General features: G+C 49.4%; 107 protein-coding genes and 4 tRNA genes (2 of these 111 only partly in view). 74 read left to right on the plus strand and 37 right to left on the minus strand.

The window, feature by feature from the left end; genetic code table 11:
- From ABGI61_RS05770 to ABGI61_RS05780, 3 genes are all read right to left on the minus strand, one after another.
- On the minus strand, window positions 1–383 hold the beginning of the coding sequence (locus ABGI61_RS05770; RefSeq protein ID WP_347598260.1) for an SDR family oxidoreductase. The gene continues 415 nt to the left of window position 1, outside the view; the window shows 383 of its 798 coding nt (coding positions 1–383); it begins with the start codon at window positions 381–383; its stop codon lies off the left edge, out of view.
- A 90-nt stretch (window positions 384–473) separates the two neighbouring features.
- Window positions 474–1,337 carry a transporter substrate-binding domain-containing protein gene (locus ABGI61_RS05775; protein ID WP_347598263.1) on the minus strand — a complete coding sequence of 288 codons (864 nt, stop codon included), beginning with the start codon at window positions 1,335–1,337 and terminating at the stop codon, window positions 474–476.
- 61 nt (window positions 1,338–1,398) lie between these two features.
- The gene (locus tag ABGI61_RS05780; RefSeq protein ID WP_347598266.1) at window positions 1,399–2,151 is read right to left on the minus strand and encodes a hypothetical protein; all 753 of its coding nucleotides are present in this window, start codon (window positions 2,149–2,151) and stop codon (window positions 1,399–1,401) included.
- Window positions 2,152–2,280: 129 nt separating this feature from the next.
- Between ABGI61_RS05780 and ABGI61_RS05785 the strand changes: the two genes are divergently transcribed.
- Together ABGI61_RS05785 and ABGI61_RS05790 are read left to right on the plus strand one after the other, a co-directional pair.
- Complete coding sequence (locus ABGI61_RS05785; RefSeq protein WP_347598269.1) at window positions 2,281–3,423, plus strand: sensor histidine kinase; 1,143 nt, start codon at window positions 2,281–2,283, stop codon at window positions 3,421–3,423.
- On the plus strand, window positions 3,416–4,060 hold the full coding sequence (locus ABGI61_RS05790; protein WP_347598272.1) for a response regulator: 645 nt from the start codon (window positions 3,416–3,418) through the stop codon (window positions 4,058–4,060). Before ABGI61_RS05785 ends, ABGI61_RS05790 begins: the two co-directional genes overlap by 8 nt.
- Here the strand turns inward: ABGI61_RS05790 and galE are convergent.
- Window positions 4,057–5,073: a UDP-glucose 4-epimerase GalE gene (galE, locus tag ABGI61_RS05795; protein ID WP_347598275.1), complete on the minus strand. Its 1,017-nt coding sequence runs from the start codon at window positions 5,071–5,073 to the stop codon at window positions 4,057–4,059. The genes ABGI61_RS05790 and galE overlap by 4 nt on opposite strands.
- A 24-nt stretch (window positions 5,074–5,097) precedes the next feature.
- A complete protein-coding gene (locus tag ABGI61_RS05800) occupies window positions 5,098–5,397 on the minus strand; it encodes a YciI family protein (RefSeq protein ID WP_347598278.1) in 300 nt (99 codons plus the stop codon).
- Window positions 5,398–5,594: 197 nt separating this feature from the next.
- Here ABGI61_RS05800 and ABGI61_RS05805 point away from each other — a divergent pair, with 197 nt between their 5' ends.
- Window positions 5,595–7,025, plus strand: coding sequence for a sodium-dependent transporter (locus ABGI61_RS05805; RefSeq protein WP_347598281.1), 1,431 nt, complete (start codon window positions 5,595–5,597; stop codon window positions 7,023–7,025).
- Between the two features lie 74 nt (window positions 7,026–7,099).
- On the opposite strand, the gene ABGI61_RS05810 is transcribed toward ABGI61_RS05805, so the two are convergent.
- The 3 genes from ABGI61_RS05810 to tsaA all read right to left on the minus strand — a co-directional run bounded on the left by ABGI61_RS05810 (window position 7,100) and on the right by tsaA (window position 10,635).
- Window positions 7,100–8,827 (minus strand): proline--tRNA ligase, encoded by a 1,728-nt coding sequence (locus tag ABGI61_RS05810; RefSeq protein ID WP_347598284.1) that lies wholly within the window; start codon window positions 8,825–8,827, stop codon window positions 7,100–7,102.
- Window positions 8,828–8,888: 61 nt separating this feature from the next.
- Window positions 8,889–9,956: a Kelch repeat-containing protein gene (locus ABGI61_RS05815; protein ID WP_347598287.1), complete on the minus strand. Its 1,068-nt coding sequence runs from the start codon at window positions 9,954–9,956 to the stop codon at window positions 8,889–8,891.
- Complete coding sequence (tsaA, locus tag ABGI61_RS05820) at window positions 9,925–10,635, minus strand: tRNA (N6-threonylcarbamoyladenosine(37)-N6)-methyltransferase TrmO (protein WP_347598290.1); 711 nt, start codon at window positions 10,633–10,635, stop codon at window positions 9,925–9,927. Before tsaA ends, ABGI61_RS05815 begins: the two co-directional genes overlap by 32 nt.
- 152 nt (window positions 10,636–10,787) lie before the next feature.
- Between tsaA and purU the strand changes: the two genes are divergently transcribed.
- Together purU and ABGI61_RS05830 are read left to right on the plus strand one after the other, a co-directional pair.
- A complete protein-coding gene (gene purU / locus ABGI61_RS05825; protein ID WP_347598293.1) occupies window positions 10,788–11,621 on the plus strand; it encodes a formyltetrahydrofolate deformylase in 834 nt (277 codons plus the stop codon).
- 65 nt (window positions 11,622–11,686) lie between these two features.
- Window positions 11,687–12,217, plus strand: a complete 531-nt coding sequence (locus ABGI61_RS05830; RefSeq protein WP_347598296.1) for a hypothetical protein — start codon at window positions 11,687–11,689, stop codon at window positions 12,215–12,217.
- On the opposite strand, the gene can is transcribed toward ABGI61_RS05830, so the two are convergent.
- Window positions 12,218–12,868, minus strand: coding sequence for a carbonate dehydratase (gene can / locus ABGI61_RS05835; protein WP_347598299.1), 651 nt, complete (start codon window positions 12,866–12,868; stop codon window positions 12,218–12,220).
- Window positions 12,869–13,059: 191 nt separating this feature from the next.
- Between can and ABGI61_RS05840 the strand changes: the two genes are divergently transcribed.
- The 3 genes from ABGI61_RS05840 (at window position 13,060) to ABGI61_RS05850 (ending at window position 16,529) form a co-directional block, all read left to right on the plus strand.
- On the plus strand, window positions 13,060–14,478 hold the full coding sequence (locus ABGI61_RS05840; protein ID WP_347598303.1) for a mannose-1-phosphate guanylyltransferase/mannose-6-phosphate isomerase: 1,419 nt from the start codon (window positions 13,060–13,062) through the stop codon (window positions 14,476–14,478).
- Window positions 14,465–15,904 (plus strand): phosphohexomutase domain-containing protein, encoded by a 1,440-nt coding sequence (locus tag ABGI61_RS05845; RefSeq protein ID WP_347598306.1) that lies wholly within the window; start codon window positions 14,465–14,467, stop codon window positions 15,902–15,904. The genes ABGI61_RS05840 and ABGI61_RS05845 overlap by 14 nt, the downstream gene beginning before the upstream one ends.
- Window positions 15,905–15,998: 94 nt before the next feature.
- Window positions 15,999–16,529, plus strand: a complete 531-nt coding sequence (locus tag ABGI61_RS05850) for an H-NS family histone-like protein (protein WP_347598309.1) — start codon at window positions 15,999–16,001, stop codon at window positions 16,527–16,529.
- Window positions 16,530–16,588: 59 nt separating this feature from the next.
- On the opposite strand, the gene ABGI61_RS05855 is transcribed toward ABGI61_RS05850, so the two are convergent.
- The gene (locus ABGI61_RS05855; RefSeq protein WP_347598312.1) at window positions 16,589–17,332 is read right to left on the minus strand and encodes a YciK family oxidoreductase; all 744 of its coding nucleotides are present in this window, start codon (window positions 17,330–17,332) and stop codon (window positions 16,589–16,591) included.
- A 224-nt stretch (window positions 17,333–17,556) separates the two neighbouring features.
- On the opposite strand from ABGI61_RS05855, the gene ABGI61_RS05860 reads away from it, so the two are divergent.
- From ABGI61_RS05860 to ABGI61_RS05870, 3 genes are all read left to right on the plus strand, one after another.
- A complete protein-coding gene (locus ABGI61_RS05860) occupies window positions 17,557–19,941 on the plus strand; it encodes a VolA/Pla-1 family phospholipase (protein WP_347598315.1) in 2,385 nt (794 codons plus the stop codon).
- A gap of 108 nt (window positions 19,942–20,049) precedes the next feature.
- A complete protein-coding gene (gene sohB / locus ABGI61_RS05865) occupies window positions 20,050–21,048 on the plus strand; it encodes a protease SohB (protein ID WP_347598318.1) in 999 nt (332 codons plus the stop codon).
- 1 nt (window position 21,049) lies between these two features.
- Window positions 21,050–21,697 carry a thiopurine S-methyltransferase gene (locus tag ABGI61_RS05870; RefSeq protein WP_347598321.1) on the plus strand — a complete coding sequence of 216 codons (648 nt, stop codon included), beginning with the start codon at window positions 21,050–21,052 and terminating at the stop codon, window positions 21,695–21,697.
- Between the two features lie 18 nt (window positions 21,698–21,715).
- Here the strand turns inward: ABGI61_RS05870 and ABGI61_RS05875 are convergent, their stop codons facing one another.
- A complete protein-coding gene (locus ABGI61_RS05875) occupies window positions 21,716–23,050 on the minus strand; it encodes a dicarboxylate/amino acid:cation symporter (protein ID WP_347598324.1) in 1,335 nt (444 codons plus the stop codon).
- Window positions 23,051–23,222: 172 nt separating this feature from the next.
- Here ABGI61_RS05875 and ABGI61_RS05880 point away from each other — a divergent pair, with 172 nt between their 5' ends.
- The gene (locus ABGI61_RS05880) at window positions 23,223–25,481 is read left to right on the plus strand and encodes an Ig-like domain-containing protein (RefSeq protein WP_347598327.1); all 2,259 of its coding nucleotides are present in this window, start codon (window positions 23,223–23,225) and stop codon (window positions 25,479–25,481) included.
- 62 nt (window positions 25,482–25,543) lie between these two features.
- Here the strand turns inward: ABGI61_RS05880 and astB are convergent, their stop codons facing one another.
- Entirely contained in the window at window positions 25,544–26,887 is a 1,344-nt protein-coding gene (astB, locus tag ABGI61_RS05885; protein ID WP_347598330.1) for an N-succinylarginine dihydrolase, read from the minus strand.
- A gap of 224 nt (window positions 26,888–27,111) precedes the next feature.
- Here astB and topA point away from each other — a divergent pair, with 224 nt between their 5' ends.
- Entirely contained in the window at window positions 27,112–29,697 is a 2,586-nt protein-coding gene (gene topA, locus ABGI61_RS05890; protein WP_347598333.1) for a type I DNA topoisomerase, read from the plus strand.
- Between the two features lie 56 nt (window positions 29,698–29,753).
- On the opposite strand, the gene ABGI61_RS05895 is transcribed toward topA, so the two are convergent.
- Complete coding sequence (locus ABGI61_RS05895) at window positions 29,754–30,518, minus strand: hypothetical protein (RefSeq protein ID WP_347598336.1); 765 nt, start codon at window positions 30,516–30,518, stop codon at window positions 29,754–29,756.
- 73 nt (window positions 30,519–30,591) lie between these two features.
- A complete protein-coding gene (locus ABGI61_RS05900) occupies window positions 30,592–31,284 on the minus strand; it encodes a sensor histidine kinase (RefSeq protein WP_347598339.1) in 693 nt (230 codons plus the stop codon).
- 140 nt (window positions 31,285–31,424) lie between these two features.
- Between ABGI61_RS05900 and cysB the strand changes: the two genes are divergently transcribed.
- The 10 genes from cysB (at window position 31,425) to purF (ending at window position 43,333) form a co-directional block, all read left to right on the plus strand.
- The gene (gene cysB, locus ABGI61_RS05905; RefSeq protein ID WP_347598342.1) at window positions 31,425–32,402 is read left to right on the plus strand and encodes an HTH-type transcriptional regulator CysB; all 978 of its coding nucleotides are present in this window, start codon (window positions 31,425–31,427) and stop codon (window positions 32,400–32,402) included.
- A 27-nt stretch (window positions 32,403–32,429) separates the two neighbouring features.
- Complete coding sequence (locus ABGI61_RS05910; RefSeq protein WP_347598345.1) at window positions 32,430–33,551, plus strand: 4-phosphoerythronate dehydrogenase; 1,122 nt, start codon at window positions 32,430–32,432, stop codon at window positions 33,549–33,551.
- 11 nt (window positions 33,552–33,562) lie between these two features.
- Complete coding sequence (locus ABGI61_RS05915) at window positions 33,563–34,585, plus strand: aspartate-semialdehyde dehydrogenase (RefSeq protein WP_347599086.1); 1,023 nt, start codon at window positions 33,563–33,565, stop codon at window positions 34,583–34,585.
- 218 nt (window positions 34,586–34,803) lie between these two features.
- Complete coding sequence (locus ABGI61_RS05920; RefSeq protein ID WP_347598348.1) at window positions 34,804–37,452, plus strand: FimV/HubP family polar landmark protein; 2,649 nt, start codon at window positions 34,804–34,806, stop codon at window positions 37,450–37,452.
- A gap of 70 nt (window positions 37,453–37,522) precedes the next feature.
- Window positions 37,523–38,311, plus strand: a complete 789-nt coding sequence (gene truA / locus ABGI61_RS05925) for a tRNA pseudouridine(38-40) synthase TruA (RefSeq protein ID WP_347598351.1) — start codon at window positions 37,523–37,525, stop codon at window positions 38,309–38,311.
- A 127-nt stretch (window positions 38,312–38,438) separates the two neighbouring features.
- On the plus strand, window positions 38,439–39,314 hold the full coding sequence (gene accD, locus ABGI61_RS05930; protein WP_347598354.1) for an acetyl-CoA carboxylase, carboxyltransferase subunit beta: 876 nt from the start codon (window positions 38,439–38,441) through the stop codon (window positions 39,312–39,314).
- 7 nt (window positions 39,315–39,321) lie between these two features.
- Window positions 39,322–40,599 carry a bifunctional tetrahydrofolate synthase/dihydrofolate synthase gene (folC, locus tag ABGI61_RS05935; protein ID WP_347598357.1) on the plus strand — a complete coding sequence of 426 codons (1,278 nt, stop codon included), beginning with the start codon at window positions 39,322–39,324 and terminating at the stop codon, window positions 40,597–40,599.
- Complete coding sequence (locus tag ABGI61_RS05940) at window positions 40,596–41,252, plus strand: SPOR domain-containing protein (protein WP_347598360.1); 657 nt, start codon at window positions 40,596–40,598, stop codon at window positions 41,250–41,252. The genes folC and ABGI61_RS05940 overlap by 4 nt, the downstream gene beginning before the upstream one ends.
- Window positions 41,253–41,311: 59 nt before the next feature.
- The gene (locus ABGI61_RS05945; RefSeq protein WP_347598363.1) at window positions 41,312–41,800 is read left to right on the plus strand and encodes a CvpA family protein; all 489 of its coding nucleotides are present in this window, start codon (window positions 41,312–41,314) and stop codon (window positions 41,798–41,800) included.
- A gap of 21 nt (window positions 41,801–41,821) precedes the next feature.
- Window positions 41,822–43,333 carry an amidophosphoribosyltransferase gene (purF, locus tag ABGI61_RS05950; RefSeq protein WP_347598366.1) on the plus strand — a complete coding sequence of 504 codons (1,512 nt, stop codon included), beginning with the start codon at window positions 41,822–41,824 and terminating at the stop codon, window positions 43,331–43,333.
- A gap of 73 nt (window positions 43,334–43,406) precedes the next feature.
- Here the strand turns inward: purF and ABGI61_RS05955 are convergent, their stop codons facing one another.
- The gene (locus ABGI61_RS05955) at window positions 43,407–44,006 is read right to left on the minus strand and encodes a Yip1 family protein (RefSeq protein WP_008220384.1); all 600 of its coding nucleotides are present in this window, start codon (window positions 44,004–44,006) and stop codon (window positions 43,407–43,409) included.
- Window positions 44,007–44,201: 195 nt separating this feature from the next.
- Here ABGI61_RS05955 and miaE point away from each other — a divergent pair, with 195 nt between their 5' ends.
- On the plus strand, window positions 44,202–44,966 hold the full coding sequence (miaE, locus tag ABGI61_RS05960) for a tRNA isopentenyl-2-thiomethyl-A-37 hydroxylase MiaE (RefSeq protein ID WP_347598370.1): 765 nt from the start codon (window positions 44,202–44,204) through the stop codon (window positions 44,964–44,966).
- Between the two features lie 14 nt (window positions 44,967–44,980).
- Here the strand turns inward: miaE and ABGI61_RS05965 are convergent, their stop codons facing one another.
- Complete coding sequence (locus ABGI61_RS05965) at window positions 44,981–45,916, minus strand: GGDEF domain-containing protein (protein ID WP_347598373.1); 936 nt, start codon at window positions 45,914–45,916, stop codon at window positions 44,981–44,983.
- Window positions 45,917–46,000: 84 nt separating this feature from the next.
- Between ABGI61_RS05965 and ABGI61_RS05970 the strand changes: the two genes are divergently transcribed.
- A complete protein-coding gene (locus ABGI61_RS05970; protein ID WP_347598375.1) occupies window positions 46,001–47,725 on the plus strand; it encodes an esterase/lipase family protein in 1,725 nt (574 codons plus the stop codon).
- Here the strand turns inward: ABGI61_RS05970 and ABGI61_RS05975 are convergent.
- Entirely contained in the window at window positions 47,705–48,448 is a 744-nt protein-coding gene (locus tag ABGI61_RS05975) for a UDP-2,3-diacylglucosamine diphosphatase (RefSeq protein WP_347598376.1), read from the minus strand. The genes ABGI61_RS05970 and ABGI61_RS05975 overlap by 21 nt on opposite strands.
- An 8-nt stretch (window positions 48,449–48,456) precedes the next feature.
- On the minus strand, window positions 48,457–48,951 hold the full coding sequence (locus ABGI61_RS05980; RefSeq protein WP_347598379.1) for a peptidylprolyl isomerase: 495 nt from the start codon (window positions 48,949–48,951) through the stop codon (window positions 48,457–48,459).
- Window positions 48,952–49,121: 170 nt separating this feature from the next.
- On the opposite strand from ABGI61_RS05980, the gene cysS reads away from it, so the two are divergent.
- Window positions 49,122–50,501 (plus strand): cysteine--tRNA ligase, encoded by a 1,380-nt coding sequence (gene cysS / locus ABGI61_RS05985; protein WP_347598382.1) that lies wholly within the window; start codon window positions 49,122–49,124, stop codon window positions 50,499–50,501.
- Window positions 50,502–50,564: 63 nt separating this feature from the next.
- Here cysS and ABGI61_RS05990 read toward each other — a convergent pair whose 3' ends face one another.
- Together ABGI61_RS05990 and folD are read right to left on the minus strand one after the other, a co-directional pair.
- The gene (locus ABGI61_RS05990) at window positions 50,565–51,623 is read right to left on the minus strand and encodes an alpha/beta hydrolase family protein (protein WP_347598385.1); all 1,059 of its coding nucleotides are present in this window, start codon (window positions 51,621–51,623) and stop codon (window positions 50,565–50,567) included.
- 166 nt (window positions 51,624–51,789) lie between these two features.
- Window positions 51,790–52,650, minus strand: coding sequence for a bifunctional methylenetetrahydrofolate dehydrogenase/methenyltetrahydrofolate cyclohydrolase FolD (gene folD, locus ABGI61_RS05995; protein WP_347598388.1), 861 nt, complete (start codon window positions 52,648–52,650; stop codon window positions 51,790–51,792).
- Window positions 52,651–52,839: 189 nt separating this feature from the next.
- Between folD and ABGI61_RS06000 the strand changes: the two genes are divergently transcribed.
- The 17 genes from ABGI61_RS06000 (at window position 52,840) to ABGI61_RS06080 (ending at window position 68,767) form a co-directional block, all read left to right on the plus strand.
- Window positions 52,840–52,916, plus strand: a tRNA-Pro gene (locus ABGI61_RS06000).
- A 58-nt stretch (window positions 52,917–52,974) separates the two neighbouring features.
- Window positions 52,975–53,051 (plus strand) — tRNA-Arg (locus tag ABGI61_RS06005).
- Window positions 53,052–53,075: 24 nt separating this feature from the next.
- Window positions 53,076–53,151 (plus strand) — tRNA-His (locus ABGI61_RS06010).
- A gap of 21 nt (window positions 53,152–53,172) precedes the next feature.
- A tRNA-Pro gene (locus ABGI61_RS06015) sits at window positions 53,173–53,249 on the plus strand.
- A 183-nt stretch (window positions 53,250–53,432) separates the two neighbouring features.
- Window positions 53,433–53,933 carry a GNAT family N-acetyltransferase gene (locus ABGI61_RS06020; RefSeq protein ID WP_347598391.1) on the plus strand — a complete coding sequence of 167 codons (501 nt, stop codon included), beginning with the start codon at window positions 53,433–53,435 and terminating at the stop codon, window positions 53,931–53,933.
- Between the two features lie 213 nt (window positions 53,934–54,146).
- On the plus strand, window positions 54,147–55,268 hold the full coding sequence (proB, locus tag ABGI61_RS06025) for a glutamate 5-kinase (protein WP_347598394.1): 1,122 nt from the start codon (window positions 54,147–54,149) through the stop codon (window positions 55,266–55,268).
- Complete coding sequence (locus ABGI61_RS06030) at window positions 55,265–56,518, plus strand: glutamate-5-semialdehyde dehydrogenase (RefSeq protein WP_347598397.1); 1,254 nt, start codon at window positions 55,265–55,267, stop codon at window positions 56,516–56,518. The genes proB and ABGI61_RS06030 overlap by 4 nt, the downstream gene beginning before the upstream one ends.
- Window positions 56,519–56,755: 237 nt before the next feature.
- Window positions 56,756–58,066: a trigger factor gene (gene tig / locus ABGI61_RS06035; RefSeq protein ID WP_347598400.1), complete on the plus strand. Its 1,311-nt coding sequence runs from the start codon at window positions 56,756–56,758 to the stop codon at window positions 58,064–58,066.
- A gap of 105 nt (window positions 58,067–58,171) precedes the next feature.
- Complete coding sequence (gene clpP, locus ABGI61_RS06040) at window positions 58,172–58,795, plus strand: ATP-dependent Clp endopeptidase proteolytic subunit ClpP (RefSeq protein ID WP_008220341.1); 624 nt, start codon at window positions 58,172–58,174, stop codon at window positions 58,793–58,795.
- 54 nt (window positions 58,796–58,849) lie between these two features.
- Window positions 58,850–60,130: an ATP-dependent protease ATP-binding subunit ClpX gene (gene clpX / locus ABGI61_RS06045; RefSeq protein WP_347598405.1), complete on the plus strand. Its 1,281-nt coding sequence runs from the start codon at window positions 58,850–58,852 to the stop codon at window positions 60,128–60,130.
- Between the two features lie 127 nt (window positions 60,131–60,257).
- Complete coding sequence (gene lon / locus ABGI61_RS06050) at window positions 60,258–62,654, plus strand: endopeptidase La (protein WP_347598408.1); 2,397 nt, start codon at window positions 60,258–60,260, stop codon at window positions 62,652–62,654.
- 210 nt (window positions 62,655–62,864) lie between these two features.
- Entirely contained in the window at window positions 62,865–63,137 is a 273-nt protein-coding gene (gene hupB, locus ABGI61_RS06055; protein WP_008220336.1) for a nucleoid-associated protein HU-beta, read from the plus strand.
- 221 nt (window positions 63,138–63,358) lie between these two features.
- Window positions 63,359–65,269 carry a SurA N-terminal domain-containing protein gene (locus ABGI61_RS06060; RefSeq protein WP_347598411.1) on the plus strand — a complete coding sequence of 637 codons (1,911 nt, stop codon included), beginning with the start codon at window positions 63,359–63,361 and terminating at the stop codon, window positions 65,267–65,269.
- Window positions 65,270–65,615: 346 nt separating this feature from the next.
- Window positions 65,616–65,870 (plus strand): hypothetical protein, encoded by a 255-nt coding sequence (locus tag ABGI61_RS06065; protein ID WP_347598414.1) that lies wholly within the window; start codon window positions 65,616–65,618, stop codon window positions 65,868–65,870.
- Between the two features lie 53 nt (window positions 65,871–65,923).
- Window positions 65,924–66,778, plus strand: coding sequence for a hypothetical protein (locus tag ABGI61_RS06070; RefSeq protein ID WP_347598417.1), 855 nt, complete (start codon window positions 65,924–65,926; stop codon window positions 66,776–66,778).
- A gap of 10 nt (window positions 66,779–66,788) precedes the next feature.
- Window positions 66,789–67,511 carry a hypothetical protein gene (locus ABGI61_RS06075; protein WP_347598420.1) on the plus strand — a complete coding sequence of 241 codons (723 nt, stop codon included), beginning with the start codon at window positions 66,789–66,791 and terminating at the stop codon, window positions 67,509–67,511.
- 2 nt (window positions 67,512–67,513) lie between these two features.
- Complete coding sequence (locus ABGI61_RS06080) at window positions 67,514–68,767, plus strand: calcium-binding protein (protein WP_347598423.1); 1,254 nt, start codon at window positions 67,514–67,516, stop codon at window positions 68,765–68,767.
- A gap of 45 nt (window positions 68,768–68,812) precedes the next feature.
- Here the strand turns inward: ABGI61_RS06080 and ABGI61_RS06085 are convergent, their stop codons facing one another.
- The 6 genes from ABGI61_RS06085 to pspF are packed head-to-tail and all read right to left on the minus strand — an operon-like array spanning window position 68,813 to window position 75,199.
- Window positions 68,813–69,580 carry an ATP-binding cassette domain-containing protein gene (locus ABGI61_RS06085; RefSeq protein WP_347598426.1) on the minus strand — a complete coding sequence of 256 codons (768 nt, stop codon included), beginning with the start codon at window positions 69,578–69,580 and terminating at the stop codon, window positions 68,813–68,815.
- Complete coding sequence (locus ABGI61_RS06090; protein ID WP_347598429.1) at window positions 69,577–70,572, minus strand: peptide ABC transporter ATP-binding protein; 996 nt, start codon at window positions 70,570–70,572, stop codon at window positions 69,577–69,579. Before ABGI61_RS06090 ends, ABGI61_RS06085 begins: the two co-directional genes overlap by 4 nt.
- Window positions 70,572–71,468, minus strand: coding sequence for an ABC transporter permease subunit (locus ABGI61_RS06095; RefSeq protein WP_347598432.1), 897 nt, complete (start codon window positions 71,466–71,468; stop codon window positions 70,572–70,574). The genes ABGI61_RS06090 and ABGI61_RS06095 overlap by 1 nt, the downstream gene beginning before the upstream one ends.
- A 1-nt stretch (window position 71,469) precedes the next feature.
- Complete coding sequence (locus tag ABGI61_RS06100) at window positions 71,470–72,486, minus strand: ABC transporter permease (RefSeq protein ID WP_347598435.1); 1,017 nt, start codon at window positions 72,484–72,486, stop codon at window positions 71,470–71,472.
- Window positions 72,483–74,114, minus strand: coding sequence for an ABC transporter substrate-binding protein (locus ABGI61_RS06105; RefSeq protein WP_347598438.1), 1,632 nt, complete (start codon window positions 74,112–74,114; stop codon window positions 72,483–72,485). Before ABGI61_RS06105 ends, ABGI61_RS06100 begins: the two co-directional genes overlap by 4 nt.
- Window positions 74,114–75,199 (minus strand): phage shock protein operon transcriptional activator, encoded by a 1,086-nt coding sequence (gene pspF, locus ABGI61_RS06110; RefSeq protein ID WP_347598441.1) that lies wholly within the window; start codon window positions 75,197–75,199, stop codon window positions 74,114–74,116. The genes ABGI61_RS06105 and pspF overlap by 1 nt, the downstream gene beginning before the upstream one ends.
- A gap of 185 nt (window positions 75,200–75,384) precedes the next feature.
- On the opposite strand from pspF, the gene pspA reads away from it, so the two are divergent.
- From pspA to ABGI61_RS06185, 15 genes are all read left to right on the plus strand, one after another.
- Window positions 75,385–76,056 carry a phage shock protein PspA gene (gene pspA / locus ABGI61_RS06115; RefSeq protein WP_347598444.1) on the plus strand — a complete coding sequence of 224 codons (672 nt, stop codon included), beginning with the start codon at window positions 75,385–75,387 and terminating at the stop codon, window positions 76,054–76,056.
- 23 nt (window positions 76,057–76,079) lie between these two features.
- A complete protein-coding gene (gene pspB, locus ABGI61_RS06120; RefSeq protein ID WP_347598447.1) occupies window positions 76,080–76,316 on the plus strand; it encodes an envelope stress response membrane protein PspB in 237 nt (78 codons plus the stop codon).
- Window positions 76,309–76,725, plus strand: a complete 417-nt coding sequence (gene pspC / locus ABGI61_RS06125) for an envelope stress response membrane protein PspC (RefSeq protein WP_347598450.1) — start codon at window positions 76,309–76,311, stop codon at window positions 76,723–76,725. Before pspB ends, pspC begins: the two co-directional genes overlap by 8 nt.
- Window positions 76,726–76,744: 19 nt before the next feature.
- On the plus strand, window positions 76,745–78,124 hold the full coding sequence (locus ABGI61_RS06130; protein ID WP_347598453.1) for a YcjX family GTP-binding protein: 1,380 nt from the start codon (window positions 76,745–76,747) through the stop codon (window positions 78,122–78,124).
- The gene (locus ABGI61_RS06135) at window positions 78,121–79,137 is read left to right on the plus strand and encodes a TIGR01620 family protein (RefSeq protein WP_347598456.1); all 1,017 of its coding nucleotides are present in this window, start codon (window positions 78,121–78,123) and stop codon (window positions 79,135–79,137) included. The genes ABGI61_RS06130 and ABGI61_RS06135 overlap by 4 nt, the downstream gene beginning before the upstream one ends.
- A gap of 98 nt (window positions 79,138–79,235) precedes the next feature.
- The gene (locus ABGI61_RS06140; RefSeq protein ID WP_347598459.1) at window positions 79,236–80,432 is read left to right on the plus strand and encodes a trans-sulfuration enzyme family protein; all 1,197 of its coding nucleotides are present in this window, start codon (window positions 79,236–79,238) and stop codon (window positions 80,430–80,432) included.
- A 182-nt stretch (window positions 80,433–80,614) separates the two neighbouring features.
- Window positions 80,615–81,415 (plus strand): phenylalanine 4-monooxygenase, encoded by an 801-nt coding sequence (gene phhA / locus ABGI61_RS06145; RefSeq protein WP_347598462.1) that lies wholly within the window; start codon window positions 80,615–80,617, stop codon window positions 81,413–81,415.
- Between the two features lie 9 nt (window positions 81,416–81,424).
- A complete protein-coding gene (locus ABGI61_RS06150) occupies window positions 81,425–81,766 on the plus strand; it encodes a 4a-hydroxytetrahydrobiopterin dehydratase (protein ID WP_068230013.1) in 342 nt (113 codons plus the stop codon).
- A gap of 201 nt (window positions 81,767–81,967) precedes the next feature.
- Window positions 81,968–83,530: a transcriptional regulator TyrR gene (tyrR, locus tag ABGI61_RS06155; protein ID WP_347598466.1), complete on the plus strand. Its 1,563-nt coding sequence runs from the start codon at window positions 81,968–81,970 to the stop codon at window positions 83,528–83,530.
- A 214-nt stretch (window positions 83,531–83,744) separates the two neighbouring features.
- Window positions 83,745–84,818, plus strand: coding sequence for a 4-hydroxyphenylpyruvate dioxygenase (hppD, locus tag ABGI61_RS06160; protein WP_347598469.1), 1,074 nt, complete (start codon window positions 83,745–83,747; stop codon window positions 84,816–84,818).
- A complete protein-coding gene (locus tag ABGI61_RS06165; protein ID WP_347598472.1) occupies window positions 84,811–85,944 on the plus strand; it encodes a homogentisate 1,2-dioxygenase in 1,134 nt (377 codons plus the stop codon). The genes hppD and ABGI61_RS06165 overlap by 8 nt, the downstream gene beginning before the upstream one ends.
- A 23-nt stretch (window positions 85,945–85,967) precedes the next feature.
- Complete coding sequence (locus tag ABGI61_RS06170; RefSeq protein ID WP_347598475.1) at window positions 85,968–86,984, plus strand: fumarylacetoacetate hydrolase family protein; 1,017 nt, start codon at window positions 85,968–85,970, stop codon at window positions 86,982–86,984.
- A gap of 227 nt (window positions 86,985–87,211) precedes the next feature.
- Window positions 87,212–87,850 carry a maleylacetoacetate isomerase gene (gene maiA / locus ABGI61_RS06175; protein ID WP_347598478.1) on the plus strand — a complete coding sequence of 213 codons (639 nt, stop codon included), beginning with the start codon at window positions 87,212–87,214 and terminating at the stop codon, window positions 87,848–87,850.
- 198 nt (window positions 87,851–88,048) lie between these two features.
- On the plus strand, window positions 88,049–88,975 hold the full coding sequence (locus ABGI61_RS06180) for a chemotaxis protein (RefSeq protein WP_347598481.1): 927 nt from the start codon (window positions 88,049–88,051) through the stop codon (window positions 88,973–88,975).
- Window positions 88,976–88,992: 17 nt separating this feature from the next.
- Window positions 88,993–89,202: a hypothetical protein gene (locus ABGI61_RS06185; protein WP_008224177.1), complete on the plus strand. Its 210-nt coding sequence runs from the start codon at window positions 88,993–88,995 to the stop codon at window positions 89,200–89,202.
- Between the two features lie 26 nt (window positions 89,203–89,228).
- On the opposite strand, the gene ABGI61_RS06190 is transcribed toward ABGI61_RS06185, so the two are convergent.
- The 3 genes from ABGI61_RS06190 to gloB are packed head-to-tail and all read right to left on the minus strand — an operon-like array spanning window position 89,229 to window position 92,157.
- Window positions 89,229–89,705 carry a hypothetical protein gene (locus tag ABGI61_RS06190; RefSeq protein WP_347598485.1) on the minus strand — a complete coding sequence of 159 codons (477 nt, stop codon included), beginning with the start codon at window positions 89,703–89,705 and terminating at the stop codon, window positions 89,229–89,231.
- Between the two features lie 23 nt (window positions 89,706–89,728).
- Window positions 89,729–91,333 (minus strand): LysM peptidoglycan-binding domain-containing protein, encoded by a 1,605-nt coding sequence (locus tag ABGI61_RS06195; RefSeq protein ID WP_347598488.1) that lies wholly within the window; start codon window positions 91,331–91,333, stop codon window positions 89,729–89,731.
- A 56-nt stretch (window positions 91,334–91,389) separates the two neighbouring features.
- Window positions 91,390–92,157, minus strand: coding sequence for a hydroxyacylglutathione hydrolase (gloB, locus tag ABGI61_RS06200; RefSeq protein ID WP_347598491.1), 768 nt, complete (start codon window positions 92,155–92,157; stop codon window positions 91,390–91,392).
- Between the two features lie 39 nt (window positions 92,158–92,196).
- Between gloB and ABGI61_RS06205 the strand changes: the two genes are divergently transcribed.
- Window positions 92,197–92,931 carry a methyltransferase domain-containing protein gene (locus ABGI61_RS06205; RefSeq protein WP_347598494.1) on the plus strand — a complete coding sequence of 245 codons (735 nt, stop codon included), beginning with the start codon at window positions 92,197–92,199 and terminating at the stop codon, window positions 92,929–92,931.
- A gap of 12 nt (window positions 92,932–92,943) precedes the next feature.
- On the opposite strand, the gene ABGI61_RS06210 is transcribed toward ABGI61_RS06205, so the two are convergent.
- Both ABGI61_RS06210 and ABGI61_RS06215 read right to left on the minus strand, forming a co-directional pair.
- Window positions 92,944–93,474 carry a GNAT family N-acetyltransferase gene (locus ABGI61_RS06210; RefSeq protein WP_347598498.1) on the minus strand — a complete coding sequence of 177 codons (531 nt, stop codon included), beginning with the start codon at window positions 93,472–93,474 and terminating at the stop codon, window positions 92,944–92,946.
- A gap of 16 nt (window positions 93,475–93,490) precedes the next feature.
- Window positions 93,491–94,024 carry a DUF2058 domain-containing protein gene (locus ABGI61_RS06215; RefSeq protein ID WP_347598501.1) on the minus strand — a complete coding sequence of 178 codons (534 nt, stop codon included), beginning with the start codon at window positions 94,022–94,024 and terminating at the stop codon, window positions 93,491–93,493.
- A 129-nt stretch (window positions 94,025–94,153) separates the two neighbouring features.
- On the opposite strand from ABGI61_RS06215, the gene ABGI61_RS06220 reads away from it, so the two are divergent.
- Both ABGI61_RS06220 and ABGI61_RS06225 read left to right on the plus strand, forming a co-directional pair.
- Window positions 94,154–95,479 carry a DEAD/DEAH box helicase gene (locus ABGI61_RS06220; protein WP_347598504.1) on the plus strand — a complete coding sequence of 442 codons (1,326 nt, stop codon included), beginning with the start codon at window positions 94,154–94,156 and terminating at the stop codon, window positions 95,477–95,479.
- A gap of 269 nt (window positions 95,480–95,748) precedes the next feature.
- On the plus strand, window positions 95,749–95,961 hold the full coding sequence (locus tag ABGI61_RS06225) for a cold-shock protein (RefSeq protein ID WP_008224161.1): 213 nt from the start codon (window positions 95,749–95,751) through the stop codon (window positions 95,959–95,961).
- 102 nt (window positions 95,962–96,063) lie between these two features.
- Here ABGI61_RS06225 and dinB read toward each other — a convergent pair whose 3' ends face one another.
- Entirely contained in the window at window positions 96,064–97,128 is a 1,065-nt protein-coding gene (gene dinB, locus ABGI61_RS06230; RefSeq protein WP_347598507.1) for a DNA polymerase IV, read from the minus strand.
- Between the two features lie 227 nt (window positions 97,129–97,355).
- On the opposite strand from dinB, the gene glyA reads away from it, so the two are divergent.
- The 10 genes from glyA to ABGI61_RS06280 all read left to right on the plus strand — a co-directional run bounded on the left by glyA (window position 97,356) and on the right by ABGI61_RS06280 (window position 107,652).
- The gene (gene glyA / locus ABGI61_RS06235) at window positions 97,356–98,609 is read left to right on the plus strand and encodes a serine hydroxymethyltransferase (RefSeq protein ID WP_347598509.1); all 1,254 of its coding nucleotides are present in this window, start codon (window positions 97,356–97,358) and stop codon (window positions 98,607–98,609) included.
- 97 nt (window positions 98,610–98,706) lie between these two features.
- On the plus strand, window positions 98,707–99,162 hold the full coding sequence (nrdR, locus tag ABGI61_RS06240) for a transcriptional regulator NrdR (protein WP_040552497.1): 456 nt from the start codon (window positions 98,707–98,709) through the stop codon (window positions 99,160–99,162).
- A 26-nt stretch (window positions 99,163–99,188) separates the two neighbouring features.
- On the plus strand, window positions 99,189–100,280 hold the full coding sequence (gene ribD, locus ABGI61_RS06245) for a bifunctional diaminohydroxyphosphoribosylaminopyrimidine deaminase/5-amino-6-(5-phosphoribosylamino)uracil reductase RibD (RefSeq protein WP_347598513.1): 1,092 nt from the start codon (window positions 99,189–99,191) through the stop codon (window positions 100,278–100,280).
- Between the two features lie 20 nt (window positions 100,281–100,300).
- Window positions 100,301–100,951, plus strand: coding sequence for a riboflavin synthase (locus tag ABGI61_RS06250; RefSeq protein WP_347598516.1), 651 nt, complete (start codon window positions 100,301–100,303; stop codon window positions 100,949–100,951).
- Between the two features lie 12 nt (window positions 100,952–100,963).
- Complete coding sequence (ribBA, locus tag ABGI61_RS06255) at window positions 100,964–102,073, plus strand: bifunctional 3,4-dihydroxy-2-butanone-4-phosphate synthase/GTP cyclohydrolase II (protein ID WP_347598519.1); 1,110 nt, start codon at window positions 100,964–100,966, stop codon at window positions 102,071–102,073.
- Between the two features lie 118 nt (window positions 102,074–102,191).
- Window positions 102,192–102,656 (plus strand): 6,7-dimethyl-8-ribityllumazine synthase, encoded by a 465-nt coding sequence (ribH, locus tag ABGI61_RS06260; protein ID WP_008224150.1) that lies wholly within the window; start codon window positions 102,192–102,194, stop codon window positions 102,654–102,656.
- Window positions 102,657–102,671: 15 nt separating this feature from the next.
- The gene (nusB, locus tag ABGI61_RS06265; RefSeq protein ID WP_347598523.1) at window positions 102,672–103,085 is read left to right on the plus strand and encodes a transcription antitermination factor NusB; all 414 of its coding nucleotides are present in this window, start codon (window positions 102,672–102,674) and stop codon (window positions 103,083–103,085) included.
- A gap of 54 nt (window positions 103,086–103,139) precedes the next feature.
- Complete coding sequence (gene thiL / locus ABGI61_RS06270) at window positions 103,140–104,102, plus strand: thiamine-phosphate kinase (RefSeq protein ID WP_347598526.1); 963 nt, start codon at window positions 103,140–103,142, stop codon at window positions 104,100–104,102.
- Window positions 104,099–104,578 carry a phosphatidylglycerophosphatase A family protein gene (locus ABGI61_RS06275; RefSeq protein ID WP_347598528.1) on the plus strand — a complete coding sequence of 160 codons (480 nt, stop codon included), beginning with the start codon at window positions 104,099–104,101 and terminating at the stop codon, window positions 104,576–104,578. The genes thiL and ABGI61_RS06275 overlap by 4 nt, the downstream gene beginning before the upstream one ends.
- Window positions 104,579–104,604: 26 nt before the next feature.
- Window positions 104,605–107,652, plus strand: a complete 3,048-nt coding sequence (locus ABGI61_RS06280; protein WP_347598531.1) for a ligand-binding sensor domain-containing protein — start codon at window positions 104,605–104,607, stop codon at window positions 107,650–107,652.
- Between the two features lie 51 nt (window positions 107,653–107,703).
- On the opposite strand, the gene dxs is transcribed toward ABGI61_RS06280, so the two are convergent.
- The 3 genes from dxs to xseB are packed head-to-tail and all read right to left on the minus strand — an operon-like array spanning window position 107,704 to window position 110,712.
- Entirely contained in the window at window positions 107,704–109,563 is a 1,860-nt protein-coding gene (gene dxs / locus ABGI61_RS06285; RefSeq protein ID WP_347598534.1) for a 1-deoxy-D-xylulose-5-phosphate synthase, read from the minus strand.
- Window positions 109,564–109,577: 14 nt separating this feature from the next.
- Window positions 109,578–110,465, minus strand: coding sequence for a (2E,6E)-farnesyl diphosphate synthase (gene ispA / locus ABGI61_RS06290; protein ID WP_347598537.1), 888 nt, complete (start codon window positions 110,463–110,465; stop codon window positions 109,578–109,580).
- A 1-nt stretch (window position 110,466) separates the two neighbouring features.
- On the minus strand, window positions 110,467–110,712 hold the full coding sequence (xseB, locus tag ABGI61_RS06295; RefSeq protein ID WP_347598540.1) for an exodeoxyribonuclease VII small subunit: 246 nt from the start codon (window positions 110,710–110,712) through the stop codon (window positions 110,467–110,469).
- A gap of 199 nt (window positions 110,713–110,911) precedes the next feature.
- Here xseB and pomA point away from each other — a divergent pair, with 199 nt between their 5' ends.
- From pomA to thiI, 3 genes are all read left to right on the plus strand, one after another.
- Window positions 110,912–111,679, plus strand: coding sequence for a flagellar motor protein PomA (gene pomA / locus ABGI61_RS06300; protein WP_347598543.1), 768 nt, complete (start codon window positions 110,912–110,914; stop codon window positions 111,677–111,679).
- 3 nt (window positions 111,680–111,682) lie between these two features.
- Window positions 111,683–112,639 carry a flagellar motor protein MotB gene (locus tag ABGI61_RS06305; protein WP_347598546.1) on the plus strand — a complete coding sequence of 319 codons (957 nt, stop codon included), beginning with the start codon at window positions 111,683–111,685 and terminating at the stop codon, window positions 112,637–112,639.
- 113 nt (window positions 112,640–112,752) lie between these two features.
- The gene (gene thiI / locus ABGI61_RS06310) at window positions 112,753–114,210 is read left to right on the plus strand and encodes a tRNA uracil 4-sulfurtransferase ThiI (protein WP_347598549.1); all 1,458 of its coding nucleotides are present in this window, start codon (window positions 112,753–112,755) and stop codon (window positions 114,208–114,210) included.
- Window positions 114,211–114,220: 10 nt separating this feature from the next.
- On the opposite strand, the gene ABGI61_RS06315 is transcribed toward thiI, so the two are convergent.
- Complete coding sequence (locus ABGI61_RS06315) at window positions 114,221–115,120, minus strand: ketopantoate reductase family protein (RefSeq protein WP_347598552.1); 900 nt, start codon at window positions 115,118–115,120, stop codon at window positions 114,221–114,223.
- Window positions 115,087–115,343 carry the 3' portion of a VanZ family protein gene (locus ABGI61_RS06320; protein WP_347598555.1) on the minus strand. Its footprint extends 100 nt past the window's final position, so only the last 257 of its 357 coding nucleotides appear in the window; the start codon falls outside the window, past its right edge — the gene reads right to left on this strand; the stop codon is at window positions 115,087–115,089. Before ABGI61_RS06320 ends, ABGI61_RS06315 begins: the two co-directional genes overlap by 34 nt.

Here is a 115,343-nt window from a genome sequence, read left to right on the forward strand (position 1 = left end):
AGCAGTGGCAGAGCGTGCTTGGTCAGATTTACCTGGGCAAAGTAATCGACATCGAATAAACGCCGCTCTGTTTCCAGGCTGGTGTCCTGTATCAGTGCGCGTTGGCTGATACCGGCATTATTAATCAGCCAGTCCAGACCACCTATTTGCTGCCTGATGGCGCCAATTGCCGCTGCGATAGCGGCATTGTCGGTAATATCCAGCGGTAACAGCAGATGCTGGTGACTATTGGCTAAGCTGGCGCGCACCCGCTCAAGCTCAGTGTGCCGTCTGGCACTTAATACCAGCCGAGCGCCGTCGGCAGCCAGCTCGCGCGCTAAGGCTTCACCAATGCCGCCTGAAGCGCCGGTGATCCAGATAACCTTATTTTTTACACTTAACATTTGCTGCCTACTCCAACCTAATTGATTGGGCTGACATTATGTAAAAATGCCGCTGCTGTAAAGCATGGGGGTATGACCTGGCGTGATAAATTAGGGTGTTATCTGGGTAAAATGCTCAGGTAACGCTTGCCATAACAGGCTGTCAGAAAGTGGCGTCGCGGCGGGCAGTAAGGGGTTTTTTAATATCAGCACTTGCCGTGGCGAGGCCAGCAGGCGCTGCAAAGTTTGACCATACTGTGCCTGGAACAGCTGCTCAAAACTGCCATCGGCAAGCATTTGCCTTAAGCCATATTCGATTGCCTGTGCCAGCTGTTGGTCATCAGGGCTGACAAAGAAATATTGTGCAGTGGGGTAATACAGCATGATATTCGGTGTTATGTGTAACTGCTTTGCCACGGTAGCCAATTCTTGCTCAATCTCTATAACGGCTCTGGGCATAGCATCGGCGCGGCCTTTTTCTACCATGGTAAACATGGCATAGAAATCATCTGCGGCATGCACCCGAAATTCGTTTGCTTTTAGAATTTGCGTATCCGGCCAGTCGTGTCCTTGAACCAGTAACAATCTGTTATTTTTAGCGTCTAACTGCAACGGTTGGGCAGTTTGGGTGAGTAATAGCCGCCAGCCCAGTAAACCCCGGTTTAGTGGAATGCGGATGGGCGTTAAAAACTGCTCGCGCTCTATGCTGGTCATGCTCCAGCTTACATCAATAACGCCGCTGTCTTGGCTTAATTCACGCAGTGCACGGCTTTGGCTGATAAATTCTGCGGCAGGCTGTAGCTGAAACTGTTCGGACGAATAGCCTAATGCCTGAGTGAGCAGTTGCACATAGTAGTTTTCGACTGGGTTTTGGTGTGCATTAGGTAGCGCATATACCACAGTACGTATTTGCGCTAGTGCCAGCGTTGGCAAGAGAATAATTAAGTAAAGCACAGATCGGAGCAGCGGTTTCATAATGCAGTCGCGCTAAAGTAAACCCAGAGTTAACTATAGCGCACAGAATTAGGCCGTCCTGCTATTTTGCCGCTGAACTGACCCGATATTTACGCTTATAAAAGCCAGTAAGCATTAATAAGACAGTAGTACCAATGACAGGTGCCGCCAGCCAGCTGACCAATTGCCAGTTACCCGGCAATATCTCAGCCAGCATACGCCGGCCACCGGCGGCGAAAAACGCTGTATATACGGCAATGCCACTGCCCACCATGGAGCCAAAATGTTCGATAATCCAGGCGCGGGGGCTAACCGCTTTTTTGTATATATACAGGCTAATTGTGGTGGCGGTAACCAAGCTGACCACAGCGAAAATGATCAGTAGTGGCATGCCGATACTGATGCCCTTGTAGGCAACGAACCCGGCTAACGGGAACATTAAAAATACCGGTCCCTGATAGTACCAGCGGCGCAACAGGCTGCGGTCAGCTTTAGCTTTTAATACGCCAATGGCGTGGCGTACGCTGACCCAGGTAAGCAAGCTAAGTAGCAGTAAAAACTGTGAGAATGGCACGCGCCAGATCAGCATGCGATTAATCTGCTCGGTGCTAAGTTGTTGCCCTGCCGTGTAAATGCCGATGGGGTCAATAAGCCCTATAGTGCACAACACTATGCCAGAGCCAGCTACTGTCAGCATCAGATAATAAAACAGCTTACCAGCTTGAATATGCAAAGCGCCGCCTTTACGGGCAATAATAGGCAGCCAGTAAACAACAAGGGCAATGGCGCCTAAAACGATGTGTAAATACAGTAAAGCGGTATGGAGCATTAACATGTTGAACCTCCTGGGTTGATAGCCGCAGCTTACGCTTATGGAGGTTGGCGCACAGGTGCCAGAAGTCAGGATTTTACACTATGACTTTTGGCCTATTGCAGTTGGTGTAAAGCTGCGCATAATGCGTGCATGAAGAGAAAATTTGATTTTGCCACCCTGGCCGGTGTACTGACCTGGTTACTGGTATACGGCATCAGTATCTTTATCCTGCAGCGCGTTCAACCCGATGTGGATCAGTGGTGGATACACCTGCTGTTTCTGCTGTACGGTGGTTTATTTTTAGCGCTTACGCGTGAGCATAGCGTGTTTGCTCTGACAGGACGTTTTGGCCCTGCGCTGCTGACATTGCAACTGGCTGTTTCGTTTATATTGTTATGGCTGTTGCCTGAGCGGAATTTTGAGTTTTTAGCCATTTTAACGGTGATTTGGGCTGCGATGCTGCCTTTTGTGATGCGCACCGCGTTGGCTATGTTGCTGGTGGTACTGGTGGTGGCATGCTGGCATTGGTTGGTGGCATGGCAAACCGGCAATTCTGTTTGGATCACAGCACTACTGTACGGCAGTTTTCATCTATTTGCAGTATTAGTGCAAAGCACTAGCCGCGATGCTGAAGCGGCCAGAGACGAGTTGGAACAAAAACATCAGCAATTGTTAGCCACCCAACAATTATTGCAAGCAGCCTCTCGCCAGAGTGAACGTACTCGTATTGCGCGTAATTTGCATGATTTAGTGGGGCATCATTTAACCGCGTTAACCATACAATTGCAGGTGGCCGGCCATTTAAGCAGTGGTGAGGCTAAAACCCATGTGGATAAATGCCATCAGCTGGCCAAATTATTGCTGGCCGATGTGCGTGAAGCGGTAAGCACTATGCGCCAGTATGCGGATGTCAGCTTGTTGGATGCAGTGCAGCCTTTAGCGGCACTGATACCTGAACAGCTTAAGGTGAGGCTGCAGATCCCGGCTGATATTATGTTGCATGATTTACAGCAGGCCCAGCATGTGCTTTGTATTGTGCAGGAAGCGATTAGCAATAGCTTAAAACATAGCGGCGCCAGTGAGATGCAAATTACCGCCTGCATCAGTGACGGGAATTTACAGCTGACGTTAAGTGATAATGGCAAAGTAAAGCCGCAATGGCGGCCTGGCAATGGCATAACCGGTATGCAGGAGCGTGCAGCAGAATGCGGCGGCAGTTTAACCGTGAATACAGTACAGCAACGGCTTGAGCTAAGCCTCAGCCTGCCGTATCAGGAGAGTGATAATGCATAAGGTATTGCTGGTAGATGACCAGAAGCTGATTCGCGATGGTATTAAAAGTTTACTGGGGCTGTCTGGCAAAGTAGCGGTGGTGGCGGAATGTGCCGATGGCAGCACTGTGGTAGATGCTTGCCACCAGCAGCAGCCTGAGGTGATTTTGCTGGATTTATCGATGCCGGTAATGAATGGCGTGCAAACTTTAGCCGCCTTACAGCAGGCGGGGATCAGCACGCCGGTGCTTATCCTGACTACTTTTGATGAGCATGAGCTGGTGCTAAAAAGCATTTCACTGGGCGCGCGCGGCTTTTTACTCAAAGATGTGTCGCTTGAAACCTTAGTTGAGGCAATAAGCACGCTTGCTGGCGGAGGTAGCTGGTTTGCGCCCAATATTACCGAACGTTTATTGGGCAGTGTGCGCGCTGGCAGCAGCGACTTTACTATGCCAGCGCAGCTGGAGCCGTTAACCGACAAAGAGCTGCAAATTTTGCAGTTGATGGCGGCCGGTTACAGCAATAAGGAGATTGCCAATGCGCTGTATAAAGCCGAAGGCACGGTAAAAAACCAGTGCTCGGCTATTTTAGCCAAGCTTGGGGTGCGTGACCGCACCCGGGCTGTGCTTTTGGCATTAGAGCTTGGGCTAATTAGCTAGCGGTTGTAACCATTAGGGTTGGCCTGCTGCCAGCGCCAGCTATCGCGCACCATATCTTCCAGTGTCTTTTCAGCCTGCCAGCCCAGCAACCTTTTGGCTTTGGACGGCTCGGCATAACAGCTGGCAATATCACCGGGACGGCGCGGTGCTATGGTATAAGGCACTGCCACGCCATTAACCCGGCTAAAGGTATTGACCATATCCAATACACTGTAACCGGTGCCGGTGCCTAAATTAATTGCCTCAATGCCGCTATGCTGTTGCAAATACTGCAAAGCTTTAACATGGCCACGGGCTAAATCAACCACATGAATATAGTCACGCACGCCAGTACCATCGTGGGTGGGATAGTCGTCACCAAATACACTGAGGCTTGCGCGTTTTCCCACCGCCACCTGCGAGATAAATGGCATCAGGTTATTCGGGATACCACTTGGGTCTTCACCAATAAGGCCGCTGTGATGGGCGCCAACCGGGTTAAAGTAGCGTAGCAAGATGATGCCCCAGTCTGGTTCAGCCTGCACCAAATCTTCAAGGATATGCTCTATCATCAGCTTGCTTTGGCCGTACGGGTTAGTGGCAGAACGTGGTGCTGTCTCGGGGATTGGCACCTGTTTGGCGTCGCCGTAGACGGTAGCCGATGAGCTAAACACCAGCTTTTTAACAGCATAGTCGCGCATTACCCGACATAGCGTTACCGTACCCGCGACATTATTGTCATAGTAATGCAGTGGTATTTGTGTTGACTCACCAACCGCTTTTAGCCCGGCAAAATGCACTACAGCGCTGATGTGGTATTTGCTGAATAACTGACGCAGTGCCGCTTCATCACGAATATCGCCTTGAATGCTTATAATTTGTTTGCTGGTTAACTGTTGTACCCGGTTAAGGGCTTCATCCGAGCTATTGCTAAAGTTATCAAAGCTAATCACTGAAAAGCCGGCGTTTAATAGCTCCAGTGCCGTATGGCTGCCAATATAACCGGCGCCACCGGTGAGTAAAATATAAGTCATGTGACTGTCCTTGTGTCAGTAGTGCTATGGCAGCACTTTTTTAAACGGTTTTACCGTTGAACGTGCATATACACCGGCAGCCAGATAAGGGTCGGCATCAGCCCAGGCCTGTGCCTCAGCTAAACTGGCAAACTCCGCCACAACTAAAGAGCCGGTAAATCCTGCCGCGCCAGGGTCCTGGCTGTCAATCGCCGGCAGCGGGCCGGCCAGCAGCAAACGGCCTTCACTCTTCAGCTGCTCTAAACGTGTCAAATGTGCCGGGCGGGTCGCCAGGCGCTTTTCTAAACTGTTTGCCACATCTTCAGAGTAAATCATATAAAACATAAGTTAATCCTTCACGAGCCTTCGTTATGCGGCGCACGATAGCAGATCCTAAGCGTGCTTCCAACGCTGTTAAACGCATCGGAGCAGTACAGCACTAGGATTTAGCGTAACAGCCTGTTAGCATGCAGGGCGCTTACAAAAAAATGAGCACAGCTCAATTATTCTAATAAGAAAAGATTCAGGGAGTCCGCGTAGTAATGAAACGTGAACAATTTAGCTCCAGCCTGGGCTTTGTACTGGCCGCCGCCGGTTCAGCCGTAGGTATCGGTAATCTGGTCGCCTTTCCGGTGATGGCCAGTAAAAATGGCGGTGCCGCCTTTTTAATCATGTATGCTTTTTTTGTGTTTTTTATCTGCCTGCCGGTCATGTTGGCTGAAATGAGCCTGGGCCGTCATACCCGGCAAAACCCGCTGGGGGCTTACACTGAAATCGGTCAAAACCGCGCCTGGCGCACGGTAGGTTGGCTATCAGTGCTGACGCCTTTTATGATAGGGGTGTTTTATCTGGTGATTACGGTATGGATTTTTGGTTATCTGGCCAAATCGGTAATGGGGCAGTTGACTGACCTAGCCGCGCCGGACAGCTTTGGCAGCTTTATTAACAGTAACGAGCTGTTTATTTATATGGCCATCGTTATTGGCTTAACCTTCGCTATTTTACAGGGCGGGGTAAAGCAGGGCATTGAAAAAGCGGCACGGGTGCTAATGCCAATGCTGTTTATTATGCTGATTGCGTTGGTGATTTATGTGTTTACCCTGGATAACGCCATGCTGGGCGTGAAGTTTTTCCTGGTGCCCGAGTTTGATAAGTTAACCGGTAAGGTATTGAACGGTGCTTTGGCTCAGGCGTTTTTCTCACTGTCGCTGGCGATGGGCATTTTAATTACTTATGGCTCTTATATTCAGAAAAACAATGACATAGTGCATGCCGGTAAAATGGTGGCGGGGTTGTCATTACTGGTAGCTGCCTGCTCTGGCTTGCTGATATTACCGGCAGTGTTTTCGTTTAACCCGGATATTCAGTTAAGTGAGCTGTCTGAGTCCAGCATTGGCATGATTTTTATGTTCTTGCCAAAAATCTTCCTGGCATTGCAGGCCGATATTGGCTATTTCGGCGCCTCTTTTATTGCCAGCTTCTTTTTTCTGTTAGTGTTTTTTGCGGCATTAACCTCACTGGTGTCTATTATTGAGGTGCCAGTAGCCAGTTTAATGGACGGTAAAGGCGTGTCACGGCGTAAGGCGCTCTACACCCTGGGTGCAGTGATGATAACGCTGGCAGTGGTATGCGCTTTGTCGTTTGGCCGGGTAGAGCTATTTAGCAGTTTAACCAGTTATGGCTTAAATGCCGAAGGCCAGCCGATTGTAAAATCGTTTTTCGATTTGGTGTATGACATCTTCTACGAAACCATACTGCCGTTAAATGGATTGTTACTGTGCTTATTTGTGATTTATCGCTGGAAAAAACATAACTTCGACGCTGAGATAAGCCAGGGTAACACTACCTTTGCCGGCTCACTACTGCAAAAGTATGTCAATTTCTCGCTCGGTACCTTTATTCCACTGATCCTGGCAGTAATTTTTGTAAATACCGTATCGACCATTTTCTTCGGTAAAAACCTGCTGTTTTAAGCGCGAAGTGACACATAAAAAAGGGCAGATTTTTCTGCCCTTTTTTACTGTCATCAGTGAGATGCTAACCGGTATTACTTTGCCAGTTTCAGCTGCATGGCAGCTACCACAGACGGAATATCCAGCATCTCTTTTTCGCCTGTGCGGCGGTTTTTGTACTCTACCTGCTGGTTATCCAGGTTACGCTCGCCAATAACGATGCTGTGTGGAATACCCATCAGCTCCATATCGGCAAACATTACGCCGGGCCGCTCTTTGCGATCATCAAACAGCACGTCAAAGCCAGCAGCGGTCAGCTCGTTGTAAAGACGCACCGTAGCTTCTTCAATGCGTACTGACTTGTGCATATTCATTGGAATAAGCGCAATTTGAAACGGGGCTATGGCGTCGGGCCAGATAATACCGAACTCATCGTGATTCTGCTCAATGGCCGCCGCGATAATGCGCGATACACCCACACCATAGCAGCCCATGGTCATGATCTGGTGTTTGCCTTCTTCGTTTAACACACCGGCTTTTAATGCCTGTGAGTATTTATCGCCCAGCTGGAAGATGTGGCCTACTTCAATACCGCGTTTAATCACCAGCTTACCGTTACCGCATGGGCTTGGGTCACCTTCGACGATATTACGCAAATCAGCCACGCTGTAATTTTGGCTGTCGCGATCCCAGTTAACGCCGGTTAAATGGAAGCCATCTTTGTTGGCACCGCAGCTAAAATCAGCCAGGTGTGCAGCGCTACGATCAACAATTACCGGCAGTGGCATGCCTACCGGGCCAAGAGAGCCAGGGCCGGCACCAATAGCGGCGCAAATTTCTTCTTCGCTGGCAAAGACCAGCGGGCTTTGCACCTGAGGTAGTTTCTCGGCTTTGATTTCGTTTAATTCATGATCGCCACGCAGCACTAAGGCCACCAGTGGCTGGGTTTTGTCGTTGTCACCTTTTACGCCATACACAATCAGGGTTTTACTGACTTGTTTGATGTCCTGACCTAACACGGCTGCAACTTCAGCAACGGTTTTGGCATTAGGGGTCGCTACTTCAGTCAGTGCCTGGCTGGCCGCTGGCCGTTCACCGGCTGGCGCAATGGCTTCGGCCATTTCAATATTGGCGGCATAATCGCTGCTATCAGAGAAGGCGATAGCATCTTCGCCTGATGCGGCAAGCACGTGGAACTCGTGTGACATACTGCCACCGATGGCGCCGGTGTCGGCCAGTACCGGACGATAATCCAGCCCCAGGCGGGTAAAGATGTTGCAGTAAGCCTGAAACATGGCGTCATAGGTTTGCTGCAAGCTGTCCTGGCTTAGGTGAAACGAGTAAGCATCTTTCATTAAGAACTCGCGCGCGCGCATCACGCCAAAACGTGGCCGGCGCTCGTCACGGAACTTGGTCTGAATTTGATATAAATTCAGTGGCAGCTGTTTGTAGCTGGTAATTTCACGCCGTACTAAGTCGGTGATTACTTCTTCGTGGGTTGGCCCCAGCACGAAGTCGCGCGTGTGGCGGTCTTTAAAACGCAGCAATTCGGCGTCCATTTTTTCCCAACGGCCAGATTCTTGCCAAAGCTCAGCAGGTTGTACCATCGGCATCAGCACTTCAATGGCGCCCGCTTTGTTCATTTCTTCCCGCACGATTTGCTCAACTTTGCGTAGCACCCGCACGCCGGTAGGCAGGTAGGTGTACATGCCCGAGGCAACGCGACGGATCATGCCGGCGCGCAGCATAAGCTTATGACTGATAACTTCGGCATCGGCCGGGGTTTCTTTTACGGTAGATAGTAAGTACTGACTGCTGCGCATCGTATTCTCGTATGTCGTGCTAAAAAATTGCCGCCATTCTAGCAAGGCGGCAGGGGCAATTCTATTGGAGTTTTATCGGGTGATGGATAAGCCGGGGGCTAACTTGCTGGCCGCTTTGCATGCCACCTACCGAGTAAATCTGGCCGTCTATTTCAATCAACGAGCGTAAATCCATCACCGGCGTAGTATCTAAGGCTTTTAGCCAACGCTGTTCAGCGACAGAAAATACCCATACTTTGCTGTCAGGTTCAGACGGCTGGCCGTTATAGCCTATGCCGTTATAGTTGTACGGGTTAGTGCTGCCACCGATAAACACCAACATGTCTTTGCCGTCTATTTGGGTGTTAATAGCAGCCATGCGATAACGCGCTGTGCCGGTGGGGTGTGCTATCAGGCGCCAGTCTATTTTATTGGCGTTATCACCTACGGTGCCCAGATAGCAGGCAGGTTCGCTCTGGTAGCTGGGCTTTTTATCGCTGTAATAATTCAGTGCTACACCATCACACAATAGCATAGTATTGCCTGCCATCGCGCCGGCCAGGCCAAACACCGGCTTGCCCGGAAATGGCGTGGCCTGCGACCAGCGCTGGGTAAAGTTATCAAATTGCTGTACTAAATTGACATTACCGTGATCGCTCCAGCCGCTTACCAGATAGATGTAGCGGTTTTGGTACGTCAGGGAAACGGCGTCATCGACCGGTACAGGAATATCGTTCAGTCGGGTATAGCGGCGGGTGATAGGGTCAAGACGGTAACTGTCAGTGGCGGTTTGCTCACTGCCATCAGCATTCACACTAAAACCACCAAACACAAAAAAATTATTATTTAGTGCAACAGCACTGGCTGCAATGCGGCCATTTACGCGCTGTTGGCTGGGTACTGGTGGCAGATTTTGCCAGCCAAACTCGCCAAGGGTATGCATAAACACCTTATTGTGAATGTCGCTGTGCTGTTTGCCAGGGCCCATACCCATAAAGCTGACAATATAGGTTTTGCCTCTAATGCTGGTACTTGCTACGGCATTATTACTTACCGGCTCAGGTAAGTCAGGTAAGGTGCTGGCCGATAGGGCAACACAGGTTGCTGCAGCGGTCAGCTTAAGGCTTAAGCTGATGAATTTCAGTAACATGGTTATGCTCTCCGGTTACGGTCCACTTAATGTTGTATTGGTACAAGCTCATGCCATAGCTTTGCTCGCCATCGCGTTGCTTTTTGTACGAGGGCCTGGGATCTTGTTTTAATACTTTCTCGATAAATACTTGTAAATCGGGGTATTGGTTTTGCTGGCGGCAAAAATCGCTGGCCTGCTCGGAAAAACTTACTGTCATCGCTGTTTCTGGTGCGCTGTCGGCGAAGCCGCCTGCCGCCTCAGGTAAAGCATCAGAGTAGGGCAGGTAAGGCTTGATATCAATAACCGGCGTGCCATGTAGCAAATCTATGCCGCTTAGCTTCAAGCACAACTTACCATTTTTACGTTCGACGCCTTCCAGCTTTACCACGGACAAACCAACCGGGTTGGGTCTGAACGTAGCGCGGGTGGCAAATACACCTTTGCGGGCATTACCGCCTAAACGTGGTGGCCGTACCATTGGCGACCAACCTTTGTCGGCAGTTTCATGAAATACAAACAGCAGCCACAGATGGCTGAAGCTGTCGATACCGCGCAAAATGGCGTCATCATCATAACCTGGCTCTAGCTCCAGGTAGCCAATGGCTTCCGGAATCAGACCAGGCTGGCGCGGAATAGCAAATTTTTGTTTGTACGGCGATTGGATATAGCCGACCACATTAAACTGAAACGACGCCATAGGCTCCTGTTATGCGCTGTTAAGTAACACTGCGGTATTATGCGGTTTTTTGCCAAAACAACAAGTTAAGCCAAAGACGTCTAAATGTCTTTGACGCTGAAGCTAAAGATGCGGTAAAACATCAACCTTGCACTCAATGACAGATAACCGCTATGGAACGTAAGATTTTATTAACGGAATGCCCAGACTCCAAAGGCCTGATCGCGCAAATCACCAATATTTGCTATAAGCATCAGCTGAATATTATTCGCAATACCGAATATGTTGACCCGGTAAGCGGCCGCTTTTACATGCGCACCGAACTAGAAGGCGTATTTAATGATGCGACCTTACTGTTTGATTTAGACCGGGCCTTGCCTGCAGGCTCTGAGCGCAGTTTGGTTAGCCAGCGTGCTAAGCGGGTGGTTATTTTAGTAACCAAAGAAGCGCATTGCTTGGGCGATATTTTAATAAAGGTATTCGACGGTTCGCTGGCGCTGGATATTGCCGCCGTGGTGGGTAATTACCCAGAGCTAGCGCAACTAGCAGCTCGTTTTGATTTACCTTATCACTTTGTCAGCCACCAGGGGTTAAGCCGTACTGAGCATGAAGCGGCGCTGCTGGAGGTGATTAGGCCCTATCAACCGGAATATCTGGTGCTGGCTAAGTTTATGCGTATTTTAACACCGGCGTTTGTTGCGCAGTTTCCGGAAAAAATTATCAACATTCATCACAGCTTTTTACCTGCTTTTATTGGCGCAAACCCCTATCAGCAAGCGTTTGAGCGCGGCGTGAAAATTATTGGTGCTACCGCCCATTTTGTGAATGATGATTTAGACGAAGGCCCGATTATTCAGCAGATGGTGGCGCCGGTTGATCACAACTTTAGCGCGGAAGATATGGCCCGTGCCGGCCGTGATGTGGAAAAAGCAGCATTGAGTAAAGCCCTGCAGCTGGTGGTAGAAGATCGGGTGTTTGTGCATGGTAATAAAACGGTGATTCTGTAACGGCGGGTTTTACTTTGCCGCCGTTATCTTTAATACTTTGCAAAACAGCAAGGTGAGATAACGCAATGAAATTTTTTTTGTTAAGCCTGTTACTACTTAGTGGCTTAGTCGGTGCCAATGAAACCCTGCCACTACATACTAAACTGGAGCCCTTTCGACCTTATCTGAACCAGCACTGGCAGGGCGATTTAACCCAGCCGGGTAAAATCGAGAAAGTTATTGATCGATCACTGTGGAGCCGGGCACTGAACGGCCAGGCCATTAAAACCGTGCACTCGATCAATAACGGCGAATATGGTGGCGAGTCGTTTATTTTCTGGGATGAGAAAAAGCAAAGCCTGGCGTATTACTATTTCACTACAGCCGGTTTTTATACTCACGGCACTATGGAGTTCAATGTGCAAAGTGGTGAAATTGTGGCGCTGGAAAACGTTGAAAACAACCAAAATGGCATTACGCAAGTGAAGTCATTCAGTCGCATCTTGCCGGATGGCACTTTACAGACAAAATCCAGCTATCTGCAAAATGGCAACTGGGTTGAGGGGCACAGTGCCACCTACCAGCCGGTGGCGGCGCAGCCCATTCGTTTTAAGTAATTATTTTTCAATAAATTCAGCAAGATCGACGGTGTAAATATCGTCGATTTTATCATTGCAGGAATGGCTGACGCGCAAGTCCTTCACACGGCCGTTGCGTAAACTGTATACCCAACCGTGGACCGTCAGCTCTTGACCGCGTTCCCAGGCTTCCTGTACAAAACTGGTGTGGCACAAATTACGTACCTGCTCCATGACATTTAGCTCTATCAGCCGGTTTAACCGCTCGTTTTCATCGCTTAGGCTATCCACTTTATCACGGTGCATCACGTAGACATCTTTGACATTTCGCAGCCAGTTATCAACAAAGCCGACGCGCTGCTTGGTCATCGCCGCTTTCACCCCACCACAGCCATAATGGCCGACCACCAGAATGTGTTTCACCTTTAAGATATCAATCGCGTACTGTAATACTGACAGGCAGTTCATGTCAGAGTGCACGACCAAATTGGCGACATTACGGTGCACGAACAGTTCGCCGGGTAGTAAACCGACAATTTCATTTGCCGGTACACGGCTGTCAGAGCAGCCAATCCACAGATATTCTGGCGCCTGCTGTTCAGATAACTGCTTAAAGAAACCAGGTTGCTCTTGCTCTATCCGATCCGCCCAGTTTTTGTTGTTAACAAACAGCTGTTTAAAATCTGGCATAACTTTACCCTGTCTGGAAAATCGCGTCACAATAGCCGATTCTACTCGGTTAATGAGCACCGACCAGCAAAAAAAGTCTGTATCAGGTTTTTCTCGGGGTAGATATGCATCTGCCTGCTGACGAGCGGGGCTGTCTGTGGCTATACTGAGCAGCAACAGAGTTAAACGGACAATTATTGAAAGGAGTCAGTATGATACCAGTCATTCTAAGTGGCGGATCGGGCACCCGGCTGTGGCCACTGTCCAGAGCAAAAAAACCCAAGCAGTTTCTGCCGCTGCTTAACGATAAAAGCATGCTGCAAAACACCTTACTACGGGTAAAAGGCATTTCCGGGCTTGGTGCGCCACTTATTATCTGCAACGAAGATCACCGCTTTATGGTGGCAGAGCAACTGCGTGAGTTGGCCATCACAAACCCTGCCATAGTGTTAGAGCCAGAAGGGCGCAATACGGCGCCTGCCATAGCGGTGGCAGCGCTTAAAGCTATGCAACAAGGCGATGACCCGTTATTGCTGGTATTGGCGGCTGATCATGCGATTAAAGATGTGCCAGCGTTTCATCAGGCAGTAGAGCTGGCCGTGCCTGCAGCTAATCAAGGCAAGTTAGTGACTTTTGGCATAGTGCCTACCAGCGCTCACACGGGGTACGGTTATATTCGCCGTGATGCGAAGCGTGATCCAACCTTGCCAGCCGGAGTAAGCAGCGTGGCCCGGTTTTATGAAAAGCCTGATGCAACAACTGCGCGCCAGTTTGTCGACAGCGGCGAGTATTACTGGAACAGTGGCATGTTTTTGTTTAAAGCCAGTCGTTTACTGGCTGAATTACACCAGTTTGCACCAGATATCGTAGCAGCCGCTGAACAGGCACTGGCTAAAGCCAGCACTGATCTGGATTTTATCCGGCTGGACAAGGCGGCGTTTAGTGCCAGCCCATCCGATTCTATTGATTACGCGGTAATGGAAAAGTCTGCTAATACCGTGATGGTGCCGCTGGATGCCGGCTGGAGCGATGTCGGCAGTTGGGATGCATTGTGGCAGGTGATGGCAAAAGATGAGCAGGGTAATGCCTGTCGCGGCGACGTGCTACTGGAGCAATGCCATAACAGCTATGTGTACGCTGAACAGCGTTTAGTGACGGCAATAGGACTGGATGATGTGGTGGTGGTGGAAACCAAAGATGCGGTATTAGTAGCGCATAAAAGCCAGTTGCAAGGCGTAAAAAATATTGTTGCCAAGCTGCAAAGTTATGGCCGTTCTGAAGTGGATCTACACCGGGAGGTGTTCCGGCCCTGGGGTAAGTATGACTCGGTCGATAGTGGTGAACGTTATCAGGTAAAACATATCACGGTAAAACCGGGCGCCAAATTGTCGGTGCAAATGCATCATCACAGAGCTGAGCACTGGGTGGTGGTGAGTGGCTCGGCGCTGGTGCGCAACGGTGATAAGGAGTTTCTAGTCACTGAGAATGAGTCAACCTTTATCCCGGTTGGCACCATTCATTCGCTGGAAAACCCGGGCAAAATTCCGTTGGAGCTGATTGAAGTGCAGTCTGGCAGCTATTTGGGTGAAGACGACATTATTCGCTTTGAGGATAAGTATGGCCGCAATTGATAATCTGCTGCGCTGCTTTAAAGCCTATGATATCCGCGGCAAACTCGATGAAGAGCTCACCGAGCAGCTGGCCTGGTGCATTGGCCGTGCTTTTGCCAAAGTGGTTAAGCCGCGCAGTGTGGCACTAGGTGCGGATGTGCGTGCCACCTCCGAACCATTAAAAAACGCGCTGGCATTGGGGTTGTTAAGCGAAGGGGTCAATGTAATAGATCTTGGCATGACAGGCACTGAAGAGGTGTATTTCGCTGCACAGCATCTGGATATTGACGGCGCTATTGAGGTCACCGCCAGCCATAACCCAATTGATTACAACGGTATGAAACTGGTGCGTGACAACGCCCGACCTATTAGCGGCGATAGCGGTTTGTTGGACATTAAACAGCAAACAGCATTGTTATTAAGCGAGCCCTTTCCGGCGCTTCAGTTTAATGATTTTGTCGCCAGCACCCGTACTAGTGATCATTTGAGCTGGCAGGGCGCTAGTTGGCAGCGTCAGTCGCTGTTGCCGGCTTACGTTGAGACGCTGCTGAGCTTTATTGAGCGTGCAAACCTTAAGCCATTAACCCTAGTGGTTAACGCTGGTAATGGTGCTGCCGGTCATGTCGTAGATGCTATTGAAGCGCAGTTTGACAAGGCAGGGGTGCCAGTAACGTTTATTAAAGTGCATCATCAGCCTGATGCGACATTTCCAAATGGTATTCCTAATCCGCTGTTGCCAGAGAATCGTGCTGCGACTGCGGCGGCGGTTGTGGCACATCAGGCCGATTTTGGTATCGCCTGGGACGGTGATTTTGACCGCTGTTTCTTATTTGACGAAAAAGGCTGTTTTATCGAGGGCTATTATATTGTTGGCCTGTTGTGTGCGGCCTTTTTAACAAAACATCCCGGACAAAAGATTATTCACGACCCGAGATTATATTGGAACACCCAAGCGGTAGCGCAGCAGCACAACGGCATGGCGATAATGAGCAAAACTGGCCATGCCTTTATTAAAGAGCGTATGCGCAGTGAAGATGCGCTGTACGGCGGTGAAATGAGTGCCCACCATTATTTTCGTGACTTTGCTTATTGCGATAGTGGCATGATCCCCTGGTTGCTGGTGGCTGAACTGGTGTCATTGAGTGGGCAGCCATTATCAGCATTAGTGGCACAAATGATTAAAAATTTCCCGTCATCCGGCGAGTTGAATTTTCATATCGAAGTACCCAAAGTTGTGATAACTAGAGTGCAGCAGTATTATCAAAATAAAGCGCTTGAAACCGATTTTACTGATGGTCTTAGTATGAGTTTTGCCGACTGGCGGTTTAATTTGCGAAGTTCTAATACAGAAAACGTACTGAGATTAAATGTCGAATCACGTAGTAATGTCCAGTTAATGGAACAAAAAACGGCTGAAATTATTTCAATCTTAACCAAGGCTGAATGAATGATATTGTTTTTTAGATTTAGCTATTGTTCTGCGCTTTATTTCAGGAGCTAAATTGCTTATCCTTTTATGCACTTAATTAGAGGAGATGGCAATGTCGATTTTATTAGATAAGCGTGAACTGAAAAAAGCCGCCAAAGAGTTAACTTTGGTAAAGCTAACCGACGTCATTGAGACGTTGAACAACGTGCTGGCTGAGCGGCAAAAGGAAGTTGAGCTTATCAGCCAGTTAGAGCAGTTGGCTAAATCACAAGGGTTTACTCTGGAGCAGTTAGGCTACAAGTTAAGTAATGATGTGGCTGTTAGTGATGCGCCGGTAAGCGCAGCAAAATCGGATAAGCGTCCAACTAAACCAAAATTTAAAACCATCAACAAAGAAAGCCAGTATTTTTATGTCGAAGCAGGCCAGTTACAACTTCTGCGTACCCATACCATGAAAAAGGGCTTACAAGAACGTGGCATTGAAGTAGTGCCAGTCAGTAAAGTAGATAAAAAGTATGCCAAGCAAATCGACAGTTTGATTGCTGAAGCCACTGCGCAAGCAACGGAAAATTTTAATGCAAAAGTGGATGCCTGGAATGAATGGGCCGCAGCGAATGGCGAAGAAATTCTAAGCAAAAAATAATCAGGCTAGTGAAACCTCTTCGATAATAAGAAAAACCCGGCGCAATGCCGGGTTTTTGCTTATTTGACCTGTGCATCCATTGACTGGCCATTGACAGCAATACTGTCATCACTCATCAGGTACAGATAGAGCCACATTAAGTCGGCTGGGGTTTTTAGCAGGTTAACATCTTCACCCGGATACGCACGGCTGCGCATTTTTGTGCGGGTAGCGCCGGGGTTAATACAGTTACAACGAATATTGCTGTTGTCATATTCATCGGCAATTATCTGCATTAAGCCTTCTGTGGCAAATTTAGATACGGCATAAGGTCCCCAGAAAGCGCGGCCTTTGCGGCCCACACCCGATGAGGTAAACACTACTGACGCATGCGGTGCTTTTTTCAATACCGGCAGCAAGGCCTGTGTCATCAACATGGCTGATGTCACATTCACCTGCATAATGTCCTGCCAGGTAGGTAAGTCGATATGTTCAAACGGGCTTAACACGCCGAGCATGCCGGCATTGTGCAATACACCATCTAATTTACTGAACTCGGTCTGAATGGTTGCTGCCATATCGCGATAATGTTGTGCGGTAGCGCCTTTTAAATCCAGCGGAATAATGGCCGGCTCTTTACCTCCTGATGCGATAATTTCATCATACACGGCAGTAAGTTTATTAACCGTTTTGCCAAGCAGGATAACGCTGGCACCATGCCGGGCGAAGCTTAATGCGGCTTCCTTACCGATACCATCACCAGCGCCGGTGACCAGTATGACTTTATCGTTAAGGGCATCCTTAGCTGCTTGATAATTTTGCATAAAATTTTACCTGTTGCTGCAAAAACGGCGCAAGCATACGCCCAAACGACTCAGTTTGCACCTTTCTTCGTGGAATCTGTATTTTTCAGCTAGCGATTTCTTTTGGTTTGAGTTAACTTTAACTGGTCGTAGCTGTTACAGCTATATTGGCAACAGGTTTCTAATAAGCAAGGTAAACAACTGCTTTGCAAATAAAAAATAAAAGTCAGGATAGGGGAGATACTATGAACAAGCTAGCTCTTAGCATAGCTGTCGCACTCGCTTTAGGATTAACCGGCTGCGGTGGCGAGTCTTTAGATGATATTAAACAAGAAGAAGCAGGTAGCGTAACGCCGGTTTCACGTGTTGTGTTCGATCCGGGTGCGTCAACTCCCCGTTTGTCCGTGCCAAACGATTTATTATTCCAAGGTACTACCGATGGCACTCTGAATATGCCAGGTGAGCGCAACGCTGCTGGGGTGCCTTTGGAATCACCGAATTATGCCGGCGACCCGTCTACAGCCTTAGGTGCGCTAGATGGTTGGTCAACGCAAAATCCATATACGATTGCCGTTGATATGGCAGCCGGAGCTACGCTAGAGGCTTCTTCTATTCAGCAACCTGGAGCTGTTCGTCTGTTCGAAGTGGTAATGCAAGGGCCAACTTCATCTGTAGAAGAGTGCAGAACTGCCAACCAGGGTTTTGCCTGTCAAGTTGTGTCTGAGCTTGTTTTTGGTCAGGATTTCGTCACAGCGGTGAGTGGTAACAGTATTGCAGTGGTTCCGCTGCGTCCGCTGAAGCCTGCGACAACTTATATGACAGTGTTGACTTCGCTGATCGAAGACTCTAATGGCACCCCTCTGGCACCGTCAACCAGCTATGAGCTGGTGAAGCAAGATGATGCAACACTGCCACTTAATACGCCATCGCAATTATCACTGCAAAGACTTATCAATAGCTTTGAAGATGTGATTTCTGCAGAGGGCGTTGACCGTGATACTATCGTTTACACGGCGGCGATGACAACACAGTCAACAAGCAATGTTTTGGCAACGGTAAAGGCAATAATGGCTGCGCCGGGCTCGCCTTATGCGCCGTCAACTTTAGAAGTAGCAGCAGTCGCCCCCGTGTCTATGATTCCTGACACGCCGCTGACGGGTAACGCCTTGTTTGATAACGTTATCCTGTACACTGGCGATTTTGATGTGCCATATTATCTGGGCAGCCAAACTGCTGAGGCGCCAACAGCACCACTTAACACACGTTGGACAGCCGCTTGCGATAGTGGCGTGATATTGGCGCAAGCACCAGAAGGCGTAATTCCTGAAGCGCCTCAGTCTGCAAGTGATGGTGTGTGTATGGCATTAACACAGACTCAAGCAGTACAATTGCGCGATCTTGGTCTGGATTTACGCCGTCACTTAACCAAATTTAATCCTATTCCTAAGATAAATTCAGAAGCAACAGTGCCTGTCATTATGACGGCGCCTAATGCCCCAGCGCCGGCTGCTGGCTGGCCAGTGGTTATTCTGGCGCACGGTATTACTTCATGTAAGGAAAATATGCTGGCGGTTACCGCTGCACTGACTCAACAAGGTTTTGCCACCGTAGCCATTGACCAGCCTCTGCATGGTGAGCGTGGTTTTAACGGTATAAACGCATCAGGTAGCAGCTGCGGGGTAGAAAACGGTAATGCTACGGTATATATGAACCTGGCGAATCTGTTAGTGACGCGTGATAACCTGCGGCAAAGTGTTGCTGATTTATTAGCACTGCGTTTGGCGTTGAACAGTGTACAAGGCATTAGCCTGGACATGTCTAATGTACAGTTGCTAGGGATATCACTGGGCTCTATCACTGGTGCCTCGGCCGTTGCGCTGGCGAATACACCAAGTGGTTCAGCTCAGCTGGATGCAGCTTACAATATGAAGTCTGCAGCCTTATCTGTACCAGGCGGTGCCGTAGCAAACTTTTTGTTAGAGTCTGCTAGTTTTGGCGCCCTTATTCGTGCCAGCGTTATCTTAGGTGCAGAAAACCTGCAGCCAGGTTTTGTGGCTTACTTGCAACAGGAAGATTCACCTTGTCTGGCACTGATTGAAAACCAGGCCAGCTTTACTGGCTGTGCTGCACAGTTTGTTGATGCTTATTTGACAAGCCTGGCAGAAGATGAAACTCAGGCTGCAAGTCTGGCTGCTATTCAGGCGACTATTGCACAGTTTGCCTTTGCCGCGCAAACTATCACCGATAGTGGCGATCCAAACAACTATGCTCAGTTGTTAGTGGCCAGCGAAACACCAGTGTATATCGCTGAAGTGATTGGTTCAGGTATTAATTCTGCAACGTCAGACAGGGTTATTCCAAACCAGACTACCCGTATGCCGCTGGGTGGTACAGAGCCTTTAGCTCGTTTGTTAGGGGCAACTGCACTGGAAGCGGTGGCAGGTCCACAAGCACTGGCAGGTAATGTAATTGCTCGCTTCACTGCGGGTAGTCACAGCTCATTGTTAGACCCTAATGCAGGTAGTAGCGATACCACTACGGAAATGCAAATACAAGCGGCGTCGTTCCTGAAAACTCAGGGCGCGGCAGTATCAGTGGCTAACCCAGCAGTACTCGCCCCAGCTAACTAATTTAAGCTGAATATTGCAAAGCCCGGCTCGCCGGGCTTTTTCTTTTGTACTCAAGCAGTACAATCATACCCAGAGTGTGAGTGTGCGATAACGAGGTAGGGGATCGAATTGGAATTTTTATACGAATACGGTTTATTTCTGGCTAAAGCCGCAACCTTTGTGGTGGCAGTGGCTGTTGTGGTTGGTCTGATTGCTGGCGCAGCTATGAGTGCTAAAGAAAAGACGAAAAAAGGCCAGCTAGAATTTACCAATTTAAGTAAGCAATACCGGCAAATGCAGACAGGGCTGCAACAGCAATTGCTGGATAAAAAGCAGTTTAAACGTTGGCAAAAAGATCAGGCAGACGAGAAGCACCAACATAAAGCCAAGCTTTTTGTAGTTGATTTTGACGGCAGTATGGATGCACGGGAAACTGCTTCACTGCGGGAAGAAATAACGGCTATTTTGTCTGTGGCTAACACGCAAGACGAAGTACTACTGCGATTAGAAAGCGGCGGTGGTGTGGTACATGGCTATGGTCTGGCAGCGTCACAGTTAGACCGTTTGCGCCAGCACGGCATAAAACTGACCGTTGCGGTAGATAAAGTAGCTGCCAGCGGTGGCTATATGATGGCGTGTATTGGCAACCAGATTTTAGCGGCGCCATTTGCCATCTTGGGCTCTATTGGTGTTATTGCTCAACTGCCGAATTTCTACAAGTTACTGCAAAAAAACGACATCGATTTTGAGCAGTTTACCGCCGGCGAATACAAGCGCACTGTTACCTTGTTTGGTCAGAACAGTGATAAAGGCCGAAAAAAGTTTCAGCAAGAACTGGAGCAAACCCACCAGCTGTTTAAGCAATTTGTGCAGCAGCACAGGCCACAACTTGACATGGCGCAAGTCGCAACGGGTGAGCATTGGTTTGGCTATCAGGCGTTGGAGCTTAAATTAATCGACGCTATTCAGACCAGTGATGATTACTTACTGTCACAGCTGCCTAGCCACCAATTGTTTCAGGTTAAGTATCATGTGCGTAAAGGCCTTGCTGAAAAGGTCGGTATGGGCTCAGCCGCTATTTTATCGCACTGGTGGCAAAGGCTAATGCCGCAAAGTTGGTTGCGTTAGTATGGAGGTTGAATTTTGGTTGGCGCGCTGGCAAAACAATGAGCTGGGTTTCCAGCTGGACGATGTGCACCCGTTATTACAACGGTGTTTGTCGCAGGTGCTTGGTCAACATAAGCGGGTATTCGTGCCGCTGTGCGGTAAGTCATTGGATATGTGTTACCTGACGACCTTTTTGCCGGTAACCGGAGTTGAGTTATCACAAATTGCCTGCGATGACTTTTTCAGCGCTTATCAACAGCCATTTCAGCAGTTGTCAGTGCCACCATTTCGCCGTTACATCAGCGAGCATATAACCTTATGGCAGGGTGATTTTTTTGCTTTAAGTCCAGCTCAATTAGAGGGCGCCAGTTTAGTGTACGATAGAGCTGCTTTGATAGCGCTACCTGAGCAAATGCGTCAGCAATACGCCTCTAAATTGCAACGGCTATTACCAGCGGGCAGCACAATTTTGCTGATTAGCCTCGAGTATCCGCAGCACGAAAAGCAAGGGCCGCCTTTTAGCGTAACAGCGGCAGAAATTGGCCGCTTATTTCAAGGTGCCGACATTCAACTAATGGCAGAGCTGGAACAAACCGGCAAAGGCTTTGCCAGACGACGGTTTGCTACCAGTTATTTAGTCGAGCGGGCTTACAGGATAAGGCTGCCTTAAGCAGCTTTATCCTAAGATTTAACGTAGGTGGTGAAAGTCGACGCTTTCTTCTTTACTGCCGGCGTTTACATCATTGAACACGGCTTCATCAAACGCATTTTCGCTTTTACCCACGATACAAGACACCATTGCATCACCTGTGACATTAACCGCTGTCCGAGTCATGTCTAACAGCCGGTCTACACCAATAATTAACGCTATACCTTCTACCGGTAAGCCGACTTGTTGTAATACCATTGCCAGCATAATCAAGCCAACACCAGGCACGCCTGCGGTACCAATTGATGCCAGCGTAGCCGTGAGAATGACCATTAGGTAATCGCTGAGTGTTAAATCAACAGCGAACACCTGAGCGATAAACACCGTGGCGACGCCCTGCATAATAGCCGTGCCGTCCATGTTAATTGTCGCACCAAGCGGCACAGTGAAAGAGGCTACGCTGTTCTTGACGCCCATCTTTTTCGTAACGGTTTCCATGGTTACGGGCATAGTAGCGTTACTGCTAGAGGTGCTAAAGCCAAACAGGGCGGCATCCCGCATTTTTCTGAAGAAAACTAGTGGGTTAAGGCCCGTTAGCAATTTCAGGATAACACCGTAGCTAACAAGGCCATGTAATACTAATACCGCCATTACCACAACAAAGTATTTTGCCAGGCTCGCAATGGTTTCAAAGCCCAGGGTGGTGAACAGCTTAGCCATCAGAAAAAATACGCCATAAGGTGCTAGGTTCATCAACAGGGTTACCAGCTTCATAATCACTTCGCTTAAGTCATTAAATACTGTGCTTAAGCGTTCACCAGCCTTGCCACTCATCGCCATTGCAATGCCAAATAACAAGGCAAAAACAATGATTTGTAGCATGTTGCCTTTTGCCATCGACTCAATGGGGTTGCTTGGGAAGATGTTAATAAAAACTTGGGATAGTGATGGCGCTTCGCTTAGGTTAAAATTCGCATCTGACTGCATTTCAACCCCAATGCCGGGATTGACTAGCAAAGCGGTAAAAATCGCCAGGCTAATTGCAATAGCAGTGGTAACCAAATAAAGCGTTATGGTTTTCCCTCCCAGGCGTCCTAATGCTGTGGTGTCAGACAATGAGCAGGTGCCACAGACAAGTGATACAAACACCAACGGCACGACCAGCATTTTTAAACTGGCGATAAAGATCTCTCCGCCAATATGGAAAATACCATCCACAAACAAGGCTTTAAGCGGGATGTCCAGGCCAAGCAGATAAAGCATCCGCTCATCTTGTCCGGCCAACAACCATTTAAAGAAAAAACCAACAACAATACCGGCCGCCATGCCAATTACAATGCGGGTGGTTAACCCGAGCTTGTTATTTTTTGTCATAAAATAAGGTGAGAATTTTAAACACAATGGTGCTTAGCCTAACAGGTTGCTTGGGCTAAAGGCAGATTCAGCGAAATTTTTTTTGAAAATAGCTGTGACGTTTGCCAGATTAATGGTTTAAGATACAGAATTAACAAAAACTATATAATAAAAACAGCTTGGGAGAGTTTTCATGCGAAGCATTAAGCAACTACTCGTTGCGCTAGTTGTTACAACCCTGGCCGCCTGTGGTGGCGGTGGCACGCTTAATAATGATGGTGGCGGTACCGGTGGTGGTACTGGTGGTGGAGCGACTCCGGTTTTCTCACTCGACGTGACGCTTAGCAACGCCGCTGGCGATGCCTCGACAGCACTGGCTCAGGCTACGCCATTAACTGTGACAGCTACCTTAACTGCAACTAATAATGGTGTGGTGTCTGGCCGTCTTATAGAATTTACACTTAGTAATACCGCTTTGGCGACATTTGGCAACACGGCAGGTAGTGCGATTACTAACGCCGATGGTGTTGCAACTATCACTTTACTTGCAGGAAGTAGCAGTGGTGCTGGTGTAGTGACTGCAAGTTTCAACGATACATCAGCAGAAGCTGCATTTGAGTCTGCAGGGGATGGCGGAGACCAAGTTGATGTAACCGTTGGTTCTGTAGCGCTGATTGCAGATAATTTACAGCTAGGCACGGGTGTCTCAGATCAGGTCGAGCTTACCGCGTTAGTGCGTGATGCGAATAACGTGGTTATCTCCGGCGTCCCTGTAGTGTTTTCAACCGACTCTGGTGAGTTAGCTCCGTTAGACGATGCGACAGCAGAAAATGGTACAGCGCGCGCAACCCTGACGACTCAGACAGACAAAAGTAATCGCACTATGCTGGTCACAGCCCGCGTACAACAGCAAGTTGCTCAGCTGACTATCACCGTTGTGGGTAATCAGCTGGAAATTTCAGCGCCCGAATCGATTGTGTTAGGTGATACTGTAAATGTGGATGTTTTCTTAACCGACTCTAATGGCAGCGGTATTCAGGGCACTGAAGTTCAAGTGGCCTCAGCACTGGATAACACGCTGAGTGATGATAGCCCCGCCACCTCGGGTACCTCTGGTAAAGCTAGCTTCACTTACACTGCCACCAACAGTGGTAACGACGTTCTTACAGTTACCGCGGCAGGTATTACGGCACTAGCTAATATCAACGTAAGTGCCGACGCTTTTGCGTTTCTAACAATGACTGATGCGAGTGATGAGGCACTACCGGGTGATCCGGTGCAGGAAGTGGCATTAAATACTGCGCAGCAAATTGAAGTTGAATGGCTGGTTAATGACGCGGCCAATCCTGCTGCAATGGTTAATTTTGCTACCACCCGTGGCGTTATCGCTGATGCTGCTGCAAATCTGGCTAATGATGTTTCTACATCAAACGAAACGGATGCGCAGGGCGTGGCTGAGGCTTACATCCGCTCAGAGTATGCGGGTTTGGTTACCCTTAGCGCCACCGGTGGAACGGGGGATAATGCCGTCAGCGCTAAGAAAGTGATTGAGTTTGTTGCCACTGAGCCTGCCGTTATCGAAACCCAGGCTATTCCCGCGCAAGTTGGCCCCGGTGAGTCAAGCACGGTGCGTGCTGTAGTTCGGGATGCTAACAATAACCCGGTGAAGAATCAGACAGTTGTATTCTCACTTGATAATGCAGCCGGCGGTTCAATTAGTAGCGGTACTGCAATTACGAACTCACAGGGTGTGGCAACTACTGTATTTACTGCAGATACCACGACGGGTGCCGGCGTAGAAGGCGAGAATCTGCAAGTACAAGCAGCTCTTCAAGGTAACAATACTGTGTCAGATAGCACTAGTATTGCTGTTGGTGAGCGGACATTATTTTTCCGCTTCGGTACCGGTAATACAATTCAAAAACCAAGCGAAAGTACGTATCGCAAAGAATTCTCTGTAATTGTTACCGACAGTTCAGGGAACCTTGTTGAAAACCAAACCTTGAATTTAAGTGTGACGCCGATCAGTTACTATAAGGGCGACTGGGTCAGAAACCCTGCAGTTGGTAGTTTCCTGTCTTGGGTTCCATCACCAAATGCCATAGAGTGCCCTAACGAAGACGCAAACTTAAACGGTGTCATGGATGATGGTGAGGACAATACTGGCCTAGGCAATAATAATGGTGAACTTACGCCGGGTAATCGTGTAACAGCGCCGCAGACTATTACAGCAGATGAAAATGGTATTGCAGTATTTTTCATTACTTACCCCCAAGATGTCGGCGGTTGGATGACAGTGCGTTTGCAAGTTAGTGGTTCCTCTGCGGGTACTGAAAACGTCACATATCGTGAGTATAGATTACCTTACTCACAGGACGATGCTGATGATGAGGCTAATGCCCCAGTAACGAATGCATTTGGCGTAGAGCTCGATTGTACAACTACCAGATAGATCGTGCTTGATGACGAAAAGGGAGCCATTTGGCTCCCTTAGTTTTTTGTTAGATTAACTTATTAACCACGCTGGAACGGATATACCGAACCTAAGTTTAGGATCTGCGTTAACTCATCCAAAGCTGTGCGGGATTCTTGCAATAATTGCGGGTCAGCTAAATCTGCCTCTGAGATTTCATCACGATAATGTTTATCGACCCACTGGTTAAGCGTTGCAAACAGCTGGTCATTCATCAGCACATGCTGGTTTACCGCTTGCTTTTCCTGCTCGCTCATGGCGACACGCAGGCGTAAACAGGCAGGGCCGCCGCCATTGCGCATGCTTTGTTTTACATCATAGTAATGGATTTGTTTAATCGGCGTATTACGCTGTTTCAGCTCATTTAAGTAAGCAGATACAGTGGCACTTTCCTGGCACTCAGTAGGCGCGATAATCGCCATTTCGCCGCTGGGTAAGCTGATTACCTGAGTATTAAATAAATAGGTTTTTACCGCTTCAGCGACTGACACTTCACTGTCTTTCACTTCAATCAGGTAAAGCTCTGTGTCATTACCAAATTTACGCTTAAGCTCGTTCAGTTTGGTCTGGCTATCGACAAAGGCTTGTTGGTGATAAAACAACACGTTCTGATTACCAACGGCGATAACGTCATTATGAAATACGCCCTGATCTATCACATCGGGGTTTTGCTGCATGTAGACCACATGCTCATCACTTAAACCGTGTAAACGGGCTACCGCTTCACAGGCTTCCAGTGTATGGCGTGCCGGAAAACGCTTAGGCGCTGGCTTACTGCTGTCAAAGGCATAGCGGCCAAACACAAAGAGTTCCACACCCCGCTTACCATAAGCGCTGCAAAGTCTGGTATGATTCGCCGCGCCTTCATCGCCAAAGTGATCATTGTCCGGTAAATGAGTATGATGCGCAAAATGCTCTGGGTTACGGAACATCGCCTGCAAAATGTTGCCAGTGGTGACAGGTTCCAGCGAGCGGTGAAACTTGTTGGTCAGGTTAGCTGGGGTAAAGTGAATTTTGCCATCAGCCGTGTCGGCACTGGGCGATATGGTAGCCGCGTTAGCCGTCCACATACTTGAAGCCGAACAAACGGCCTTAAACACTGCAGGGGCTTGCTTAGCGGCATTTGTAATCACCTGTGCATCTGAACCGCTAAAGCCAAGGCGACGTAGCGTGTAGACATCAGGTCGCTCTTGCGGGGCTAATACACCTTGTACCATGCCAATATCATGTAAGGCTTTCATTTTGCTTAAGCCTTGTTTTGCTGCCTGGCGTGGGCTGGAGGTGTTTTTCGCGTTAGATAACGAGGCAACGTTGCCAATAGATAAACCGGCATAGTTATGCGTTGGTCCTACCAGACCATCGAAGTTTGCTTCAAAAAATTTCATTTTTGCTTTATATCCTTTAATTGGGATGGGCACTGTTATTATTATTTTTGCGGCCGCTTAGGATGCTTCATTCGTTCTGGCGAAGCTTTCGCCAGACAGCTCTTAAAATGAGCTGGTTTGCATAATAATGAGTTTATTCACTTGTCACAACTGCGGTTTACGGATATACGTTAAAAAAGCAGCATTACAGACATGCACTAAATGTTAGGGATCCTGGTATTAAGATGGCGAAATCACTGGTTATAGTAGAGTCACCGGCGAAAGCGAAAACGATTAATAAATATTTGGGCAACGATTTTATCGTGAAGTCCAGTGTTGGACATATCCGCGATTTACCCACCAGTAGCAGCAAAGAAAAGGCCGCCAGTAAAAAAACGCTGAGTAAAGAAGAAAAAGAATATCAGGCGTTGGTAGACCGCATGGGTATCGATCCGGCACATGGCTGGAAGGCCCGCTACGAGATTTTGCCCGGCAAAGAAAAGGTGGTTAAAGAGTTAAAAGCGCTGGCGGAAAAAGCGGATACTGTCTATCTGGCAACGGACTTAGACCGCGAAGGAGAAGCCATTGCCTGGCATTTGCAGCAGATTATCGGTGGTGACGAGCAGCGCTTTAAGCGTGTTGTGTTTAATGAAATTACCAAAAATGCCATTCAGAATGCGTTTAAGGAGCCCGGTGAAGTTAATGTTGACCGGGTAAATGCCCAGCAGGCGCGCCGCTTTTTAGACCGGGTGGTGGGCTTTATGGTATCGCCGCTTTTGTGGAAAAAAGTAGCGCGTGGCTTGTCTGCCGGCCGGGTACAGTCGGTTGCGGTGCGTTTGGTGGTTGAGCGCGAACGCGAGATAAAAGCCTTTGTGCCGGAAGAATACTGGACTATTGCCGCCGATACCCAGACAGCGGCGGCTAAAGCACTGCAACTGGATGTGATAAAGCAGGGCGGTAAGGCTTTTAAACCGGTAAATAAAAGCCAGGCTGATGCCGCGCTGACATTGCTGCAGGCTGCCCGTTATCAGGTGACGGAGCGTGAAGATAAGCCCAGTAGCAGTAAGCCACAGGCGCCTTTTATCACCTCCACGCTGCAGCAGGCTGCCAGCACCCGGCTGGGGTATGGCGTAAAGAAAACCATGATGTTGGCGCAAAGGCTGTATGAAGCTGGGCACATCACTTATATGCGTACCGATTCAACCAATTTAAGTGCGGATGCGGTGGCGGCCTGTCGCGATTATATCAGCAACCACTTCGGCGCTCAGTATTTACCAGAGCAACCGCTTAGCTACGGCAGCAAAGCCAATGCGCAGGAAGCGCACGAAGCAATACGGCCATCAGATGTGAATGTGCTGGCCGGTAGCCTGGCAGATATGGAAGCTGATGCCCGCAAACTCTATGAGCTGATTTGGCGGCAATTTGTTGCCTGTCAGATGCCACCAGCTTTGTATGATGTGACCAATATCACTGTGCAGGCTGGTGAGTTTGAACTTAAGGCTAAAGGTCGGGTGCTGCGCTTTGACGGCTGGACTAAGGTGCAGCCGGCGGTTAAGCGTAAAGATGAAGAAGAAAATGAGTTGCCGGACGTGAAACCTGGCGAAGCGTTAACACTGGCAGAACTACACAGCGCGCAGCATTTTACTAAGCCACCAGCCCGTTTTAGTGAAGCCAGCTTGGTAAAAGAGCTGGAAAAGCGTGGTATTGGCCGGCCATCAACTTATGCGGCCATTATTTCTACCATTCAGGAGCGCGGTTATGTGCGGGTGGAGAACAAGCGCTTCTATGCTGAAAAAATGGGAGAGATCGTCACAGACCGTTTAGTCGAGAACTTTAACGATTTGATGAACTACGACTTTACCGCCAACATGGAGCTGAAGCTGGACGATATTGCCAATGGTCAGGCACAGTGGCGTAAAGAACTGGACAGCTTCTACAGTGATTTTTCACAGAAGCTGAAAACCGCAGAAAATGACCCTGAGCAAGGCGGTATGCGGGTAAACCAAGTGGTGGTGACCGATATAGCCTGTCCGACCTGTGGCCGCCCTATGGGCATCAGAACGGCGTCAACCGGCGTATTTTTAGGTTGTACCGGTTACAACTTGCCACCTAAAGAGCGCTGCACCACCACAATGAACCTGGTAGCAGGTGATGTGGCTGTGAACGTCAGTGACGAGGATGAACTGGAAACTGAAGCACTGCGGCAGAAAAAACGCTGTAGTAAGTGTGGCACCGCGATGGACAGCTATTTGATTGACGAAAGCCGCAAATTACATGTCTGCGGCAATAACCCAGCCTGTGATGGCTTTAGTGTCGAGCAGGGTACTTTTAAAATTAAAGGCTACGATGGCCCGCTTATTGAGTGTGATAAGTGTGGCAGTGACATGCAATTAAAGTCGGGCCGCTTTGGTAAGTATTTTGGTTGCACAAACAGTGACTGCAAAAACACACGTAAGTTATTGCGCAGTGGCGAAGCTGCACCTCCAAAAGAGGATCCGGTGCATTTACCTGAGCTGAAATGCGAAAAGTCAGAGGCCTATTTTGTGTTACGTGACGGTGCAGCCGGCCTGTTTTTAGCGGCGTCAACTTTTCCCAAATCACGTGAAACACGCGCACCTTTAGTCGCTGAGCTGGCAAAATACCGCAGTCAGTTGTCGCCGAAGTTTTACTATCTGGCCGATGCACCGGTAAAAGATCCAGACGGCAACCCTGCGATAGTGCGCTGGAGCCGTAAAACCAAGCAGCAGTATGTGATGTCAGAAAAAGACGGCAAAGCTACTGGTTGGTCGGCCTGGTTTGAAAATGGTAAATGGGTGGTGGCGAAAGCCTGAACCAATTAAAAATTAAGGCCGCTGCTGCGGCCTTAATTTTCTGAAACAGGGGGTGATTACCACTTACGCTTGGGCGCAAACAGCTCGTCCAGGTCTTTATTTTCTTTTTCTTCTTTTTTCTCTCTGTCGCGCAGGTTGCCTTCTTTTAGCAGGGTGGCAATATCCTGTAGTGCTTGCATCACTTCAGACTTACGGCTTAACGCATAATCGTCCTGGTGTGGCGTGTTTGACAATGCGGTTAACGCTTTTTCAAAGTATTGCCGGGCAGAACCGAGCATATTGTTACTTCTGGCCTGATTACCACGTTTAATTTGGCTTTCAACGTTTATCCGCAGTTGCAGCACTTCCAGCCGCTTATCTTCCTGGATCACCATTTGGGTATCAACATTACCGCGGGCATGCTCGGCGCGCAGCACGGTGCGCAGGCGCTTAATACCTTTAATCATACCGATAAGCTGCTGATCATTATCCGGCAGGGTTACACCATCGCTAAAGCTACTGTTATCAGCACTACCTTCGCTTAGGCGTTTTTCGGTTTCCTGTAAGCGTTGTTTAATGTCTCTGGCGCCAGGCTCTAGCTCAACCATAGCCCGCAGCGCGAAGGCGATGCGTTTTAACAGCATTTGGCTTATTGCTGGTGATAAGGGCACATTAGCCGAGTTAACAATCAGCTCTTCGGTGTCTTCCAATATGGTTCTGAGTTTACTGAACTCAGCACGTTTTAAGGTGGCAAGCCGTTCTTTATGCTGCTGTATAGCATTGACAATGATGGCGATAACCACCAGTGCTACTACCAGCGTTATTATTAAGGTTAACAGCATTGAAACCTCTTATAAGTGACTTACATCTGCATATTAATCATAAAACAGCTTAAATAACAGCTGCCTGTTGCATTCAAGGCAGGCTTAGGCGAAATACACCGCCGCCAAAGCGGCCGCCATTTATCAGCTCAACACTACCATGTTGGCCTTTATTTTGATGTGCTGTGGCAATAAGGTTAGCAAAAAATATTCCAAGGCCGGTGTGATTATTCGCCAAATCCGGCGTATTCATGTTAAAAGGGGCGGCGTTGAGCATAAAATCGGGAAAACCTTTGCCATCGTCGTGCACTTCGATCACTAATTGCTCCTGTTGTGTTGTGACAACAAGCGCGATGTGTTGCCGGCAATAGCGCAGCGCATTAGCAACGGCATCATTAAGCAGGTTAACAATAAGGTCATAGTCAAAATACCAGTATAGATTATCTGGTTGCTCTAAAGTGATTTGCAGCTTTTGTTGTTCACTGAAAAACTGATTTTTCAGCAGAACTTCTTCAGTAACATCGGCAACAACATGCTGGTCAATTTGCACCGGTAACTGATTACGTTCCAGCCGGTATAGTGATAATAACTGCAACAGGTTTGAATTCAGCCGGTTTGCCTCATAGTTCAGCCGGGCCAGTTCATCCTGTGCCGGGCCAGACAATTGCAGACTTTCTTGCTGTATAAGCTCAGTAGCCTGGATCAGCATGCACAGGGAGTTTTTCATATCGTGTACGGTGGAAGCCAGCACCGAGGCAAAGTCTATTGCGGGAAGTTTGGGTCGCATAAATTCTCCGTTCTGTACACTGGCAGCAGGCTTATTTTTAGCTACGATTAGTTATAGCATTAACCAATTTAAAAATTAGTTGGAATATCCTGCTTAACAGGTATATTGAGCAGTGATAAGCCATTACCGGACCTGTGCCCATGAAATTGCAGCAGCTGCGTTACATAGTTGAAGTGCTGAACCATAACCTGAACGTTTCCTCAACAGCCGAAAGTCTTTATACCTCGCAACCGGGGATCAGTAAACAGGTGCGTATGCTGGAAGATGAGCTGGGTATTCAGGTATTCGGCCGTAGCGGTAAACATTTAACGCATGTTACCCCAGCCGGGCGCGAGGTGATTGATATTGCCCAGCAAATTTTGGCAAAAGTGGAAAGCATTAAAGCGGTGGCCAAAGAGCATACGTTGCCGGATCAGGGCAAGCTTAATATCGCCACCACCCACACACAAGCCCGCTACGCACTGCCACCGGTCATCAGTGGTTTTATGCAAAAATATCCCAAGGTGTCATTGCATATGCATCAGGGCACGCCACAGCAAATTTCTGAAGCGGCGTCGCGCGGTGACGCTGACTTCGCCATCGCCACAGAAGCGTTGCACCTGTATAACGACTTAGTGATGTTGCCCTGTTATCACTGGAACCGCAGCGTTATTGTGCGTCAGGACCATCCATTGTTACAGGTTGGGCGCAAAATTGCCGTGGAAGATGTCGCTCAACATCCTATTGTCACTTATGTGTTCGGCTTTACTGGCCGCTCAGAATTAGACCGTGCTTTTGCCGCCAAAGGCCTGGAGCCCAAAATCGTCTTTACCGCTACCGATGCCGATGTCATTAAAACTTATGTGCGGCTTGGGTTAGGTGTGGGTGTTATTGCTTCGATGGCGATGGACAAAGAACTGGATAAAGATTTGGTCGCGATTGACGCCAGCCATTTATTTGACGCCTCAACCACCAAAATCGGCTTTCGCAAAGGCGCGTTTTTACGCACCTATATGTATGATTTTATCGAGCGCTTTGCGCCGCATCTAACGAAAGACGTGGTAGAAAAAGCCAATATGTTACGCAATCAGGACGAAATTGACCGTATGTTTGCCCGCTTTGAGTTGCCGGTGCGCTAGCAGCCTACCTTATAAGATAATTGCGCTATGAAAATTTATGCTGATGAAAACATGCCGCTGGTACAGGCGTTTTTTCAACATTTGGGTGAAGTGATTCTGTTCGATGGCCGCAAGGTTACTGCCGCACAGCTTGGCGACGCCGATATCCTGTTAGTGCGCTCTGTTACTGCTGTAGATGCCAGCTTGCTCGACACAAACGCCAGGCTGCGCTTTGTCGGCACAGCCACTATTGGCACTGAGCATGTCGATCAGGCTTACCTTGCCGGGCGCAATATTGCTTTTGCCAGTGCGCCAGGCTGCAATGCTCAGTCGGTGGTGGAGTATGTGCTGAGTAGTTTGTGGTTTCTGGCGGAAAAATATCAGTGGCAGTTAAGTGATAAAACCATTGGCGTAGTAGGGGTTGGCAATATTGGCAGCCTCCTAGTGCGCTGCTTAACGGCGCTAGGGCTAAAAGTGTTGCAGTGTGATCCGCTGCGTCACGAGGCCGAGCTCAATTTCTGTCACACCGATTTTGATAACCTCTGTCGGCAGGCAGACATTATCAGTTTTCATACGCCGCTGACAAAAGAGGGTAAATGGCCAAGCCGGCATCTGCTTAACGCAAGCGCCTTGGCCGGGCTGAAGCCAGATTGTGCCATTATCAATGCTTCTCGCGGTGGCGTCATTGACAATGCAGCATTGCTGAATGATTTAACCGCCAGGACACAACGTCGCGCTGTAGTACTGGATGTATGGGAAAATGAGCCCGACATCCTGACGGCACTGCTACCTTATGTTGATATTGCCACCGCGCATATTGCCGGCCATAGCGTCGAGGGTAAGGCTAGAGGTACGCAAATGCTCTATCAGCAATGTTGCGCGTTGCTCGGACAGCCGGTTCAGCGGCAATTACAGCAGCTGCTGGCGCAGCCGGCGATGGAAAAATTACAGATTAGTGCAAATTTTGGGCTTCCAGATGTCCAAAATTTGGCAAGACTGTTATATGATGTGCGCCGTGACGACGCTATTTTTCGCGATGCTTTGTCGGTTAAAGGTTTTGATTGGATCCGTAAAACTTATCCGCCCCGGCGTGAATTTAGCTCGTTGCAACTTAGTGGCAAAGTCGTACCCGATTATTTGCTGCAATTAGGGTTTAGCCTCGCACAATAACAAGAGGAACTATCATGGCGTCGCAATACAATGTTGCTGTTTTAGGGGCAACAGGTCTGGTTGGCCAACATTTAATAGAGATTTTGGAACAGCGTGACTTCCCGGTCGCGCAATTATTTCCGCTGGCCAGCAGCCGCTCTGCCGGTGGCACTGTGACGTTTAAAGGTAAGAAAGTTAAAGTCATTGATGCCGAAACGTTCGACTGGTCCCAAGCGCAAATTGGTTTGTTTTCGGCCGGTGGCAGCGTATCGGCTATTTATGCGCCTAAGGCAGCCGATGCCGGTTGTGTGGTGATTGATAACACTTCACATTATCGCTACGAACCCGACATTCCGTTGGTAGTGCCAGAGGTGAATGCCCATGCTATTGCTGAATATCGCAACCGCAATATTATTGCCAACCCGAATTGCTCAACCATTCAGATGTTGGTGGCGTTAAAACCTATTTATGACGCTGTCGGCATCAGCCGTATTAATGTCGCGACCTATCAGTCGGTAAGTGGTGCAGGCCAGGAAGCCGTTGAAGCTCTGGCGCACGAAGCCGCTCAGTTGATGAATGGCCGGCCTATTGAAAATAGCGGTAAATTTGCCCGTCAGATCGCCTTTAACGTGATCCCACAGATTGATGTGTTTATGGATAACGGCTACACCAAAGAAGAAATGAAAATGCACTGGGAGACGCAGAAAATCTTTGGCGACAGTAGCATAGCCGTTAATGCGACAGCAGTAAGGGTGCCGGTATTTTTTGGTCATGCTGAGGCGGTGCATATTGAGACTCGCATGCCGATTAGCGTAGAACAAGCTAAAGCCTTGTTGGCAGATGCACCAGGTGTGGTATTGTTGGAAAACAATGCTGATTTTCCGACTCAGGTATGCTCAGCCGCGGGCAAAGACGAAGTCTTTGTTGGCCGTATCCGGCAAGATTTGTCGCATGAAAATGGTCTGAACCTGTGGGTAGTGGCAGATAATATCCGCAAAGGCGCAGCCACCAACAGTATTCAAATTGCAGAGCATCTTATTCGCGATTATCTGTAACAGACAGGCCCCAACGGGGCCTGTTTCATTTTTGCGTTTTACCTCTGTTATTTCAGCGTGTTGTGTTAATTTCTGGTGATAATTAGCACAGTGCTTTATATTATTACTTTCACGGTTACCAGAAAAACTGGAATAGTGTTTGCAAAGCAGCTAAAGACAGGCTGCAACGTGGCCGACATCTTGATGTAATAGTACCTGAAGCTGGGTAGGGATAATTAATGCCTTTGTTATTCGCCTTATTTATTGTAATGCTTGTCAATTTCCCGTCAGCGGTGCTGGCGCAGGAAACCTCTACCCAGATCCGTGGCCCGCGCAGCACCGATGCCCCTCCTATGCCGCAAACCATAGGGCCATTAAGCCCGGCCGATACATTATGGCGTGTCGCTGAACGTATCCGCCCGGATGCCAATATCAGTTTGTATCAGGTGATGTATGCGTTGTATCTGAAAAACCCCGATGCTTTTTTAGAAGGGAACTTAAACCACTTGCGTCCGGGTGCTGTGCTTATCTTACCCAGTGCAGAAGAAATGCGTCAGGTCGATCTGGCACTGGCCAGGGCGAAATCAGAGCAGGACGATAAACTATGGGAAGCGCGGCAAAAAGCTGCCAGAGCTGACGCTAAGCCGGTCAAACGGTCCCCTCAAAGCGCCGTTGAAGACAACAAACAACTACAAGCCGAGTTAGCAAAATTATCTGCTCAGCAACGCCAGGACCTGGATATCCTGCGTAGTCAGTTTGCCGACTCTATGCAGTTGGTTGATACCATGGTCGATGAAAACATGCAGCTTAAAACCAGTCTGGCAAAGCTGCAGCAGGAGCTGGAACTGATTAAAGCTCAGCTTAGCGATGATGAGGTGATACAGCAGCAGATTGAATTACTGTTAAAGCAGCAGGCTGAACTGTTGGCAGCAAAAGCAGCCGCTGACGCGGAAGCTGCACAAGCCAGCGATTGGCAACAATGGTTAACGCATCCGCTTGCATGGGTGCTGGCTGCCTGTATTCCAGCATTGCTTATTTTGTTTGGTATTTTGCTGTGGGTAAAAAAGCGTAGCCAACACACTGAGCAAGTGGTCAATGCCGCAACGCAAGAGAGCGCCGCTAACCCGGCTTATCAATCGCCACTGCCACCACTAGACACTGCTGATGTTGATGACAGTTTGTTTGAAATAGACGATGCGCTGCTAGAGGATGCTTTTAATGAACCTGAACCCACCAATAAACCTGTGGTTGATGATGATCTTCTGGCTTTTGACGATGACGCGCTATCGTTTGAAGATGACAGTTTATTGCCGCCTGATACACCAACGGATGACAAAGCTGCCCCAGGCACTGGCGATGATGCATTAGATGAATTCGACCCGGACAACATTTTATCTGACGATGACTTAAGTGCATTGTTAGCAGCAGCCGACGACGATGACGCTATAGAGTTAGCTGACGAGTCTTTAGGTAAAGATGATTTGCCAGATACCCGTGATATTGACGAAATCGTGACGCCAGCTAAGGCGCAAGAAGGCGGGGAGCCAGAGCTTGATGCGTTTGATATTGATGAGTTGATCGAAGAGGTCGACCTGGATCAGCTGGAGCAGGACGTGCCAATTGAAGCGGGCACAGTGGCGCTTACCGACGTGGCTGAGCCTGACATCAGCCTGGTCGACGAAACGTTTTCTGATGAGCCCTCGCTTGAAGATACTTTACCTGATAGCCGTCAGCTTAATCAGCAAACAGACACCGCGTTTGATGAGCAAACATTAACGCAAGAGCAGCAGTTAAGCCGTGCTATGGCAAGCGCTGGGGCCGTCGATGACAGTGCGTTGCTAGAAGTGGCTACCGACGAAGACGCGGTGTTTGACAGCTCTGAGTTAGACGCCTTTGCCGAGAGCCTGGCAGGCGAACAAGAACCCGCTCTGACAGATGATGATACAATTTCTGACAATGCCGCGACAGAGACGGACATCGATGCACTTAATGCCGAGCTGACTGAGCTGTTGGATCAGGCAGAGCAGGACAGGCCACAACAAGCTGCACAACCTGAGCGGATTGATCAAAGGGTGTCTGCTGACGATAACCTGACACTGCCGGTTGAAGGCGATGCCGGCAATTTCGACCTCTCCGAAGATGACAGGGCGCTGTTGGATGACTTTGACCTTGCCGCCGAAGTACAACCGGTACAAGCCAGTGAGCCGGTAGTGCTTGATTTGACCACCCAGGATGATGAGTCTGTAACAATGCCTAACGATGCGGCATTGTCGGTAGAAAACCCGAGTAAAATTCTGGAGCAATATCCCAAATTAGAGTTAAGCGATGATGAACTATCAGACGAGCTTGACCCTGAGCTTTTGCTGTCTGAACTGGAGCAGTTAGACGGACAAGACGAGGTTGGCGATACCGATGCTATCGAGCTAGAGCTTGATCCCATGCCAGACGCCCAATTTGACTCTTTAATGTCAGAACTTGAGGCAATGGCTGATAATTTGGATGCGGCTGAGCAAGAGTTGGAACTCCAGTCTGATGAAAGTAGTGTGCAGCAAACAGCAACCGAAGACGCTGGCGCTTTTGATTTTAGCGATGATGACTTTGTCGAAATTGATACACTGCTCGCCAACGCGGGGCAGCCAGAGCAGGATAGTGAGCGTTTTAATCAGTTAAATGTCGACGTGGGGCTGGAAGATTACGCCGATATTATTGGCGAACATCAACAGCTTGACGTTGACGTAGAGGACAATGGCTACTCTGCCAAGTTAGATCTGGTAAGGGCGTATATTGAAATGGATGATGATGAAAGCGCCAATCAATTGCTAGATGACATTATGGCCTCTGATGCGCCTGAGCATGTTAAAGCCGAGGCGCAAAGCTTGAGGCAATAACCGGCTCGCCAGCGCTGTATTCAGGCTTGGCTTGCGCTATAATCGCCGCCGGTTCGACTGAGGGGGTGGCATGCGCATAGCATTAGGTATTGAATACGACGGTTCAGCTTTTTACGGCTGGCAGCGGCAACGGGAAGTAAATAGCGTGCAGCAGGAGCTGGAAACGGCTTTGTCAGCCCTAGCGAATCAGCCCGTTGAGCTATTTTGTGCCGGCCGCACTGATGCCGGCGTCCATGCTACCGGCCAGGTAGTGCACTTTGACACCGACGCCATTCGTGATGATAAAGCCTGGGTCATGGGGACCAACAGCCGATTACCGGATGCTATAGCTGTGCGCTGGGCTAAAGTGGTAGCTGATGATTTTCATGCCCGTTTTAGCGCCACAGCACGTCGTTACCGCTATATTATTTATAACCATAAATACCGCCCGGCCATTTTGCGCAGTGGCTTAAGCCACTATCACCAACAGTTAAATATTGAGCTGATGCAACAGGCTGCGCCCTATTTACTGGGCGAGCAGGATTTTAGCTCGTTTCGCGCAGTGCAGTGTCAATCAAAGACCCCGTTTCGTAATGTGCATCATTTACAGATTGAACGCCGTGGTGATTACATTGTGCTTGATATAAAAGCCAATGCGTTTTTACACCATATGGTGCGTAATATTACCGGCAGTTTGCTGGAAGTGGGTATGCAAAACCGGCCACCGCAGTGGATTGCCGAATTGATAGCCGCAAAAGACCGTAATTTGGCGGCTGCCACCGCCAAACCTGGCGGCCTGTATTTAGTTGACGTGGAATACCCGGCGCATTATGCGTTACCCAAAGCGGTGCCCGGCCCGCTGTTTTTACCTGACTACTAAGACCAGTTTTCTGTATTCGTCACAGGGCGTTTTGTGCTTTAATAGCGCCGGTTTACTGAATTTCGGCGTTTTTTAACGTTTTTTCGACATGGCGGCGACGCGGTGTCGTTTGTAATAGGACTAATATATGAGTTGGTTAGAAAAGATCCTGCCCAGAACATCCTCTTCTTCCGCGCGTCGAAATATCCCGGAAGGTGTCTGGACCAAATGTACCGCCTGCGATGCGGTGCTGTACAAAGCCGATTTAGATCGTAACCTTGGTGTCTGCCCCAAGTGCGACCATCATATGCGTATTTCTGCCCGTGCCCGTTTAAGCAGTTTCTTAGATACCCAAGGCGTAAAGGAGCTGGCAGCAGAGCTGGAGCCGCAGGATTTACTGAAGTTTAAAGACAGCAAACGCTATAAAGACCGTATCAGTGCGGCGCAAAAAGACACCAATGAAAAAGATGCGATGGTGGTGATGCACGGTACCCTAAAAGGTATGCCGATTGTGGCCGCATCGTTCGAATTTGAGTTTATGGGCGGCTCTATGGCGTCGGTGGTCGGCGCCAAATTTGTGGCTGGTGTCGAGTACGCGTTAAAGCACAAAGTGCCTTTTGTTTGCTTTTCAGCCAGTGGTGGTGCGCGTATGCAGGAGGCGCTGTTTTCCCTAATGCAAATGGCTAAAACCAGTGCTGCACTGGCAAAAATGAGCGAAGCCGGTTTACCGTATATTTCGGTACTGACTGACCCAACCATGGGTGGCGTGTCGGCCAGTCTGGCCATGCTTGGCGATATCAATATCGGTGAGCCAAAAGCATTAATTGGCTTTGCCGGTCCACGGGTGATTGAGCAAACGGTGCGGGAAAAACTGCCGGAAGGCTTCCAGCGCAGTGAATTTCTGCTGGAACACGGCGCTATCGATATGATTGTTGACCGGCGCAAAATGCGCGATACAATTGCGCGTCTTGTTGCTAAGTTTATGCAGCTGCCAGCTCCGGTGTCGGAGCACGACGCCGCTTAAGGGTCTCATGTCTACTGCGATATCTTCCAGCCAATCGTGCCACAGCCTGGCCGATTGGCTTTGTTATATTGAACAAAGTCATCCTATTCATCAGATTGAGCTGGGCCTTGAGCGGGTGCGGCAGGTCGCTGTACGCGCCAATTTGCACTTACTGCCGGGTAAAGTGATTTTAATTGGTGGTACCAACGGCAAAGGCACTACCGCCAGAGCTATAGAGCAGCTGCTGTTAGCTCAGGGGAAACGCGTCGGCGTTTATAGCTCACCGCATTTGCTGGCATTTAATGAGCGGCTGCGCATCGATGGTACCGATGTCGCCGATGCTGACTGGGTGGCTGCTTTTGCTTTTGTCGAGCAGCTGCGTGAGCAGACAGCGTTAACTTATTTTGAGTTTACCACCCTGGTGGCGTTTCGTATTTTGCAGCAGCAACAACCCGACTATTGCTTGATTGAAGTTGGTTTGGGTGGCCGTTTAGATGCCACCAACATTATTGCGCCGGATATCAGTGTCATTACCACCGTCGATTTAGATCATCAGGAATGGCTGGGTAATGACCGTAACAGCATCGGTTTTGAAAAGGCTGGTATTTTCCGCAAGGGTAAGGTGGCTGTTATTGGCGATTTAGCTGCGCCGCCCTCAGTGCTGCAGCAGGCTGAACAACTTGGCTGTATTAAAGTGCAGGTTTTACAACAGTATCACTATACCGAGCATGACTTGCACTGGCAGTGGCAAGGGCTTGAACAACAGTATAGTGGTTTGGTTAAGCCGGCCATTCCACTGCAAAATGCCGCTTGTGCGCTGGCGGTGCTGGAGCAGTTGGACATGCTGCCAAATGAGGCGCAACTGCAGCAGGTGTTAGCGACGCTCACATTAGCCGGACGCATGCAGTGGCTGCAGCACCAGCCAGCCGTTATCGTTGATGTCGCACACAATCCGCAGTCTACCGCCTATCTGGCGCAGCAGCTTAGCCAGTTAAAGCCGCATTATAAAAAGTTGCTGGCACTTAGCGGTATGCTCAAAGACAAGGATATTGCCCAAAGCCTTGAACCCTTGACGCCGCTGTTTGATCAATGGCATCTTGTCAGCCTGAGCGGACCCAGAGGCGCCACAGCACAGCAACTGGCTCAGGTGCTGGCAGAGGTGCCTACAGAGCTACAACTGCATGATGACGTGCAACAGGCTTATCAGCAGGTTGTTGCCGCTATGCAAGCTGATGAGCTGCTAGTTGTTTTTGGGTCTTTTTTTACTGTGTCAGCCGTGTTGGCAGGCCTGCAGGAGGCAAAGTGACACCCGCATTTAAGCATCGTTTACTAGGCACAGCCATACTGGTGATGGCCGGCATCATTTTTCTGCCAGACTTGCTCGATGGTGAAAAGCAGGTAGTAAAAGATGATTTTAAAGTGATCCCCAACCGGCCTGAGTTCAGTGGTGTACAGCAACAACAGGTGCTGGATAGTGCACAGTTTACTCAGCTGGAACAGCAATTGGCACAGCAGGCAGTTGATGAAAACGCTTTGGATGCGGACAATAAATCCGCTGCGGCTGGCGCTGATAGCAGCAATGACGCCCAGTTACCTTCGCAGCAATATGCCCAGGTTACTGTAACACCAGAGCAGAAACCGCAAGTGCAAAAGCCGGCTGTACAAAGCGCTGGCGCGATACAAAATCAAACTGCACTGGAGCAGGCTGCCTGGGTGGTGCGTGTGGGTAGCTTTAGTAAAGAGCAAAACGCTAATGCCCTGATGTTAAAGTTACGCCAGGCCGGCTTTATTACCTTTACCCGGCAAATTACCAACACTCAGGGCCTGCAGCTGACCAGTGTGCTGGTAGGCCCAGAGCTGCGTAAAGACAAGCTGGAGCAGCAACTACCGCGGTTGCAGCAGCTTACCGGCATTGAGCGTTTATCGGTAATGAGCTATCAGCCGGCAGAAAATAATTAGCCAAGCCGGCGCTGGGTTTGGTAGAATGCGCGCCGTCATCAAACAACCTTTGGTAGCAAATGGTCTGGGTTGATTTTGCCATTCTGGCAATCATAGCGTTATCGGCTGTTATCAGCCTGATCCGCGGCTTTGTCAAAGAAGCCATTTCGCTGGCGGTTTGGATCCTGGCATTCTTCATTGCCAGCACTTACTATCCTCATCTGGCTGGCTTCTTTACCACTATGCAGGACGACACCCTGCGCAATGCTTCTGCCATCGCTATTCTGTTTATCTTAAGCCTGATCTTAGGCGCGCTGATTAATTATGTTATTGGCAAACTGGTGCAATCTACCGGTTTGTCGGGAACGGATCGCTTACTTGGCCTTATTTTTGGTGCGCTACGCGGCGTGCTGGTTGTCAGTGCCATACTGTTTTTTATGGATGCCTTTACCCCGGCAGCGAACGCCAGCTGGTGGCAAAGCTCAGTACTTATCCCCGAATTTGGTTTTATTATCGAATGGTTCTTCGACTATCTGCAGAACCATTCCAGTTTTATGCAAAAGCCCTAACGCTGGCGAGGAAGAAAATCCATGTGTGGTATTGTTGGAATTGTTGGGAAATATCCGGTTAATCAGGCACTGTATGATGGCTTAACGGTGCTACAGCATCGTGGCCAGGACGCTGCCGGTATTGTTACCGTAGATAACAACACCTTGCGTCTGCGTAAAGCGAACGGCCTGGTTAAAGACGTGTTTGAAGTGCGCCATATGCAGCGTCTTGCCGGTAATATGGGTATTGGCCATGTGCGTTACCCAACCGCGGGCTCATCCAGTACTGCCGAAGCGCAACCGTTTTATGTCAACAGCCCGTTTGGTATAGCGCTGGCACATAATGGTAACCTGACCAATTCGCATATTTTAAAAGAAGAAATTTTCCGCATTGCCCGCCGGCATGTAAACACAACCTCAGATTCGGAGGTGTTGTTAAACGTACTGGCGCACGAGCTGCACAACACCGGTGTGATGGAGTTGCAACCAGAGCATATTTTCCGGGCTGTGGCCAATGTGCATCGTAAGGTGAAAGGGGGCTATGCTGTTGTTGCCTTGATCATCGGCCATGGTTTGCTGGCATTTCGCGATCCTAACGGCATTCGCCCCTTAGTAATGGGTAAGCGCGAAACTGAGCGCGGCACTGAATATATGGTGGCCTCAGAGAGCGTCGCTCTGGACGCAGATGGTTTTACTGTGCTGCGTGATGTGTCGCCAGGCGAGGCGGTATATATTACCGAGCAGGGAGAGCTGCACAGCTTTCAATGCGCAGAAAACCCAAGCTATACCCCTTGTATCTTTGAATATGTTTATTTCGCCCGGCCAGACTCGACTATCGACAACATTTCGGTGTATGCCTCACGGGTAGCTATGGGCACTATGCTGGGGCAAAAAATTAAGCGCGAGTGGGGCCATTTAGATATCGATGTAGTTATTCCTATTCCGGAAACAAGTAACGACGCGGCACTGCAAATTGCCACGGTGTTGGGCTTGCCTTACCGTCAGGGCTATGTGAAAAACCGCTACATTGGCCGCACTTTTATTATGCCGGGACAGGAAGCACGGAAAAAATCAGTTAAACGTAAGCTCAATGCTATCAAACAAGAGTTTAAAGACAAAAACGTATTGCTGGTCGATGACTCTATAGTGCGTGGTACCACCTCAAAGCAAATTATTGATATGGCCCGCGAAGCCGGCGCTAAGAAGGTATATTTTGCCTCGGCCGCACCTGAAATTCGTTTCCCTAATGTGTATGGTATCGATATGCCCTCAGCAAATGAGCTGATTGCGCACGGCCATGACGTTGATAGCATTTGCGATACCATAGGCGCTGATGGCCTGATCTTTCAATCCTTGCCCGATTTAATCGCTGCGGTGCGCTCAGAAAACCCGGAAATTAAACGGTTTGAAACCTCAGTATTTGACGGTAATTATGTCACCAATGACATCGATCAGGATTATTTAAATAGGTTGGATCAGCAGCGTAGTGATGACGCTAAAGCCAAATCAGTTGCTGCTATGGCGACGAACCTGGAAACCTATAACGAAGGTTAACAACGTTGTTTGTCAACGCGCAAAATAAAGGGAGCCAATGCTCCCTTTATTCTTTACTAGCAGTTAGCAGGCGTTAATGGGTAAAGGTGGGGCCAAACCCCGAGCTCCATAAAATGGCGGTAGCCGTTAAAATGCACACCAGTAACACCAAGCCGCAAGTCACCACCGAGCTGGCGTAAATGAAACCGCGCTCTTCAGGAATATGCATCAGAATAGGCACGCCGACATAGAGTAAATACACCGAATAAGCCAGGCCAACTAAGCCTACTGTCATGACCACCCAAAGCTCAGGATATAAACCGGCAAAACCCACCATAAACAGCGGGGTAGAGGTGTAAGCTGCCAACTCTAAGGTCTGGGTGTAAGTGGGTTCGGCACCAAAGGTATGTGCCATCCAATGTGCCAACAGCGCTAGGGCAAATACGCCACCGATTAAGGCGATGTACATCGCGATAGATAGCATAAGCGCGCTGTCGTGGGTCAACATAATACGATCGCCAACGCCTATGCTCCAGCCAATGTGCACTGCCGAGTAATAAGCACATACTGAAGGTATCAGTGCTACCAGCAGTATATGAATTAAGCTGTAACGAAAACTTTCATGTCTTGCATCTATCGTATGCCATTCCTCTTTCGGATGAGCATACAGTCCCCATAAGTGATTCAATATCATAATTATTATCCTTGTCACTACTATGAACTACCGGGTTATAGTTTTATAACCGTTGTATCAGTTATGGCCAATAGAATGCACTTCGTCAAGCTGGCTGAATAAAATTTGAACATGGCTGATGACACAGGGCAATACATGCGCGCTGCAGCGCAATTGGTTATAATGGCCGCCTTGTTAGCGTATTGAAGCCCCGCGATGTTAAAAGCCGAAATAAGCCAGTTAATTCAGCCGGTAAAGCAATTTTTAGCCTGTGAGACGCCCTCGTCATGGCTGAACAAGGCCGCACAGCCCGACAGTTTGCCCGTGCTGCTGTTGGATCATCTAATTTGTGAGTTAAAAGCGGCACAAAGTGCTATGTATTTGATTAGGCGTTACGCGGTAGATGAGCAAAGTGGTGAGGCCTTGCTGCAATGGTTAAAGCCATTTGAAGATTTTACCTACCGCGAGCAGGGCGACTGGCAGGCATTAGCCGGGCTTAGCCTGAAAAAATCCATGCTGCCCAAAGCCGCTGACACCTATACGCAGGATCTTATCGATAAAATGGTGCTGCTAATAAAAGAAGAGTTGCACCACTTCTACCAGGTATTAGAGGTGATGCAGGCTAACGGTATTCGCTATCAGAAAATTACCTCCAGCCGTTATGCCAAGGGGCTACTGCGCCATGTACGGACTTATGAGCCTGCGGCCATGGTAGATAAACTGATTTGCGGTGCTTTTATCGAAGCCCGCTCTTGTGAGCGTTTTGCCGGCCTGGCGCCACTGCTGCCGCCAGCCATCGGTGAATTTTATATCTCACTGTTGCGCTCTGAGGCACGGCACTATCAGGATTATTTGACTTTGGCGACACAGGTCGCCGGCGAAGATTTAAGCAACCGTATTGCCTTCTTTGCTGCCATTGAAGCTGAGCTGATAACCAGCGCCGATACCGACTTTAAGTTTCATAGCGGTGCGCCGCTTTAAGCGAATATACCTCGTTACAAGATAACGCAATATTCTGCGACGACAACGCGGTTACGGCCGCTACGTTTTGCCTGATAAAGCGCGGCATCAGCATCGGCGTACAGCTGCTCAAAGCTGGTTTTATCCCTTGCCAGCGCTATACCTACCGATATAGTGATACGAAGCGTATGGCCATCGATAAAGAGTGTCTCTTCTGCAACCTGCTGACGTAGCCTTTCAGCAACCTCTAACGCAGTATCCCGGGTTGTTTCAGATAGAAAAATGCCAAATTCTTCGCCGCCGATACGACCAAAAATATCATATTCACGCAAAGTGCTTTTTATTAAACGGGCAATCTGCCGTAACACTTCATCACCCGCCTGGTGTCCATAGCTATCATTAATACTTTTAAAATGGTCTATATCCAATAGACAAAAAGCCATGCCACAATGCAAGCGGCTGCAGCGGGTAATTTCAGCCTGTACCGACGCAACAAAGCTGCGCCTGTTAGCAATTTGGGTTAGCTCATCTGTCAGGGCAAGGTTGGCGAGCTTTCTGCTATGCTCGTTCAAATGCTGCTCAACAATTTTTTGTTTAGTAATATCCTTGGTTTGTAGCAACATTTCACCGTCAGGCAAGGTTTGCTCAGAGAACAAAAACCAGCGGCCATCAACCAGATCCACTTCAAACAGCCTAAAATCACGGGAACGACGTAGTTGACTAACCCGGCTTAGCCAGCTTTCTATATCTTCAGTATCAATACGAGGCCCTTTCCCGCTGTAAAAGGCGCTACGCATAATATCAGTGAAATGCTGGCCGATAAGTGTGGCTTCATCAACAAAAAATATATTAATAAACGCCTGATTGGCGCAGAGTAATTTGTCGTGTGCAGTGAAAATTGCGTAGCCATCGCGGCTAACATCAGCAAAGGCGGCTAACTTCTCTGCATAATATTTAAACGAGTTTTCCATACGCTAAAATCTGTCAGACAAGGCTGCTATAGTGCTAAGCATAGTGGAGTTTACGCCGGACTTATAAAAATTACTGGGGTGTCAATGCGACAACAGGGCATTTGGCGATGGCTACTTTCGCTGGTTATGGTGCTGGCCTGCCAGGCTTGCAGCCAGGGTAAATATATCTACTGGCAGCAGGTAGCACCGGTAGAAACTGAGGCTATTAACGGCTTTCTGGCATACCAGTATGTTGCTATGGGCAAAGTCGCTGATAGTGAAATTGCAGAATACTGCGAGCAGCTGACGACTCAACGCAGCTCCGGCTATCAGTTATTGTTGTTGCAACTAAGTTGTGCTGAGCGCTGGTTGGCTCAGGAACTAACCGCAGAGCAACAACAGCAGGCGGTTGCGTATTATAATCAGTCGCTGATGCCGTTAGTACGTGCCGCTGTCACTAAGCGAGATACCCGCCCGTTAAACCTGGTGTTACAGTTAAAAGTGGATCCGGATGAGCTGGGCGTGGCCTTTGAAACACTGGTTATTAGCGCAGATCTGGCTGCATACGACCCATTTATTAAGCGCCAACAGAGTACAGGTCTCGGTATAGCCGTGGTTGGCCAACGGGCAAACCGTGGCAACGAGCAGGATAAATACTACCCACCAGAAGGTATTTTCCGGCCTTTAACGGTAATGCCGGTTGCGCTGGATTTTTCCAATCCGGTTTTGCCGGTGCTGACTTTGCGCGCCGTGGCGCTGGCAACCGATAACGGCCAGGCCAAAGTATGGACACTTGGGCATCAGCAATATCCGTTAAATTTTGATCCGGCGGCGGCTTATTTATGTCTTGCCGAAGTTGCTATTGTTGACCAATTAGAAAAATCTGGCTTGTTTAACGCAGATAAAGTGGAGGACAAACTTGGTATCTATGCGATAGAGCCGCTACGGCCGGATAAAATACCGGTGCTGATGATCCACGGGCTGAATTCCAGTCCATTAATCTGGCGTCGTTTAAGCTGGGCGATATTGTCAAATCCCAACCTTGCTAACCGCTATCAGATCTGGCACGCATTTTATCCATCCGGTCCTCCACCTTTCTTTAATGCCATGCGGTTGCGACAGCGTACTGATGAGTTGTTAAATCAGATCTCGCCTGATCTAGGGGCGATTGCTGCAAATAATATGGTGCTGGTAGGACATAGTATGGGCGGTATTATCAGCAAAACCTTCGTACAAACTAGTGAGACAGTGCTCTGGGACCGCACTTTTTACAAAACGCCAGCAGATTTACCGGTAGATGAAGCTACCCGGCAAACGCTCAGAGATATTTTTATATTTACTGCCAAGCCTTATGTAAAAACCGTGGTGTTTCTGGACACCCCTCACCGCGGTGCTGATACTGCCGATGGTTGGATTGGCCGTTTGGCATCGGCGCTGATTACTCTGCCGGGCGCCATCAGAAATGTATTTTCCGCTATGTGGCTCTCATTAACCAGTGAAGACATAAAACCCGAAATGCGAAATTATATGCGGGGCGCTGGGCCCAACAGCGTCGATGTGTTGTCACCGCGACATCCACTTACCCAAGCATTAAATGAATTACCCTTTAACGTACCTGTGTATTCGGTTATCGGCAATGCGAATTTAGCGCAGTGCACGGCGCGAAAAAACTGTGAGTTGCAGGACGATACTGTTGTGCCTTATGCCAGCGCACATCTGCCACAGGCAGCGGAGGAGTTGGTTGTGCAATCTGAACATAATTCATATCAATCGGAACAGGCAATAGCATTTATTACCGGCATCCTCGCTTCACAAGCCGGCAAAATGTAGCTGCCAGTTATCCGCACTGACGCGTAAGTAGCTACTCTGGCTATACCAGTCGCCCAGTACATAGCGCTGTGCTGATTGGCCATTTACGGTTAACTCGTGTACTGCCGGTCTGTGGGTATGTCCATGTATAAGCATTAGCACGCCGGCCTGTGCCATTACGCGCGGCACTTCTTCGGGCGTCACATCCATAATTTGTGGTTGTGCCTGGTTAAGGTATTGCTGTTTATGCCGGGCACTTTTATCGCGCGCTTTACGTGCTAAACGCTGACGGTACCACAGTGGCAGGCGTAGCATCAGCCATTGCCACCAGGGTTGGTTCCACCATTTGCGGAATTTCTGATAGGCAATATCCAGTGTGCATAAGCTATCGCCATGCATAATTAGGGTGGGGGTGCCGTACAAATCAATTACTTTGGCCGGCGGTAGCAGTGTCATACCACAGCGGTCGGCATAGGCCTGACGTAAAAAGAAGTCACGGTTGCCGTGAATAAAATACAGCGCCACACCACTGTCACTAAGCTGCTTAAGCGCGGTGGCTACCTGCTGCAGTAAGGGCTCGGGGTTATCATCGCCAATCCAGACTTCGAATAAATCGCCGAGGATATAAAGCGCATCAGCCTCACTAGCAGTGTGCCGGATAAAGTGCAAAAAGGCGGCAGTGATATCGGGCCGATCGGCGGATAAATGCAGATCGGCGATAAACAGGGTATGAGCTTGAGTCATTAACAGGCTTAAGCGTGCAGCTCAGCTTTTTCGATAATAACCGGTTTTACCGGCACATCGCTGTGGCCACCGCTGCGGCCGGTAGCCACTTTTTTAATTTCATCTACTACGTCCATGCCTTCTACCACTTCACCAAACACGCAGTAACCCCAGCCAGAGCTGGTTTCAGAGCTGAAATTTAAAAAGTCGTTGTCAGCCACGTTGATAAAAAACTGGCAAGTGGCTGAATGCGGATCGCTGGTACGCGCCATAGCAATAGTGCCTTTTTTGTTGGCCACTTTGTTATTTGCTTCGTTTTTAATCGGCGCTTTGGTGTCTTTTTGCTGCATATCCGGCGTAAAGCCACCGCCCTGGATCATAAAGCCGTTAATTACCCGGTGAAAAATGGTGTTATCAAAAAAGCCGTCTTTTACATAGCTAATAAAGTTTTCCACCGTGGCTGGGGCTTTTTCGGCAAACAGGTTTAATTTAATGATGCCATAGTTAGTGTGTAAGCTAATCATAATAAGATGTCCTGAGTTTTAAAGTGGCACTATTCTAACGTACGCAGAGCAAATCATAAAGCAAGGATAGCCGCTTTGATCAGCCGGTGATACACTAACGCGCTTGTGTTACCGCAGGCCTGACATTCAGTTAACGCCGGCGTTTTCAGTCAAAGGACCCCGAGGAAAACATGCTACAGATCTACAATACCTTAAGCAGAAGAAAAGAATTGTTCACCCCTATAGTGCCTGGCAAAGCGGGGCTCTATGTCTGCGGTATTACTATCTATGATTACTGTCATGTTGGCCATGCCCGTACCTATGTTGCCTTTGACGTGATAAACCGCTACCTGCGTTTTTTGGGTTACGACGTGACCTATGTACGCAATATTACCGATGTTGACGACAAAATTATCAAACGCGCGGCGGAAAACAACGAAAGCTGTGATGCGCTGACTGCCCGTTTTACTAAGGCCATGCACGCAGATTTTGCTGCGCTGGGCCTGATGCCGGCCGATATCGAGCCGCGGGTCACTACCCATATGGCTGAAATTATTCAGATGATTGAGCAGCTTATCGCCAAAGGCTATGCTTATGTGGCGGCCGATGGTGATGTACTGTTTGATGTCAGTAAATACGAAGCCTATGGCGAGCTAAGCCAGCAAAACCTGGATATGCTGCAGGCCGGTGCCCGGGTCAATGTGGCAGAGAATAAAGACGATCCGCTGGACTTTGTGCTGTGGAAAAGTGCCAAGCCTGGCGAGCCATACTGGCAGTCGCCCTGGGGCAATGGCCGGCCGGGCTGGCATATCGAATGCTCGGCGATGAGCGCCAAGCATTTAGGTGAGCATTTTGATATTCACGGTGGCGGTTCAGACTTGCAGTTCCCGCATCATGAAAACGAAATTGCCCAGTCGACCTGTGCTCATGGCCATAAGTACGTCAATACCTGGATCCACACCGGTATGGTGCAGGTAGATAAAGAAAAAATGTCGAAATCTTTAGGCAATTTCTTTACGGTAAAAGAGGTACTGGCACAGTATAACGCTGAGGCAGTGCGCTATTTTCTGTTGTCCAGCCATTACCGTAGTCAGCTGAATTATTCGGCCGAAAACCTGGAGCAGGCGCACGCAGCGTTAGGTCGGTTATACACGGCGTTGCGCAATATCACACCGGCTGCTGAAGTTGATCTGCAAAGCGATTACATCGCCCGTTTTAAAGCAGCAATGGATGACGATTTCAACACCCCGGAGGCGCTGCCGGTGCTGTTTGAACTGGCACGTGAAGTCAACCGCTTTAAAGAAACTGAGCCGGGCAAAGCTTCCGAGCTGGCAGGTCTATTAAAACTGTTAGCTGGTGTGCTTGGCCTGTTACAAGGTGACGCCGAGCAGTTCTTGCAATCGGGCGCCTCTGATGACGATGTCGCTGAAATAGAAGCACTTATAGCCCAGCGCAATACCGCCCGTGCCAACAAAGACTGGGCCGCAGCAGACGCCGCCCGCGACGCGTTAACGGCTAAGGGTATTATCGTCGAAGATAAAAACGGCGTAACCAGCTGGCGCAAAGGCTGATTTAATACCGTTGATTAGAGAAACCGCCGGCTGGCGGTTTTTTGCCTCTGCTGGTAGTTAAGATTAATTCGCCGCAACCAAATCTGAGCGAATAAACTGAGATAATATCGGCTGATGCTGCTGTGCCCAAATGCTGATTGCCTGGCTGTTGTCAGTGGTGATTTGCTTAAGAAACGCTGTTGATAGCGCCTGTGTAGCGGCTTTAATCACCTGTTGCTGTGGCTGACTATCTTTACGACCACGCCAACCGGAGAAAATATTGTGACTGCCCGCGTTGAACACAGCCAATACTTTGTAATGGCTGCCCATCGCCTGATAAAGGTCAATTCTGTCTTGGGGGGAGGAATAATAACCCGGCACCCGAATTTCATCCTCTGTGGTGGTGATATGCAGTGTAGGGATCCGCACGTCAGCCAGCACTTTGTCCAACGACTGCTCGTTATAAAACGGTGGCGCTGAAATTAAAATAGCCGCTTTAATACGCTCGTCTTTAAGGTTAACCTGCTCACCATCTTGCTCAACCTGTGCGCCGCTTAACAACATCGAGGTGTTGGCACCATACGAATGGCCGGCCATCACTATGTTTTGGTTATCAAAATCCGCGGCGTGTTCTGACGCTAATAGCTGATCCAGGGCGAACTTCACGTCCTGCACCCGGGCTAAAGCTTCTGTGCTATCGGCGGCGTCCATCAGGCGAAAAGGTAACATTAGCCTGCTGCCACGCCAGACTTTACGGTCACTGCCGTCATGCTGCACATGTAAACTGGCATATCCGTGGCTGGCCCAATATTGGCCAAGGTAGGCATAGCGCTCCTTCGAGCCGCCTAAGCCGTGAGAAAACACCACTAAGGCGTTGGCTTTGTGCTGCCGGGTAGGCTTAAACAGCAAAGCGGGCACAACCCGATCCCGGCTTTGGTCCAGCCAGTTAAAACTGACTTGTTCGATATTCTGTGGCAGGTTTTGCGTTATTTCAGCTGAATAGGTTACCGATGGCAAATTGAGTTGCTGCTGCCAGACCGAATTATCCGTTACTGGTTTTTGCGCGCATCCGGTTAGTACTGTCAGCAAGGTCAGCAGGAAAGCGGCAACACTGGCGCCTGTAAACTTACGATTGAATAGCATAAACACTCCTCTGGGCTGTCACCGGGTTGATTTATACGACAAAAAACGGTTTAGAGTTTGCTGTAGGTGTAAAAACAAGCAGCTTTGGTGAAGCCATTGGGCAATTAATCAGAGGGGACAGTTGTGACCTGGGGCTGGCAGCGGCTTATACCGCTGCCAATCGGGTTTAATATTTGTCGTGATACAGTTCGCAGGCTTCCAGCGTGTTTTCAATTAAGCTGGCTACGGTCATCGGGCCTACACCACCTGGCACAGGCGTAATATAACGTGCATGTTTTACTGCGGCGCCGTATTCCACATCACCCACCAGTTTGCCGCTATCCAGCCGGTTAATGCCGACATCAATAACCAAGGCACCTGGTTTTACCCAGTCACCCGGAATAAACTCGGGCCGGCCTACCGCGACGACTAATAAATCGGCGCGGCGTACCTGAGCTTCGAGGTTTTTGGTAAATTTATGACATACGGTGGTGGTGCAGCCGGCCAGTAACAGCTCCAGCGCCATTGGCCGGCCAACGATGTTGGAGGCTCCAACTACTACAGCATCCATACCTTTAACATTAACACCGGTACTTTGCAGCAGCGTCATAATGCCTTTGGGGGTACAAGGACGCAGTGCCGGCATGCGCTGGGCTAAGCGGCCAATATTATAAGGGTGAAAACCATCAACATCTTTATGCGGATGAATACGCTCCAAAATGGCAGAAGCATCCAGCCCGGCAGGTAATGGCAGCTGTACCAGTATGCCATCAACGCTGTTGTCGTTGTTTAGCTTATCAATTAAGTCCAACAGCTGCTGCTCAGTGGTATCAGAGGGCAAATCATAAGATACTGAGTGAAAGCCCACTTCTTCACAGGCTTTGCGTTTGCTGCCAACGTACACCTGTGATGCCGGGTCCAGCCCGACTAATACCACTGCCAAACCGGGCGCACGTTTGCCGGCGGCTACCCGGGCACGAACCTGGGCGGCGACTTTATCTTTTGTTGCCTGTGCAACGGCTTTGCCATCAATAATTTGCGCTGTCATTTGCTTAGGTCTCTGCCATATTTTTACTGCGGCATATTTTCGCACAGACACCGGCGTAACGCCATCCTGCTATCGCTCAATGACGTGGGGTTCAAATATTAGACAATCAGTTGTTTTGTGCAAAAAAAGGTTTGACGCTATAGCGCCTCAGCTGTAATATTCCGCCCCGTTGCAGCAGTGCAGCAAAGTCGGTGATTGGCGCAGCTTGGTAGCGCACTTGGTTTGGGTCCAAGGGGTCGCAGGTTCAAATCCTGCATCACCGACCATCTTTCTGATGAGGATTAAATCGCCGTCAGAAAACAGCTTGGTAGGGCTTTCGATATTGCGCCCGTAGCTCAGTTGGATAGAGCAACGGCCTTCTAAGCCGTGGGTCATAGGTTCGAATCCTATCGGGCGCGCCATAACAAGCGCAAAACGTTTCAGTGGTGGTTGTAGCTCAGTTGGTAGAGCCCCGGATTGTGATTCCGGTTGTCGTGGGTTCGAGCCCCATCATCCACCCCATCTCTCTTGCTTCACAACAGTCGGTGATTGGCGCAGCTTGGTAGCGCACTTGGTTTGGGTCCAAGGGGTCGCAGGTTCAAATCCTGCATCACCGACCATTCTCCCAACATTAACAGCTAAATGCGCACTTGGTTTTGGTGCTCTTGATTTCAGCGGTCGCAGCTTTATATTCTGCATCACCGACCATTTTCTCGTCTTCAATTTCATTACAGAAAAATACTTTCTAAGCGACATAAAACTGAGTTAAGCTGACCTAAACCAATGCTTTAGAGACAATTATCTTGGTTATTGCTGAAACGCCAAGGCTTAGGATCCGCCATTTAACGGCTGCGGATGCCGCCTTTACCTGTCAGTTACTCAACGATGCCGATTTTATCCGAAATATTGCCGACCGGGGTGTGCGCAATCAGCAGCAAGCCTTGCAATATCTGACGGATGGTCCAATCCAAAGTTATAAACAGCATGGCTATGGCTTGTTTTTGGTGGAAGATAACGCCAGCTCAGCGGCAATGGGCTTTTGCGGCTTACTCTATCGTGACTATTTGCAAGAAACCGATATTGGTTTTGCTTTTTTGCCTGCCTATCGTGGCAAAGGGCTAGCCTATGAGGCTGCGGCTGCAGTGATGCATTATGGTTACGGTCAGCTGAAACTAAAACGCATTGTCGGGCTTACGCTGGCCGGTAACTTACCGTCAGTGGCGATTTTGCAGCGGCTTGGTTTGCGCTTTGAAAAAATGGTGCAATTGCAGCCTGGTGCTGAGTATATCCAGCTTTACAGCTAATGCTTACGGATAAAAATGTAATTAAATTACATTTTTATCCGATTTCTTGGTATTTCCATGGGTTATGGTAGTTATTTCTCTATAAAATTGTTCAATTTTTTCAGTGATATATTTTAATTTTCTCAAGCCTTGCCTAAGTTGAAAATGTAACCCAAGTGGAACCAGGTTACAGATTTTGCTAGTATAGCCGCCGGAACAACCATTGGAGGAGTTATGATTAACCCATCCTGGCGTCGGGTCGTGCTTAAAGTCGGCAGTGCCCTGATCGCGCCAGAAAACCAGGGGTGTAGCGAGTTATATTTGCGTCCCATCGCCGAATTTATCCGGCAATGCCGACTACAGGGTCTGGAAGTGATCCTGGTCTCATCAGGTAGTGTGGCCGCTGGCCGTCATCATTTTAATTTTCAGCACCAACGTGTACCTATAGCGCTAAAACGCGCGATGGCTGCAGTTGGCCAAAGCCAGATGATGAATTTCTGGAGCCGGTGCTTTGATTTTCCCTGTGCCCAGGTGCTGCTAACCCACGGCGACTTAAGCGACAGGGTGCGGCATATCAATATCCGCAATACGTTAAGACGATTGCTCGACCACCAGATTTTGCCCATCGTTAACGAAAACGACACCATCGCCACTGACGAGATTAAAGTTGGCGATAATGATAATCTGGCTGCCATGGTGGCGACAGTGGCGAATGCCGATGCGCTGATTATTTGTTCGGATGTTGACGGGCTGTACACTGCCGATCCAAACAAGGATGCCAACGCCAGTCTCATTGCTGAGGTGCGTAAGATAGATCAGCATATCTATGGCCTTGCCGGCGGTGCGTCATCTAAGGTGGGTACCGGCGGAATGCGCACGAAAATTGAAGCTGCCGAGAAAGCAACAGCGCAGGGCATCGACACCGTAATTATTGATGGCCACAAAGCCGAGGCTTTTCAGTGTATTTTAGCGGGTAAAAATCCGGGCACCATTTTTTATGGCCAGGCCAGGCCGTTACCGGCTAAAAAACATTGGGTACGTCATACACTAAGAGCCAAAGGCGAAATTTGGGTTGATGATGGTTGCATTGAAGCACTTTGCCGGCAGGGCGCGTCTTTACTTTGCAGCGGTATAGTCGATATTCAGGGTGAATTTGATTCAGGTGATGCTGTGCTGGTGCGCTGTGCGTCGGGTAAGCGTAAAATTGCCAAAGGTGTCAGTCGTTTCAGTGCCAGTGAGCTGTTCTCGATTAAAGGCCACCATAGCAGTGATATTGCGTCCTGTTTAGGCTATTGCCCGGCCGGGAGTAATGCGGTTATTCACCGCAGCGAAATGATGTTATTGGAGAGAATATGAGTACCGATGTTGCGGCTACAATAGCCGCCAAAGCTGCTGTAGCGGCTAAAGCAGTAGCGAACTTAACCACAGAGCAGAAAAATCTGGTGCTGCAAAGCATGGCAAACCAGATTAGGCAAGCCAAAGCGACCATACTGGCAGCGAATAAAGATGAAGTTGCTACCGCTCAGGCCAATGGCACCAGTGCGGCTATGCTGGACCGTTTAACGCTAAATGATGAGCGCATCGAAGCGATGGCTAAAGCCATAGAGCAAATTATTGCCCTGCCAGATCCGGTCGGCCAGAGCCGCCACATAGAGCAGCGGCCTAATGGTATTAATATTGAAAAGCGTCGCATTGCACTGGGTGTGATCTGTATGATTTACGAAGCCCGGCCGAATGTCACTGCCGATGCCGGCGCACTGTGCTTTAAATCAGGTAATGCGGTTATTTTACGTTGTGGCCGAGAAGCCATTCAGACCAGCCTGGCTATTGCTGCAGCAATGGCCAAGGCGCTGCGCGAGCATCAATTGCCAGATGAAGTGATAAGCATAGTGCCAAATCCGGACCGTGACCTGATGCTGGCTCTGTTAAAGCAAGATGACCATATTGACCTGGTGATCCCCCGCGGTGGTGAGGGGCTTATCCGCTTTGTCACCGAGCATAGCCGTATTCCGGTGATCCAGCATTACAAAGGTGTCTGTCATTTGTATGTTGACCAAAGTGCCAACCTGACTATGGCGCTGGAGCTGCTGCTAAACGGTAAAGTGCAGCGCCCCGGTGTATGTAACGCGCTCGAAGGCTTGTTGGTGAATAAGCATATCGCAGCTGATTTTCTGCCGCTGGCCGCCGCTGCGCTGTCAGAGCACCATGTTATAGTGCATGCCTGTAAAGACAGCATTGGCTATTTTAGCCAGGCACAAGCCATTGCTGATGACGAGTTTGGTCAGGAATATCTGGCCCCTGAAATTGCCATCCGTGTGGTAGAGGATGTTGACGCTGCTATTGCGCATATCGACCAATTTGGCAGCCAGCATACTGAGGTTATCTGTACTGAAGACGGCGCCAATGCTGAGGGCTTTATCCGTCGGGTAGACTCTGCGGTGGTGATGCATAATGCCTCCTCACGCTTCTCTGATGGCGGTGAGTTAGGCTTAGGTGCAGAGATAGGTATTTCTACCAGCAAACTGCATGCTTATGGCCCTATGGGACTTGAGGCCTTAACCACAGAAAAATACGTGGTGACCGGGCGCGGCCAAACCCGTAGTTAGCATTAAACTGGCGTCTAAACTGTTGGCGCTGCATAGTTAACTTGCTGACTATGCAGCGTTTTTTTGTTTCAAGAGCGGCGAGTTATAGCAGTTAGGTTAAGGGCTCGACTCCAGACATTTAGCCCGCTATAATGCCGCGTCCTATTTTATAACAGGTCTGGTTCAGGTGGCATTTTGATACCAGATCACACCAGTACGGCGGCGCGTGTCGCCTGTTTATGAATTTGAGGTAGCAAGATGCAAGTTTCTGTGGAAACCACTCAGGGTTTAGAGCGCCAGGTCACCATCACTGTACCGGCTGACAAAATTGATGCTGAAGTAAAAAGCCGTTTACGTGATCTGGCTAAGCGTCAGCGTATCGACGGTTTCCGTCCGGGTAAAGCACCGGTGTCATTAATTCAGAAGCGTTACGGTTTAGCTGTATTACAGGAAGTGGCTGGTGAGCAAATGCAGCGTCATTTTTACGATGCCATTATCGCCAACAAACTAAACCCGGCAGGTGCACCTACGTTTGCACCGGAAAAATTAGAGCAGGGTAAAGATCTGCAATTCAAAGCCACCTTCGAAGTTTATCCAGAAGTTGAAGTTAAGAACCTGGACAAAATTGAAGTGAACAAGCCAGTAGTCGAAATTTCAGACGCTGATCTGGACAAAATGCTGGATACCCTGCGTAAGCAACATGCGAAATGGGAAGAGAAAAAAGGCAAAGCCGCTAAAGCGGATCGCGTTAACATCGACTTTGTTGGCTCAATTGACGGTGAAGAGTTCGAAGGCGGTAAAGCTACTAACTTCACTCTGGAACTGGGCCAGGGCCGCATGATCCCAGGCTTTGAAGATGACATCATTGGCAAAAAGGCCGGTGAAGAAGTTACCGTTAATGTCACCTTCCCGGAAGAGTACCATGCTGAAAACTTAAAAGGTAAAGCGGCCAGCTTCGCTGTCACTGTGAACAAAGTAGAAAAGCAGGTTCTGCCAGAGCTGAACGATGAATTCGCTGCCTTATTTGGTTTAGAAACGGCCACTGTTGATGCACTGAAAACTGAAGTGCGCAAAAACATGGAGCGCGAGCTGAACCAGAACATCAAAGCCAAAGTGAAAGAGCAAGTGATCAAAGGCCTGTTAGCTAACAACGACGTTGACGTGCCACAAGCTCTGGTCAAAGGCGAAGTAGACGTACTGCGTAAGCAAGCGCTGCAGCGTTTTGGCAACAACGTGGATCCGAAGCAATTACCAGAGCTGCCAGCCTCATTATTCGAAGCTCAGGCGAAAGATCGCGTTAAAGTAGGCTTATTGTTAGGTGAAGTCATCAAAACTAACGAGCTGAAAGTTGATGATAAAAAGGTACAGGCGTTAATCGAAACGGTTGCTTCTGCCTATGAAGACCCGCAAGAAGTCGTGCAGTACTACAACAGTAACAAAGAGCTGCTGCAAAGCATGCGCAATGTTGCGCTGGAAGAGCAGGCCATCGATGTTATCCTGGCGGGTGCCAAGGTAACTGAACAAAAAACCGCCTTTGACGAAATTATGAACCCGCAAGCTGCCAACTAACGTTGACTTCTTTTGGCTTGACGGCTTTAATGGCTCGGACAACAGTTCGGGCCATTTTATTTTCTGCAACAGCAAAACCCAGCCATTTAGAGGGAACCCTATAATATGTCTATGCCGCAACATTTAAACGACATAGTTAATGCACTGGTGCCAATCGTTATTGAGCAAACTGCCAAGGGCGAGCGTTCTTTTGATATATACTCGCGCTTATTAAAAGAGCGGGTGATTTTTCTGACCGGTCAGGTAGAAGACCACATGGCCAATCTGATCGTGGCGCAATTATTGTTCTTAGAATCAGAAAACCCGGAAAAAGACATCTATATTTATATCAATTCGCCGGGTGGTTCAGTAACGGCTGGTTTGTCAATCTATGACACTATGCGTTATATCAAGCCTGATATTGCCACAGTGTGCGTAGGGCAAGCCGCCAGTATGGGCGCCTTCTTATTGTCTGGCGGTACTAAGGGTAAGCGTTACTGTTTACCTAATGCGCGGGTGATGATTCACCAGCCATTAGGCGGCTTTCAGGGCCAGGCGACTGACTTTGAAATACACGCCCGGGAAATACTGAGCATTAAAGAGAAACTAAACCGCTTGATGGCAGAGCACAGTGGCAAGAGCTATGAGCAAGTGTGTAAGGATACAGAGCGTGACAACTTCTTAAGTGCACAGCAAGCCTTGGAATATGGCCTGGTAGATGCCATATTAACGCAACGAGAAGTAAAATAATGACATTGAGCAGCGGTATCTAAGGCCGCTGCGGGTAGTGAAAGAGGTAGATACATGTCTGATCACCGCACTGACGGCGATAAGAGCGGTAAGTTGTTGTACTGTTCTTTTTGTGGCAAATCACAGCATGAAGTGCGTAAGTTGATTGCAGGCCCACAGGTTTATATTTGTGATGAATGCGTTGATTTATGCAATGACATCATCCGCGAGGAAATTAAAGATATTTCCCCCAAACGTGATGCCGATAAATTGCCGGTGCCGCGGGAAATTCGCGCCCACCTGGACGACTATGTCATAGGCCAGGATCATGCCAAAAAAGTGCTGGCGGTGGCGGTGTACAACCATTACAAACGCTTACGCAGTGCCCAGCACAAGCAAGATGTCGAGCTTGGCAAAAGTAATATTTTGTTAATTGGCCCCACCGGTAGCGGTAAAACCTTGCTGGCCGAGACCTTAGCACGCTTACTGGATGTGCCTTTTACCATGGCCGATGCCACCACGCTGACTGAGGCGGGTTATGTTGGCGAAGATGTCGAGAATATCATTCAAAAGCTGCTGCAAAAATGCGATTACGACGTCGAAAAAGCCCAGCGTGGTATCGTTTATATTGATGAAATTGACAAAATTTCGCGTAAATCAGATAACCCATCAATTACCCGCGATGTGTCCGGTGAAGGTGTGCAGCAGGCGCTGTTGAAGCTGATCGAAGGCACTATTGCCTCGGTACCGCCGCAAGGTGGCCGTAAGCATCCGCAGCAGGAGTTTTTACAGGTAGATACCTCAAAAATTCTGTTTATCTGTGGTGGCGCTTTTGCTGGTTTAGATAAAGTGATCGAGCAGCGCTGTGCCAAAGGCTCTGGTATCGGCTTTGGTGCCGAGGTGCGCAGTAAAGAAAGCAGCCGCAGCCTAAGTGAGTCCTTCCGCGACGTTGAGCCGGAAGATTTGGTCAAATATGGCTTAATTCCGGAGTTTATTGGCCGTTTGCCGGTGGTGGCTACGCTAACCGAGCTGGACTTAGCTGCGCTGGTGCAAATTCTCAGTGAGCCGAAAAACGCCCTGGTGAAGCAATTCGCGGCGTTATTTGCCATGGAAGATGTTGAGCTGGAGTTTCGTGATGACGCGCTTAACGCCATTGCACAAAAAGCAATGGAGCGTAAAACCGGCGCCCGCGGCTTGCGCTCTATCGTCGAAGGCGTATTGTTAGACACCATGTACGAACTGCCCTCAATGCAGGACGTGGCCAAAGTGGTGATCGACGAGACCGTGATCCGTGGTGAAAGCGACCCTATTTTAATTTATCAAAGTAGCGAGCCGCTGGCGGCAGAGTCACATTAGGCGAAATACCGCTGAAAAAAGGAGCTGATACAGCTCCTTTTTCGTATATGTAATTGAAGTTTTTAAAATGAACCCCATATACTGAAACATATTTGCGCCTGCAGTAACTAAATTCGAGAGAGAATCAATGACATCAGAACACGCTGAACGTTTGCATATGCCGGTATTGGCACTGCGCGACGTGGTGGTTTACCCGCACATGGTCATCCCGCTGTTTGTCGGCCGGGCAAAATCTATCAAATGCCTTGATGCGGCGATGGAAAATGACAAACAGATATTTCTGGTGGCGCAAAAAGATGCCACGTTGGACGATCCTGCCGCTACCGATTTGTATCAGGTCGGTACTGTAGCTACCATTTTGCAGCTGTTAAAGTTACCGGACGGCACAGTAAAGGTGCTGGTAGAAGGTAGCCGTCGCGCTCGTTTGGGAGAGTTTACCGAGACAGACAAAGCCTTTGCTGCCTACGTAGATATTATTGAAACGGCGGAAGTGGACAGCCGCGAGCAGGAAGTGTTTTTACGCTCGGCAATTAATCAGTTTGAAGGCTATATCAAGCTTAATAAAAAGATCCCGCCTGAGGTGCTCACTGCGCTGACCGGCATTGACGATCCGGCCCGTTTGGCTGACACCATGGCCGCCCATATGCCGCTTAAAGTTGAAGACAAGCAAAAAGTGCTGGAGATCTTCAATGTGACTGAGCGGCTGGAATACCTGATGGCGATGATGGAGAGTGAAATCGACATCCTGCAGGTAGAGCGGCGTATTCGTAGCCGGGTGAAAAAGCAGATGGAGAAAAGCCAGCGCGAGTATTACCTGAACGAGCAAATGAAAGCGATTCAGCGCGAGCTTGGCGAGCTGGAAGATGCACCGGATGAGTTTGAAACCTTAAGCAAAAAGATTGAGCAGGCGCAGATGCCACAAGAAGTGGCCGATAAAGCGCGCAGCGAATTACAAAAGCTGAAGATGATGTCGCCAATGTCGGCAGAAGCGACCGTAGTGCGTAGCTACATCGACTGGCTGAGCAACGTGCCGTGGAAAAAGCGCAGCAAAGTGAAGAAAAACCTGGCGGCAGCAGAGCAAATTCTGAATGCTGATCATTACGGTTTGGAAAAGGTGAAAGAGCGCATCGTTGAGTATTTAGCCGTGCAACAGCGGGTGAATAAGCTCAAAGGGCCTATTTTGTGTTTGGTCGGGCCGCCAGGTGTGGGTAAAACCTCACTGGGCCAGTCGGTTGCCAAAGCGACCGGTCGTAAGTATGTGCGCATGGCGCTTGGTGGTGTGCGTGATGAGGCAGAAATCCGCGGTCATCGCCGAACCTATATAGGCTCTATGCCAGGCAAAATTATCCAGAAAATGGCCAAAGTGGGCGTGCGTAACCCGCTGTTCCTGCTGGATGAAATTGATAAGATGGCATCCGATTTTCGTGGTGACCCGGCAGCCGCGCTGTTAGAGGTGCTGGATCCGGAGCAAAACACTGCCTTTAGCGATCACTATCTGGAAGTGGATTACGATCTGTCTGACGTGATGTTTTTCGCCACTTCAAACAGTCTGAACATTCCGGCCGCGCTGTTAGACCGGATGGAAGTGATCCGGCTGGCCGGCTACACCGAGGATGAAAAACTTAATATCGCCAAACAGCATCTTATTCCGAAGCAAGTCGGGCGCAATGGCTTAAAAGCCAGTGAGATCCTGATTGAAGATAGTGCCATTATCGGCATTATCCGTTACTACACGCGAGAAGCCGGTGTGCGCAGTTTAGAGCGGGAAATCTCCAAACTGTGTCGCAAGGCCGTTAAGCAGATTTTACTGACAAAAAATCTGAAGCAGGTGGTGATTAACCAGCAAAACCTGGAAGATTTCTTAGGCGTGCAGCGTTATGACTACGGTAAAGCCGAAGACAGCAACCGGATAGGGCAAGTTACCGGTCTGGCCTGGACCGAAGTGGGCGGCGATTTACTCACCATTGAAGCCGCTTCAGTGGTCGGTAAGGGCAAGCTAACCTTCACCGGCTCGCTGGGTGACGTGATGAAAGAGTCGATTCAGGCGGCGATGACCGTAGTGCGTAGCCGGGCTGAAGGGCTTAGGATCAATGAAGATTTTTACGAAAAGCGCGATATTCATGTGCATGTGCCGGAAGGCGCCACACCCAAAGATGGCCCCAGCGCCGGTATTGGCATGGTAACGGCACTGGTGTCGAGCTTAACCGGTAACCCGGTACGGGCTGATGTGGCCATGACCGGTGAAATTACCCTGCGTGGTGAAGTACTGCCGATAGGTGGCTTGAAGGAGAAACTGTTGGCGGCGCATCGTGGTGGTATTAAGCGGGTGCTTATTCCCCATGACAACGTGCGGGACTTAAAAGATATCCCAGACAATGTGAAAGGTGATATCGAAATTTGCCCGGTAAAATGGATTGACGAAGTGCTGGAGCTGGCGTTACAAGAGCCTTTGGCGCGTGTTTCAGTGCTGGATACGGCAAAAAATTCAGCAAAAAGCAAAAAAACGGAAAAAAATCCTGCATAGGGGCTTTTCATTCCCGTTGGCTGTGCTAAGTTATGGACAGTTTCGACCAAGCCCTTGTTATACAAGGGCTGCAGTCAAAGCCAGAATTATTAGTTTTGTCGCTTCTTTTGCTTGCAAGCATGCTGGATGCTTGTTATAACGAGGACGCTCACTTACAAAACTAATAACGTGTAGGTGTTGAAAATAATAACAATTGAAGGGGATGATATTGTGAACAAGTCTCAACTTATCGACAAAATTGCTGCTGGTGCAGACATTTCTAAAGCGGCAGCTGGTCGTGCTTTAGATTCGTTCATTGACGCTGTTACCGAAGCTCTTAAGGAAGGCGACTCTGTAGCATTAGTTGGTTTTGGTACTTACAGCGTACGCGAGCGTGCTGCCCGTACTGGCCGTAACCCACAAACTGGTGCCACTATTCAAATCGCTTCTGCGAAAATTCCTTCTTTCAAGCCTGGTAAAGCGTTAAAAGACGCATGTAACTAAGCTGTAGCGTTGCCGCTAAGGTAACGCTCAGGTTGGGAGTGCTGTGAGGTTTGCATGCTGGTGCGGCAAACCAAACAAGGTAGCCTAAACCCGCCACCGACGCCTCCCAAGGCTTCTCTAAAAAAAGCGCATCTGTTAAGATGCGTTTTTTTTTACAGCAACATAAAACTGATGTTGCTGCCCTTTGGCGGCGAAAAGTTGAATAAAGAGATTGCGCTAAGATGTTAGAAAGAATCAGAGAAGGCTCACAGGGAATTATCGCTAAGTCTATTTTAGGCTTGGTGATCCTGACATTTGCATTAGCCGGTGTTGGCAGTTACTTATCAACGCCAGCCGAGACGAATGTCGCAGAAGTTAACGGCGAGAAAATCAGCCGCCAGGATTTTGAACAGGCCTTTCAGAATGAACGTGCCCGTATGCAGCAACAGTTCGGAGAAATGTACGCTGCGTTAGCCGCCGATCCTGCTTATATGAGCAATTTCCGCTCAGAAGTATTAGAACGTCTGATAGACGAAAGACTACAGCAACAATATGCTGACAGTTTGGGCCTGCGTGTCAGCGACGAGCAGGTGCGTTCTGCCATCAGAGCGATGACAGAGTTTCAGATTGACGGCCAGTTTAACAATGACCGCTACCTGGCGTTGCTGCGTCAGGCCGGTTACCAGCCTGATCAGTTCCGTGAGCTTATTCGTGAACAAATGTCGCGTAATCAGTTAGTCATGGGCTTACTGGGCAGCGAGTTTGCTACCGCCAAGGAAATGCAGCTGCTGTTAAAACTGCAACAGCAAACGCGTGATATTAGCTTTTTGCGTTTTAAAGCGGCGGATTACGCCGGTCAGGTCAGCATCACTGATCAAATGCTGCAAGATTACTACACGCTTAATTTAGCGCAGTTTGAAACTGAGCAGAAAGTGGCCGTTGAGTATGTCGAAATTTCTGCGCAAACCCTGGCTGCGGATGAGCAGGTAACGGCAGATGAAATTGCGGCCTATTATGACGCCAACAAGGCCCGCTACACCCGCGAAGAGCGCCGTCAGGTTGCGCATATCATGCTGGAATCTGAAGAAGATAACGCTGACGTGGCAGCCCAGGCTGAGCAACTGCTTAAGCAGCTAAACGACGGTGCAGACTTTGCCGAGTTGGCAAAGGCAAATTCGGCAGATACCTTCTCGGCTGAAAATGGCGGTGTTTTGGATTGGTTAGCCCCCGGTGATATGGACGCCGATTTTGAGCAGGCTGCATTTGCCCTTGAAAGCGAAGGCCAGTTAAGCCAGGTGGTGAAAAGTGCTTATGGCTACCACATCATAAAATTAGTGGCGCTGGAGCCGGCTCAGGTTAAACCTTTAGCCGAAGTATCTGACGAAATTGCCCAAACCTTAAAACAAGACCGTGCCACAGCAGCGTTTTACGAGCTGCAACAGCGCCTGGCCGAAGTAAGCTTTGAAGTACCTGATACGCTGGAAGACGCTGCGGCCGCAGTAGGGCAAAAAGTGATGTCAACCGGTTTATTTGCCCGTAACGAAGCGACAGCGCCGTTAAATGAGCCTGCAGTACTGACCAAATTGTTTGAAGCGGACTTTATTGAGCAGCGCTTAAACAGCGAAGTGATAGAGCTGGGTAGAGAGCGTGCCATCGTAGTGCGGGTAAAAGATTACCAAAGCGCACGTACACAAAGCCTGGACGAAGTAAAAGCCGTGGTAGAGTCTGCAGTGCGTGCCGAGCAAAGCGCGCTGCTGGCCAAACAACAGGCTGAAAAAGTATTGGCCGAGATTGCTAACAGCAGTCTGGCTGAGCAAGCACAAGCCCTTAAGATGACACTGGAGCAATCTGCTGACACACCGCGTTTTGGCGGTACTTTAGATGGTGAAATTCGTGCTAAAGCCTTTGCCATGGCCCGTCCGGTCGATACTGCATCGATTGAGCTGGCTACACTGGCCAATGGTGATGCAGCTTTAGTGTCGGTAACGGCGGTAAAAGACGCTGAAGTGACGCTGGTACCAGATAATGCCCAGCTTGACCGCCTAGCCGATCAGCAGGCAGAGCAGGCTTACAGAGCGCTGATAGCGTCTTTAAAAGCCAAAGCTGAGATCAGCCGCAATTTACGTGCAGCACAAAGCACAGAGCCGATGTAACCACATCGGTGACATAAAAAAACCGTGGCTTGCCACGGTTTTTTTATTGCTTAAATATTTATCATAATATTAAAAAATGTAACGCAAGGCGTTTATTTTTTTAACTCGAGACATTAGTATGCAACCCTTATTATTTAGTGATAAAGGGAACTTATGTCACAGAATTCGCCATTTGCCGTTGGCGTGCAGTGTCTGGCTATTGTTGCCCCTCTGCAGCAAAAGCCATGATGACAGTTACTTTATTCTGGCGCGTATTTAAGACAATAACCTCCCTTATTCAATCAGTCGGCCTTGCTACAGCGCTAGTCTTTCAGATCACAACAGATAAAGTGTTCGAGTTTAGCCGTTGATGCGCATCGTGCGGCTCTGCGGCGAAATTATCGACATCTCCAACAACGCGGTGGAAATGGAAGGCGTGGGGCTGGTGTTTCCGTTAAAGGTGGCCTTAAAGCAGCACAGTATTAAAGCCGGTAATAAAGCCGTTCCGCTAAGCTCGGGTATGGCGGTAACGGTAGAAGTAAAAACCGGCCAGCGGCGGATTATAGAGTTTTTATTATCACCGGTGATAAAAGCGGTGGATGAAGGGGCGCGTGAGCGTTAAAGATTCTAATGTGCCCTCAGCTCATTAGTTCAGAGTTTTTTAGGAGATAAGATATGAACAACAAAATAAAGTGTTTTTTACTCTTTTTTTCAGGGCTATATGCAACGGCGGTAAAGGCGGAACATTACCTTCTGACTATGAGTAAGGATGATAAAGTATGCCAGCATCTGTATCAGTTGTTTAATGTCGATTTAAGGAAGAAGGGTAAGCTTGTACTAGAGGAACATGAAGAATTTAATTGGCTCAAGTGGGACCAACCATATTTTATTATAAGGAAAAAAAGTGCTCTAGAACCTAACTTTGAGGATGAGTTGCTAAGCGAAAATGAGTATGAACAGGAATATACCTCTTACTCCAAGCACTTGTATAAAGGGGCATTTTTTGACATAGATAATAATGGTATCGATGAGTTTATCTCTTTCGAACGAAGAGGTGCTCATACTTATCAGAATAGAGCTTATGACAATATATACATATATGATAAAGGATCATATAACAAGCTAAAAGGGGCTGAAAATGGCCAACAGTTCACCCCAGAAATAGGCTATTTGGGCAGGTTTACAAATAGCTATGTTCTTAAAGAATACCCTATCAGCAGAACAACAGTTTATAAAACAGGGGCGGTTGGTCATAGTTGGCCAAATCTGTCTGATTCGTATATTCGGCCTTTATTGCTCAATAAAACTTATTATGTTGCCATGTTTGCCAATGTGGATACATACATCAGTGATCCGTTACTTGCATATAACCAAACCATTGATGAAAAAAATGCAATCGCGATTGTTAAATACACTCCCTCTTATGATGCCGAGAAAATAGTAAATGAGTTTGAATTACTACGTACTGGGCAGCCCTCAAATCAAACACAAGATATTTGTTATTTTGTTAAAACCCAAGCTATTCAATAAGGATTTTAAAATGGTAGGTAAATATTTGTTTTGCATAGCTCTCGTTCTTTTGTCAATGCAGTGCTTGGCAAATGAAACCCCTGAAATAAATTATTCATCTAAACCATGGGGGAAGTTAGATGAGTTTGTTTCTTTATTATCTAGTTATCGAGACATTGTTGTAAAGAATATTACTTACCCTGCTATTTGCGAGCCGTTAGTTGATGAGTTTATAAAAGGGGAAGTCAAAGTTCTTCATCCAAAAGTGATACTAAAAAGCAATGATGAATTAGTTGATTATATGAATGAAAAAACTAGTTGCACTGATTTTAAAATAAAACAAATAGAATATATTGATGGGAGTCAAATTCGCCATTTCGAGATGCAGCCACCGTATTATCTGTATAAATTTAGCTATAACAAATCGGCTTATATTGGGATCATGCCAAGTGGTGCATACTCGCCATTTAACATTAAAACCCCATCTGTTATTGACTTTGAAGGCATCACCTTACCTTATGTAGATTTATGGGATGTAAATCAATGTTCTCACGTAGGTGGCAAATCTGCGCCGACCAACCGAGGTGATTTTGGTTTTGGTATTGTGATATCACCAAGTCGTGGTTTGCTTGCTTATGAATATAACATCGCCTATTCACATGTCAGTCTTGGAGTCACGGCGGTCTTGAATAACGAAAAGAAAAACGCATATTGCGTGGTATCGGGTATAAATAGCCTTAAACAAGGAGAGTGAGAATGGCTTTAACTACTGTAAATTTAACTGGCAGTTCGTGTCAAAATGAAGTTGATTTAATTTTAAATCTTTTGAAATTAGTTGAGGGTGAGCACCCCAATCATTCCGATGGCAAGGGAATTCCGACTATTGGTTATGGTTATGCTTTGTTGGTGCTCAATAGTAATGGCTTATATGCTGATGCACCGGTAGTGAACGCTGTGCAAGGAACTGCTGGCAACGATACGCTAAATGGCAGCGCCGCGGCAGATATATTGTCAGGCTCGCATGGTAACGACAGATTAAACGGCGGCACGGGCAATGATCAGCTTAGCGGTGGCCGTGGCAACGATACCTATGTTTTTAGCGCTGGCAGTGGCCACGACACTATTGATAACAGTGGCGGAGGTGAAGATGTACTACTGTTTGAGGGCATCAGCTTTAATCAGGTAGCCAGTGGTTTAATGAAATCGGGTAATGACTTGGTATTAAACATTGGTGGCGGCAGTGACAAAGTTACCCTGAAAAACTGGTTCCTTGGTGGCGACTATGTGGTACCAACCATCCGTTTTGCTGCCGGTGGCGAAATTAGTGCTAATCAGATATTTGGCGCCTTTGGCCTGACCAACCCTAATCCGCAAGGTTCGCTGGCCTATACCGATTTACCGGATGAGCGTGCCTTTGGCAATGTGTTTGTTGGCACTGGTGAGGCAGAAAACATTGTCGGCTCGTCTGACGATGATTTTATCGATGCTGGTAACGGCAATGACATCCTTAACGGCGGTGCGGGTAATGATTACTTGTTGGGTGGCCGGGGCAACGACACTTACCTGTTTGGCGCTAATGACGGTCATAACACTATCAATAATTATGATCCGACAACAGGGCGCACTGATGTGCTGCGCTTTGCGCAAGGCATAAACCCGGGTGATGTAGCGGTGCAGCGTGATGGTGACAACTTGCTGTTAGCGGTCGCAGACACCAGTGTCACAGTGGTGAATTATTTTGCCGAGGCAGGCGCCAGTGCTTATCGGTTAGATCAAATCCAGTTCGCTGATGGTACTGTGTGGGATAGCAATAGCGTAACCCAACAGCTAGCAGATGCAACAAGCAGCATGGACTGGCAGTCGATGGCGTACGCCGAGCAACCGGACACTGTTGTAGATAGCCGCTATGCCAGCCTGGTCGATGCGTTAAATGCGTTTGATGGTGCAGATGACGCTGAAATTGGCGGCAACTTAGCCCTGCAGCCTAAGCTGGAAGAGTTATATTACTAAATGCCAGTAACATGAAAGAAAAAACCGTGGCTTGCCACGGTTTTTTTATGCAATGGCGCTGTTGATCAGTTTACGGCTGTAATCGTGCTCGGCGTGCTCAAACACATAGGCGGTTTCGCCATAATCCAACGCTTTGCCCTGATGTAATACCAATAAATCATCGGCTATGTGTTTAACCAGGCGCAGATGGTTGGTAATTAACAAATACGCCAGCCCGGTGTTTTGCTGCAGTTCCAGCAGCAGGTTGACAATTTGTGCCCGTAGCGACGGATCTAAGGCTGTCAGTGCTTCATCGAGGATAAGCAATTTAGGGTCGAGAATAAGCGCCCGGGCCAGTGCCACGCGCTGCAGCTGGCCGCCGGAGAACATGTGCGGATAATATTCACTGTGCTCGTTTAATAGCCCCAGTTGTTTAAGCGTTTGCTGAATTTTCTGTTTGCGGGTGTCTGCGTCCATGTCAGTGCTAAAGCGCAGTACATCATCCAGCATCTGGCCAATTTTTTGCTGTGGGTTTAGCGATTTCGCCGCATCCTGAAAAATAAACCTTACCTGATGGTTGTACTGCCGGTAATGCCCTAGCTGTACTTCAGTGTCATCCAGCAGGATGCGGCCTTGGTCGGGCTTTTCAATGCCCACTAACAGCTTGGCCAGGGTGCTTTTGCCCGAACCGGTTTCACCCACCACCGCCAGTGTTTTGCCCTGTTGTAAGCTAAAACTAATGTTATCCAGTGCTTGCACAGTGCGATAACGGAATAAACCGCTTTGCTTGCGGTAACTCTTACAAAGCTGCTGTACATCTAACAGGGTAGTCATGGCTCTTTGGCTCCGGTGAGCGGGAAATGGCAACTGTAATAATGGTTTTGCAGCCGCTCCAGTGTCGGGGTTTTTACGCATTCCTTACGCGCATTCGGGCAGCGCGGGCCTAAACGGCAACCTATCGGCAAGTGCTGTAACACCGGTATGCTACCGGGCAGCGCATACAGTGGTGTTTTTGGCTGCAGGTTTGGTTGAAACTCCGGTACGCTTTTAATCAGGGCATGGGTGTAGGGGTGATAGGGATGTTTTAAAATTGAGGCCGTTTCACCTGCTTCTACTAATTGGCCACAATACAGCACGCTTAAGCTTTGGGTATAACGGGCAATACTTTCCAGCTCATGGCTTATCAGCAATACTGACATGCCTTTTAGCTGGTTAAAGCTGGCCAGTAAGCGAAACAGCTGCGCCTGTGTGGTGCTCTCAAGCGCTGTGGTGGGTTCATCGGCAATTAATAGCTTAGGGTTTTTTGCAATCGCCATAGCGATCATAATTTTCTGACATACCCCTTCAGATAACTGAAACGGGTAGCTTTGCAATACGCTTTGATGATCGCGAATACCGACTTTGTGCAGCAAACCGATGGCCTTACGCCGGCGCAGGTAAGCGCGCTTCCACCAGGGGCCGTCCAGCAGGTGGTCGGGTATGGCTTCTTCCAATTGCTCCAGGATGTGAGCGGTTGGATCCAGGCTGCGACTGGGCTCCTGATAAATCATGGCGATATCGCGGCCGATAATCTTGCGCTGCTGCTCGTAGGGTAGGCTTAGCATATCCTGGCCACGCCAATTAAAACGATCGGCACTGATTTGCCAGCGCTTATTTAGCACCCCAACTATCGCTTTGGCGACCAGGCTTTTGCCCGAGCCGGACTCACCTACCAGGCCGCGGGTTTCACCCTCACGCAGGCTCAGGTTTACCCTGTCTACTGCACGCACCAGACCATCGGCGGTATTCAGCTCTATGGTCAGGTTTTTAATATCCAGTAATAACATCAGTTTTCCCGCCGCTTTTTCGCTGCAGTACGCAAACCGTCACCCACCATATTGACGGATAATACTGCTAAGAAAATTAGTAAGCCCGGGACCGCAACACCCGCTGGTGCGATGTAAATTAGATCTAAGGAATCAGCAATAATGGCGCCCCATTCTGCGCTGGGCGCCTGCGCACCCAGCCCAAGAAAGCCTAAGGCCGCTATGTCCAAAATAGCCGTCGACAGTGCCATCGTTGCCATTAAGGTAAGCTTTTCCCAGATGTTGGGTATGACAATGCGGCTGAAAATTTGCCAGTTATTGGCGCCATCCAGCCGGTAGGCAATAACGTAATCCTGGCTTAATTGCTCGGCAATGGCATTGCGAATGCCATGCACAAACTGGGGTAATAAGGCCAGCATAATTGCCCAGGTGGTGTTAAGCAGGCCAGGGCCCAAAATAGCGACAATAATAATGGCCAGTAGTAAGGACGGTATGGTCAGCGCCAAATCAAGGATATGGTTAAACACACTGGATTTTACCCCCCGGCTCATGCCCGCCAGGGTGCCCAGCAACAATCCCATGATCAGCGCCCCGATTACTGTTATCACCGCGATACCAAAGGTATAACGCGCACCTACCAGAATACGGGAAAACAGGTCCCGGCCCAAATCATCAGTACCCAGCGGATATTGCACTAACCCCAATTCAGACCATGAGGGGGGCAAAAGCAGTAGCGTATCATCTTGCCAATAAGGACCATGCGGAGTAATCAGCGGCGCCAGTATGGCCAAAACAAAAAATGCATTAAACAGAATAAGGCCTGCCACGGCGCTGTGCTGGCGGCTAAATTCACGCCACAGCTGTGATAACGGCGAACGGGCCAGTTGTTCATCGGGAAGCAGACGAAAGCGTGACATCTTATCGTTTCCTCGCCAGCGGGTTAAACAAGGTATGCAAAACTTCTGTCAGCATGTTTACCGTGATCACTAAGGTTGATACCACCAACAGACCCGCCTGAATAGCCGGGTAATTACGCTGATAAATACTGTCAATCAGCCAGCGGCCGATGCCCGGCCAGGAGAATATGACTTCAGTAATCATTGCCAGCGTAATCAGGGTGCTAAACTGTAAACCAATTTGGCGAATAACGGGTAGCAGCGCGTTACGCAGGCCATGCCGGTACAATACCTGTGCACGGTTAAGGCCTTTGGCTCTTGCTGTTTTAATGTAGCTTTGTTCCCACACTTCCAGCATCGAATCACGGGTAAAACGTATCATTACCGTAGTAGGAAAGGTTGCCAGCACGAGCGTTGGCAGTAACAAATGCCTAAGCGCATTATACAGCGCAGCCTGTTGGTGTGGGCTGTCGTCTAGCAAGATGTCCAGCAGCATAAAGCCGGTTACCTGATTAATTTCGTACAACACGCCAATGCGGCCGGCGGTTGGCAACCAGCCAAGCCCTAACGATAGCACCATGATCAGCAATAACGCCCACCAGAACACCGGGATAGAATAGCCAGCTACCGCCAGTGCAGAAATCGTCTTGCTAAGCATGCCATCAGGTTTGATGGCTGCGGCAATACCAAGCGGAATACCAATAAAAAACGAGATAAACAGGGCATAGGCGGCCAGTTCTATGGTGGCCGGCAGTAGGGGGAACATTTCTTTTAACAAAGGCTGCTGACTGGCAAAAGACAGGCCCCAATCACCGCTGAAAATCCGCCCCAGATACGCCAGATATTGGCTAACATAGCCTTGTTCCAGACGGTAACGTTCTATTACCTGCTGCATTTCAGCGGCGGATACGTCGCGCAGCCCACTGAAGTTTTGCCAGGCTTCGCCGGGAAATAAATAACCTAAACTAAATGCCAGGATGCTCAGCGCAATAAACACAAAGCCGAGTAAAAATAACCGGCGCAATAAGTACAAAATCATTGTGCTTCCTTGACGGCACCCGCCAGTGCGATGCCGCCGTACGGGTTAATCTCTACGCCGCTTATCTTAGTATTCAGTGCCTGAAAGCGTTGCGAGTGTGCTATGGGTACCAGCGGCATTTGCTCACTCAGATACTGCTGCGCGGCCATGTAAAAACTGCGGCGCTGGCTTTGGTCAGCAGTTAATAGCGCCTGGCCTATCAGGCGGTCAAAGTTTTCATCACACCAGTTGGCTCTGTTGGTGCCGGTTTGCGCTGCACTGCAGCTAAGCAGCGGCCGGAAAAAGTTATCCGGATCGGCGTTATCGGCTGACCAGCCAATTAATACCGAGTCATGCTCATTGGCGCCCAGTTTACGGCGAAAGCTGTTCCATTCATAAGATACGATACTTGCCCTGATACCTATTTGGGCCAAATCTGCTTGCATCAGCTCAGCCATTTTCAGGGCATTGGGGTTGTATAACCGTTGTACCGGCATGGCCCAGATGTCCATGCTAAAGCCATTGGCAAAACCGGCTTCTGCTAGCAGTGCTTTGGCCCGCTTTGGGTCAAACCCTGTAATAGCCAGATCATCATTATAGGCCCAGGAGGTGGGGGGCAGCACAGAATTGGCTGCTGTAGCATGGCCAAAATACACCGCCTGCAAAATGGCCTCGCGGTTTATCGCCAGCGCCAGCGCCTGACGTACTTTTACATTATCAAAGGGTGGTTTGGCGGTGTTAAATGCCCAGAAGCCGACATTCATGCTGGTACTTTCCTGCACATCCACATCTGGCCGCTTACTGATAAGGCCAAGTTCGGCAACACGCGGAAAGGCCACCACGTCGCATTCATGGGTAAATAATTTAGCCATGCGCCTGGCGTTATTCGGCACGATATCAAACACCAGTTGCTCTGGTTTTGCCAGCTCACGCCAATAATCCCGGTGGCGATAATAGCGGATTAACACATCTTTTTGATATTCTTTAAACCGAAACGGCCCCGTACCAACAGGTTTGCTATCGATTAGCTGTGGCGTGCCTGCTGCCAATAACTGTGCGCCATATTCAGCAGATAAAATAGCAGCAAAATCAGTGGCTAAGTTTGATAAAAATGAGCTGTCCGGCCGGCTTAGGGTGAATTTTACCTGATGCTCATTTAATGCTGTAACGCTGTTAACCAGATCTGCCCAGTCTACACTTTGGAAAAACGGGTAATTACCCCCGCCTTGCCAGTGAAACGGATGCTCTTTTTGCATGATGCGGTTAAAGGTAAACACCACATCTTCGGCATTTAACGGCCGGCTGGGGCTAAAATACTCGGTGCGATGAAACTGCACGTCGGGGCGCAGTGAAAACACATATTCAAGACCATCACGACTTACCTGCCAGTTAAGTGCCAGGCCGGGTAACAGCTCGCCGCTGCCAGGGGCGATTTCCAGTAAGCGGTCGTATAATTGCTGACTGATGGCATCAATAGTGGTGCCCGAGGTGACCAGCTGTGGGTTAAACGACTCGGGCGAGCCTTCAGAGCAATACACCAGGCCGCTGCGAAGCGTATCGGGCAGTGGCGGCTGACAGGCGCTAAGTAGCAGGCCTGCTGCCATTACAGCTAAACGACGGACCCGTTCAGATGCTTTGGGGTTGCGCATCATGCTTGCTGACTTTCCAGTAACTGATATTTTTTCATATAGCCACGTAACTGATGATAGGTCAGGTTCAGCAGCTCCGCTGTCTTTTTCTGATTGAACTGACTGGCAGCGAGTGCCTGTTTTATTAGGTTCACTTCAAAATCCTGTGACAGGGTTTTAAAATCCTGCACCTGACTAAAATCAAATTTCTCCGCCGTTGGTGCCACCGGTGCCTGTTGCACTGTACTTACCGGCGTTGACGGTTCAGCAGTTATGGCAGGCTGAGCTGCCTGTCGTGCGGCTTTAATACGCTGTTTAGGCCGGTACGGTGACTCAAAGGGGTCTAACTGAATATGATGCACCGGCACATAGGCATTATTGGTGCGGTATACGCTGCGCTCGACCACGTTTTTTAGTTCGCGCACATTGCCGGGCCAATCATATTCCAGCAAAGTGCGCTTGGCTTTCTCGCTAAAGCCGCTGAATAGCTCCAGCCCAAGTTCGCGCGCCATATTAATGGCAAAGTGTTCGGCCAGCACCAGGATATCTTCACGCCGCTCGCGCATGGGTGGCAGCGTAATAACGTCAAACGCCAGCCGGTCGAGTAAGTCTGCCCGAAATTCGCCGTGCTCGGCCAGCGTGGGTAAGTCTTCGTTGGTGGCGCAAATCAGTCGTACATCCGTCTTTATTGCACGGCTGCCGCCCACGCGCTCAAACTCACCATACTCAATCACGCGCAGCAACTTTTCCTGCACTAACGCCGGCGTATTAGCCAATTCATCTAAAAACAGCGTGCCACCGTGGGCGCGCTCAAAGCGGCCTTCATGGCGTTTACTGGCGCCGGTGAATGCACCTGCTTCATGGCCAAAGAGTTCACTTTCCAGCAAGTTTTCATTTAATGAAGCGCAGTTAAGCGTTAAATACTGCTGGTCCCAACGCTGTGATAAAAAGTGCAAACGGGCGGCTATCAGCTCTTTACCGGTACCACGTTCACCGATAATTAACACCGGTTTGTCCAGTGGCGCAATTTGTGACACCTGATCCAGCACATTCAGAAAGCTGTTAGACTGGCCCACCAGATTATCTTGTTGGAATTTTCGGTTCATGGCGTGCTATTAGTTGGTTAAATTGGCTAATTAGTAGTGTATTTCATAATGTCTGACAGCAGAAGCTTTTAATAAAAATAAATAAAGTATTATATAAATCAATGTTTTATTTTGGTTTGCGAAGTTGGCAAGAAAACTGAATAAGCTAGCTTGTACTAATACAGTCATTCATAGAGGTAAATATTATGGGTATTTTTTCACGCTTCTCAGACATAGTGAACTCAAATATCAACGCTTTGTTAGATAAAGCCGAAGATCCGGAAAAAATGGTGCGCCTGATCATTCAGGAAATGGAAGACACCCTGGTAGAGGTGCGCTCGTCCTCTGCTAAAACTATCGCCGAGAAAAAAGACTTACAACGGGTCGTCACCCGTTTGCAGGAAGAAGTGGCTGACTGGCAAGCCAAAGCTGAGCTGGCGCTGAGTAAAGAGCGCGAAGACTTAGCCCGTGCAGCCCTGATTGAACGGCAAAAAGCGGCCGACCAGGCCGAGACAGTTGCGGCAGATATTGCCAACCTGGACGAACACATTAGTAAGTTACAGGATGAAGTCGCGCAGCTGCAGGAAAAGCTGGCTGATGCCAAAGCCCGGCAAAAATCAATGCTGATGCGCCAGCAAACAGTAGCCTCGCGTTTGGAAGTGAAAAAGACGCTGGACAGCAACCGTATCAATGATGCGATGTATAAGTTTGAACGTTACGAGCAAAAAATTGATACGCTAGAAGCTCAGGTAGAAGCCTATGATTTAGGTAAGAAAACCCTGAAGGACGAGTTTGCTGAGCTGGCAGCGCAGGACAAAATAGACAATGAACTGGCAGCATTAAAGGCTAAAGTTAATCAAAAAGGTAAAGACGCCTGATCTTCAGGCGTTTAGGAGCAGACATGGATATTACTGAGGTCATTGGCATCCCGTTTATTTTGTTCATGATTTTTGTGGCGCCAATCTGGGTCATAATGCATTACCGTAGCAAAAATAAAATGGGACAGGGCTTGTCGGATCAGGAGCTGACACAGCTAAATGATCTGGCACAGCGGGCAGAGAAAATGGCAGATCGCATTAAAACGCTGGAAGCGATTTTAGATGCCGAAAGCCCCAAATGGAGATCGCAGCATGACTAAGCCAAAACGTGAGTTGCTGCGCGATGACGCCAACGGCAAAATCGCCGGTGTTTGTGCCGGCATCGCCGACTACTTTGGCTGGGAGCTGTGGCTGGTGCGTATCGTAACGGTATCAGCGTTTTTCCTTGGCGCCGGTGGCCTGGTGCTGGTGTTATATATCGCCGCCTGGGTAGTGCTGGAGAAAAAATCCAAAGCGGCGTTAAAAGCTAATACTATCGACAGCAGCACGTTATCTGCTGAAAAGCCGGTGGAAGTAAAAACCCGCCTCTGGCAGCGCGGCGAGGCGCCAAAAGAGGCTTTGCAACATATTAATAGCCAGTTTAACCATTTGGAGCTGCGGCTGCGCGATATGGAGCGTCATGTCACCTCAGCCCGGTTTCAGTTAAACCGCGAATTTAATAACCTTTAAACAGGAAACACTATTGCCGGTGTCATTTCTCAGTCAACTTCAACATCAGGGGCGCGAGCTGACTGGCCGCGCCTTCGACCGTCACCTTCGCCTTGGCGTTACCGGGCTAAGTGGGGCCGGTAAAACGGCCTTTATCACGTCTCTAGTACACCAGCTCACGCAGGGCGATAGCAGCGATAACCTGCCGTTCTTTGCTGTAGTGCAACAGCAGCGTTTTCTGGGCGCGCGTTTAAGCCCGCAACCGCTTAGCGTGCCACGCTTTGCACTGGAGCAAAACCTTAGCTACCTGCAGCAAGAGCCGCCACAGTGGCCACCCTCTACCGTGGGCTTTAGCCAGCTTAACCTTAACCTGCGCTATAAAGCGGCTGAAGGACTGCGTGCCAGATTGCAACATCACAGCGAGCTGGCGCTTGAAGTGGTTGACTATCCCGGTGAGTGGCTGCTTGATTTACCACTGTTGGAGCTAAGTTATGCTAAGTGGTGTGAATTTAGCTGGCAGTTATTTTCCAGGCCGCATCGAAAAACCGCAGCAGAGACGTTTAAACAAGCGCTGCTAGCGGCCGATTTAAGCCGCAGCACGCCTGAGGTGCTACAGCAATTAACCGATGTCTATAAAGCCGTACTGCGACAGTTTCATCAGATCCCAGGCGCTTATTTAAACCAGCCCGGTAGGGTACTGGTACCCGGCGAGCTGGCTGGGGCACCCATGCTACAATTATTTCCACTCTTGCCTGAACAGCTTGAAGGTTCACCGGCGCTGGCAAAACAGCTGGAACAGCATTACCAAAGCTATTGCCAGCATGTGATTAAGCCCTTTTATCAGCAGTATTTTGCCCGGCTCGACCGCCAGGTTATTTTGGTCGACTGTCTGGCTGCATTAAATGCCGGTGCCGATGCGTTAGCCGAGCTTAGTCAGGCGCTCAAACTTATTCTGCAGAGCTTTCAGTACGGGCCGGCTGGCGTGTTAAGCCGCTTGTTTAAGCCGCGTATCGATAAAGTGCTATTTGCTGCCAGCAAAGCCGATCACGTCACCCCGGAACAGCACAAAGCGCTGACACTACTACTGCAACAGTTGTTGCAACAGCCGTTAAAGCAAAGCCAGTATCAGGCCGCGACGTCTGAGGCTATGGCTATTGCTGCCATTCGCGCCAGCGACAGCGGCTATGTGCAAATTGATGGTTTGGCGCAGCCCTGTTTAAGTGGCACCACAGTGGCGGGCAAAACGGTTACCTACTTTCCCGGCGAAGTGCCGGCGGTGCAGCCGGATACGAAGCTGTTCGCGCAGCATAAATTTGAATTTGTTGACCTAAGACCGCAGCCATGGCGCGATAATACTGCCTTGCCGCATATTCGCATGGATCATGTGCTGCAATTTTTGCTCGGAGATAAACTCAGATGAGCCCGTTAAAACAAGCGCGTTTTTTTGCTGACAAAACGCTGGCCGAGCCTGCGCCGCTGCAAGGCCCTATGGCCTTAGACGGTGAGCAAATGCAGCCTGATAGCGTCAGTACTGAGGTAGCGGCTAAGCCATCCGCCAATTGGTGGTGGCGGCTGGCCGGCGTTACCTTAATTGGGTTGCTGCTGTTATCAATCTGGCAATGGTGGCAGTGGCTGGCGCAAAGCTGGCAACAGCATTGGCTGTACGGTACGGCAGTGAGCCTCATTTCATTGGCGCTTTTGGTGTTACTGGCGGCACTGGGGTGGCGCGAGCTGATGCTGTGGCGGCGTTTGGCACGTAACCGCCACTGGCAACAAAGTGCCGAACGTATTGCAAACAGTGTGCAATATGGTGAGGCTGCAGCCTTGTGTCAGGCGATAGCGCAGAGCCTGGCACCCAGTGCTGAGCTTGATGCCGCACTGCAGCAGTGGCGCAGTACGGTAAAAGCTGAGCATAGTGACGAAGAGCAGTTACAACTGTTTGAGCAGCTGGTGTTAGGCCCGCTGGATAAACAGGCGCAACAGCTTGTTTATCGCGCGGCGACCGATACCAGCATGGCGGTTGCGGTAAGCCCGTTCGCGCTGGCTGACATGTTGCTGGTGTTGTGGCGCAGCAGCCGTTTACTGCGTGAATTGGCGCAGCTGTATGGCGGCCGTATTGGTCAGCTGCGCAGCCTGGTGCTGCTAAAACAGCTTTTAAGTGCACTGCTGTGGGCCGGTGGCTCTGAACTGGCACTTGATATGGCCTCTGACGTGGTAAGCGGTGAGTTAACCGCGAAAATTTCTGCCCGCGCCGGCCAGGGCATTATCGCCGGGTTACTGGTAGCGCGGCTGGGTAACCTGGCCCAACAACGGCTGCGTCCACTACCTGCCAGCCAGACCGCGAAAATCAGCCTTAGCGCACTGAGTAAAGCGCTGTTGCAGCGCTTTAAAACGGCTGTGCAAATTAAAGCTGACAGCCCTTCACAACGTTAAGATGATACCGCCAGACTGCAAGATGTCTGGCGTGCTTCCATTCATAGCGGAATCTGCTATTTGTAATTGCGTCTTCCACTTTCTACAGCAGTATTGCTATGCACGATAATAATAAAAACGCCGAAACCCTTTGTATTCATGCCGGTAAAGAAAAAAACCAACATGGCACCTTAGCCACACCGCTTTATCAAAGCTCGACCTTTGTGTTTGACAATGCCGAGCAGGGCGCCGCCCGCTTTGCCGGCGAAGCCGAGGGTTATATTTATACCCGGTTAGGTAACCCAACGACGCGCGAACTGGAGCTTAAAATAGCGGCGCTGGAGGGTATGGCCGATGCCGCGGCAACTGCTACCGGTATGGGCGCAGTCGCCGCCAGTACCATGGCTTTTTTGCAGCAGGGTGATCATCTTATTGCCAGTAAGGCGATTTATGGCTGCAGTTTTGCACTGTTTAACCATATGTTTGCCCGCTATGGTATTGACGTCAGTTTTGTTGATATGACAGACCATGCGGCGGTGGAGCTGGCAGTAAAGCCTAATACCAAAATGCTGTTCGCCGAAACGCCGATAAACCCCAATATGGTGGTGCTGGACTTGGCTTTTTTAGCCGATGTGTGCCGCCGGCATCAGCTTATTTCGGTGATCGATAACACCTTTATGACGCCGCTGCTGCAAAAGCCAGCTGACTATGGCATTGATATTGTTATCCACAGTGCGACCAAGTACCTGAATGGCCATGGTGATGTGGTCGCAGGGCTTATAGTTTCAGACCGTGAAACGATAACAACCATCAAGCTAACCACGCTCAAAGATATGGGTGCTACCATCAGCCCGCACGACGCCTGGCTGATTATCCGCGGGTTAAAAACGCTGGCGGTAAGGGTAGAGCGCCACTGCAGTAATGCGCAAAAAGTGGCTGAGTTTTTAGCATCGCATCCGGCGGTGCGCGAAGTGTATTACCCAGGCTTGCCCAGCCACCCGGGGTACAAATTTATTGGCAGCCAGATGAAAGCTGCCGGTGGTGTACTGGCATTTGAACTGAACGCCAGCCTGGACGAGAGCCGCTATTTTATCAACCAGTGCCAGCTGTTAAGCCTGGCGGTAAGCCTTGGGGATGCCGAATCGCTTATTCAGCATCCTGCTTCCATGACGCACAGCCCGTACACCGCCGAAGAGCGGCAAATGGCGGGTATTAGCGATGGCTTAATCCGTGTATCAGTAGGGCTTGAGCATGTCGATGATATTATTGCCGATCTGGCGCAGGCGCTGAGTAAGATGCAGCAGTTGCAGCGTTGAGCGTTTTATTTGTAAGCCATTCTTTACGCTTTTAGCGTTAACTTTAGCCGGCAACGAGATTAACTCTTGCCGTGCTATCGCTTAGTATCCGCACTAACTAATTATCTGCCTAAAGCACACTACAAATATTCGCGCAGATAAGCGGGATACCCCGTATAACAGCATTAAGCAACAGGTTGTCTATGAGTAAGTCGAGTAAGTACGTTTCCCGTCAGTCTGATGAAAACGGCTTTATTGCCTGGTCAGATGAAGAGAATCAAATTTGGCATGAGCTGATCACCCGTCAGCTTGGCGTAATTAAAGGTAAAGCCTGCGACGAGTATATGGCCGGGCTGGATAAACTGCAGCTGCCGACCGACCGCATTCCGCAACTGGAAGAAGTGAGTAAAGTATTACGCGTCACTACCGGTTGGGAATGTGCCGAAGTGCCGGCGCTGATTAGCTTTGATAAGTTTTTTGAACTGCTGGCCAGTAAACGTTTTCCGGTGGCGACTTTTATCCGCTCGCGCGAAGAGTTTGATTATCTGCAAGAGCCGGATATTTTCCATGAAATTTTTGGCCACTGCGCCATGCTGACCAATCCGGCCTTTGCCGAGTTTACCCATATCTACGGCAAACTGGGCCTGGCCGCCAGCAAGCAGGACAGGGTATACCTGGCGCGGTTGTACTGGTTTACCATTGAGTTTGGTTTATTAAGCACGCCAGATGGCCTGCGCATTTATGGTGGCGGTATTTTATCTTCACCCGGTGAAACCAAGTATGCGCTGGAATCAACCGTGCCAGAGCGTAAACCGTTTGACGCGCTTGATGTACTGCGTACACCTTACCGCATTGATATTATGCAGCCGATTTATTTTATGATTGAGCGTATTGATCAGTTGTTTGATATTGCCCAGCTGGATCTGATGGCGCTGGTTGAGCAAGCCAAAGCACTGGGGCTACATGCGCCTAAATTTCCGCCAAAAGAAAAACAAGCAAGTTAGGATAAAGTGATGTCTGAATTAAAAGCGATGCAATGTGAAGCCTGCCGTGCTGATGCGCCTAAAGTGTCTGATGCCGAATTGCCCGAGTTAATGCGCCAGATCCCGGACTGGACGCCAGTGGTGCGTGATGGCATTTTGCAGCTGGAGCGTGAGTTTAAATTTAAAAATTTCAAGCTGGCCTGGGCTTTTCATAACAAAGTGGCCGAGCTGGCTGAAGCTGAAGGCCACCACCCGGCACTGTTGCTGGAGTGGGGCAAGCTGACGGTGACCTGGTGGTCTCACTCGATTAAAGGCCTGCATAAAAACGACTTTATTTGTGCTGCCAAAACCGATGCTTTGCTATCGGCTTAAATCTTCGCCCGACAACTAAGTTAGCAGCGTGGCGCTAACGCGCCGCGCTGCTGAGTATAATAGCACTGCTGTTCCCGTTATCTGCCGCATCGGCATTGTCAACTGTCTTTTTGTTCACATTTCTTTACAAAAGCACTGGTCTCTTGTTCGCGTTATACCGTATTATGCTGCTCATTCCATAGTCGTGAGGCACTTTGCGGTATGCGGTTAGAAATTCAATGTCAGAACCGGCTCGGGCTGGCACAAGAAGTTTTAAATGTTCTGGTAAGTTATCAGTTAGACCTGCGTGGTATTGAGGTTGATCCCAGCTTAAGCCGGATGTACGTGTCGTTTCCTACCGTTAACTTTGAAAAGTTTCAGGAGCTGATGGCGAAGATGCGCCGTATCGCCGGGGTGGAGGATGTAAAAACCACCGCTTTTATGCCGTCAGAACGTGAGCACAACGAGCTGTCGACCTTGTTAAAAACCCTGCCGGATGGCCTTATCGCGGTAGACAGCAAAGCCAATGTCACGGTAATTAATGATGCGGCGCTGGACGTGTTAGCAGTCAGTCAGGAAGCGATTGTCGGCCAGTCGCTGCAGGGCATGGTAAAAGGCTTTAACTTTCAGCGCTGGCTGGAGGCTGACGAAGTGCTGGCGCAAACCCGCCGGCTTGAAATTCACGGCAAACGTTTCGTTGCCGATATTCTGCCGGTCATGGTGCCGGATGAAAGCGGCCATGAAATTCTGGCCGGTGCCGTCATTAACTTAAAATCTGAAAGCCGGCTGGGCCAACATATGGTGGCGTTTAAAAAAGGTGATCAGGAAAGTTTTAACACCTTGCAGGCGCACAGCAATTTAATGCGCAAAGTGGTGCGAGAAGCGAAAAAAATGTCGCAGCTGGATGCACCTATTCTCATTATGGGCGAAACCGGCACCGGCAAAGAGCTGCTGGCCCGCGCTTGTCATGCTGCCAGTAGCCGCAGTGGCAAGCCGTTTTTAGCGTTAAATTGTGCATCACTGCCTGACAATGTTGCTGAATCTGAGTTGTTCGGCTACGGTGCTAATGCCTTTCCTGGCACCACTGAGGGTAAAAAAGGCATTTTTGAGCAGGCCAATGGTGGCACGGTATTTTTAGATGAAGTGGGTGAGATGTCACACCAGCTACAAACCAAGCTGATCCGCTTTTTACAGGATGGCAGTTTCCGCCGCGTGGCCGATGAAAATGAAGTCAAAGTGGATGTACGGGTGATTTGCACCACGCAAAAAGACTTACCCGGCATGGTGCAGGAAGGTAAATTCCGCGAAGACTTGTTCTACCGCTTAAACGTACTGACATTGGCGTTGCCGGCACTGCGTGAGCGTAAACAAGACATAGTGCCATTGGCTGAGTTTTTTATTGCCCGTTTTGCCGCCCGTTTAGGCCGTAAAGCGCCGAAACTCACCGACAGCTGCGCGACTTTTCTACAAAACTACCCCTGGCCTGGCAATGTGCGCCAACTGGAAAATGCTTTATATCGTGCCATTACGCTTTTGGAAGGCTTTGAACTGGATAAAGAGCACTTACAACTGCCCAGCTACAACAATGACTTTGGTTATTTAGAGCAGGACTTTGACGGTACGCTGGATGAAGCAGTGAAACGCTTTGAAGCCAACTTGTTACGTAAGCTGTTTCCGGCTTACCCCAGCTCGCGCCAGCTGGCGAAAAAGCTGGGCTTAAGTCACACTGCCGTGGCGAATAAACTACGTGACTACGGTATAAATCGTAAGAGTGTAAAAATATAATTACGCTTTGTCTGTAAAGTAATACAAAACCAGGGCCGCCAATGCCAGTTGGTGGCCCTTTTTTACCCTTTTTCGGTAATTTGTGCGTTTCGTAGCGCCAACTTTACAAAACCAGCCTTTGGCCCTGTTTGAGGTGTCGGCTGTTGGCCTCTTCCTTTTTTTTGCCGCTAGCGCATTATTAGCGCCATTAACGACATAGCAGGGAACAATACCAATGTTAGATAAAATTAACCCACTGGGTACCGATGGTTTTGAATTTGTGGAATACACCGCAGCTGACGCTGATGGTATTCAAAAGTTAAAAGATTTGTTTTACTCACTTGGTTTTACCGAAGTGGCAAAACACCGCTCTAAACAAGCCTGGCTGTACAAGCAGGGGGATATCAATTTTATCGTCAACGCAGAGCCTAATTCTCAGGCTGAAGAGTTTGCCCGCGCGCATGGCCCAAGCGTCTGCGCTATGGCCTTTCGGGTAAAAGATGCGGCTCATGCGTTAAAACATGCTGTTGCAAATGGTGCGAAAGAGTACAAAAACCAAATTGGCCCAATGGAGCTGAATATTCCGGCCGTATACGGTATTGGCAGCAGCCTGCTGTACTTTGTTGATCGCTATGGCGCAAGCAGTGTGTATGACATTGACTTTAAATACTACGACAACTGGCAGGTAGATATGGCCAAACATGGTGTTGGCCTGGAAGTACTGGATCATTTGACGCACAACGTGATGCGCGGCAACATGAATGTCTGGGCCGGCTTCTATGAGAACATCGGTAATTTCCGTGAAATCCGTTATTTTGATATCGAAGGTAAGTTAACCGGTCTGGTATCAAAAGCGATGACAGCGCCGTGCGGTAAAATTCGTATTCCAATTAATGAGTCGTCTGATGACAAGTCACAAATTGAAGAGTTTATCCGTGAATACAAAGGCGAAGGCATTCAGCATATCGCTTTAACCACAGAAAATATTTATGACACTGTGCGTACCCTGCGCAGCCGTGGCATGGAGTTTATGCCAACACCTGACACATACTACAATAAGGTAAATGAGCGGGTAGAAGGCCATACCGAAGATTTGGATCAACTGCGCGAGCTGCGCATTCTGATTGACGGCGCGCCAATGAAAGATGGCATCTTGCTGCAAATATTCACTAAAACAGTCATTGGCCCGGTGTTTTTCGAAATTATCCAGCGTAAAGGCAATGAAGGCTTTGGCGAGGGTAACTTTAAAGCGCTGTTTGAATCGATTGAAGAAGACCAAATTCAGCGCGGAGTTTTAAGCAATGCGTAAATGGGCATCGTTTCCGTTAAAGGAAGGGGATGTATCACGTCAGGCGCATGCTGATTTTCCTGAGCAGGCGATATACGAGCGCGAAACCGGCCGTAGTGGCTTTTTTGGCCCGGCGACGCACTTTCATCATCGTCATGCGCCGACCGGCTGGACTGACTGGCAGGGCCCCTTAAGGCCGCACCTGTTCAACTTTAATGAGATTGGCAAGGACAACGTCAATTCGCCCTGGGCAGTGCCAAACCTGCTGTTTAATGCGCATTGCAAAATGCGCACCTGGCGTTTAAGTGAAAATATGAGCAAGCTGGTGCGTAATGCCGATGGTGATGAACTGCTGTTTATCCACGAAGGCAGCGCTGAGCTTTACTGTGACTACGGCCATATGACAGTGCGCGACGGTGATTATATTGTGATCCCGCGTTCCACCATGTGGCGCTTAGAGCCAAAAGAGCCGATGTTTATCCTGCTGATTGAGGCCACTAACGACAGCTATCAGCTGCCGGAAAAGGGCCTGGTAGGTAACCATGCTATTTTTGACCCGGCCATGCTTGATACGCCAAAAATAAACGAGGCCTTTAAAGCGCAATACAGCGAAGACAGCTGGCAGGTTGAGGTAAAACGCCACGGCCAGGTGTCAGTAATTACTTACCCCTACAACCCGCTGGATGCCATTGGCTGGCACGGCGATTTAGCAGTAATGCGCATTAACTGGCGCGATATCCGCCCGCTGATGAGCCATCGCTATCATCTGCCGCCCTCGGCGCATACGACCTTTGTGGCACAGCGTTTTGTGGTGTGTACCTTTGTGCCAAGGCCTATCGAGAGCGATCCGGGTGCATTAAAAGTGCCGTTTTATCATAACAACGATGATTATGATGAAGTGCTGTTTTACCACGCCGGTGATTTTTTCAGCCGCGACAATATCGAAAAAGGGATGGTGACCTTTCACCCCGCCGGTTTTACCCATGGTCCGCATCCGAAAGCCTTTCAGGCTGGCCTGGAGTACCGTAAAAAGTTTACCGACGAAGTAGCGGTAATGCTGGATACCCGCGATGCGCTGGAAATGGGTGAGGCGGCGCTGGTCACTGAGAATCCGGAATACGTTAACAGCTGGAAAGTAAAACCCTGAGCACGGTTGGTTAAGGATAAAACATGAAGTTAGCAAGTTTAAAAAATGGCAGCCGCGATGGCCTTCTGGTGGTAGTTAGCCGCGATTTAAGCCGCTGTGTGGCAGTGCCGGCAGTGGCGGCGACCATGCAGCAGTTGCTGGATAACTGGGCACAGTTAAGTGTCAGGCTTGAAGAAGTATATCAGGCACTGAACAGCGGCAAAGTAGATGGCGAAATGGTCTTTGATCAGGCGCAATGTGAATCACCGCTGCCACGTGCTTATCAATGGGCTGATGGCAGTGCTTACGTTAACCACGTAGAGTTGGTGCGTAAAGCACGTAATGCCGAAATGCCACCGAGCTTTTGGACCGACCCATTAATGTATCAGGGCGGCTCAGACGATTTTATTGGCCCGCGTGACAATATCGATGTAGTAAGCGAAGACTACGGCATCGATTTTGAAGGCGAAGTGGCAGTGATTACCGATGATGTGGCGATGGCGTCAAGTGCCGATGAGGCGCGCAGCAAAATCCGCTTAATTATGCTGGTAAACGATGTGTCACTGCGTGGCCTTATTCCGAACGAGCTGGCCAAAGGCTTTGGTTTCTTCCAGTCAAAGCCGGCATCGGCTTTTAGCCCGGTAGCGGTAACGCCGGATGAACTGGGTGATAAATGGCTGGACGGTCGGGTGCATCTGCCGCTGCTGTCTACTTATAACGGCAAGCTGTTTGGTAAACCTAATGCCGGTGTTGATATGACATTCGACTTTGGCCAACTGGTTGCGCATGCGGCCAAAACCCGTAACCTGGGCGCTGGCGCTATTATTGGCTCAGGCACTGTGTCAAACAAACAGGGCACAGATCACGGTACCTCGGTAGATGAGGGCGGCGTGGGATATAGCTGTATTGCCGAGATCCGCATGATTGAAACTATCCGCGATGGCAAGCCTTCAACCTCTTTTATGAAGTTTGGCGATTCTATCCGTATGGAAATGCTGGACGAGCAGGGAAATAGCATTTTTGGTGCTATTGATCAGCAAGTGGTGAAGTATAACGCCTGAGTCTGATTCAGGTTCGGTAGCATCACTACGTACATTTTTTCCGCGACACGCCGTAAACCCATCCCTGGGGGCTCGTTTGTAAACGTCTTCCATGACGTTTACCCTTAAAGGGCCAGCGGCGCTGTCCAAATTCGTTCCTGACGAATTTGTCAGGCCGTCCAGGCCTTCAACGGTCGCGGAAAAAAGTACATCCGCGCTGCTACCAGGTCAATTTCAGAGGACAGATCATGAAACTTTATGGCTACTGGCGTTCATCTGCCGCTTATCGGGTGCGCATCGCACTGAATTTAAAGCAGCTTAGTTTTGACAACCTGCCAGTGCATCTGGTGAAAAACGGCGGCGAACAGCATAGCGACAGCTACAAAGCGCTAAACCCGGCGCAGTTGGTACCTACCCTGATAGATGGTGAGCTTAGCCTGAACCAGTCGCTGGCCATAATTGAATACCTGGACGAAATGTACCCACAGCCAGCGCTATTACCCGAAGGTGCAGCAGAGAAAGCCCAGGTACGCGCTCTGGCGCTGGATATCGCCTGTGATATTCACCCGCTGAACAACTTACGGGTGCTGCAGTACCTGACCGGCACGCTGGCGGTAACTGAGCAGCAAAAGCAGGCGTGGATAACGCACTGGTTAAACACCGGTTTTACCGCACTGGAACAACGCTTAGCGCAAAGTGCTGGTCAGTACTGTTTTGGTGATAGCGTAACACTGGCCGATATCTGTCTGGTGCCACAAGTTTACAACGCTCAGCGTTTTGCCTTAGATATGACGCCATATCCTTATATCAGCAAGGTTTATCATAACTGCATGCAACTGGCTGCCTTTGCCTTAGCTGCGCCTGAGCAACAACCTGACGCGCAGTAAAGCTACCGGCTGCATGGCAGCCGGTATCATCTTTCTTTTTTCTCTTTTCTCTTTTCTCTAGACGATTAACCAGAGTCGCCTATGCTTAGTTAAGTTTATACTACGATTTGTCAGCAGTTGATTGCGTGAACAGCGGTAACATGTTGTAGTGGATAGCATTAATAATCAAAAACGGCGAAGCCGGTGGAGTAGGCAAGCATGAGTAAATTGATGGCGGCAGTAAACCAGCGGACTAATCTGGTTGGCAATAACCGGCTGGAACTCTTGTTGTTTCGTTTACGCGGGCCGCAGCCGTTTGGCATCAATGTGTTTAAAGTGCGTGAAGTGTTGCAGTGCCCTGAGCTGACCGAAATGCCGGGCTCAAGCCCCCATGTCAGAGGCATTGCCCATTTACGCGGCGTGCCGGTGATGGTAATTGACTTAAGCCAGGCAACCGGCGGCAAGCCAATAGAAGATTTATCCACTGCCTATGTGCTGGTTACCGAATACAACCGTCATACTCAAGGTTTTTTAGTTAGCAGTGTTGACCGCATCGTAAACACTAATTGGGACCAGATTATGCCGCCGCCTAAAGGCGCTGGAGCTGGGCATTATCTGACTGCGGTAACAGAGATAGATGGCAAGCTGGTACAAATTATTGATGTTGAGAAAGTGTTCTCTGAGATCACGCCAGTTAATGAAGATGTGAGCGAGGACGTAAAAACCAAGGCAACCGAGCGTAATTTTGACGATCTGATTGTTCTGGTGGCAGACGACTCCGCCGTGGCACGCAACCAGGTAAAACGGGCACTGAGCTCAATTGGTATAAGGGTTGAACTGGTTAATGACGGAAAACTGGCATTAGACTGGCTAAACGCGAAAGCTGCTGAACTCGGTGGTGATATTTCTGCTAAGGTGCCGTTGCTGATTTCTGACATTGAAATGCCAGAGATGGATGGTTATACCTTAACAGCTGAAATTAAAGCCGATCCGCAGCTGCGTAATATGCATGTCGTGTTGCACTCTTCGCTGAGCGGCGTGTTTAACGAAGCTATGGTGAAAAAAGTGGGAGCTGATCAGTTTATTGCTAAATTTCACCCTGATGAGTTAGTCTCAGCAGTACAAAAGTGGATGACAACCGATTAGTTGTTGCAGGAAGTAGTATGAAAATAGCTTTACCCAAGCGCTGGATAAACCGCACCCTGGTATTATTGGGATTATTTGGCGTGGTGTTTCAACTGACCGCTGCAGTATATGCCTGGTGGCATGGTATTAGTTTGCAGGCCGGATGGCTACTGACCCTGGCAGCGCCTTTACTCTGTGTGGCTTCAGGGGCTATACCGGCTTTGCAGCTACAAAAAGAAGCGCAGTAGCTACCTGCCACATCAATAAAAGCCAGCTATTTAGCTGGCTTAAGCATGCCTTCTACCCGCACTTCCTTGATACCCTGTTCAGTAAACATAAAATTTATCTGACCCGGGCCGCGGTTAAAGTAATAACGCTCATCATTTATCTGCAAAACAAAGCCACCTCTGGCATTTGTCAGGCTGCTATCCTGATACAGGTTTATCTGGTATTGCTCTAATTCAAAATCAAAACCGGTAAGCGGCTCGTTAATAAAATCAGCTACCCACACCTGTTTGTCGTCTTGTAGCACCAGCGCCAAAGTGTATTTTCGTGGAACTGAAGGCACCATTACACTGTGGCGTCCAACGATAAAACGATACTGACCATCCTGGCGAAAGTAGCTAAAGCCAAAATCGAACGGCTGACTTTGGCCATTGGCCAGCTGCACAGTACCTTCGCCGTAAATATCAAATTGGGCATAAATTGAAGGACTCAATAGCAGCAAACTGAGTAACCACAAGTACTTCATTGGTATGCCCCCATCTTTATCAGCTATACCTGTGTGACATTTAAGATCAACTTAAGCTGTTGGCCAGGTTGCAGATATTGTGAAGTGTTAATGTTATTCCACTTCACAATATCTGCAACAGTTATACTAAAGCGCTGTGCAATTCTGGCGAGGGAGTCACCTTTACGCACTTTATAATTAACCGTACGAGATACACCACCTGCCCTGGTATCAGCCGCCTGCGCTTGCCAAATGACCAGTTGTTGACCTGTACGCAGCGGGGCACGTTGGGCGATACCGTTCCACTTGGCGATCTGTGATACGGTAACTTTGTGTTGGCGGCTCAAATCCCATAAGGTATCGCCTTGTTGCACAGTATAGGTTAGCTTGTTACCTAATGCTTGTTGCTGGGCTTTAGCTATGCGGTTTGGCGCACTTAAGTCATAGCTACTGCCATCCTCTGCCGACATTGGAATGAGCAAATGCTGCCCAAGCCGGATGGTATTGCCTTTTAACTTGTTGATGCGCTGAATTGCACTGATACTGGTGTTATGTTGCTTTGCAATTTTGCCAAGCGTATCTCCGGAGGCCACAGTATAGCGTTGCCAACGTAACCATTGCTGGCTTGGCGTTTGAGCCAGCTTCTGGTTAAAGGTCGCAGTGTGTTGTTTTGGCAGAACCAGATAATGCGGGCCATCAGGATCAGTCGCCCATTGGTTAAAGCCAGGATTCAGCGCTTGTAGTTCCGCTACCGTCAAGCCAGCCATTTCAGCCGCTATGGCTAAGTCGATTTGATTACCCACTTCAACAATATCAATTCTCGGCTCGTTGGCGATAAACTTCCAGACGATGTCAAAGTCATCCGGCCGTTTAAGAATATCAACCAGTGCCAGCAGTTTGGGCACATAAGCTGTGGTCTCTGCCGGTAAGTCGAGGGACCAGAAGTCCGTCGGTAAGCGCTTCTTCTTGTTGCGCTTTATCGCTGCTAAGATGCGGCCTTCACCGGAATTATAGGCTGCGATAGCATTAAGCCAATCGCCTTCTAAACGGTCATGTAGGTACTGCAGGTAATCGAGGGCAGCGCGGGTTGATGCAATAACATCACGGCGGCCGTCATACCAAAAATTTTGTTTCAAACCAAAGCGTTTACCGGTTGCTGGCATAAACTGCCACATGCCAGCCGCAGCGGCATGAGAGTAAGCAAAGGGATCAAAAGCACTTTCTACTATTGGCAGGAGCGCCAGCTCCAGTGGCATATTACGTTTTTCTATTTCTTGCACGATGTGATACAGAAATGGCTGTGCCCGGCTGGCGACGCGGTCTAAATAGGCCTGATGGCTGCTGTAGAAATTACGTTGTTCAACAATGGGCCGCGTTTGCGGCACGTTAAAGGTCAGTTGTAATTGAATACGCTGCCATAAATCCTCCAACTCGGTGGCGTCTGGCATAATTTGCTCAGGCGTTGGTGTGCTGCCTGCAGACCACAATCTGCTGGCGATCTGCTCTGCGTTGGCGGCACCGCGATGGAAGTCTGCATTTGAGGTTGGATTTGCCACCGTGGCTTGGTCAGTGACATCGTTGGTGGTGTTATTGCTAACGCAACCCGCGAGCATTAGGGCCGCAGCCACTGCAGAAAGTCTTTTCAACATTACTTCATTCCACATAGTAAAAAACGAATGTTACCGCGTCGGCAACCGATTGCAAGTTAAGCGTTAAAACGATCCTTAGCTTCTCTAAGCTGCGTGAACAGCGCTAAAGCGTCGTTTTGTTGCCATTTTGTTTGCAATTGGTTGTTATCACAGCGTAAAAATGGGTTGATTTGCTTTTCAATGCCCACAGTGGTGGGCAGGGTGGGCTTATTCTGTTGCCGTAAAAGGTCACAGTGCCTGGCATAATCGACCGCTAACTGATTATCAGGTTCCACTGATAAGGCAAACTTCAGGTTCGAACAGGTATATTCGTGCGTGCAATATATTCGCGTATCATCGGGAAGCTGACGTAAGCGCAGTAGTGATTGCCACATTTGCGCCGGGCTTCCCTCAAATAGCCGGCCACAACCTGCGCTAAATAAGGTATCACCACAAAACAAAACCTCAGCTGAATAAAACGCAATATGGCCCAGGGTATGGCCGGGTACAGCCACGACTTCAAATTTCAGATTAAGTTCAGCCAACACTACAATATCGCCATCCTGCACCAGTGTTGTCAGGCCCTTGATGCGATGCTGCTCAGCCGCAGGGCCTATGATCTGAACATCGGGGTATCGCTGTCGTAGAGTCTCTATGCCACCGGTGTGATCATGGTGATGATGAGTGATCAGAATACTGTGCAATTGTCTGCCCGTTTTGGCTAAAAAATTAAGCACTGGCGTAGCGTCGCCAGGGTCAACAACCAGACAATAAGACGTATCAGGCTGACAGAGAACCCAAATATAGTTATCCTCAAATGCAGGTAGAGCTGAAATCTGAATCATAATGACAGTGTTTAATAATCAATCCGGCCTCAATGTAACATGAAACCGGCACTAAGCGAAAAAGACCGCCAGGCACCCTCTGACTGGCGTCAGTTTAACCAGGGCGAGGCTTTGGCTCGTGCTATCGCTACTGTACTAGAACCCTGGTGGCAGCGAATATTTGGCTACTACTTACTGAAACTGGGCGATTTAAGCGCTCAGCTTGATACTTCGCAGTGCAAGGTGCGGCATCATATTAATGTTGGCCGCCACAGTGAGGCGCTAATGCTGCAAGCTGAGACCGATGCGCTACCGTTTAGTGAGCATAGTGTCGATGCGGTATTATTAAGCCACTGTCTTGAGTTTACCGGCGATCCACATCATGTAGTACGTGAGGCACACCGCGTGCTGCGAGCCGATGGCTACCTGTTGTTAACCGGTATGAATCCGTTTAGTTTGGTCGGTTTGGTAAGATTTTGGCCGGGCTTACAACACCGTTACCCCTGGCAGGGCCGGTTTTTTTCCGCTTCACGCATCAAAGACTGGCTACATCTGGTGGGTTTTGAAGTACTGGATGAGCAGCGTTTTTTTTTCTCGGCTATGCTGTCAAGCGACTACCATAATGGCAAAGCCAGGCAGTGGGCAGAGCGCCATCTAAATTATTTTGCTGCCAGTTACCTGATAGTGGCGCGTAAACGCGAACTGCCGCTGACACCTATACGGCCAAAATGGCAACTTAATACCGCTTTTTCTCAGCCGGTAAAAGGGGTCAGTGCCCGCCAACAAACCGACTAAGGGGCCAGCCAATCAGGCCTGTTGCAAGTACTGCTCAGCGCCTTTGATCGCCGCGGCAACTGTTAACGTCATAAAGTACAGCCGGCTGTTTTCAACCTCAGGCGGCGGGCTAATAACGAAGCCTAACTGTTGATAACAGCTGACAGCAATAGTGTTATGCCGGTGCACATATAGCGATATGTTGCGCTGTTGCTGGCCCAGTGCCTGAATAATAACCTCGTAAATTAGCACCTTTGCCAGGCCCTGGCCTCGCTGGTCAGGGCGTATAACCAGCCGTGCCAGATGATGACAACCAAAGCGATCACACAGCTGGCCAAAACCCAGTAACTCAGTACTGCTGTCTTGTTGGTCTGAGCCGATAAGCGCATAGCTTTGTGTACCCGGCCGGCATAGCTGCTGCAAAAAGCGCAGTTCACTGCAAGGGTAAGCAAAATTGTCACCGCCCCAGCTGTGTTGCTCGTCAGCGTTGTTAAACCAGCGACGCAGCTGACACATCTCTGCGACGCTGGCCAGCGCCAACTGCGGTTTTAATACCTGGCTCATTGCGTTAGTTACCGGCTTACCACATTAAATCATCCGGTACTTTGAAATCAGCGTACGGGTCGTCTTCATCCGTTTGTTGCTGTTTAACGTTAAGTACGATAATGCTATCGCTTTGGCGTTGTTTAATTTTCTCGGCGACGGCAGCAGGCACCAAATAATATTGCTCATCTTGCTTGGCAATGGCCAGCAAGCCACGACTTAGCTCGTCATGCAGCTTGTTGTTAACGTACAGCCGTTTGACTAACTTACCATCGGTAAAGTTATAGGCGACATCACCCTGCGCTTTTACTGTGTTGTTATTGATCAGCTGTTTTACCTGAGCGGCAATAGCTTTTTGCTGCAGAGCTGCCTGCTTTTGCTGGTTTAATAAGCGGTCACGCTCTATCTGCTGTTGGCGGCTTTGCTCGGCCAGAATACTGGCTTCATTCACTAGCTTCTGGTTTTTGCCGGCTTGCACTTTTTGCTGGTGCTTTTCTTTTTTTACCGCTTTAAGTTTTTTTGCATCAGCCAGGCCGGCTTTTAACAATTGTTCTTTTAACGCATTACTCATGTCTAATCCTGATAGCGCTCACAAGTGGGGAAAAAATCAGCTTAATAGTAGCGCAAAGCCGGGCAGTTTCGAAATCAAACTAACTCAAATTGGCCGCATCGGTTATCATATAGCGGTATTTTGCGGTTTATGAGGTTCACTTTGCCATTTAACGATTTAGCGCTTGACCCGCGCCTGCTGCGCTCGGTGCAGCATCTGGGGTTTGTCAAACCTACCGACATTCAGGCCGAAGCCATACCGGCAGTGATGGTAGGGCGCGATCTTATCGTGTCATCCCAAACCGGCTCGGGTAAAACCCTGGCCTATTTGCTGCCGATGATGCAGCGCTTGTTAAAAAGCCGGCCCCTGTCAAAACGTGACGCGAGGGCGCTGATCCTGGCGCCTACCCGTGAGCTGGCCAAACAAGTGTATGCCCAGCTGAGGTTGTTTGTCGCTAACACGCCGCTGACGTCAGCTTTAATTGTCGGCGGTGAAAATTTTAATGATCAGGAAAAGCTGCTGAAGCGCGAACCGGACATTATCGTAGCGACGCCAGGCCGTTTTGTTGATCATTTGGAACATAAATCAGTCTTTATTAATGGGCTTGAAGTGCTGATTCTCGATGAAGCCGATCGCATGCTGGATCTGGGTTTTATGCCACAACTGACCGTTATTAACAAAGCGGCCGATCACCGTTTGCGTCAGACACTGATGTTCTCCGCAACGCTCGACCACGCTGAAGTGGATGAACTGGCACTGGCTCTGCTGAGAAACCCTTACCGAGTAGCTGTAGGCGCCTCTTATCAGCAGCATCAGGATATCAATCAGCAGTTTTACCTGGCGGATCATTTAAGCCATAAAGAAGCGTTGCTGAGCCATTTTTTGCAGCAGGATGACATTAAACAGCTGATTATTTTTACCGCCACGCGCGAAGATGCCGAGCGCTTGGCGCTTTTGTGCCAAACCTTGGGTAAAACCGCGGTAGGGCTTAGTGGTAAGCTGTCGCAAAGTAGTCGTAATAGCGTAATGCAATCCTTCGCCAGCGGCAAATATCAGGTGTTGGTGACTACCGATCTAGCCTCGCGTGGCCTGGATTTACTGCAGGTATCGCACGTGATTAACTTTGATTTGCCCAAACATGCTGAAGAGTATGTGCACCGTATCGGCCGCACCGGACGGGCCGGTGCTAAAGGCACTGCCATTTCGTTAGTTGGGCCAAAAGATGTACCGGCCCTGCAGCGAATTGAAGCTTTCTTGCGTCAGGCTGTCAGTTATAGTGTCGTGCCGGGTCTGGAGGCCCGTTTTGATGGCAAACCGGCTGTGGTAGCAAAACCTAAATCAAATCAGCCACAAAAGAGTCTGAATAAGGCCAAAACAAAACCGGCCTCGAGCGTTAAAGCCAAAGTGGCAACTAAGCCACAATTTTTTCAGGGTGGCGATGATGGTTCGGCACCGGTTAAGCGCAAGCAAAAATAAATCAGTTGTTGATTATTTTTTCGGCAGCATTGCTGCTACACTCAAAGCGTTGTTGTTGTTTTAATGACAATAACAGGGTGATCAGCAGTGTGAAGCACATTACTGATCCGGCCAGAGCAGAAATATTTGCTGGCTAACCGGTAAGGTTATTGACCCCTCATATGGCTTAACTGATAATGAGGGCGAAAATATATACTAGCTAGCTGAAATGGCCGGTAATATTTAAGTCGCCAGCGTGCTGGCAAAATTAGTTAATGTAAGAGAGTGTTATGTCACAGTTAATTTCCGGCTCAGTTAAGTGGTTCAACGAAGAAAAAGGCTATGGTTTCCTGGAGCGCGAAGGCGGTAAAGACGTTTTTGTTCATTTCCGCGCGATCAACGGTACCGGCCGTAAAACTTTAGTTGAAGGTCAGAAAGTTACTTTTGAAGTAACTGAAGGCCAAAAAGGCCCACAAGCTGAAAACGTAACTGTTGTCGGATAAGTCCGGCCAGGCTTGCATAAAACCGGCTTTTGCCGGTTTTCTGTTATCTGGAGTCTGCTAAATTGGTTTTTACTTAGGCGAGCTCTGTTAAGCCAGCCTTTGCTAAAACGGTAGTGTGAGTTGCTGTAAGGCCGCCGTTTTAAACCCTACCTGTAGGCCAATTAACCGCACACCTTGTTGTTGTCGGCGTTGCCAGGCTTCATCTAACAGCGGTAGCAGGTTATCCAACTCCAGCGGCTGGCCCTGTTTTTCTACCGTGGTTTGGCGAAAATCACTGAACTTCAGTTTAATGCCCACTTTTTGCACCGGTGTCATCCGTCCGGCGTTGCTGTTGCGATAATGCTCCAACCGTCGTTGTAACTGTGGTAACAACTGGCTTAAAGTCTCTATACATTCAGTGTAGTTTTGCAGATCCTGCTCCAACGTGCGCTCTACCCCCAGCGATTTACGTTGTTCATTGCTGCACACTGGCCGCTCATCTATACCCTGGCTGCGTTTTAGCAGGCTATCTGCCTGAGCACCAAAATGCTTAACCAGCAGAGCGAGTGGTGCCGTAGCAATATCACTACAGCTGTTAAGGCCAAGCTGAGTGAGTCGCTCAGCGGTTTTACTGCCGACACCCGGCAAGCGTCGCAGCGGCAGTGTTTTGACAAAATCGCTTACCTGATCCGGCGTGATAACAAACAGGCCGTCGGGTTTGTTTTCGTCACTGGCAATTTTGGCTAAAAACTTATTCGGTGCCACACCGGCAGAAGCGGTAAGCCCGGTTTCCAGATAAATACTGCGACGGATATCTTCGGCAATACGTGTTGCACTACCTTTAAACAGTTGGCAGTCACTAACATCAAGGTAGGCTTCGTCCAGTGACAACGGCTCTATATGTTGAGTATATCGCGAAAAAATAGCGCGTATTTGCGCACTGGCAGCTTTGTATTTTTCCATATTACCGCTAAGTAGTGTTAACTGTGGGCACAACTTCAATGCCTGGCCGGTTGGCATCGCCGAGCGCACGCCATAAGCGCGAGCCGGGTAGTTACAGGTTGAAATAACGCCGCGGCTTTGTCGCGAGCCGCCAATGGCAATAGGGATATGACGCAGCGCTGGGTTATCACGCATTTCCACGGCAGCAAAAAAACAGTCCATATCAATGTGTATGATTTTGCGCATAGTGATGCCAAGGCTGTTTATATATACAGTATAATAGGCAGCCCTCATTGACTTGTAAAGCAGAGAACACAGTTAAGATAATGCCTTGTCTTTGTAGCCGTTTAGATGGCTAAATATCGGGTGCATAAAAATCAAATTAGCGGTAGAATAGCGGCCAATTTTATCTGCCCGTATTACTGTACTGCATTTTATTAAGACTAGCCGCGTAAGCCGCACCAGGAGAGAGCATGTTAAAGCGTGATATGAATATTGCCGATTTCGACCCGGAATTATGGCAAGCCATAACCCAGGAAACTGACCGTCAGGAAGCTCATATTGAGCTGATTGCGTCAGAAAACTACGCCAGCCCGCGCGTACTGCAGGCACAGGGCTCTCAACTGACCAACAAGTATGCCGAAGGCTATCCGCACAAACGTTACTACGGTGGCTGCGAGTATGTCGATATCGCTGAAGATTTAGCCATTGCCCGCGCCAAAGAGTTGTTTGGTGCAGACTATGCAAACGTGCAGCCGCATTCTGGTTCACAGGCCAACTCGGCCGTGTTTTTAGCACTGTTAAACGCCGGTGACACCATTTTGGGCATGAGCCTGGCGCACGGTGGCCATTTAACCCACGGTGCACACGTTAGTTCCTCAGGTAAGCTGTACAAAGCGGTACAGTATGGCCTGCACCCTGAAACAGGCGTAATTGATTATGACCAGGCCGAAGCCTTAGCGCTGGAGCATAAGCCTAAGTTGATCATCGCCGGCTTCTCGGCATATTCAGGTATTGTTGACTGGCAACGTTTTCGTGATATCGCCGATAAAGTCGGCGCTTATCTGATGGTGGATATGGCGCATGTTGCCGGTTTAGTGGCTGCAGGTTTGTACCCTAACCCCGTACCAGTGGCAGATGTCGTCACCACCACTACGCACAAAACGCTGGCCGGCCCACGCGGTGGGTTAATTCTGGCGCGCAAAAACGAAGAGATTGAGAAAAAACTAAACTCAGCGGTATTCCCAGGTGGCCAGGGCGGCCCGCTAATGCATGTTATCGCCGCTAAAGCGGTAGCCTTTAAAGAGGCACTGCAGCCAGAGTTTAAAGCCTATCAGCAGCAAGTGCTGAAAAACGCTGTAGCGATGTGTGACGCTATGATGGCGCGCGGTTATAAAATTGTCTCAGGTGGTACACAAAACCATCTGTTCCTGATGGACTTAATCGACAAAGACATCACCGGTAAAGAAGCCGATGCCTGGTTAGGGCAGGCGCACATTACTGTGAACAAAAACTCGGTGCCGAACGATCCACGCTCGCCTTTTGTGACTTCTGGCCTGCGCATTGGTACCCCGGCTATTACCCGCCGTGGCTTTGCTGAAGCTGAAGCCCGCACTGTGGCTAATTTGATCTGTGATGTACTTGATAGCCGTGGTGATGCGGCAGTGATTGACAAAGTACGCAGCCAGGTTAGCGAGCTGTGCAGCCGTTTCCCGGTTTATGCCTAAGCGCTGATTAAGTGCTATGATGGCCGCTATTGCGGCCATTTGTTTATCTGGCTGGTTAAGATCACACGCTGCTCAGCAGCGTAGCGGGAAGCTGATTATGTACTGTCCGTTTTGTAATGCAGATGACACCAAGGTAATTGACTCGCGGCTGGTGGCAGACGGCCATCAGGTGCGCCGGCGGCGTGAGTGTCTGGCCTGTCATGAGCGCTTTACTACCTTTGAAGCGGCTGAGCTGGTGATGCCGCGCATCATTAAACGTGACGGCTCGCGTGAGCCGTTCAATGAAGACAAGCTGCGCAGTGGCTTGCTGCGCTCATTGGAAAAGCGGCCGGTATCGACCGAGCAAATTGAGCAGCTGATCAACAAAATTAAATCCCAGCTGCGTGCCACCGGTGAGCGTGAAGTGGGCAGTCAGCTTCTGGGCAACCTTATTATGGACGAGCTGGTCAAGGTAGATAAAGTGGCCTATGTGCGTTTTGCCTCGGTGTACCGCTCATTTAAAGATATTCGTGAATTTGGCGAGGAAATTGCCCGTTTGGGAGAAAAAGCCTGATGTTTAGTGCGGCAGATGCAGCTTTCATGGCGCAGGCGATACAGCTGGCTGGCCTCGGTTGTTATACCACCAGCCCCAATCCTAATGTCGGTGCCGTGCTGGTAAAAAATGGTCAGGTGATTGGCAAAGGTTATCATCGGCAAGCCGGCGGCCCGCATGCCGAAGTGTTTGCCCTGCGTGAGGCGGGTAGTGACGCAGCAAAGGCCACCTGTTATGTCACGTTGGAGCCGTGCAGCCACCATGGCCGCACCCCGCCATGCGCAGAGGCCCTGATTGCGGCCGGTGTCAGCCGGGTGGTGGTAGCGATGCAAGACCCTAACCCGCAGGTTGCCGGACGCGGCATAAGCATGCTGCGCGAGGCCGGTATTCAGGTAGATGTCGGCTTGCTCGAAGCCGAGGCGCGCGCTCTTAACCCGGGCTTTTTAAGCCGGATGCAGCGCAAACGGCCTTATGTGCAGCTTAAATTGGCTGCAAGTTTAGATGGCCGCACGGCACTGGCTAATGGTGACAGTAAGTGGTTAACCAGCGAAGCTGCCCGTGCTGATGTACAGCACTACCGCGCACAAAGCTGTGCCATTTTATCTACTGCGGCGACGGTGATGGCCGATAATGCCCGTTTAACCTTGAGGCCAGAGCAATTACTGCGGCCGGTTTCTGCACTGAGTAGCGGTGAGCTACGTCAGCCAAAGCGGGTTATTTTAGACCGAAATGGTCTGCTTGATCACAAGCTGGCATTGTTTGCTGACGGCGGTGAAGTGCTGCTGTGCGTCAGTAAGCTTGAAAACGAGCGTCAGCTGCCCAATATCGCTAGGCAAATCCATTGTCCGCTTACGGCGCAGGCGCAATTTGATTTACCGCTGCTGTTGGAGCATTTAGCACTGCGCGAGCAAATTAACACCCTGTGGGTCGAAGCAGGGGCTACGTTGGCCGGCACCTTATTGCAGTTAAAGTTAGTGGATGAATTAATTGTTTACCTGGCGCCAAAGCTTTTGGGCAGCAGTGCCCAGCCACTGGCGGTATTGCCGGAATTTAATGCCCTGGTGCAGGTGCCGGAGCTTAGCTGGAGCGATGTGCGTATGGTAGGGCCAGAGCTGCGTCTGAGCGCCCGTTTACGCTAACCTTATTGCAAGGAACTGTTATGTTTACCGGAATTATAGAAGCGACAGGTCGTCTGAGCGCCATTCGTCCTCAAGGTGGCGATTTAACGGTGACCATCAGCAGCGACAATCTGGATTTCACTGATGTGAAATTAGGTGACAGTATCGCCAGCAACGGTGTCTGCTTAACGGTAACTGCACTTACCCAGCATAGCTTTAATGCCGATTTATCTTCTGAAACGCTGGCACATACCTTATTTGGCCAATATAAAACTGGCCAGCGTATCAACCTGGAGAAGGCGCTGTTGCCCACCACGCGTATGGGGGGGCACTTAGTCAGCGGTCACGTTGATGGTGTTACCCAGGTGGTAAAACTTGAGCAAAGCGGCCGCGCCTGGCACATCTGGCTGGCACTGCCTAAACATCTGGCGCGGTATATTGCGACCAAAGGGTCAATAACCATCGATGGTATTAGTCTGACTGTGAATGAACTCACCGCTGACGCCTTTCGTTTGACCATAGTGCCGCACACGGCGCAGCACACCACCATTGCTGAGCTAGCACTTGGTAGCAAGGTGCACCTGGAAGTGGATTTAATTGCCCGCTATTTAGAGCGGCTACTAAACAAAGACAGCGCTGCACAGAGCGGCGGTGTCAGTATGGCGCTGCTGGCGCAGCGCGGCTTTTTATGAATAAGGGCTGTTATGCAACTGAATACTCCTGCTGAAATTATTGAAGATATCCGTCAGGGCAAGATGGTCGTACTGATGGATGATGAAGATCGCGAAAACGAAGGCGATCTGGTGATGGCGGCAGATTATGTGACGCCAGAAGCCATCAACTTTATGGCCACCCATGGCCGCGGCTTAATTTGTTTAACCCTAACGAAAAAGCGCTGCAAGCAGCTGGCACTGCCGCTGATGGTGGATGCCAACAAATCACCCTTTGCCACTAATTTTACCGTGTCAATTGAAGCGGCTGAGGGTGTGACTACTGGTATCTCGGCGGCCGACCGCGCCCGCACGGTTAAAGCTGCCGTAGCGCGTGATGCCAAGCCCAGTGATATAGTGCAGCCAGGGCATATTTTCCCGCTAATGGCCCAAGACGGTGGTGTGCTGGTGCGTGCCGGCCACACGGAAGCCGGTTGTGATTTAGCCCGCTTAGCCGGCCTTGAACCGGCAGCTGTGATCGTTGAGATTTTGAACGACGACGGCACTATGGCCCGCCGGCCCGATTTAGAAGTGTTTGCTAAAAAACACGGCATTAAAATTGGCACTATTGCTGATTTAATAGAATACCGTAACTTAAATGAAACCACTATCGAGCAGGTGGCCAGCTGTCAGCTACCGACCGAAGTGGGCGATTTTAAGCTGGTAACCTTTAAAGACACCATTGATAACCAAATTCACTTTGCGTTGGTAAAAGGCGACATTCAGCCTGAGCAGCCAACGCTGGTGCGGGTGCATTTGCACGATACTTTTAGTGATTTATTAATGGCAAACCGCGCCGCTAACCGCAGTTTTCCACTGCATACGGCGATGGAGCGCATCGCCCGCGACGGTGGCGTGCTGGTGCTACTAGGTAAACATGAGAGCACTGAGCAGCTTATTCGCACTGTACAGGGCTTTGAAGCTGAAGATAAAGGCGAAAAGCCGCGTAGCACGCCGTGGAATGGTACCTCGCGCAATGTCGGTGTTGGCTCGCAAATATTGGCCAGTCTGGGGGTGAAGAAAATGCGCTTGCTAAGCCAACCGAAAAAGTACCATGCGTTATCCGGTTTTGGCCTGGAAGTGGTCGACTACGTTAGCGAATAAACTGTGGGTTAAATGGTAAATAAGGCGCAATAGCCGGCAACAAACACTATGCCGCTTTGCGCTCTGTTGTGCTATTATGCACGGCTAATTTTTAGCGGTCAGATTTTAAGGGCAACGTATGCAGGTGATTGAAGCAGGGTTTTCTGCCAACGGTAAAAAGTTTGCGATCGTAGTCGCACGGTTTAACAGCTTTATTGTTGAGAGTTTATTAAGCGGCGCCACCGATACCTTAGCGCGTATTGGCAATGTTGCTGAGCAGGACATTACTGTCATTCGTGTGCCTGGTGCCTTTGAACTGCCGCTTGCCGTGCAGCGCGTTGCTGCCAGCAAGAAATATGACGGTATTATTGCGTTGGGTGCGGTGATCCGCGGCGGTACACCGCACTTTGAATATGTATCAGGTGAGTGTACCAAGGGTATTGCACAGGTCATGATGCAGCACGATATTCCGGTCGCCTTTGGTGTGCTCACGGTGGACAGCATTGAGCAGGCCATTGAGCGTGCTGGCACTAAAGCCGGCAATAAAGGCAGCGAAGCGGCGATGTCAACGCTGGAAATGGTTAATCTGCTGGCCAAGCTGTAACAGGAAGAGAGACGAATGAAACCGAATGCCCGTCGTCAGTCACGGTCACTTGCAGTGCAGGGAATATACAGCTGGCATGTAAGCCAAAACCCGATCACTGAAATCGAGCAGCAACTGCTGCTGGAAACTAACGTTAAGCACCTCGATGTGGGGTATTTTCAGGATTTAGTTCGTGGCGTGGTTAAAAACCATGCCACACTGGATGAAGCATTGAAGCCTTATCTGGACCGCCCGTTTGACGAGATTGATTTTGTTGAAAAGGCCATACTGCGGGTGTCAGCTTACGAGCTGAAATACCGGCTAGATGTGCCGTACAAGGTTATCATCAACGAAGCCATTGAGCTGGCCAAAGCGTTCGCTGCTGATGATAGCCATAAATTCGTTAACGGTATTCTGGATAAAGCCGTGCGCGTGCTGCGGCCAAGCTAAGGCGCTCGGTGTCCACGTTAAAGGAGTGCCGGTGCTTACCGGCTTCTGCATACTATGGGTGAATTCGAACTCATTTCCCGCTTTTTTGCCAATTGTGGTGCCAAACGCAGCGATGCGACTTTAGGCGTGGGCGACGACGGTGCTGTATTACAAGTACGCGACGGCTACGACTTAGTGGTCACCACCGACACTATGGTGGTGGGTACACATTTCTTCCCGGATGATGATCCAAGAGCGTTAGGGCATAAACTGGTCGCGGTCAATGTTAGCGATTTGGCTGCTATGGGGGCCGAGCCCGCCTGGTTGTCGTTAGCGCTGACATTACCTGCTGTGGATGAGGCTTGGTTATCAGCCTTTGCTGCCGGCCTTGGTGAAACAGCTGATTATTATCAATGCCAACTGGTTGGTGGTGATACCACCCGCGGCCCTATGAGCCTGACCATGATTGCCAAAGGCACAGTACCACGTGGCAAAGCGTTAACCCGTAGTGGCGCCAAAGTGGGCGATTATATTTATGTTACCGGCACTTTAGGTGATGCAGCGCTGGGTTTGAAGCTGTGTCAGGGCCTGCATGAAGTCAGTAAAAAGCATCAAAGCCATATTCTCCAGCGTTTTCATTACCCGTCGGCGCGGGTGGCGTTGGGGCAGGCACTGCGCAACCTGGCCAGCAGCGCCATGGATTTATCTGATGGCCTGTACAGTGATATTCAGCATATTCTCAAACGCTCAAATGTCGGCGCCAGTATTGATGTCAGCCGCCTGCCGCTATCGCAAGCGTTGAAAGACAGCTGTGACACCAGCACAGCATTGCAACTGGCGCTCTCTGGTGGTGAAGACTACGAGCTGTTGTTTACCGTGCCGGAAGCACGGCGTGGCTCGCTAGAGGTGTTGCTGTCACCTTATGGTATACCAGTGACCTGTATTGGCCGGGTTACCGGCGTGGCCGGCAAGCTGGAGTTAAAGCAGGGCGATCAGGCGTTTGATTATCAGCACCAGGGCTTTGTACATTTCTTATGACACACACCGCCTTTAACCTTCGCAAATGGTATCAGTTCTTGGCTTTGGGGTTTGGCAGCGGTTTGGCTGCAAAGGCGCCAGGCACCTTTGGTACGCTTACCGCGATACCCTTGGTTGCGCTGTTGATGTGGCTGGGTAATCAGTATTTACTGGCTTTTGTTATTGCCGGTAGCGTGCTGGGCGTGTATCTCTGCGGCCAGACTGCCGCCGATATAGGTGAGCATGACCATAAAGCCATTGTCTGGGATGAAATTGTCGGCTATGCCATCAGTCTACTTTGGCTACCGCTACACTGGCAAACACTGCTGCTGGCCTTTGTATTGTTTCGCCTGTTTGATATTGTAAAACCCTGGCCCATTAGTGTGCTGGACAAAAAAGTGCATGGCGGCTTGGGAATTATGCTGGACGATGTTGCTGCGGGTTTGGCAACACTGCTGGTTCTTCATCTGATATTGCCCTATTTACCGTTAGGCTAGGGCAAGGTTAATCTGAGAGCGTATTAATGAAACACATCAGTATGCTGCTGTTCTTATTAAACGCTGTGATCACTTCCTTTAGCGTCAACAGCTACACCCAACAATCTGTCTATGATTTTGACATTAAGCACTGGGGCAGCAGTGATGGCCTGGCCAACAATTCGGTGCGCGCTATTACACAAGATGCCCAGGGCTACATTTGGTTGGGCACCCAAGCGGGGCTGAATCGCTTTGATGGTATGCAGTTTGAACACTTTAACAAAGAAAACCGCCGCCACTTAGCCAGCAACGCCATAACCCGCTTGCTGACAGACAGCTCAGGTTATATCTGGGTTGGGACTAAAGCAGGTTTGTCAGGGTTTGATCCGTTGACACTTGAGTTTGACCGTTACCAAATATTGTCTGAGGTAACCTCATTGCTTGAGGTACAGCCTGGCGAGATCTGGCTAACGGCTGATTCGTTATTCAGGGTGAAAGATGGCAAGGTAAGCCGCGTAGAGGCGATACGTGGTCAGGTCAGTCAACTTGAACGGGTCGATGATGCCGTATGGGTACTCAGTGCGGAAAAGTTATATCAAGTCGATTTGCTCGGTAATGTAAACAGCTTCGATTTACCGCCAGAGCTTAAGCAAACGCCGGTTTATGACTTGTATCATACCGAAAAGGGCTTACATATTGCCGGTGAGGCAGGTTTCTATCACCTGGATAACGATGGCAAGATTGCTAAATGTCAGTTACCAGACCAAAGTAACACTGCAGTTTACAAGCTGCTACGTGACAGCCGTGGCAATAATTGGATCTCAGCGCACCGTAAACTGTTTCATAAGCACCCTAAACAAGACTGGCAGCACATCACCGGCGACGAGCTGGGCAGCTATCCCTGGTTTAGCGATATTTATGAAGACAAAGAGCAAAATATCTGGCTGGCGAGTTTCAGTGATGGAGTGTATCGTGCTTCTGCCGGCCATATCCGTCGCGTCGTGCCTGCTGATACTGACCCAGTTGTTCGAAGCCTAGGCGTAAGCCCGGACGATACGCTAATTATCGCTAGCCAGTCCAGTGTCGGTGAGATGTTCCCAGATGGTCGTTACCAGCAACTGATCGACAGCTCTGCCTTGGGTGCCAGTACGGTGTACGACATTTATTGGCCGCATCCAGAACAAATGTGGTTAGCAACTGACGATGGTGTACAGCGCTTCTCACGCAGCGATAAAGGCGTAGTGGCACGTTTTTCTGCCTTGGCAGGTTTTACAGTCAGAGTATTGCAGCCACATGCCGAGCAAGGGGTTTGGATTGGCGGTGTAATGGGGTTATACCATTATCAGCAGGATGCGCTGACGCCCTTTGTCCTGAACGATCAGCTGGAGTCGCGCAATATCACCGTATTGCAACATAATGCGGAGCAGCTGGTGTTTGGCACCACACGCGGCTTATATCAGTATCAGCAGCAGACCCTTAACAGGCTCGGGGTAGGTACTGCATTGTACAACAGTTACGTGACAGCACTTAAGGTGTTGCCAGACCAAACTGTGGTAGCAGCCACACTGGACGATGGGGTTTTTGTTTTGCCTGCTGGCAGCCAGCAGTGGTTAAACTGGCACAGTAACAACGGCTTGCCGCATAGCCCGGTGGTGAGTATCGCATTTGATGCAGAGCAGCAATTGCTGTGGTTTAGCAGCAACAAGGGTATTTTTCGTGTAGCACCAAAAGATCTCAGTGCACTGCAACAAAGCGCTGTAGCGGCACAGGAAGTACTGGGGCCCTACGATCGTCAGCTGGGTACCGTGCCAGGGCGTTGTTGCAATGGTGCTGGGCATGCCAAAGTGGTGTTTTGGCAGCAACAGTATTGGTTCCCTACGTTAAAGGGCATGGTGGCGGTACCCCAGCAATTAGCACACCGTTTAAACCGCAAGGTTGAACCTGTAATAAAGCTGGTGCAAGGCCAGCAAGCTTATCCTATCGCCACACCACAACAACGCCTTGTGCTGGAGTTGGACGATCGCAACTTGACCATTCAGTATTCGGCGTTGGAATTTGTTAAACCCAATGCACTCCAGTTTCGTTATCAGTTGCAGGGGTTTGATCAAAACTGGCATGAAGTAGGAGACAGGCGTGAAGCGGTATATACCAACCTGACACCAGGACGTTTTGTCTTTGCCGTACAAAGCCGGTTTGATAATGAACAGTGGCGGGATGCCCGTACAGCCAGTATAGAATTGGTTGTACCCAAACGATTTGACGAAACGCTGGTGTACCGGGGCTTATGGTTACTATTGGCTTTGTTTGGTATTTATGCTGTGTTGTGGCTGATGCGGCGCAATAGTCTGTACCAGCAACAGCAGCTGGAGCGCCTGGTGCGACAGCGTACACAAGAGCTTGAGAACAGCAATCTTAAACTGAACGAGCTGAATGAACAGCTAACGCTGTTAACACACAAAGATAGCCTGACTGGCCTGAGAAACCGGCGTTTTTTGTTTGAGCAGTTACCTAAAGATATCGAACACTTTCAGCGTAACCGTGAGTCTATGCTGGCGCAGGGTAAGTGCGTGGCACTTATTCATCTCGACCTGGACAACTTTAAGCAAGTTAACGATCAATACGGTAATAGCGCCGGTGACAGCTGCATACAACAGGTAGCAGGCCTGCTGATCCGTGAAACCCGAGGTTCAGATTATGTGGTACGTTTTGCCGGTGAAGAGTTTGTGCTGGTACTGCGCGATATACAAACCGAATTGGTGGCGCAGTTTAGCTACCGGCTGAACGAACTTATTGGCAATACGGTGTTCAGTTTACCCGATGGCCACCGCACCCGGCTGACCTGCTCCGTTGGCTATGCGGTGTATCCGCTTAACTTACTTGGCGGCCAGCTGATTAATTGGGAAATCTCATTGCAGCTGGCCGAGATGGCGCTGTATCACGTTAAACACGCCGGTAAAAATGGCGTAGCCTGTATTGAGTTTGATCAGCAGGTAGATGCGTTTGAGTTTGAGGACTCGGCGCACATTGAAGCTCAGGTTGAGCGGTTATTAGCCGCCGGCCTGGCACACTTTGTCAGACCAACTGGCAATCACTAAGGCTTAGCTGAATATTGCGGTGCAGCCAGGGCGTTTAACGAAAAAGCGCTGTTAACACAGCGCTTTAATACTGGCAAGAATGCCGGCCGTATCCAACCCTAGTTCAGCGTATATCTGCTCTTGGGTACCGTGTTTAATAAACTGATCCGGTAGGCCCAGATTAACGCAGCGCACGTTAAGGGCGCTTTGGGCGATAAATTCATTAATCGCTGAGCCGGCGCCACCCATAATGGCGTTGTCCTCTACGCTAACGAACAGTGGATGTGTTGCCGCAAGGTCAGTGAGTAAGGCCTCATCAAGCGGTTTAACAAAACGCATATCCACAAGCGTTGCATCAAGTTCTTCAGCGGCTTGCCGACAAGCCGCCAGCAACGGACCAAAAGCCAATATAGCAATCTTACTACCACTGCGCACTGTTCTGGCTTTACCAAGGGGCAATAACTGCATGTCTTTATCTGGTGTAATGCCATTGCCACTGCCTCTGGGGTAACGCACAGCGGCCGGGCCTTTATACTGATAGCCGGTATATAGCATCTGGCGGCACTCGTTTTCATCTGACGGAACCATAATCAGCATATTGGGAATGCAGCGCATAAAGCTAATATCAAAAGCACCCTGATGGGTCGGGCCATCAGCACCTACGACACCAGCCCGATCGATGGCAAACAACACATCTAATTGTTGTAATGCCACGTCATGGATCAGCTGATCATAACCGCGTTGCAGGAAGCTGGAGTAAATGGCCACGACTGGTTTTAAACCTTCTATCGCCATACCGGCTGCCAGTGTTACCGCATGCTGCTCGGCAATCGCTACATCGAAATAGCGCTTAGGGTAGGTTTTGGAAAACCGCACTAAATCTGAGCCTTCACGCATGGCAGGCGTAATCGCTTGTAAGCGTTCGTCTGTCTCTGCCATGTCGCAGATCCAGCTGCCAAAAATATTGGAAAAGGTCGGTAGGCTGGCTTTTTTCGCCGGTTGCTTGGCTTCATCCGGGTTAAATTTCGACACCGCATGATAACCGATAGGGTCGGCTTCTGCCGGCGCGTAGCCTTTACCTTTCTTCGTCACTATGTGTAGCAGTTGAGGCCCTTTTAAATTGCGCATATTGCGGATAGTATCGACCAGTCCCAGCACATCATGGCCATCTATCGGGCCGATGTAGTTAAAGCCCAGCTCTTCAAAGAAAGTACCAGGGGTAACCATACCCTTGAAGTGCTCTTCGGCGCGGCTGGCCAGCTGATGCAGCGGTGGCACGCCGCTTAAAATCTTTTTACCACCCTCACGCAGGCTGGTGTAAAAACTGCCGGATAAAATACGGGCAAAATAGCGATTTAACGCCCCGACATTTTCCGAAATAGACATCTCGTTGTCATTTAAGATCACCAGCATATCCGGGCGTACTTCGCCGGCGTGGTTTAAGGCTTCAAACGCCATACCGGCGGTAATGGCACCATCACCTATCACTGCTACCACTTTACGGTTGCTGCGCGCCTGCTGCGCCGCAATCGCCATGCCAAGGGCCGCGCTGATTGAGGTGCTGGAATGGCCGACTGACAGTACGTCGTACTCACTTTCTTCCCGGTACGGGAAAGGGTGCAGGCCATCTTTTTGCCGGATGGTGTGCATACGTTCGGCCCGACCGGTAAGGATTTTATGGGGGTAAGCCTGATGGCCTACATCCCAGATAACGCGGTCAAATGGCGTGTTATACACATAATGCAACGCCACTGTCAGCTCGACAGTACCCAGACCCGAGGCAAAGTGGCCGCTGCTTTGGCTAACGCTGCGTAATAGGTAACTACGCAGCTCGTCACTGAGCGCGGGCAGTTGTTCCTGTGACAGCTGTCTTAGCTGCTCGGGTAAATTAGCCTTGGCTAATAACGGGTAATCGTTAAGATCTAACGCCATAATCCTTGCCTGTGTTAAAACCTGCGTTCGATAATGTACTGCGCAAAACTGCGTAATTCATCAGTGTTATACGGTAGTTTACTCAGGGCGTTCAATGCATCCTGATATAATTGCTGTGCTTTGGCTTTGGCCTGTTCAAGTCCAAGCAGGGCAGGGTAAGTTGCTTTGTTGGCTTTACTGTCAGAGCCTTGCGGTTTACCCAGCGTTTGGGTATCACTTTCAATGTCGAGAATATCATCCTGCACCTGGAATGCCAGCCCCAGCGCACGCGCAAACTGCAGTAAGTGCTCTTTATCGGCAAGTTGCCGATTGGGGCTGCATAACCAGGCTAACTCTACCGCATTTTCAATAAGAGCACCGGTTTTAAGCCGGTGCATCTGCTCCAGCTGCGCCAGACTGGTTTGCTGGTTAGTTTGTGCCAGATCAATCGCCTGACCGCCACACATACCGGCATAACCGCCAGCGCGTGCCAGTGTCTGCAGCATCTGTAGCACTTCAGGTGCGCCAACCTGCTGATAGGGATGATGGCTCAGTATATCAAAGGCCAATGCTTGCAGGGCATCACCCGCCAAAATGGCCGTCGCCTCATCAAAGGCTTTATGGCAAGTTGGTTTACCACGGCGCAGGTCGTCATTATCCATTGCCGGTAGGTCATCATGAATAAGCGAGTAACTGTGCAAGGCTTCCAGCGCTGCGGCCGGGCCGTCCAAATCGGCTAAGCTGGCGCCGAGCAGGGTGCCACAACTGTAAACCAAGAAAGGTCGTACCCGTTTTCCGCCCAGCAACAGGCTGTAAGACATGGCTGATAACAGCCGCTCATCTGTGAGTGGAAATTGGCTGATCACGCTTTGCAGGTGCTGTTCTACCCGTTGCTGGTAACGCGGCAAATTGGCTGGTAACACCTTAGTTTTCCTGCTCTGGTTCAAATGGCAGCAAGGTTTCCTGCTGTTGTTGCTGCATCAGGATCTGTACTTTCTGCTCGGCATGTTGCAGCAACTGCTGGCTGTGTCGGGCCAGGGTAATACCGCGTTCAAACTGTTGTAAGGATTGATCCAGCGACAGTTCACCTTGTTCTAATTGCTGTACTATCTGTTCAAGCTCAGTCAGGCTTTGCTCAAACTGGCTTAAATCAGCTTTTTTCTTGCTCATACCACCCCCGACAAAAGTGTGCGCAAAGGTACCTTAGCAGGCTATTATGGTCAATCAGAAAGCGGATGTGAAAGGCTAAATTGATAATTTCCCGCAATTTATACTTAATCATCTGCCGATTTTGTCGATAAACAGCTATCGTCTAAGATAAACTGGCAAACGTGGTTAACACTGCTGTGTGGTAATTAAGGAGAGTAACGTGGATTTGGCTACCCTGGTCGGTATGTTAGGCGCTATAGGTTTTGTGGTAATGGCCATGATTCTGGGCAGTAATGGCGCACCCGGCATGTTTATGGATACCGTGTCTGTCTTAATTGTATTTGCTGGCTCCATTTTCGTGGTGATCTCAAAATTTACCCTTGGCCAATTTTTTGGCTCAGGTAAAGCCGCTGCAAAGGCCTTTATGTTTAAAATTGAAGCGCCGGAAGAGCTGATTGAAAAAGCGGTACAGCTGGCAGACTCTGCGCGCAAAGGCGGCTTTCTTGCGCTCGAAGAAGCTGAAATTCCCAATGCCTTCATGCAAAAGGGCGTAAACATGCTGGTAGACGGCCACGATGCCGATGTGGTGCGGGCAACCTTGCTAAAAGACATTAGCCTGACGGAGAAACGCCATGAAACGGCTATTGCCATCTTTAAAAGTTTGGGCGATGTTGCACCGGCTATGGGTATGATTGGTACCCTGATTGGTCTAGTCGCAATGCTATCGAACATGGATGACCCCAAAGCGATAGGCCCTGCAATGGCGGTTGCGCTACTGACTACTTTATACGGCGCCTTTATAGCCAACATTATTGCCATTCCACTGGCCGATAAGCTTGCTATTCGTAACCAGCAGGAAAAGACCAACAACCAACTGATTTTGGATGCGATTTTGGGTATACAGGACGGCCAGAACCCGAAAGTGATTGAAGGCATACTGCGAAATTATCTGGCGCAAGGTAAACGAGAACCGGCAGCAGCGGAGTAGACCATGAGTGATGAAGCTGAAGAGTGCAAATGCCCGCCGCCAGGCCTGCCTGCTTACATGGGGACCTTCGCGGATTTAATGGCGCTACTGATGTGCTTTTTTGTGCTGTTATTGGCATTTTCCGAAATGGATGTGCTGAAGTTTAAGCAAATTGCCGGCTCAATGAAGTTTGCTTTTGGTGTACAAAATAAAATTGAAGTGGAAGATATCCCCAAAGGTACCAGCGTGATTGCTATGGAGTTTCGTCCTGGTCGGCCAGACCCAACGCCAATTGAGACGCTACAGCAGCAAACCATTGAAATTACGCAGCAGGTTATCGAGTTTCAGGCTGGTGAGGAAGACTCTGCCGGCGGACGTCAGGAGCAGCGCGAAGATTTAAGCGGTGGTCAGTCGGTGAGTAATGCCGAGGAAATTATGGACGGCGAGTCCGCGTCAGCCGATGCACAATCTGAAGCTCAGCAAGAGCAAACCAATGAAATGGTGAAAAAGCTGGCTGAGCAGCTGGAAAAGCAAATCGTTGACGGTGCTATAGAGCTCGAATCTCTGGGCCAACAAATTATTATCCGCATCCGTGAAAATGGCTCCTTTCCCTCGGGATCATCGTTTTTGCAGCCCAGGTTTAAGCCCATTATTCAGCGTATTGGCAGCTTGTTAAACGACGTCCCCGGCGAAATCACGGTTACCGGGCATACCGATGATATTCAGGTATCCGATGAGCTACACAGTAATAACTGGGACTTATCGGCAAAACGGGCGGTGTCGGTGGCAACCGAGATGATTAAAGCGCCGGGCTTTGACCGCACACGGTTGGTGGTTGTAGGACACGCGGATACTAAGCCTTTGGCACCAAATGACTCTGAACTTAACCGCCGGCGCAACCGGCGGGTAGAAATCTCCATTATGCAGGGTAAAGCGAAAGAGTCTGAGCCTATCAGCTTGGAACCACCGGCACAGCCGTGATGTAAAAGCAGCAGTGGCGCAGAAGCAAGCGGTTCGCTCAAATTAGGTCTTGGGCTAAAGTTCCGCTATAATCTGCGCCACTTTTTTTTCCTGCTACCTTGTGCCGTCGCCCCATGATTGAATTTTTAATAAAACTTCACCCCGAAATCGCCATAAAAAGTAAGTCGGTGCGTAAGCGTCAGACGTTGCTGCTAGAGCGCAACCTGAAAACCATTTTGCTGCAGGTGCATGAGCAGGTAGAGGTAAACAATAATTTTGATCACCTGACCGTACGCTGCAACAGCAATGATGCAACGGTGCGCCAGACGCTCATCGAGCGCCTGAGCTGTATTCCCGGCATAGTGAATTTCGCTGAAATGCAATCCAGCCCATTTAGCTCGTTGCACGATATTTTCGAGCAGGTGCTGGCGGTTTATGGCCCCAAGCTTGCGAACAAAAGCTTTAGCGTGCGGGTGCGGCGTACTGGCAACCACGATTTTACTTCGATTGAAGCCGAGCGTTATATTGGCGGCGGTTTAAACCAGCATATTGCCAGTGCCCGTGTGCAACTGAAGCAGCCTGATACGGTGGTGGCGCTGGAGATAAAAAAAGACTTGCTGATTATGGTGCGCCAGATGCATCAGGGTATGGGCGGCTTTCCGCTGCCGTCACAGTCAGATGTGTTATCGCTTATCTCTGGCGGCTACGACTCGGCAGTGGCCAGTTACCTGATGATCCGCAAAGGCCTGCGCACCCATTATTTGTTTTTTAATTTAGGCGGTGCGGCCCACGAAGCCGGCGTGCGTGAAATGGCGTTTTATATCTGGCAAAAATATAGCCTGTCGCATCGGGTTAAGTTTGTCAGTGTTAACTTCGCACAGGTAGTAGAGCAGATCCTGGAGAACATAGACAACGGCCTGATGGGCGTGGTGTTAAAGCGTATGATGATGCGTGCCGCCAGCCAGGTCGCCGAGCGTCTGGGTATTAAAGCCTTAGTGACCGGTGAAAGCATTGGTCAGGTATCCAGTCAAACCATTACCAACTTAAATGTGATAGACAGGGTAACCGACACGTTGATTCTGCGGCCGCTGATCTATCAGGATAAGCAGGAAATTATTGATATGGCGCGCAAGATGGGCGCCGATGATATTGCCAAGAGTATGCCGGAATACTGTGGGGTGATCTCGAATAAACCCACTGTCAACGCCGTATTAACGGCGGTAGAGGCTAGCGAACAACAGTTTGACTTTACGGTGCTGCAGCAGGTAGTGGAGGACGCCAAAGTGCTGGATATCCGCACCGTGGAGTATCAGGCCGAGCAACAAGCCCATGTGGTATCTGAGCTGGCGCAGCTGCCCATTGACGCGGTGGTGCTGGATATTCGCAGCCCGGAAGAAACTGAGCTTAAACCATTAACGGTGGCTGGCCATAGCGTTATTGAGCTACCGTTTTTCCGTCTTGCCTCACAGTTTGGCAACCTTGACCAAAGCAAGCACTATTACTGCTACTGTGAACGTGGCGTGATGAGCCGACTACAGGCCGTGGTGCTGCAAGAGCAGGGCTTTACTAACGTTGCGGTATACCGGCCTTAATGCCGGCGGGTTAACTGTAGCTACTACTTAAGCGCAGCACTTGAGACAGCATGGCGTTATTATGCGGCACGTCGATACCAAAGCGTGCTGCTTGTTGCACTACATAACCATTGATCGCTTCTATCTCCGTGCGGCGGTTATTGGTAATGTCCTGCTGCATAGACGAAAAGTTTTCTGCTGTGGCCGCAACAACCTGCAGCACTTTTTGCTGTAGCAGGCTGTCATCCATTAGCACGCCGCACGCCGCAGCCACTTGCTGCACCTCCGTTATCGCCGCCGTTAATAATGGCGCAAACTCTGCTCGTAACAGCTCGCCATTACGACAATTATAAATGGCCGTAAGTGGGTTTATTGCGGCGTTTATCGCCAATTTTTGCCATAAAAACGGCGTAATATCATCAACCAGCGTAACCGGTCCCAATGCAGCCTCCATCGCAGGCAATACCACTGCCGTATAAGCTGATGCAGCATGATTTAACGGCGCTAACACACTCTGGCCCTGACCGGTATGTAAAAGATTATGCTGCTGTTTTAATGCGCCATGTGTGGTAGTTAAAAACCACAGGCCCTGATTGGGGGCCAATAAGGGTAATACCTGTTCCAGCGTACCCATGCCATTGTGGCTTAGCACCAGCTGGGCGTTGGCTGCTAAATGTGGCAGCAGGCTTTGCATGGCATCGACAACAGCATAACTTTTTACCGGAATAAGCACGGCATTTAACGGGGGGATAGCAGCGGAGAAGTGTAACGGGCGACCGGCAAAGTCAATGCTTAGGGCGCGGGGCTGTTTTAAGTGTAAGCCAACGGTATAACCGGCCAGCTTAAGGCGGCAGGCAGCCAGCGAGCCGATGGCGCCGCTACCGACGACTGTCCAGCTTAACGGACGCTGCGCGGTCGTAGTTGATGCCACAGGGCACGCACCAGATAAAAACTGACCACACCACCGACATCGGCTAGTAAATCCCACCAGTCGCCGTTGCGGCGGGTAAAATAATGCTGCGCCAGCTCAATGGCACCGCCATAGGCCCCCAGCAGTAAAAAGGCCGTGAGTGCTTTAAGTTTAAAGCCTTTCCACAACAGGGCTGCCAAGACGGCGAAGATGCCAAAATGTGCCACTTTATCTAAATGCGCAA

This window comes from Rheinheimera fenheensis (genome assembly GCF_039871805.1).
Lineage (GTDB): Bacteria > Pseudomonadota > Gammaproteobacteria > Enterobacterales > Alteromonadaceae > Alishewanella > Alishewanella fenheensis.

Coding starts and splice junctions, on each gene's coding strand:
- ABGI61_RS05775 (WP_347598263.1), bottom strand. CDS start 1,337: ATGAAACCGCTGCTCCGATCTGTGCTTTACTTAATTATTCTCTTGCCA.
- ABGI61_RS05780 (WP_347598266.1), bottom strand. CDS start 2,151: ATGTTAATGCTCCATACCGCTTTACTGTATTTACACATCGTTTTAGGC.
- ABGI61_RS05785 (WP_347598269.1), top strand. CDS start 2,281: ATGAAGAGAAAATTTGATTTTGCCACCCTGGCCGGTGTACTGACCTGG.
- ABGI61_RS05790 (WP_347598272.1), top strand. CDS start 3,416: ATGCATAAGGTATTGCTGGTAGATGACCAGAAGCTGATTCGCGATGGT.
- galE (WP_347598275.1), bottom strand. CDS start 5,073: ATGACTTATATTTTACTCACCGGTGGCGCCGGTTATATTGGCAGCCAT.
- ABGI61_RS05800 (WP_347598278.1), bottom strand. CDS start 5,397: ATGTTTTATATGATTTACTCTGAAGATGTGGCAAACAGTTTAGAAAAG.
- ABGI61_RS05805 (WP_347598281.1), top strand. CDS start 5,595: ATGAAACGTGAACAATTTAGCTCCAGCCTGGGCTTTGTACTGGCCGCC.
- ABGI61_RS05810 (WP_347598284.1), bottom strand. CDS start 8,827: ATGCGCAGCAGTCAGTACTTACTATCTACCGTAAAAGAAACCCCGGCC.
- ABGI61_RS05815 (WP_347598287.1), bottom strand. CDS start 9,956: ATGTTACTGAAATTCATCAGCTTAAGCCTTAAGCTGACCGCTGCAGCA.
- tsaA (WP_347598290.1), bottom strand. CDS start 10,635: ATGGCGTCGTTTCAGTTTAATGTGGTCGGCTATATCCAATCGCCGTAC.
- purU (WP_347598293.1), top strand. CDS start 10,788: ATGGAACGTAAGATTTTATTAACGGAATGCCCAGACTCCAAAGGCCTG.
- ABGI61_RS05830 (WP_347598296.1), top strand. CDS start 11,687: ATGAAATTTTTTTTGTTAAGCCTGTTACTACTTAGTGGCTTAGTCGGT.
- can (WP_347598299.1), bottom strand. CDS start 12,868: ATGCCAGATTTTAAACAGCTGTTTGTTAACAACAAAAACTGGGCGGAT.
- ABGI61_RS05840 (WP_347598303.1), top strand. CDS start 13,060: ATGATACCAGTCATTCTAAGTGGCGGATCGGGCACCCGGCTGTGGCCA.
- ABGI61_RS05845 (WP_347598306.1), top strand. CDS start 14,465: ATGGCCGCAATTGATAATCTGCTGCGCTGCTTTAAAGCCTATGATATC.
- ABGI61_RS05850 (WP_347598309.1), top strand. CDS start 15,999: ATGTCGATTTTATTAGATAAGCGTGAACTGAAAAAAGCCGCCAAAGAG.
- ABGI61_RS05855 (WP_347598312.1), bottom strand. CDS start 17,332: ATGCAAAATTATCAAGCAGCTAAGGATGCCCTTAACGATAAAGTCATA.
- ABGI61_RS05860 (WP_347598315.1), top strand. CDS start 17,557: ATGAACAAGCTAGCTCTTAGCATAGCTGTCGCACTCGCTTTAGGATTA.
- ABGI61_RS05870 (WP_347598321.1), top strand. CDS start 21,050: ATGGAGGTTGAATTTTGGTTGGCGCGCTGGCAAAACAATGAGCTGGGT.
- ABGI61_RS05875 (WP_347598324.1), bottom strand. CDS start 23,050: ATGACAAAAAATAACAAGCTCGGGTTAACCACCCGCATTGTAATTGGC.
- ABGI61_RS05880 (WP_347598327.1), top strand. CDS start 23,223: ATGCGAAGCATTAAGCAACTACTCGTTGCGCTAGTTGTTACAACCCTG.
- astB (WP_347598330.1), bottom strand. CDS start 26,887: ATGAAATTTTTTGAAGCAAACTTCGATGGTCTGGTAGGACCAACGCAT.
- topA (WP_347598333.1), top strand. CDS start 27,112: ATGGCGAAATCACTGGTTATAGTAGAGTCACCGGCGAAAGCGAAAACG.
- ABGI61_RS05895 (WP_347598336.1), bottom strand. CDS start 30,518: ATGCTGTTAACCTTAATAATAACGCTGGTAGTAGCACTGGTGGTTATC.
- ABGI61_RS05900 (WP_347598339.1), bottom strand. CDS start 31,284: ATGCGACCCAAACTTCCCGCAATAGACTTTGCCTCGGTGCTGGCTTCC.
- cysB (WP_347598342.1), top strand. CDS start 31,425: ATGAAATTGCAGCAGCTGCGTTACATAGTTGAAGTGCTGAACCATAAC.
- ABGI61_RS05910 (WP_347598345.1), top strand. CDS start 32,430: ATGAAAATTTATGCTGATGAAAACATGCCGCTGGTACAGGCGTTTTTT.
- ABGI61_RS05920 (WP_347598348.1), top strand. CDS start 34,804: ATGCCTTTGTTATTCGCCTTATTTATTGTAATGCTTGTCAATTTCCCG.
- truA (WP_347598351.1), top strand. CDS start 37,523: ATGCGCATAGCATTAGGTATTGAATACGACGGTTCAGCTTTTTACGGC.
- accD (WP_347598354.1), top strand. CDS start 38,439: ATGAGTTGGTTAGAAAAGATCCTGCCCAGAACATCCTCTTCTTCCGCG.
- folC (WP_347598357.1), top strand. CDS start 39,322: ATGTCTACTGCGATATCTTCCAGCCAATCGTGCCACAGCCTGGCCGAT.
- ABGI61_RS05945 (WP_347598363.1), top strand. CDS start 41,312: ATGGTCTGGGTTGATTTTGCCATTCTGGCAATCATAGCGTTATCGGCT.
- purF (WP_347598366.1), top strand. CDS start 41,822: ATGTGTGGTATTGTTGGAATTGTTGGGAAATATCCGGTTAATCAGGCA.
- ABGI61_RS05955 (WP_008220384.1), bottom strand. CDS start 44,006: ATGATATTGAATCACTTATGGGGACTGTATGCTCATCCGAAAGAGGAA.
- miaE (WP_347598370.1), top strand. CDS start 44,202: ATGTTAAAAGCCGAAATAAGCCAGTTAATTCAGCCGGTAAAGCAATTT.
- ABGI61_RS05965 (WP_347598373.1), bottom strand. CDS start 45,916: ATGGAAAACTCGTTTAAATATTATGCAGAGAAGTTAGCCGCCTTTGCT.
- ABGI61_RS05970 (WP_347598375.1), top strand. CDS start 46,001: ATGCGACAACAGGGCATTTGGCGATGGCTACTTTCGCTGGTTATGGTG.
- ABGI61_RS05975 (WP_347598376.1), bottom strand. CDS start 48,448: ATGACTCAAGCTCATACCCTGTTTATCGCCGATCTGCATTTATCCGCC.
- ABGI61_RS05980 (WP_347598379.1), bottom strand. CDS start 48,951: ATGATTAGCTTACACACTAACTATGGCATCATTAAATTAAACCTGTTT.
- cysS (WP_347598382.1), top strand. CDS start 49,122: ATGCTACAGATCTACAATACCTTAAGCAGAAGAAAAGAATTGTTCACC.
- ABGI61_RS05990 (WP_347598385.1), bottom strand. CDS start 51,623: ATGCTATTCAATCGTAAGTTTACAGGCGCCAGTGTTGCCGCTTTCCTG.
- folD (WP_347598388.1), bottom strand. CDS start 52,650: ATGACAGCGCAAATTATTGATGGCAAAGCCGTTGCACAGGCAACAAAA.
- proB (WP_347598394.1), top strand. CDS start 54,147: ATGATTAACCCATCCTGGCGTCGGGTCGTGCTTAAAGTCGGCAGTGCC.
- ABGI61_RS06030 (WP_347598397.1), top strand. CDS start 55,265: ATGAGTACCGATGTTGCGGCTACAATAGCCGCCAAAGCTGCTGTAGCG.
- tig (WP_347598400.1), top strand. CDS start 56,756: ATGCAAGTTTCTGTGGAAACCACTCAGGGTTTAGAGCGCCAGGTCACC.
- clpP (WP_008220341.1), top strand. CDS start 58,172: ATGTCTATGCCGCAACATTTAAACGACATAGTTAATGCACTGGTGCCA.
- clpX (WP_347598405.1), top strand. CDS start 58,850: ATGTCTGATCACCGCACTGACGGCGATAAGAGCGGTAAGTTGTTGTAC.
- lon (WP_347598408.1), top strand. CDS start 60,258: ATGACATCAGAACACGCTGAACGTTTGCATATGCCGGTATTGGCACTG.
- ABGI61_RS06060 (WP_347598411.1), top strand. CDS start 63,359: ATGTTAGAAAGAATCAGAGAAGGCTCACAGGGAATTATCGCTAAGTCT.
- ABGI61_RS06070 (WP_347598417.1), top strand. CDS start 65,924: ATGAACAACAAAATAAAGTGTTTTTTACTCTTTTTTTCAGGGCTATAT.
- ABGI61_RS06075 (WP_347598420.1), top strand. CDS start 66,789: ATGGTAGGTAAATATTTGTTTTGCATAGCTCTCGTTCTTTTGTCAATG.
- ABGI61_RS06080 (WP_347598423.1), top strand. CDS start 67,514: ATGGCTTTAACTACTGTAAATTTAACTGGCAGTTCGTGTCAAAATGAA.
- ABGI61_RS06085 (WP_347598426.1), bottom strand. CDS start 69,580: ATGACTACCCTGTTAGATGTACAGCAGCTTTGTAAGAGTTACCGCAAG.
- ABGI61_RS06090 (WP_347598429.1), bottom strand. CDS start 70,572: ATGTTATTACTGGATATTAAAAACCTGACCATAGAGCTGAATACCGCC.
- ABGI61_RS06095 (WP_347598432.1), bottom strand. CDS start 71,468: ATGTCACGCTTTCGTCTGCTTCCCGATGAACAACTGGCCCGTTCGCCG.
- ABGI61_RS06100 (WP_347598435.1), bottom strand. CDS start 72,486: ATGATTTTGTACTTATTGCGCCGGTTATTTTTACTCGGCTTTGTGTTT.
- ABGI61_RS06105 (WP_347598438.1), bottom strand. CDS start 74,114: ATGCGCAACCCCAAAGCATCTGAACGGGTCCGTCGTTTAGCTGTAATG.
- pspF (WP_347598441.1), bottom strand. CDS start 75,199: ATGAACCGAAAATTCCAACAAGATAATCTGGTGGGCCAGTCTAACAGC.
- pspA (WP_347598444.1), top strand. CDS start 75,385: ATGGGTATTTTTTCACGCTTCTCAGACATAGTGAACTCAAATATCAAC.
- pspB (WP_347598447.1), top strand. CDS start 76,080: ATGGATATTACTGAGGTCATTGGCATCCCGTTTATTTTGTTCATGATT.
- pspC (WP_347598450.1), top strand. CDS start 76,309: ATGACTAAGCCAAAACGTGAGTTGCTGCGCGATGACGCCAACGGCAAA.
- ABGI61_RS06135 (WP_347598456.1), top strand. CDS start 78,121: ATGAGCCCGTTAAAACAAGCGCGTTTTTTTGCTGACAAAACGCTGGCC.
- ABGI61_RS06140 (WP_347598459.1), top strand. CDS start 79,236: ATGCACGATAATAATAAAAACGCCGAAACCCTTTGTATTCATGCCGGT.
- phhA (WP_347598462.1), top strand. CDS start 80,615: ATGAGTAAGTCGAGTAAGTACGTTTCCCGTCAGTCTGATGAAAACGGC.
- ABGI61_RS06150 (WP_068230013.1), top strand. CDS start 81,425: ATGTCTGAATTAAAAGCGATGCAATGTGAAGCCTGCCGTGCTGATGCG.
- tyrR (WP_347598466.1), top strand. CDS start 81,968: ATGCGGTTAGAAATTCAATGTCAGAACCGGCTCGGGCTGGCACAAGAA.
- hppD (WP_347598469.1), top strand. CDS start 83,745: ATGTTAGATAAAATTAACCCACTGGGTACCGATGGTTTTGAATTTGTG.
- ABGI61_RS06165 (WP_347598472.1), top strand. CDS start 84,811: ATGCGTAAATGGGCATCGTTTCCGTTAAAGGAAGGGGATGTATCACGT.
- ABGI61_RS06170 (WP_347598475.1), top strand. CDS start 85,968: ATGAAGTTAGCAAGTTTAAAAAATGGCAGCCGCGATGGCCTTCTGGTG.
- maiA (WP_347598478.1), top strand. CDS start 87,212: ATGAAACTTTATGGCTACTGGCGTTCATCTGCCGCTTATCGGGTGCGC.
- ABGI61_RS06180 (WP_347598481.1), top strand. CDS start 88,049: ATGAGTAAATTGATGGCGGCAGTAAACCAGCGGACTAATCTGGTTGGC.
- ABGI61_RS06185 (WP_008224177.1), top strand. CDS start 88,993: ATGAAAATAGCTTTACCCAAGCGCTGGATAAACCGCACCCTGGTATTA.
- ABGI61_RS06190 (WP_347598485.1), bottom strand. CDS start 89,705: ATGAAGTACTTGTGGTTACTCAGTTTGCTGCTATTGAGTCCTTCAATT.
- ABGI61_RS06195 (WP_347598488.1), bottom strand. CDS start 91,333: ATGTTGAAAAGACTTTCTGCAGTGGCTGCGGCCCTAATGCTCGCGGGT.
- gloB (WP_347598491.1), bottom strand. CDS start 92,157: ATGATTCAGATTTCAGCTCTACCTGCATTTGAGGATAACTATATTTGG.
- ABGI61_RS06205 (WP_347598494.1), top strand. CDS start 92,197: ATGAAACCGGCACTAAGCGAAAAAGACCGCCAGGCACCCTCTGACTGG.
- ABGI61_RS06210 (WP_347598498.1), bottom strand. CDS start 93,474: ATGAGCCAGGTATTAAAACCGCAGTTGGCGCTGGCCAGCGTCGCAGAG.
- ABGI61_RS06215 (WP_347598501.1), bottom strand. CDS start 94,024: ATGAGTAATGCGTTAAAAGAACAATTGTTAAAAGCCGGCCTGGCTGAT.
- ABGI61_RS06220 (WP_347598504.1), top strand. CDS start 94,154: ATGAGGTTCACTTTGCCATTTAACGATTTAGCGCTTGACCCGCGCCTG.
- ABGI61_RS06225 (WP_008224161.1), top strand. CDS start 95,749: ATGTCACAGTTAATTTCCGGCTCAGTTAAGTGGTTCAACGAAGAAAAA.
- dinB (WP_347598507.1), bottom strand. CDS start 97,128: ATGCGCAAAATCATACACATTGATATGGACTGTTTTTTTGCTGCCGTG.
- glyA (WP_347598509.1), top strand. CDS start 97,356: ATGTTAAAGCGTGATATGAATATTGCCGATTTCGACCCGGAATTATGG.
- nrdR (WP_040552497.1), top strand. CDS start 98,707: ATGTACTGTCCGTTTTGTAATGCAGATGACACCAAGGTAATTGACTCG.
- ribD (WP_347598513.1), top strand. CDS start 99,189: ATGGCGCAGGCGATACAGCTGGCTGGCCTCGGTTGTTATACCACCAGC.
- ABGI61_RS06250 (WP_347598516.1), top strand. CDS start 100,301: ATGTTTACCGGAATTATAGAAGCGACAGGTCGTCTGAGCGCCATTCGT.
- ribBA (WP_347598519.1), top strand. CDS start 100,964: ATGCAACTGAATACTCCTGCTGAAATTATTGAAGATATCCGTCAGGGC.
- ribH (WP_008224150.1), top strand. CDS start 102,192: ATGCAGGTGATTGAAGCAGGGTTTTCTGCCAACGGTAAAAAGTTTGCG.
- nusB (WP_347598523.1), top strand. CDS start 102,672: ATGAAACCGAATGCCCGTCGTCAGTCACGGTCACTTGCAGTGCAGGGA.
- thiL (WP_347598526.1), top strand. CDS start 103,140: ATGGGTGAATTCGAACTCATTTCCCGCTTTTTTGCCAATTGTGGTGCC.
- ABGI61_RS06275 (WP_347598528.1), top strand. CDS start 104,099: ATGACACACACCGCCTTTAACCTTCGCAAATGGTATCAGTTCTTGGCT.
- ABGI61_RS06280 (WP_347598531.1), top strand. CDS start 104,605: ATGAAACACATCAGTATGCTGCTGTTCTTATTAAACGCTGTGATCACT.
- dxs (WP_347598534.1), bottom strand. CDS start 109,563: ATGGCGTTAGATCTTAACGATTACCCGTTATTAGCCAAGGCTAATTTA.
- xseB (WP_347598540.1), bottom strand. CDS start 110,712: ATGAGCAAGAAAAAAGCTGATTTAAGCCAGTTTGAGCAAAGCCTGACT.
- ABGI61_RS06305 (WP_347598546.1), top strand. CDS start 111,683: ATGAGTGATGAAGCTGAAGAGTGCAAATGCCCGCCGCCAGGCCTGCCT.
- thiI (WP_347598549.1), top strand. CDS start 112,753: ATGATTGAATTTTTAATAAAACTTCACCCCGAAATCGCCATAAAAAGT.